Raw genomic sequence first — 115343 nt, 5'->3', positions numbered from 1 at the left:
TATTCGTGGCATTGATGGTTCCCTAATTCGTCCTGACGTGTTTCTGGCCAATAATGGTCTTGATCCCTACTTTCGCTTATGTGTAGAGTTTTTATCCAGAGCAATGCACATTCGAAATTTTGCACGCTATTTCGCAGGGACACCGATCAAACTGTTTCTTAACGTCATGCCTCAAACGCTACTCACGCTAACCAAAGACATGGGCTTTAAAGATAACGGCCTGCTTTACAAACGCCTTTCCGAACTTGGTATGAGCCCATCAGACGTAGTTTTTGAAGTAGTCGAAGAGTCATGCGGAAATACGGATTTATTAATCAAAGCCGTACAGTTAATGAAAGCGAATGGTTTTATCTTTGCTATCGATGATTTTGGCGCCCAACATTCTGATATCGCACGTGTTCAGCAGCTCTGCCCTGACATCATCAAAATCGATCGTTCCTATTTGCTAGACTACTGCGCCGGAGAAACCTTTTCCATACATAGCGCCGTTGATCTAGCGGATCATATGGGAGCAAAAGTCATTATAGAAGGGGTTGAAGAAGACGTGCAGCTACAAGCTATGTATCAACTTAATTTGGATTATTACCAAGGCTTTTACTTAGGAAAGCCTTGCGCCATTCATCACTGGACAGATAGCCTAAACATCGAGACGACAGTGCATTAACACTGCCCACTTACAGCACAGTGAAACCAAAAAAGCGCCGATATAATATGCTCGGCGCTTTTTAGTTTTACTCAGATGTCACTTATTTAGTTAAGCGTTCATTTCCCTAGAAAAAATCAATAGAATTACGACCGCTCTTCGGATCACGAGTGGCTTGCGGTTTGTCTTCTTTTTTGCCTTTCTTAGCAGACTGAGACAACGCTTCTTTCTGCGCTTTACGCTCTTTATGTGCCGCTTTACGGCCTGTTGATTTAGGCCCAGAGGCTTTGGGTGACTTACTTTGACGAGACTTATCTTTACGAGAAGACTGTGCTTCTTTTTTCGCTTTCTTTTCTGCTTTTTGCTCTGCCGTCTCAGGTTCGGTTACTGGCGCATCGCAAACCACAACATAATATTCCTGGTTAAACTCAAAAAAGTCACCATCATACATCTTGCGGCGCTTACGTGTTTCTAGTTCACCATTCACCGCGACGTAGCCTTCCTCGATGATATGTTTTGCTTCGCCGCCACCGCTGACCAAGTTTGCGATTTTAAAAAGCTTGTACAGTTCGATTGGATGCGCATCAACATCGATGCCAATCGCTTCGATCTCAATCTCTTCGCCTTCTAAATACTCTTCGTGGTCGTAATCTTGGGTCATGTTACTTACTCTTACTATTTGATGCCCTGAAGTTTAAACGCAATGCTTAAAAATAGAAACCTCTGCCGATATTCAATCACCGATTCGCCTTGGCGTTTGAGCACCTCTTAACCCATTTAACTTGTCGCTTGTTAGCTTGTATACCGATGCGTAGCTCAAACGAAGATGCAATTACGCAACCTGAAGGTATATACTCTCTAAGTTATTGTTGAAAAGAGTGAATACTTTGTCTCAACCAAGTAGAATTACCTTTGTCACTGCGAACTTGTTTAATTTTGTCGCACCGCCTAACGCCTACTATGATTTCGAGAACATATACTCGTTAGAGCAATGGCGAGACAAACTTTCGTGGACGCAACGTCAAGTTGAAAAACTGGAAGGCGACGTGATTGGCTTACAAGAAGTATTCAGTATCGAGAAGACCCAGGCATTCTTTTCAACCATCGGCTACCCCTACTTTGCGACCGTTGACACCCCACATGTTGAGGATGAGTACATTTACTCAAGCCCTGTTGTGGCAATCGCATCTCGGTTTCCAATAGAAAAAGTACAAGCGGTAGAGTTTGACTTAGCAACGCTTGAGCCTTTTGGAGTAAGTGTTGTTCCAGAGTTCAGTCGCAAACCTATCTATGCCCAAGTAATACATCCTGTACTTGGTCATATCGCTGTTTACGTAACGCACCTGAAATCTCAACGCCCGGCCGACTCAGAACAACCAGAAACGTCTAGCACGATTATTGGGCGCTGGTTATCCACCCAGCAAAGAGGCTGGGAAGCAGCGATGTTAAGAGACGCGATGCAAAAGAGGTATCGAAAAGAACCAATGCCGACAGTGTTAATGGGCGATATGAATCAACCTATCACTCCTATCAGCGTTAACAGCCCATTGGTATCCAATACTGGTGACAGCGTCACTGAACTACAACTCAAAGATGGTTGGTTATTGCAAAGTGACACCCTGAAGGATGAACGCCCAGCCACGCACTATCATTTTTCCACTGGGAATGTATTCGACTATATCTTGCTCTCACAAGAGTTTGACACCTTATCAGATATATCGGTTGCCGAGGTTGTTGACTATCAGGTGTCTAACCAACATCTGATCAACCCGATTTATGACAGAGATAAAAACGCCAGCGACCACGCATTTGTGGCGCTGACGGCTGAAGTAAAGCTTTGAGCAACCTATTTAGTTACTTAGTGACGTTTCACAATTTTACGCGGGATAAGTTCTACGCCAGGCTTGTAACGCTTAGCGGAAGCATTGAGTGCTAACTCCATTGCGCTGTCCGCGATCAACTCAAACTGTTGAGGCAAAGAGTTGATTTTCACAGGCAAAAAGTCCAGCAGTCGATTATCACCAAATGTCGCTAAACGCACCTTTCCCATCAGTTCTGGTTTTTCTAGCATTACATCCAACACACCTTCTAACAGTGTGTATGACGTTGTAACAATGGCATCTGGCAATGCGTTCTCTGTTAACCATCTCTCTAAGACTTTCTTGCCTTCTTCCCGGGAGAAGTGTTGTCCATAACCCACTGTTGCCGTTTTACCACCTTGTTGAGAAGCAGATAGAAAACCAAGCTCACGCTCTTTTGAGACTTGAAGATCTTGCAATGCACCGATTAAGCCAATGGACTTTATATCCTCTGACAGTACTGACTGAGTGAGTTCAAGTGCGGCATCAAAATCTTCGCTGATGACACAACAAAAGTGCTCATCATCCATTGGACGGTCTAGCGCGATAACTGGCGTACCAGAATTTTGCAACTTAAGATAATACTCGTTTGCAGTGGGCATACCACTTGCCACAAACAACGCATCAATACGACGACTGACTAATGCTTCCGCCACCTTTTGCTCTGTATCAGGATCATCATCAGAGCAGCCAATCAAAATTTGGTACCCCGCTTTCCGAGAGTTCTGCTCTATCAACTTTGCAAGACGCGCATAACTGGTGTTCTCTAAGTCTGGGATGATAAGCCCAAATGAGCGTGAATTACCTGCCCGCAAGGAAGACGCCGCATGATCTGGCTTATAATTGTACTCATCTACAACGGCCATCACCTTTTTCTGAGTCTTCTCGCTGATGCGGTATTTCTGCGCTTTTCCGTTAATCACATAGCTAGCAGTTGTCTTAGAAACACCCGCTAATTTGGCTATTTCATCCAGTGTCATATTCTAAACCTTATTCTGTGCGCGCGATCATATTAATACATCAACGATCTTTCGATAAGTTGAATTATAAGCTGAACCGATTCAGTATAAAAGCTGAAAGGATTCAGCAAAACTTAAAAATTGACGTAAATCACCCGAACACGCAACAAACCAATTTGTGAGCTAGGCTATAGGAAAGCGGCAAAGGCTCGTTTGTTAACGTCAGTTTTTAAAACAGTTTTTCTGAGTCTTTTAAAAAATTTACCAACAAGCTGAATCGATTTAGCTTGAAAGATAAAAGGTTTGAGGAGTGATAAGCGCTCAGAAGAAGCGGCGTTCAACTTCTCACACAGAATACATTTTTAAATTGATACCTTAAGGCTGGAGAAGCACCATGCTTAAGCTAAATAAGAACGACATTACCCTTTCGCAATCAGCGACAGATAAGTTTGAAGCAATAAAGAGTATTGCTCATAGCCTGACTGATAAAGGCCTAGTTGAACGCGGTTACGTTGAAGGCATGCTAAACCGTGAAAACCAAAACTCTACGTTTTTGGGGAACGGTATCGCCATCCCGCACGGTACAACCGACACTCGTGCAATGGTGAAAACAACGGGTGTTGCTGTGCATCACTTCCCACAAGGTGTCGACTGGGGTGATGGCAATACTGTGTTCGTCGCTATCGGTATCGCAGCTAAATCTGATGAACACCTTGGCATTCTTAAACAGCTCACCAAAGTGCTAGGCGCAGATGGCGTAGAAGAGCGTCTGCGTAATGCAAAAAATGAAGACGAAATCATCGCCCTACTGCACGGTGATGTTCAGCTTGAAGCAGACTTTGACGCTTCTTTAATTCAACTGATGTTCCCTGCGAGCGACATGCTACAGATGAGTGCTGTTGCAGGTGGTCTGTTGAAAAATACGGGATGTGCTGATAACGAATTCGTTGCCGATCTCGTTACCAAACAACCAACTCACTTAGGTAATGGCCTGTGGTTAATTGGCAGTGACAAACATGTCACTCGCACAGGTGTGTCATTTGTCTCGACGGCAAACGACTGCGAATATGAAGGTCAAAAAGTGCGTGCACTTTTCGCGTTCGCAGCATGTAACAATGCTCACCAACCTATCCTAAAAACGCTTTCTAATATTGTGTTTAACAATGAACACGGCAAGCTTTTAGATGCATCAGTAGAACAGATTCTTGCTTTGTTCAAAGGTGAAGAAGTCACAGCCGCATCTTCAGAAGAAGGCAATACCGCTGTATTTAAAATCAAAAACTCTCACGGCCTACATGCTCGTCCGGGGGCAATGTTAGTCGCAGAAGCGAAAAAGTTTGAATCCACTATACGTGTTGCCAACCTAGACGGAGATGGAAAAGCAGTAAACGCGAAGAGCCTAATGAAAGTTATCGCGCTGGGCGTTAAGCACGGTCACCAACTTCAATTTACAGCAGAAGGCCCTGATGCCCCGCAAGCCTTGGAGTCTATCGGAAATGCAATCGCTTCTGGCCTTGGTGAAGGTTAAGGATCCGATATGACAAACAAAACAAATAAGGTTGTCACTATTACGCTCAACCCGGCATTGGATTTAACAGGTTCAGTAAATGAACTAAACGTTGGTTCCGTGAGCTTAGTACAGCAAAGCAATCTCCACGCTGCAGGTAAAGGTGTCAACGTAGCAAAAGTGTTGAGCGATTTAGGCGCAGACGTCACGGTTACCGGCTTTCTTGGTAAAGATAACCCTGAGCTATTCCATCAGCTTTTCAATGACATCGGCGTTAAGAATGAGTTTGTAGAAGTACAAGGTGCAACTCGTATCAACGTCAAGCTCGTTGAGGCTAATGGAAACGTTAGTGACATTAACTTCCCTGGTGTTCAAGTTACGGCAGAAGAAATCGCGCGCTTTGAAGAAACCCTATTCCGCCTTGCTGAAACACACGATTACTTTGTATTGGCAGGCAGCCTACCGGGCGGTGTTACTGCAGAGCAATGCGCTGCATGGATAGAAGCACTGCATCAACAAGGCAAAAAGGTGTTGTTCGACAGTAGCAAAGCCGCATTGAAGTCAGGTATTGATGCTCACCCATGGTTAATTAAACCTAACGATGAAGAACTTGGTGATTTTGTTGGCGAACATCTAGCAACACCTGAACAGTGCCAAGCTGCAGCGCAAACACTGAGCGACAAAGGCATAGAAAACATCGTGGTTTCTATGGGACCTGACGGTGTTATGTGGCTCAACCAAGGCGAATGGCTTAGTGCAAAACCGCCTCGAATGCATGTCGTGAGCACCGTTGGCGCAGGCGATACGCTGGTCGCTGGCTTGTGTTGGGGCCACATGCAACTGATGCCTAAAAACGATTTATTGCGCTTCGCTACGGCACTTTCTGCTTTGGCAGTTAGTCAAGTTGGCGTAGGGCTAACCAGTCAGGAAGAACTGGAAAATATCAAGCGACAAACTGAAGTTAGCGCGCTTTACCCTATTACAAACTTAGAACAAAACTAAGGAACAGAAGGTTATCGTATGAATATTGCCATTATTACTGCCTGTCCGAGCGGTGTAGCAAATAGCATCCTTGCGGCAGGATTACTAGAACAAGCCGCCGCAAAATTAAACTGGAATGCCAAAATAGAATGTCAATCAAGTGTGGTTGAACCAACACTATTGACGGAAGCTGACGTTGAACAAGCAGAAGTCATTGTCATTGCGGCAAATACTAGCGTCGACACTTCTCGTTTTGTAGGAAAAAAGGTTTACCAAGCGGAAATTAGCGAAGTAGCAAAAGACGCAACTGCGTTTCTCCAGCAAGCGGTTGAAAACGCCACTTTACTTGAAAAAGCAACCACACTTGCAGCCCCTATCACTACAGATACAACATCAGCATCAAAGAAGATTGTTGCAATCACGGCATGCCCTACTGGCGTTGCGCATACCTTTATGGCGGCAGAAGCTTTAGAAGAAGAAGGCAAGCGTCGTGGCCATCAAATCAAGGTGGAAACTCGTGGTTCAGTTGGCGCTAAAAACCAACTGACTGAGCAAGAAATTGCAGATGCCGATCTGGTGATCATTGCTGCGGATATTGAAGTGCCACTTGATCGCTTTAACGGAAAAAAGATGTACCGCACGAAAACAGGCCCAGCTCTGAAAAAAACAGCCGAAGAGATGGACAAAGCATTCGAGCAAGCCACGATTTACCAACATTCAGGTTCTGCAAATTCTGCTTCGGCAGCAGACGAGAAGAAAGGCGCTTACAAACACTTGATGACAGGGGTATCGCACATGCTGCCTGTGGTTGTCGCTGGTGGTTTGATCATCGCCCTATCGTTCGTGTTTGGTATTGAAGCATTTAAAGAAGAAGGCACACTAGCAGCAGCCTTGATGAACATTGGTGGTGGCTCTGCATTCGCATTGATGATTCCTGTACTTGCTGGCTATATTGCGTTTTCAATCGCTGACCGTCCTGGTCTGGCTCCTGGTCTTGTTGGTGGTATGCTAGCAAGTTCAACGGGTGCTGGTTTCCTAGGTGGTATCGCAGCTGGCTTCATTGCCGGTTACGCAGCGAAACTCCTCGCAGATAAGGTGAAACTGCCACAATCGATGGAGGCGCTTAAACCGATTCTGATCATTCCATTTGTAGCAACATTGTTCACTGGCCTTGTGATGATCTACATCGTAGGCGGCCCAGTTTCAGGCATCATGAACGGCCTGACTGACTTCCTAAACAACATGGGATCTGACAGTGCAGTACTACTGGGTATTATCCTTGGCGCAATGATGTGTTTCGACCTAGGAGGCCCTGTCAACAAAGCCGCTTACGCATTTGGTGTTGGCCTTTTGGCTTCACAAACTTACGCGCCAATGGCGGCAATCATGGCCGCAGGTATGGTTCCTGCGCTAGGTATGGGTTTAGCGACCTTCATTGCGAAGAACAAATTTGAACAAAATGAACGTGAGGCAGGTAAAGCATCATTTGTCTTGGGCCTTTGTTTCATCTCTGAAGGCGCAATTCCATTTGCTGCGAAAGATCCAATGCGCGTGATTCCATCTTGTATGGCAGGTGGCGCGCTTACTGGTGCCCTATCGATGCTATTCGGTGCGAAATTAATGGCACCACACGGCGGTCTATTCGTGCTGCTAATTCCTAACGCAATTTCACCAGTATTAATGTATTTAGTGGCTATTGCAGCAGGTACAGCGGTAACTGGCTTTACTTACGCATTCTTAAAAAGCAAAGCAGAAGCGAAACAAGAAGTCGCAGCTTAATTAGAGCGACTCCGGTTAACAATGCCACCCTCGAATTTGGCATTTAGCACCTCCCTTTAATTCCGGTTAAGGGAGGTGTTTTTTATTCCGCAGCCGGAACGGCTACAATGTCTACTTCCCCACTGCTCATATCCACCGTTGCTTGATAAGCGCTATGCGGGTCACCGTAGTGCTTGAAGGTAAAGTGGTAAACGTTAGCTGGCGTCCACAAGGTTTTTGATTCTGCGGGCAGAATGTCATAGCCGTCTTGCTGATAAAGCTCTGTCGCCATTACATTTGCGATTGCCGCCTGCTGGTTAGCGTCTCGATCCACCTTTGGCTCTAGTGACGGGTTACTTGGATAAGACTCACCGTTGTAACTCATGAGTCGATATGAGCCATTACTCCAAACGATAAAGTCCTGCCAACCATTACTGTAACTGTCGGCTAGTACAATAGGCGTGCGAGTTACCGACATTCGATTAATAACGTTTCCCTCATTATCAAACATATATGCAGAGCAGCCACCACTACCACAGAAATAGCGATCTTGAAGCAACACTATGTGTTCTGCCTTTCCGTCGCTGTTTAGGTCGGCGCTACCCGATAGATAACGTAGGTTGTCTTGCTCGAGCGACAGCCCTTCAGGGGCTAAAACCTTACTATCAATCCAACTGGAAATGACTTCAGCACTAACACTGTTAATTTTAGGGGCAGGTTGTTTGGTTTCTGTCGGCATGCTATCCGTCGCGGTGCAGCCAACCAAGGTGAAAGAACCAACGAAGAAGAGTCCGTTTAATATGCGCTTATTCATGTAATCTCAATCTTTGATGTGTCGTTACATCAGTATACGCATGATTTGCATTGTAATCGTAAGAAAATCATTAAAATCAAGCAAATGAATGGTTTGGTATGTATTAGTAAGATCAAAAAAGCCCCGAAGAAAACCTTCAGGGCTAGGCAGGAAGCTGGCAAATAGCCAGGAGTCCCTATGCAGTGGTCGGTTTTACCCTAAACAGAATTGCAAACATCACTGGCACCACTATCAGTGTCAGTACAGTAGCAAAACCAAGACCTGCCATAATCGTTATTGCCATCGAGCCAAAGAAGGCGTCGAAGACCAGTGGAATCATCCCCAAGATAGTTGTTAGTGCCGCCATACTTACCGGACGAACGCGGCTTATCGCACTATCAACAATCGCGAGGTAAGGATCTTTACCAGACTCCAACTCAAGGTTAATTTGGTCAAGCAACACAATACCGTTTTTCAAAATCATGCCACTTAGGCTTAACAAACCAAGGAATGCTGTAAAACTGAACGGCATGTTCGTGGTAAGCAAACCAAAAGCAACGCCAATGATCGCTAACGGAACGGTGAACCAAATGACCAACGGCTTTTTGATTGAGTTAAACAGTAAAATAGTAATGATGAACATCAACAAGTAACCCATCGGCAATGAACCGAATAGGCCTTCTTGTGCATCTTTGGATGATTCGTACTCACCACCCCATGTGATTTCGTACCCTTCTGGAACATGCAATGCCATCACTTCAGGCTGTACACGAGCAAATAAGCTTGCTGCCGTGTCGTCACTCAACACATCATGGTCCGCGAGAACGGTTAACGTACGCTTACGGTCACGACGCTGAATTAGCGGCTCACTCCAATCCAGTTGAACGCCATCAATCACTTGATCAACCGGAATATAAGTTTGCAACGAAGGACTCCAAATGGTCACGTTTTGTAGTGATTCAAAATCTACGCGTTCTTCTTCAGGAAGGCGTGTCATAATTGGCAACGTATGTGTACCATCACGCAAGTAACCTAAGGTGCTACCACCAAACGCCATTTGCAGTGTGCTTGAAAGATCTTCTTTCGAAATACCTAAGCGACGAGCTTTAGACTCATTGAAAACGGGTACAAGTTCCTTGGTGCGCTCTCGCCAATCGTGACGAATGTTTCGGGCACCAGGGTCGGTATGAAGGATGTCTTCAACTTGCACCGCCAAGTCACGTAAAACTTGTGGATCAGGGCCAGTAATACGCGCTTCGATCTTAGACGCTGGTGATGGACCAAATTCCATCAATTTAAACTGGAACGTAGGCGCATCAAATGTTTTCGCCAGATTCTCATCTAACTTATACAGTAAACCAAACATTTTCTCACGATCAGTCGCGCGAACTTGGAACTGCGCGTACGCTTCGTAACTTTTTTCTGGTTGATAGGTTAAAGCAAAACGCTGTAGGCCCTGCCCAATCGAAGCAGAAACAAAGTCAATATCATCTTGCTGACGAATGTAGCTTTCGACCTCTTCAGCTTTTTTAATCGTTTCACGGATGTCAGTACCCTCTGGCATCCACATATCCACGTAGAACATCGGCGTATTCGATGGTGGGAAGAACTGCTGTTTTACATTACCAAATGCCACGACAGCACCCACTAATAGCGCCACCATGCCAGCAACGGTAAGCCAGCGGAATCGCAATGCAAATTTCAGCGATGCCCCAAATACGACAAACAACCAGCCTTTATAAGGATCATCTTCGCTAGTACCCTGCTCTTTGTTTTCCTCTTTCAACAAAAGATCGGCAAGGAAAGGCGTCAGTGTAATAGCGGTAATCCAGCTTAAAAATAATGAGAAACACAGCACCCAGAATAGAGAGCCCATGAACTCGCCTGTCGCATCTTGCGACAAGCCGATAGGTGCAAAAGCCGTAATTGCAATAACAGTTGCGCCCAGCAAAGGCCATTGTGTTTGCTTTACAATATCGACAGCCGCTTGAACTTTGGTACGCCCTTTCTTTAGGCCAACCAATATGCCTTCCACGACAACAATCGCGTTATCAACCAGCATACCCAAGGCAATAATTAACGCGCCAAGAGAAATACGATGCAGTTCGATGTTGTTGTAATTCATCAAAATGAAGGTACCAAATACCGTCAATAACAACACAACTCCAATGATGACACCACTGCGTAAACCCATAGTAAACAGCAACACAATGATTACGATCGCCACTGCCTCCGCTAGACTAATTACAAACGCTTTAACAGATTCATCCACCTCATTGGCTTGGTTGTAAAAGTAGTTCATATCGATGCCAGCAGGCTTGATAGACTCAAGGCTCGCGAGCTCCGCATCCAAACGTTCACCAACCTCAACCACGTTCACACCCGATGCAAACGAGATACCGATATTAATCGCTTTTTGACCGTTAAAGAGTACGACGTTGCTTGGCTTCTCTTGAATACCGCGAGAAATCGTTGCTACGTCTTTTAGACGAATTAGATTTCCTGTGTCACGGCCATGAATGATCAGATTTTCTAGTGCTTCTACAGTGTTTAAGGTGCCGCTTGGGCGAATAACAAGGCTTTCGCCATTAACCATCACTTCACCTGCTGAAACCACATTGTTTTGCTGGTTCAACAAGCTCGAAACCACATTCATGTCTAAGTTCAGTGCAGCAAGGCGATCAAGTGAGATCTCAACGAATAGCATTTCTTGCTGATCGCCCGTGATGTCTACCTTACCAACACCATCAACAAGCTCGATTTCACGGGTCAGGTAATCCGCATAACGTTTCAGCTCTACATAGTCGTAATCGTCACCAGTGAGCATTAACATCACGCCATAAACGTCACCGAAATCATCAATGATCTGTAAAGACTGAACACCTTGAGGCAATGATGGTCGTAAATCATTAATTTTACGGCGCATTTCATCCCAAATTTGCGGCAGTTCATCAGGACCATAGTCCATTTCCATGCTCACCGTTATTTGAGACATACCATTAGAAGACGTAGAGGTAATTTTGTCGATATAAGGGAGTTTTCGAATCTCTTTTTCTAGAGGATACGTCAGCTCTTCTTCAACTTCTTTTGACGTCGCGCCAGGGTATGTTGAGATGATCATGGCATCTTTGATCGTAAATGCCGGGTCTTCTAATCGTCCAAGCTCCAAAAATGACGTTAAACCACCAACAGCAAGGATAATAATGAACAACCAGCTGATGACTTTGTTTTTTATTGAATACTCAGCAATGTTCATTATTGGTTATTCTCCACAACATCCACATGTTTACCTTCGCGTAATTTACGCAGATTTGAATTAATCAGAATATCGCCCTGGTTAACACCTGACGACACAATGGCTCCATTGCCATTCACTTGAGAAATCATGACAGGCACCCGTGTGACAATGTCACCTTCTTTTTTCCACACAAAGAACTCATTCCCTTCACTGCCTGCTTGAAGCGCCGTGACAGGAACACTGTAACCATCAATAGAGGTAATGCCCGCCTTCACCATATCGACCAAAACGCTTACGCTGGTTCCCGGTAATATCTCTGTTTTTGGCTGTGGCATCGTCAAGTACATTTCGTAGGTTTGAGTTTCAGCGTTGGGTTCACTTGTGTGCTCTAAATAGTCCAAAGCAAATCTGCCATCGATGCCGGAGAAGGTTGCTCTAGGCTTGTAGCTCATGCTGTCTGAGTTTGGGTCTACCATCGCTAAAACATTGTCGGAAAGCTCAATGCGCACGTAAACCAAATCGTTTTGGTATAGGTTTAACACGGGTTCACCAATTGCCACACGCTCAAAACGTTCTTTGAAAACATCAGATACTTTACCGGCGAACGGGGCGAATAAACGGGTGTAATTCAATTGATTGGTCGCGTTATAGAAAGTAGCCTCAGCTAGCTCTTTATTAGCGGTTAGCTCATCAAGTTCCGCTTTTGAAATCATTTGACGTGCATGCAAGTCTTCACCGCGTTTAAGCTGACGAATTGCAAGTGTGTATTGTGCTTCTGCGTCATTCACGGCTTGCTTCTCTTTGCTATCATCTAGCTTTGCGATCATTTGCCCCTGCTTCACAACGTCACCCGCTTTAACCAATACCTGCTGAACTTCCCCAGCGCGGCGAAATGCCATTGGCGTTTGCTCTGCAGGCACTACTATGCCTTTGAACGCGCGATGTTGACTTTGTACTGGTGCATCCACCGAGATAGTCGACACAAAAAGTGGCTGCTCGACGATAGCTTGGTTTTCATTTTTGCACCCCGTTAAAACTGCAAGTGCAATCGCAGAGATCGTAAATAGAGAACGTTTCATTAAATGCCTCCCTCACGAACCCAAGCTTTCACCACTTGTCCTTCAACCAGTCTCTCAACACCAGCAATAACAACGTAATCATTGTTATCAAGCCCGGCTTTCACACCACCTGCTGCGTCAAGTGACACAGTGACTTTATTGACCTGCTGCGTGCTTCTGTCCATTACCCAAACTTCACCTTGCGTCCCATTTTTGTTGACCCAAGCAGACTGAGGTAACGTCATCGCGTCCGATACATGTTGTTTAGCAATGTGTACCTGCCCTGTCATACCTGTCAGCAAATTGCGATCTTCTGGTCGAGTGATGGTCACGATCGCCTCATAACTATTGGTATCGATGTTTGGCTGTGTCGAAATTTCTTTAAATTGCCCAGGAATACGTTTTCCTGGCTCGCTATCCATCGTCACCCACATATCGGAGTTTTGCAGTGACTCAAGTGATACAGATTCCGCATAACTTACTGGCAAGGTGAACGACACATCCAACGTCGTGTTATCAATGAGATTCAAGATCTCCTGCTTCTCTGCTACTACCTGAAATGGGTTGACATAGGTATATGACACTATGCCATCAAACGGTGCGTGAATTTTGGTATAGCTCAAATCGGTTTTAGCTTGTTCGTAGTTCGCCAATGCCGCTTTATATTGAGTTTCTTTCTGATCGTACTCATCAGTACTAATGAGTTTTTTTCCGTAAAGGTTTTTCGAGCGGTCCCATTGTGTTTTCGCTAACGCGTACTGCGCTTGAGCGGCATCTAACGCAAGCTGAAGATCTTTAGGGTCTAACGTTGCGAGCACTTCACCTTTTTGGACTTTTTGACCCATGCGTATACGTAATTCATCAACCTCTCCACCAACCTGAAAAGAAAGCTGCGCGCGATGTGTTGCATCAATACGCGCTAAAAAGGCGTGCGAGTCTTCAAGTTCTAGGTCTTTCACCGCCAGTAATTTTACAGGTTTGATTAAAGGTTCAGACGGCTCAGAAATGGCTTTATTACACCCAGTTAGCATCCCAGAAAGACTTAATGTCACCACTGCGCCAACTAAAGTGCGCTTTAAATATTGTTTTCGCACCCGCTTTCTCCGTAGGTTTTATATATTACACAGCCGTGCAGTATAAGCAGAATTTGAAATTGATCAACATATTTTCCAGGTGGATAGCAAATTAATTAGTCAAAGCGTTCGGTTTCTGGTAAAAGTAAGCGCGTGATTAATATTCGGGAAAATTCGAACTATGAATGAAAGAAAGCAGGGGCGTAGAAGTGCTGAAGCAGCAGAACAAACTAAGTGTCTGATCCTTAAAGTGGCAGCAGATATGTTTTGTGAACTTGGTTACGAGCGTGTCTCGCTGCGCAATATCAGTGAAAAGGCTGGTGTTTCACATAGTTTGATCCGTCACCACTTCGGCAGCAAAGAGAAAATCTGGCAAGCGGTTAGCGATGCAATGGACGAGTTCATGCAGTGCTATATGGCTGAACTCATCAATGAAATGCCGGAGAACACACCTTCGAATAGAAAAATTTATCTGTTTATGGTTCGCATGCTAGCATTTGCTCTCGTCAATCCTCATCCAGTACAGATGATCGCCGATGCCATTCGACAAGGCGATGACGGTGCTCTGCTGCAGTATTTCTTAAAGTCAAAAGATGAGTTCGCTGCGATATTTACCGGAATTTTCGAGCAGTACAACAGCGAAAACCCTAATGCACAATTTGATCAGTGGGAATCAAAGTGGCAAATGTTGATCTTCGCACATGGTGCTGTCAGTCTCGCGCCAATGATGCAAGAAACATGGCCGGATATTGCAGATAATCGCGAAAAACTGCTGATCAAGCATTGGGAATTGTTTAATACCATTATGGCCTCTCAATTTGGGATCCCAAAAGAAGAGATGATTCATCCGGAAAAGCTTGAAGATATCGTTATTGATATGTGCTGTACTATTGATGAAGCAGTAAACTAAAAGTAAACAAGCGAAAAGAAGACATAAAAAATGCCGAGCTACAAAGCTCGGCATTTTTGTTTCAATTCGTTTTAACCACGGTAGTAACGTTGTGGTACGAACGGCATTTTTTCAACTGTCATTGGTAGCATTTTACCACGCACTTCAGCGAACACTTCAGTACCAATCGCCGCCAAATCCGCACGAACATAACCCATTGAGACTGGCTTACCTGCATTCGGACCCGCCGTACCGCTGGTTACAACGCCAATTTTAACGCCGTCAGCATCAAACAGTTCAACACCTTCACGCACTGGCGCTTTGGTTTGACCTACTAGACCCACACGCTTACGCGCCACATCTTTAGTCTCAATCTGCTTAAGAATAATGTCTGCGCCAGGGAAACCACCTTCACGTTCACCACCAATACGACGAACTTTTTGGATACCCCATAGCAAGCTCGCTTCAACAGGTGTTGTTGTTGTGTCTAGGTCATGACCGTATAGACAAAGGCCACACTCAAGACGAAGTGAATCACGAGCACCAAGGCCAATCCATTCAACTTCATCTTCCGCAGTCAGTTTACGTGCTAGCTCTTCCGCTTTGTCAGCAGGAACCGAGATTTCGTAACCGTCTTCGCCTGTATAACCACTACGAGAAACAATGCACTCGGCGCCTAAAACATCGACTTTACAAATATCCATGAACAGCATTTCAGAAACTTCTGGTGCAAAACGCGCCAATACAGCCGCCGCTTTAGGGCCTTGGATTGCAAGTAGAGCTCGGTCTTCGATAGTTTCTAGCTCAACACCAGATGGTAAATGCGCTTGTAGGTGTGCGATATCTTGCGCTTTACATGCTGCGTTCACAACCACAAACAGATGATCGCCTAGGTTAGCCACCATCAAGTCGTCCATGATGCCGCCCTCTTCATTAGTGAAAAAAGCGTAACGCTGTTTACCAGACTCAAGATCCACAATATCCACTGGGACTAATGTTTCTAGGAACGCAGCTGCACCGTCACCAATTAGGCGAAGCTGTCCCATGTGAGAAACATCAAACAGACCTGCCGCATCACGAGTATGTAAGTGTTCCTTCTTTACGCCTAGAGGATACTGAACAGGCATATCGTAACCCGCGAACGGGACCATTTTGGCACCAACTTCAACGTGAAGTGCGTGTAGTGGTGTTTTCAGTAGTTCTTGAGTCATTTTCGTCTCCATTTAGATAGACCCGAGAATGCTATCGGCATTCGATGTGTTTCCAATAATAAACATGGCTCATTCTATTTTGCACGAACAAGACGTAGATCGACTTGCAAAAGTGTGACTCTTAACATTTTAATCACAACAAATCGTACAAAAAAAGCGCTTTAATGAGCAAGTTCTCATCAAAAAAGCGCTTTTTCATCATAACGACCACCAGCAGCAATCGTTTGCTTTCACTATAGGAAATTTACAAGTATTTATCACTATTTGGCTGTCACCCACAAAATGAGCGCATCTTCCTCGCTAACACTGGTCAACATATGTCCCATATTTGCATCGTAATAAACGCTGTCTCCCTCGCTTAAAACAACAGGTTCGTAAAACTCAGAATAGAACATGACCTCACCAGATAAGATAAGTAAAAATTCTTCGCCGTCATGACGAACCCAGTCTTTATATTCATCAAAACTACGAGCTCGAATTTGGCTCTTAAACGGCATCATTTTCTTATTGGAAAGTTGAGTAGCGAGCAGTTCATGTTCATAAGTTTGTGTTGGGTGTGGTTTACCTTCATTCTTCTTGGTAACATCCCTGCGCCCTGTCGCTACCTTTTTTCTAGGTGGTTCAAAGAGTTGTGGCATGTCAATTTGTAAGCCTAGTGCCAATTTTTGCATCGCTTGAAACGTCGGGGAGATCTGCTCATTTTCTATTTTGCTCAGTGTAGATCGAGCAAGCCCGGTTCGCTGACTCGCTTCTTCTAATGTGATACCAAGTTTCGAGCGGATATCCTTAATACGCTGGCCCAGTTTTAACGGCTCGATATTTTGGTCATGTTGCTCTTTTGCCAACGTCATCGATGGGTATTCATCGTAAATACTTTCTGCCATAAATCCCTCTATAGATATCCATATTTTTTGTCTTACTCGCATTGTGCATGAAGCACATAGTGGATAGAAGTCCACCAAGTGAATTAAAGCGTGCTCTTGTTAACAAATTTTGAAATCTTGTTTCCTATAGGAAATTTTTGGTTGATTGTTCCCGCTACAGGCGCTATGTTACCAACTTGTTAGATGTAGAGATGCATATTTCCGTAAGAGATTGGTAAAGGAAACACGCAATCCAACGGAGTTTTTTGCCCAAATTTAGGGCCGGATGTTCACTCTGTTCTGCTACGCAGTTCAGCTGTTTTTGAGGACAAATGAACCACAACCGCAAATCATAACTCATCTATTGCGGGTTCATTTTCAGATTTGGAAGGTCAACTACCATGAATAAGAGTTACCCTAACCACAGCTTGGAAAACTTTTTCTCTACCAACCTCTCTGCGACAGATGATGCTGTCTTTGCTGGAATTCAAGCGGAATCCGCTCGCCAAAACGAACAAATCGAACTTATCGCTTCTGAGAACATTGTTTCTAAAGCGGTAATGCAAGCTCAAGGCACATGCCTAACAAACAAATACGCTGAAGGTTACCCAGGTCGCCGTTACTATGGTGGTTGTGAGCACGTAGATACAGTGGAAGCCATTGCTATCGAACGCGCAAAAAAACTTTTCAATTGTGAATACGCAAACGTTCAACCACACTCAGGCGCACAAGCAAACGGCGCAGTAAAGCTGGCACTGCTTCAACCTGGTGACACCATTCTTGGTATGTCTTTAGACGCAGGTGGTCACCTGACGCACGGCGCACGCCCTGCACTTTCTGGTAAATGGTTTAATGCAGTTCAATACGGTGTTGATCGCGAAACACTAGAAATTAACTACGAAGATGTTCGTGAGCTTGCACTTGAGCACCAACCTAAAATGATCATCGCAGGTGGTAGCGCTATTCCACGTACTATCGACTTTGCAAAATTCCGTGAAATCGCAGACGAAGTAAATGCAATTCTTATGGTCGACATGGCGCACATCGCTGGTCTTATCGCAACAAGCGCACACCCTAGCCCACTGCCACACGCACACGTTGTTACGACTACAACACACAAAACATTGCGTGGCCCTCGCGGCGGTATGATTCTTACTAACCACGAAGACATCATTAAGAAAATCAACTCAGCCGTATTCCCTGGCCTACAAGGTGGCCCACTGATGCACGTTATCGCAGCCAAAGCGGTCGCATTTGGTGAAGCGCTTGGCCCTGAATTTAAAACTTATATTGATTCGGTGATCAATAACGCAAAAGTCCTAGCGGAAGTATTGCAAACTCGCGGTTGCGACATCGTAACTGGTGGCACAGACACGCACCTAATGCTGGTTGACCTTCGTCCGAAAGGGTTGAAAGGCAATAAAGCAGAAGAAGCTCTAGAGCGTGCTGGGATCACATGTAACAAAAATGGCATCCCATTCGATACAGAGAAGCCTATGATTACATCGGGCATCCGTTTAGGAACGCCTGGGGGTACAAGCCGCGGCTTTGGCGCTGAAGAATTCAAACTCATCGGTAATTGGATTGGTGACGTACTGGACGGTTTAGTGAACAACCCTGAAGGTGACGCAGAAGTTGAAAAACGCGTTCGCAAAGAAGTAAAAGAACTTTGCAGTCGCTTTCCTCTATACCAGTAAACGATTTTTTTGAAATCATAATAATTCCTGACAAGTTATTCGGAGATTAAGCAATGGACAAAACACTGAAGTTTGCAGATAGCCACGAGTGGGTACGTGACAACGGTGACGGCACAGTAACAATTGGTATTTCTGAGCATGCACAAGAAATGCTAGGTGACGTGGTATTCGTTGACCTACCAGACGTAGAAGACGAAGTTGAAGCAGGTGAAAGCTTCTCTCTCGTTGAATCTGTAAAAGCAGCGTCAGACATCTACGCACCAATCACTGGTGAAATCGTAGAAATCAATGAAGAACTAGAAGACAGCCCAGAGCTAATTAACGAAGAGCCGTACGAAGGTGGCTGGATCGTAAAAGTGAAGATGTCTGATGTATCTGAACTAGATAACCTGAAAGACGCAGACGAATACCTAAACTCTATCGAAGAAGAGTAATTAGGATGTGACGAAAGCTGTTCCCTAGCCTGTTTAGAGAACAGCTTTTTTTCTAGGTTCGGACGTATAATTTAATTTATCAGTAACGCAAATCCGTTACCCGAACCAAGGAGTAGGTAAAGGACAATGACTGAATTACTTCAAAGCCTCAGCACACAAAACGAGTTCGTTGCTCGCCACAATGGACCAAACAAATCTGACCAACAGAAAATGTTGGAAGCGATCAACGCAGTTAGCCTAGATTCGCTTATCGACGAAACCGTACCAGCACAAATTCGCTTAGAGCAACCAATGAGCTTGGCAGAAGCGAAAAGCGAAGCAGACATGCTGGCAGCAATGCGTAAGTTCGCCGATCAGAACCAAGTTAAACGTACATTCATTGGTCAGGGTTACTACAACACCTTCACGCCGAACGTGATTCTACGCAACGTGATGGAAAACCCGGGCTGGTACACTGCTTACACCCCTTACCAACCAGAGATCTCACAAGGTCGTTTAGAAGCACTTCTAAACTACCAACAAATGGTGATGGATCTTACTGGTATGGAAATCGCGAACGCGTCATTGCTCGATGAAGCAACGGCAGCAGCAGAAGCGATGACACTTTGTAAGCGTGCGGGTAAAAGCAAGAGCAACGTATTCTTCGTTGCTGACGACGTTCACCCACAAACCATCGAAGTGGTAAAAACTCGTGCGAAATTCATCGGCTTTGAAGTCTTGGTTGGTTCTTTAGAAGCACTACCAGAGCAAGACGTGTTCGGTGCACTAGTTCAATACCCAAGTACAACAGGTGAAGTTCGTGACCTAACAGACATCATCGCTAAAGCGCAAGCAAACAAAACACTAGTGACTGTAGCAACGGATCTTCTTGCTTCTACCCTACTTAAACCTGCAGGTGAAATGGGCGCAGACGTAGCAATCGGTTCAGCTCAACGTTTTGGCGTGCCGATGGGTTACGGCGGTCCACACGCTGCTTTCATGGCAACGCGTGATAAGCACAAGCGTACAATGCCTGGTCGTGTTATCGGTGTTTCTATCGATACCAACGGTAACCAAGCACTGCGTATGGCAATGCAAACGCGTGAACAGCACATCCGTCGTGAAAAAGCGACATCAAACATCTGTACTGCTCAAGCACTGCTAGCGAACATGGCGTCTTTCTACGCGGTTTACCACGGCGCAGAAGGTCTACGCACGATTGCTCGTCGTACGCACCATATGACAGCCATCCTAGCCGCTGGCCTAACTAAAGGCGGCTTCGAGCTTGCTCACAACAGCTTCTTCGACACCATCACTATCAACACAGGTGCACAAACTGAAGACCTATACGCGAAAGCACTAGCCGCAGACATCAACCTACGTAAGTTGGGTACTCAGCTAGGTGTGAGCTTCGACGAAACCACAACCGTGGCAGATGTAGAAGCCCTATTCGCAGTATTCGGTGTGAAAGAAGAAGTGGCAGCACTATCAACTGAAATCGCGGGCAACGAGTTTGCAGCCATTCCAGAAGCATTGCGCCGCACAACAAAATATCTAACACACCCTGTGTTTAACACGCACCACAGCGAAACACAGATGATGCGTTACCTAAAACAGCTAGAGAACAAAGACTTCTCACTCACGCACGGCATGATCCCACTGGGCAGCTGTACGATGAAGCTGAACGCAGCAGCAGAGATGATTCCAGTAACTTGGCCTGAGTTTGGTTCGATCCACCCGTTCGCACCAGCAGAACAAGCAGCTGGTTACGCAGCACTCGCAAAAGATCTAAAAGAAAAGCTATGTGAAATCACTGGCTATGACGCATTCTCACTACAACCAAACTCTGGTGCATCGGGTGAGTACGCAGGTCTTATCGCGATTCAACGCTACCACGAAAGCCGTGGCGAAGGTCACCGCAACGTATGTTTGATCCCAAGCTCTGCGCACGGTACTAACCCTGCGACAGCATCTATGGTGTCAATGAAAGTGGTTGTGGTTAAGTGTGATGAAGAAGGCAACATCGACATCGACGACCTAGCAGCGAAAATCGAGAAACACAAAGACAACCTATCAAGCATTATGATCACTTACCCTTCTACGCACGGCGTTTACGAAGAGAAAGTGAAAGAAGTGTGTGAAATGGTTCATGCCGCTGGTGGTCAGGTTTACCTAGACGGCGCTAACATGAACGCGCAGGTTGGTCTAACATCACCAGGCTTCATCGGTTCAGACGTTTCTCACCTAAACCTACACAAAACCTTCTGCATCCCGCACGGTGGTGGCGGTCCGGGTATGGGTCCTATCGGTGTGAAATCTCACCTAGCTCCTTTCTTACCAGGGCATATTGAAGACGGTGTAGAAGGCGCAGATTTCGCAGTATCAGCAGCAGATATGGGTAGCGCTTCTATCCTACCTATCTCTTGGGCTTACATCGCAATGATGGGCGAAGCTGGCCTAACAGATGCTACAAAAGTAGCAATTCTGAACGCAAACTACGTGATGGAAACACTTCGCCAACACTACCCTGTTCTTTACCGTGGCAAAAATGGCCGCGTAGCGCACGAATGTATTATCGACATTCGTCCGCTGAAAGAAGAAACAGGTATCAGCGAAGAAGACATCGCGAAGCGTCTAATGGACTACGGTTTCCACGCACCAACTATGTCGTTCCCTGTAGCGGGCACGCTAATGGTTGAGCCAACGGAATCGGAAGATCTAGAAGAGCTGGACCGCTTCTGTGATGCGATGATCGCTATCCGCGAAGAAATGGAGAAAGTGAAAAACGGTGAATGGCCACTGGATAACAACCCACTTGTTAACGCGCCACACACTCAAGTTGATCTTTCAGCTGAAGATTGGGACCGCCCTTACTCTCGCGAGATTGGCTGCTTCCCGTCTAAAGCGACCAAATCTTGGAAGTACTGGCCAACGGTAAACCGCGTAGATAACGTATACGGCGACCGTAACCTAATCTGTTCATGCCCAAGCATCGATAACTACGAAGATTAATTTTTGTAGTCTCTAAATCGACAAAGGCGAACCGTTTGGTTCGCCTTTGTTTTTGGTGTGCCGCCCTAACATTTGTTGATACATCGAGAAGGAATGATGGCTAGTTATTGTTTGCACAAAAGTGATTTAGAAATACAGTGACTTCTGAGAACCTTTGAATTAGCACTAATATCTCAGAGCCTTAAAAGCTTGTTGGAAACTCCTCATGAACACTATGTTATGCAGGTGCTATGTAGTTTCTAGTTCAGTTGCAGTAAGTCCCATTTATTACCATAGAGATCTTGGAACACCACCACTGTCCCGTATTCTTCCACACGAGGCTCTTCATTAAATACAACACCATTTTTCTTCATCAACTCGTAGTCACGCCAAAAATCATTAGTTTGCAGAAACAGGAAAACACGGCCACCTGTTTGATTTCCTACTGCATGCGTTTGCTCCGGTGTACTCGCTTGAGCTAAAAGTAGGTTTGTACCATTGGAGTTTGGAGGAGAAACTTGAACCCAGCGTTTACCACCACCTAGGTTGGTATCTTCAACCAGAGTGAATTGAAGTTTTCGAGTATAGAATTCGATAGCATCGTCGTAATTTTCAACGACTAGAGCAATGTTTCCGATTTGCTGCTGAACAGTTTTGGCCATGATGATTTCCGCTGTGTCAAAACGCTAATTGTACGCTATTTTGAGACTTTTCTAGAAAGCACGTAACGCCTTGCAAATGTTTAAGGCACACAATACGAATGTTTACGCACAGCGCCTTTGCCACTAGAACCTACAAACAATATAGCTACCACAAGTGTCGAATCTTGATTGAGCAACTCATCAAAGCCTTAGCTATAACTCAAGAGCAAATCTCTAACCTAATAACGAAGGCTGCTCGTATACCACGGTATTATAGTTCTTCTAGTTTTCCCTTAGCTAAATCTTCTTGTTGCTTAAGGAACATGAAGAAGTTTGCCTCACTGATAAACGGGTTACCGCTTGTGCCGAGCTTCTTCCTATTTTCAAAAAGGAAATTTTTATGTGGATGGTTCGAAAGGTTAACGTTCACAATAGGTGCCTGTAGTGAAATTTTTCTAATTTTCTCCATGCTAGTCAGGAACTGGCCAATAACTTCTGGATCATTGCTACTTACGCTATGCCCACCAACGATAAAAGCACGATATTGTTCGCCATTATCTTCAACAGTGAAGTCTAAGGAATAATCACCTTCCGTGTGGCCAGGTGTGAGATAGAACTTAAACTCATGTCCACCAATAGCCATAGAGCTATCGCTTTTTATCTCTATGTCTAAATTTGGAGGAAGGAACTTGTTCTCACCTTCGCTTTTGTTTGATTGCTGTATAGATAGTTCATGAGCGCTTTTGGTCATCACGACTTTGGAACCATACTTCTCTTGAAGTAACTGGGCGCCCCCAACGTGGTCAGAATGCCCATGAGTTACCAATATGTGCGTTATTGGCTTATCTTTTAGCCCTAGCTTCTCTAGGTTGATAGGTATCCACTCAGAGTAAGGGAAGTCAAGCGTATCAATGATAACAAGTCCGTCTTCTGTAGCAATGGCATATGATGAGACCCACTTGTCTCCTACATAATAGACATTATCAAACATCTGAAATGGTTCTACATAACCGTTCTTATCATTCATTGCTGGAACATATTGACTTAAGGAAGCAAAAGACGAAGCACTGAAAAGTAAACCTACAATAATTTTTTTCACGAAATCACACACAAATATATCCTTAATAATTTCTTATAGAACCTCGCGGATGAGAAAGCTCTAAACGATTTTCAGAGGCAAATACAACTGCAAATACTTTCTACTTAGCTTGAGTTTTAGCTGACCGAATCACTTGTAAACTCGAATCCCATTAACTGCCTATGTATTCATGATTCTTTTAGAGGTTAAATAAATGAACTCAATTGAAGCAGAGTCATGAAGCTTCACTTGAGGTTACCGGCACAGCACAATGTGATAAACCTCTTTCAAGCAAACATTTGAATGCGATTTTTCCAATTTAAGACATGTTCAATAAATGCATCAACTCTTGCAGGCCTTTTATCGCGGTCTCGATACATAATGAATACTTCTTTACCCGAGCATTGCCATTCTGGCAACAAAGGCAGCAGGTTATGTTGATCATGATTTAGCTCATGAAAGTAATAGGTTGGAATCCACGCAATTCCTAAACCATGGATGACGGCGTCTCTAACTAGCAGTACATCATTTGAAGTGAATTGAAACTTTAGCGGATGATCAAATGTTTCATTGGTGATTTGATTAACTAATTTCCATTGGCTGTCGTTGTTTACCGTAATTAGGCGATGATGAACAAGTTGTTCTGGATGGGTAATCGGTTGGTGTTGTTCTAAATAGCTTCGTGATGCACAAAGCGCAAATGGAATCGACCATAATTTCTGAGCAATCCAGTCTTGTTCAATAAGATCACCAAGACGAAAACTAACATCGACACGGTTAGATACAAGATTGATTTTTTCATTCTGTACATCTAAATCGATACATATCTTCGGATGTTGCTCTGCAAATTCATAAACGCACCGCTTTAACCACATCTGTGTCATGTTAATTGGCGCTGATATTTTGATCGTTCCGCTTAAAGACTGACGCTCAGTCGCAATTCTCGATGTCACATTATTTAAGCTAAGAAGTAACGGCTCACAGAGTTGATAATATTTTTCGCCATCAGTTGTTAACGCAAAGTGGTGTGCACTGCGGTTAAATAGTCTGCAATTTAAGTTTATTTCCAGCCTTTTTAACTTCCGGCTTAGCGTGGCTAACGGGACATTAAGACGCTCAGATGCTTGTGTTAGGCTTTGATAGCGAGCAACAGAAACGAATAACAAAAGGTCATCCAAAGAGTGACGTTCCATATTTGGGATTAACCCTCTTAAATTTGGCTATTAAAAATCAAATATGAAATATATAGCATTATCGCGTCAAGTTAATTTTTATCAGGAAGATCTATGTCTAAGCATTTATCAATTTGGTGCGGTGTTGTTGTCGCTATCTTTTTTTGGTCTAGTAACTTTAACGTAATAAAGGCTATTAATAGCGATGTCTCTCCTTTGGATTCAGCGACGTTACGATTTTCCGTTGCAGCTTTAATACTCTTACTGATAAGAGGAACTAAACGCTCTCCATATGGAGCCAAACTCACACGAAAAAGTATGTTGTCGTTGTTTGTTATAGCAACCGTGGGTGTAACTATCCAAAACTTCTCTATTTTCTCTGCAATGAGCTTTACTACCCCAGTTAACGCAGCGGTTGTTCAGGCAAATCTACCACTTGTCACTATCTTGTTGTCGGGCTTTATTCTCAAAACTTCCATTTCGGTTAAAACTATTTTAGGTGCACTAATCAGTTTTTGTGGAGTGGTAATCGTCATTACAGGGGGAAATATTCATTCTATTAGCAGCAATAGTAATATTGGTGATCTATACATGTTATTTGCTTTAATTAGTGGGTGTTTATACACAATTCTAGCGAAGCGTTTAACATCTCATATCCCAGTAACTCAGCAGTTACGTTGGGTGTTAAGTATTGGTGCCATTCAAATGGTCGCTATAGCGATGTACCACGGCGACTTTAGCCGTAGCTTAAATGCCATAACATTTAAAGACCTATCACTAATAGCGTACATGAGCCTGTTTGGCACTTTGATCGCTTATTACTTTTGGATGAAAGGTGCTATCGTTCTTGGTCCAGATAAAATGTCTCCATTATTTAATATTATGCCGGTATTCACTCTACTGATTTCGTTCATTTCTGGTGAGCAGGCTCAATGGGAAAATGTTTTAGGCGTCTTTATCGTTGCGGCTGGCGTGTATATAGGTAACTCAGCACCTTTTGCTCGTTTACGGAAGGTGGTGGAGTAAAAATAGACGCCAACCTTAAGTCGCATTATTTAGAGCAATACTTTGTTAATTGGCATAAGTTTTCTTGGTTTCCAATAGGTACACTTTTCGCTTTCGTCGTTCACTCTTTTATCTAACTTTATTGAGTGCATGTCGAAAATCTTCAATCTTTTGCTAAGAGCGTTTTTTACTATGTAAAAAACAGAGGAGAATGACCATGAAAAAACGACTCAACTATATTGAAGTAGCGCCAAAAGCAATAGAAATCCTATACGCTCAGGAAGCTTACTTCCATGAACAATTTAGCCAATCAGAAACTATGAACATGATCATATGGGAACTGGTTAAGTTACGCATATCGCAAATCAATCAATGTGCATTTTGTATCGACATGCATAGTAAAGATGCGCTTAAGTTAGGTGAAAAGCCGGAACGCATATGGGGGCTTAGTGCATGGAAAGATATGCCATTCTACAGCGATGCAGAACACGTTGCACTAGGTTGGGCTGAATTACTAACTGCTGGCCTACCAGTAGATGATGATAGCTATCAGCTGACCTTGAATACCTTTGGAGAAGAAGCTATGGTCAACCTAACAATTGCGATCAACGCGATCAATAGTTGGAACCGAATAGTTAAGGCATTTAAGCCAAAGGTTGGAGTCTATAAACCTCGATAATTCTATTTGACGGTTCTTACTTGTAAGCCACTGCTTATACCTCAACTTAATAGGATGAAAAGTACATGTGTATCACTTTCTCATTTAAGTTGAGGTTAAATAGGATGATTCATTTGAACTTAGAATTTGATATTTTAAAACCTCAAAAGGCTTTAGCTGGCTATGTTCAAGCCATTTGGTCAGCATCCGTCAAACCTGATACGACGCAAACCGTACGTAAACAATTACTCAGTGATGCTGGTACAGGTGTGGTATTCATTTTACAGAATGAAGTACAAATAGATGGTGAGTGGCAGACGCCGGGGGTTGTCCTACTGCCTATAAGCATTCTGGCACATCAGGTCTGCCTACCGCCAGGCGCGGTGATGACTGGCGTACGCTTTCATCCTGCTGTTGGTTATCAACTATTTGGTAAACGTCTAGAACAGCTATTGCGGATTCAAGACGACCACCCTTTGGCTTCTTCTGCACTAGCAACATTTGAGTCTCTGCAAACAGCACGTTCGCCATATGCAAGGATTTCTACGTTATATCGCTGGGTTCAAACACTGATTGAGGAATATGAACCGCAGTATGTCGGCCACATTATTGAACAACCTACAGGGACCATCAGTCAGCGCCAGAGAGAGCGCAATTTTCAGAAATGGTTGGGGATTACTCCTAAACATTACCAACGCATTAAACGAGTGAAGCACACTTTAGAGCAACTCCGAGCGCAACCCGATCTTACTTTATCGGAATTGGCGCTGGAGCAAGGCTTTTCCGATCAAGCACACATGACTAGAGAGTGTAAGCAGATTGCGCGCATGACACCGAAGCAGTATGTCCGAAAGAGAAACCTCTAAGCCTTATTAGCTTTCTACATCAAACCCAATTGATTCAGAATCGACGATATACTTGCTACAATGTTCGATCATATATCACCTACTTTTTAGAACGCTCATTCCAGCTTGATATGAGCTGGTTAGCTCGCTTTTGATGCCGCGTGCTGCTCTACCATAAACGCGATCACTTCTTCGTTTAAGCAAGATTTGCTGATGTATTGGCGTTGTTTACCAAGGTGAAGGATAAAGCCCAAATCAGTTTGTTCGAGTTGGTCGATTTCATTCCAAGCGAGGCTGCGGTCAACTTTACCGCTTTTGTAGCGCACGCCATCTGCATTCACTTCAAACACCACTTTACTGCCGCGGCTTGAGCTGATGGTTTGACGCCACAGCCACCAAGTTCTTTTGAAGTAAACGCTGCACGCTTCAATCACACTCAATACGATAAAGAACCAACCGACGTAACCGTTAGGTAGCAGTTCAAACTCCAATAAAACCACACCAAAAATTAGAAAGAGGATCCCTTTCAAATACGCTTGCGGGAACTTAACTGGCTGGCTAGTTTGATCATAACACTCAGCAAAAAATGGCTTGTCGAGTGTGTATTCTGTAGTGAATTCGAAATCTTTAGACATGTATGGTTACTTCAAGGCTTCTGTAAATGAGTATTCTTGGTTGCACTCTTGCAACGCGAGCATTGTAGCGCTTCTCTGGCTTTATCTTTAGCCCTTTTGATGCTGTTTTGTAAATCAATGATAACGAAACATTAGAAGACCTCGGTGCACTCGCCAAGATCAAACAAGGCGAACCATTTGGCTCGCCTTGTTAATTAATGACCTATATGACTTATGAGGTTTTCTACTTTAGAGGGTCGTTGTCTGGCAATGCACTGTGTATCCAGACTGCCAGTCGGTGTTTGATGCTTGCGCCGTCTAGCTTGCTTTCCGGTAATGGGGTGATCTGTTTGGCATCAACCAAGAATAGGTAAATCGCTTTTACTCTTAGAGGTTGTGGTGACTGAGGAAGGTCAAAGCCTTGTAGCTTCGCCATCTTCCCACCAATCTCTAGTGCCTTCTTAACCAGTTTGTCTTCATTGTGAAGTTTGGAGCTTTTTGACATTGATAAATCCTCTTCTTCGCTTCAATTAAGAATACATGAAGTGTCGCGTATGGCGTGTTAGTAAGCTCGCATATTGATAAGTTTATGCCTTCTTACCGAGTAACTGATTGAAAAACGACCTTAATTCGTCATCACCAAGATTGAGCAGGTAGTCACCAATATACCATTCAACAATCGATTGATTTGGATGTGCCGTGACTTGCGGGTTACCAAACCAAATGCCCTTTTCCGTGGCAAACGTGTGTTGGAGTTCTTTCAACTCTTCGCAGCTAAATGGCAGGATAAGGTGCAACATGTTTGCTCGAGGTGCTGCCGAACGGCATTGCTGCAGACACTACATAAGGTGTTCTATTAATGATTTATTTAGAACAAAGATCCTGTTCACCGTAAACGAGCCATTTCGGCAAATATGCGGTTTCTGGAATTGTCCAGCCATACTTATCGTATGCCAATGCAGCAAGACCAATCAGTTTCAAAGAAACATTCCCTTTTGGCGAATAACGAACATCTTCATTCATGTAGAACTGGTAATGCGCCTCTAACGCATCTCTCAGTGCTTCTTGATAATGCGCCTCATCGCCATCGATAATGGCAACAAACACATTCACAAATGGAATAAACAAAGAATGTACATAGCGCACTCTGGTTGATTCTAAGTATTGCGGAGAAGATTTCTCCATCACAGTTTGCAATAACTCAGGTAACGCTGATGAATTGCTAAATACACCGTTAACGAACTCGACTAGCGCAACATCGAATGGATCTTTTAAACGCACTAACGACTCATCCATGATGGTCATCAGCTCTACGCCGCGCCAATCTCTCGCGGCCATCGTTAAACAGATTTCATCCAACCAAGCATCCATCGTTCCCCCTGCAACAGAACGGTTACCTACTTCCGAAAAATGTCGGTGCCCAACGGAGAATTCAACAACTTGCTCTGAATGATTGGCCAGTAAGTACACGTTATTCAGTAACTCAAGCGCTCTTTTTATATAAGCTGGCGAGGCATGATGTTGTCCATATTTTGAAGCAGTGAAGAATGAGTGGAGCGAATGCCAAGCATCGCCTTTCATTCTTTTGAGAGGTTGCTGATAAAAAGATTGTTTTTCATCAAGCATTTTTTCCCAAAAACTATAGAAACGTTCGTCTTCTTCACGAAAAATACGCAATTTTCTTTCTTCAGGTATCTCTAAATAGTGATTTTTCATTGGTTCCATCGTTCCCTAGCCTCGCATTATAAGTTGTTCTAATTTTTGCCGTGATGATAATCATCCTCAAAATCAAGCATTGAATGATGCCGAAGTTGTTTTATGAAATCAATTTATAATCAGTATCTTATATCGAAAAGCAATACTTAATTGAAATGAATCGAAAAGCCGCCTGTGTCCAGTTAGTTGTTTTGTAACAAGGTTTCGGCATAAGGCTACGATGATTAACTGATGTAGCCGATCAGATCGTAACTTCCTGATTTAGTTCCATCGAATTACGCAACAAAGCCCAATGATCTTGTAGATTTGTTTTGTTCGCTCAAACAGAGCCCGCAGCTGAGCCAACCTTTCATCGAACGGCATTGCTTCAGACACTGCATAAGGTGTTCTATTAATGATTTATTTAGAACAAAGATCATGCTCACCGTAAACAAGCCATTTAGGTAAATATGCGGCTTCTGGAATCGTCCAGCCATACTTATCGTATGCTAATGCAGCAAGACCAGTCAGTTTCAGAGAAACATTTCCTTTTGGCGAATAGCGAACATCTTCATTTATGTAGAACTGGTAATGCGCCTCTAACGCATCCCTCAGTGCCTCTTGATAATGTGCCTCATCGCCATCGATAATGGCAACAAACACATTCACAAATGGAATAAACAAAGAGTGTACATATGGCACTCTGGTTGATTCTAAGTATTGCGGAGAAGATTTCTCCATCACCGTTTGCAATAACTCAGGTAATGCTGATGAATTGCTAAATACACCGTTAACAAACTCGACCAGCGCAACATCGAAAGGATCTTTTAAACGCACTAACGACTCATCCATGATGGTCATCAGCTCTACGCAGCGCCAATCTCTCGCGGCCATCGCTAAACAGATTTCATCCAACCAAGCATCCATCGTTCCCCCTGCAATAGAACGGTTACCTACTTCCGAAAAATGTCGGTGCCCAACGGAGAATTCAACAACTTGCTCTGAATGATTGGCCAGTAAGTACACGTTATTCAATAACTCAAGCGCTCTTTTTATATAAGCTGGCGAGGCCTGATGTTGTCCATATTTTGAAGCAGTAAAAAATGCCTGAAGCGAATCCCAAGCATCGCCTTTCATTCTTTTAAGAGGTTGCTTATAAAAAGATTGTTTTTCATCAAGCATTCTTTCCCAGAAGCTGTAGAAATCTTCATCTTCTTCACGAAAAATACGCAATTTTCTTTCTTCAGGTATCTCTAAATAATGATTCTTCATTGGTTCCATCGTTCCCTAGCCTCGCATTATAAGTTGTTCTAATTTTTTGCTGTGATGATATTCATCCTCAAAATCAAGCCGTGAATGATGCCGAAGTTGATTTATAAAATCAATTTATAATCAGTATGTTGTATCGAAAGTTAATGCTTAATTGAAATGAATCGAAAAGCCGAAAAACATTTGAAATATAAGGCTACCGCACAAGCCGCGATGGGTAAGCCAGAACGTACCTGTCCATAAACAGTGGACGACGAACACTGACTTTGTGGAGTAAAGATAGACAGATATTCACCATTGTGTTCGCCTTTCTTTTTCTGTCGCTTTCGATAATACTCTTGCGCAATATTACTCAGCTGGAAAATTTTATGCCTCAAGCAAACTCTGTGGTCGTACTCGACTTTGAAACCACAGGTCTCTCTCCTACTTTAGGTGATCGCGCAATAGAAATTGGTGCAGTAAAGTTAGTCAATGGCGAGGTTGTCGATAGTTTTCAGCAACTCATGAATCCCAGTTTCAGAGTGAGTTCTTTCATTGAGAACTACACCGGCATTACCAACAATATGTTGCGATCGGCACCAAGCTGCGAAGAGGTAATGGCGTCATTTAGTGAGTTCATTGCTGGCGAGAACCTTATCGCTCACAACGCGTCCTTCGATAAACGATTTTTAGATGCAGAGCTTGAACGAATCAACTGTGGTTATTCGGGTGAGTTTGCTTGCTCCTTACTTGTGGCAAGACGGCTCATTCAAGATGCCCCATCACATAAGCTAAGTGAACTTGTTCGCTATAAAAATATCGACAACGACGGCGTTTTCCACCGTGCACTAGCCGATGCGCAAATGACAGCCAAGCTTTGGCTCTTAATGGTCGAAGGGATAGAAAACTCAGGCGTCGAAAAACCAAGTTTTCAGTTGATGCAAACGGTCAGTAAAACAGCCAAAGGAAAAGTCGACCTGCTACTCGCCAAAAGCCGTGCGTAACACCCTCCGAACTAAAAGCTGATTCTAGTCTCTTCGACGTTTAAGTGATTTTCGATATACATGCGATATTGGCTATATCTGTCAATATCGCAGTGCTTCTTATTCAAAACAAAGATCGCCTGGGTCACTCTATCCTCCAAAACTTCTAAAAAAATCGTGAATTATGTCTCACCGATTTAGATACTCGCTATAGTCACTCGAGACAATACGCAACAATTCGAGGTGTATTCACTGACTACTGATTTGTAAGCGATGATCAACAATGTTTTTCTGTTCTTAGAACAGTTTGCAGCTTTACTCATACTCGTACTGATTTCTGTTTTTGCTGTTGGCTTTTTATTTTTTGGTAAGGAAGCTCAAGTGTTTACACCAAGCATAAAAGGACGTATTACGAAGAACGATACTCCCATAAAGAATGCAAATGTAGTACTTAACATTCGGTCAGCAAATAGTTCTTTCGAACGTAGCTTCACCACGAATACAAATGGGGAATTCAAGTTTGATCCTGTTTTCAGAAAAAGGAACAAAGTTCTAAGTATTTTCGATGGCCTATTTCAAACAATATGCAGTGTAGAAGTGACCACAACCGTTGCCAATCAAAAGGTTGTTATTTGGAAAGGAATTTTCAGGCATCATGTCATCGGTATGAAGGAAAGAGTAAATATGTCTAATTTAAACTGCGAAGCCACCACCCCCATCAGAAAGTTTGAATTTCAATCCCATGGGGATTCCGTAAGTAGTCAATGTGACTTAAGTGATTACTTAAAAGTAAACAGATAGAGTAATGTTTACTCTATCAAACTCCTCAACTTCCTGATCCGAACGCGGTAGTTCGCTGGTCTCACCAACCAAACTGGCTTACTATGCCAGGTACCTAAAACGCTTTGTGAGTCACTCATGAGCAGAAAAAATAACAAAAATCTCAGCATTCTTCTTAAACTCACCACCTTTATTGCACCTTATAAATGGCGGGTTGCGGCGGCCTTAGTTGCCCTTGTCGCGACAGCAAGTTTGACGTTATCCGTTGGCTATGGAGTACGCATACTTATCGACCAAGGCTTTGCTCAGCAATCATTGCAAGAGCTTACCAATGCGATTCAGTTTATTGTCGGTGTCACATTGTGTATTGCCATTGGGACTTTCTTTCGCTTTTACCTTGTCTCTGCCGTAGGTGAGCGCGTTAGTGCGGATATTCGCCTTGCGGTGTTTAATCATGTGATTACGCTGCATCCGAGCTATTTTGAGACTAACAGTAGTGGCGACATAATGTCGCGCCTGACTACCGATACCACATTGCTGCAAAGCATTATTGGTTCATCGTTCTCGATGGCGATGCGTAGCGCTTTGATGTGTTTTGGTGCCATCATTATGTTATTCGCTACCAACGTTAAGCTCACGCTGATTGTGCTTGCTTCTGTGCCTTTGGTTTTGGTGCCAATTTTGTTTTATGGACGACGCGTGCGTGCTCTCTCTCGCCAAAGTCAGGACTCAATGGCCGATGTCGGAAGCTACGCTGGAGAAGCGATAGAACATATTAAAACCGTGCAAAGTTTTAGCTCAGAGTCGCATGAACGAGCGGCTTTCGCTGTCGAGGTGGAAAAAGCTTATGAAGTAGGCAGACAGAGAGTAAAGCAGCGAGCGATCCTGATATCAGGCGTTATTGTGATTGTGTTCAGCGCGATTTCAGGCATGCTTTGGATAGGCGGCAGCGATGTGATTCACGGAAAAATGTCTGCGGGTGACCTAGCCGCATTTGTGTTTTATGCCATTATGGTTGCCTCATCGACTGCAACCATTTCCGAAGTCATGGGTGAATTGCAAAGAGCCGCAGGTGCTACCGAACGGCTGATTGAGATCCTTCAAGTAGCCAGTGATATTAAAGCGCCAAGCAACCATTTGCCTGTCCGTGCCGACATGCCTGCTGAGGTTAACTTTAATTCGGTGAGTTTCAACTACCCTTCTCGCCCAAATCAACCAGCTATCAAAGAGTTAAATCTAACTGCTGAACAAGGAAAAGTGTTGGCGTTGGTCGGCCCTTCTGGTGCCGGTAAAACAACACTATTCGAACTGCTGCAACGCTTTTATGATCCGCAAAAAGGGCAAGTGTTGTTTGGTGGTGAAGATATTCGACAGTTCGATCCAAACGAGCTTCGACGTCAAATGGCGCTCGTACCACAACAACCAGCGCTGTTTAGCCATGATGTTTTCCATAATATTCGCTACGGTAATCCTGAAGCGACGGATGAACAAGTTATCGAAGCCGCGAAAAAAGCCCATGCCCATGAGTTTATTGAGAAGCTTCCCGAAGGCTATCACAGCTTTTTAGGGGAGCGCGGCGTTAGGCTATCGGGCGGACAAAAGCAGCGCATTGCGATTGCTCGCGCGATTCTAAAAGATCCAAAAATCTTACTGCTAGACGAAGCTACCAGCGCCCTTGATAGTGAAAGTGAACATCACGTTCAGCAAGCACTTGAAGCTCTAATGAAAGGACGCACAACGCTGATTATTGCTCATCGTCTTTCGACTATCCAACATGCGGATAAAATTGCGGTGCTCGACAATGGCGAATTAGTCGATGCTGGTAACCACCAATCATTAATGCAAAGCTGTGAGTTGTATCAGCGACTTGTGGCATTGCAATTTAAGCACTTGGAGTAACGCCTAGTTAAGCGCTCAAAAATAAGCAAAGGCGGACCAAATAATTTAATAACAGGAGTTTAACGATGTTTTTGTGTCAGTCCAGCGAGCCCTTGCGAGACTAGGAATCTAATAGCTGCGCTCTGAGTGGTTAATGAGATATTTTAGACCATGAAGAGCTAGGATAGAAGATCCCACATCATGTCCCATCGTCGCTGTACAAGGTGACGAAATACAAAAGATGCCACTCGCAGTTAAACGAGCGGCATTAAACCAAGCAGCTCGCCTTTTAACAAAGGAATTCCAGTAACCAGCGTATTCTCCCTTCAACTAGAAACACTCGTTCACAACCACCATATAAAACCCAATCAACTTCATTTGTAACAATTCAGGTTTCAAAAATAGGAAATCATTACTGAAAAAGTTTACCGCGTTTTGTGTTGCTATCTATGGTTACAATATTCGAGACATCAATGCCTTTAAACCAAGCAACACAAAAGCGGCACCGATATGAACAGCGAAGCGAAACAACTATTTTCTTATCTATGTCAGCGATACGATGCGCTTTCTCAAGAGCTTGAGTCTCGCCCTTTTCCTGAATTTTCTGAGACTATTACTCATCCTCTTGGGCACTGTTTAGTCCGTTGCCCAGCAGGTAGCCAACGCTTTTCTATTGTAGCAGTCAACTTTGCACCCTCCGTTCGCGGGCAAGGCGTGCTTACTGCATTTATCGACTACATCAAAAGCAATCCTTACCACTACCAAGGTGTTGAGGTTGCAATCATTGAAAACAAGAACTTAGCTAAACGGCTTTTGTCTCTTGGCTGGAAGTACAAGTCCCTGTTTGGCAAGATTTTCTTCGCTAGCAAGCCGACCCTAGTAAAGGACTTTCAGTCTGCGTAATAGTTATTACGAAACCGCATCGACATCCAAAGTAAAACCATCACTCAAAATCCGTAAGCATGTTGAAAAAAACTTGGCGATCTTCTGCAGTACTTCCTCGATGAGCAGTGTATTCAACGTGCGCGTCTGCACTGGCTTTTGGGGATAGATTGATGCCCCATAACGCATTAATTTGGTTTGGTACGATGGAATAACGCATATCAACAATTCGCATTTCATTATTCGGATCCGTCGCTACAAAACCGTTTGAAAACCAACGGAAACGTTCGATGTCTTTTGCTTGTTGCGATTGCGGGTTTAGCCACGGAAATTGCTCTTTTATATTTAACTTTGGAGTTGATTCGCCAGGGTAAATTTTTATTGAACGCCCCACCCTTACGGCATCTACATAGTAGCTCTCTTCCGTTTCATAAATTAGTTTCCAAACCAAAAGATTGCTGAAACTTGGTTTGGCTTTTAATTGTATAGCGTTGTGTTGTCGCTCTTTGACGATTTCCCAACCAGCTACTTCTGCTCTATCTCGTTGTATCGTTCCAAGACTTAGGTAAGCCAGGCACCATAAAAATGCAATGCGGGCATAGTTTGGGCTTCGCTTCAGTGCAACAAACAAAAGCAATATTAAAATAGGGAGTGTGAACGCGGGGTCGATTACCGAAATAGTGTTCCAAGCATAACGCGTGTTGCTTATCGGCCATAGAAGCTGTGTTCCATAACTGGTGCATGCGTCTAATAACGCATGGGTACTATAACCAAGCGCGCAGTAAAACCAACTCTGCCGGAAGCTTAGTCCTCGCTTTTTTGCGAACAATGGATACAACAACAAAGCACAAATGAAACTACCAAACGGGATAAACAAGAGCGAGTGAGTAAATTGGCGATGGTATTCCAAATACAGCAAAGGATCAGTTGAAGAACGGATTAGCACATCTAAATCCGGAGCCATCCCAGAGACCACGCCCAACACGCCAACAACTGCAAGGTTTCGCTTGTTGCTCACCGCCAGTGGCAAAGCTGCACCCAATAAACCTTGCGTTAACGGATCCATCGTTCACTTCCTTTAGATAGATGAAGCTCAGCTGGAAAGCGTACACGCTCAATAGTCGGTTCCAATTTAAAAACCAGAAGGTTCTTCGACATAAATTATCCGCATTTAAGTGGAAAATAATACACGACTTAGTCATGCATTTGCTTGTTTAGCAACAAACACCTTGATTTAGTGTAAGAAGGAATCACGCCGTTCGCTAGTGAACGAACAAATCTGAGTCTAGGCTTGTTTGGTATTTCAAACCCGAAGGTTTATCTGACGCGAAAAAACAAGGCGATCCAAATGGCTCGCCTTGTTTCTAATTTACTGAACGATAAACGACAGGTGTTTAGTCTTGAGGATTCTCTTTCGCGTTGATTTCAGCGTAAGTGTGCAGCAGCTCCGTCAATGTTTTTACCCACGCAAAAACATCCGAAGGTGCATTTTCGATTAGTTTTTCCACTAGCGCACAGTGTGTTTCTAGCGTGATGGCCTCTTCCAAACGGAATGAGATCGCGTAGAAATGCCAAAGCACCAATCGCGTCATTCGCTCGCTATTTTGCTTTGCGTTGTCTGAGTCATCAAACGCTTGTTGAATTTCACTCAGTGCGATTGCTGTCATGCGTAGCATTGCATCAAGACGTGCAGACAACATGCGGTCTTCACTATCCACTTCTTCTTGATCAAAAGTGAACAGCTCATTCATCACGTCTTCTGGCACCATTTTACTGATCATACGAGCACTAAACTCTTCCAGCTCATGGCGAGGCATAGTTACAAGACAATCGAAGGTGTAATCACGAAGCATAAAATCACTCTAGGTTAGAAATCAATTTCAGCCTCGCATTCTAAATATTGAAATTTCAATTGCCAGTGTTAATTTCTATCCATCTACGAAAAACTACAAAACACCGTTGATTGCAATACCAACACCAATCCGCTGCTGATTATGATCATAGTCGATCAAGCTCTTACCATAACCCGCTGAGTATTGTGCGTACCCCTGAACTTTGCCCCAAATCGGAAATGACACACCCAGTTCTGCAAAACCCTTATGTGTTTGAAAGTTCTGGCGACCTAAAAAGGTAAACTCGTAACCATTCCACTTGTAAGCACTCGATAGCTCAAAGTGTCCCATATAGTCTTCGATATCCGGGTTATCATCACCTTTGGGATCATTAGGCGATGTCTTTTCATCTTCAGGTATACGCCACCAAGGCTGGATAGAAACCGCAAAATTGTCTTTTGCAAAGGTTAAGTTGGCATAGACACGGTTCCAACTGCGCGATAGCTCCTGTCTCTGACCGTTAGACTCATGTTCAATACCAAAACCTAACCAAGTCGAACCATCAAGTGGTTTCCAGTCTGTTGGGGTGTAGTAAAAAAGCTCTGGACGATAATTGGTTTCACGGAATGGACGAGATGCTGCACCCGTGTATACCTGCCAAAATGATTTAAGAGTCATTCCAAAAAACAGACCATCTCCATCAAACAACAAGTCATCATAGTTCATTGGTACTTTAAAACTGATTTGGAACTCCGCCTCTTCCTTACGCAGTTCATCGCCGTATTTGGTGTCGGCATACGCGCGTTTATTTACACGATCACTGTATGTAAACGGAAGAATATAGTTAACGCGATGCGCGACTAGGCTAAACGGTTCGAACGCGTTTTCTCGTTCTGATTCCAAACGCTTGTCGACCAAACTTTCCTGAAGTTCTTCAGGCTCTTCAATTTCTGGATCTGCGGGCACTGTGCTGGTTACTGTGTCAAGCTCACACTGCGCGCGAATGCTCTTTATGGTTTCTTCACCTTTGCTTTGCTTTATTTTGTCTAGCAAACATAAATCATAAGCACTGGCTGTTTCTCCCATCGCAACTGGCGCTGCCAATAAACTCAGTATTGATATCCCTGCCACTTTTGAAGCCATCTGAAACCCTTAATATTCTTTATGTCAAACCAGATAATTTTAGTTTTTCTTGGTAAACCGCTTGCCATTCTGACGTTAAGGCAATGTTAAATGTCCGCCGACTTTACGTCTTGGATAAATGCAACAGACTTTAGACATATCGGTCAACTATGATCAAAGCGCAAAAAACAACCAAGAGTTGAGCATCATAGATAAAAACCACTCGTTTGCATGATGCTCATTTTATCTATGCAAAATACTGGCTCGTAACTTTGATTGCAAACCCGGCTATGAATAAACCCAAACCATAACCCAAATGCGCCAATGTGCTAAGAAAACGGGCTTTCCAAGGTGTTGGGGTTTTACTCGCAGCAAAACCAAATCCTAGACAAGGTTGAATGACCAAAAATGGGAAGATCAACGTTACCACGCCTGTAATTAAGCTGGGCATTAGACTGGGCTCTACCAACCAATGATGACCAAAAACAGTAACGTGAGCCAAAGCGAAAGTAACGCCGATGGCATAATGCAAAAACCAGCCAAGTGACTTTTCTCCCGGCATCGCCTCTGACGCCATAATTGGCGCATGCATAAGCTTTCCTTGGGGCATGTACAAAACCCAGCGCGCAACCAACGCATAGTTTAATGAAGGAATACCAAACACTCTCCTTTGTAACCATGCCCATAAATCCATTATCAAAGTGGCACCAATCCCTATTAGCACCGCTTGCAATCCCATTAAAAGCAGCATTTTTCTCTCCTCAAGTTTTTGATTTGTTAAGGTCTTAGTTGCATGCTACAACTTAAAGCCAACTTGAAGTCAATGGGGAATAATATGGATATTGCAGAAGTGGTTAGAAAATCAGGATTGCCGACTTCAACGCTCAGGTACTACGAACAGCTGGGGTTAATTCGCTCGATAGGAAGGAATGGATTGAGACGCCAATATTCACCAGAGGTACTCAATACACTCAATTTAATTAGTTTGGGGCGTATCGCTGGAATATCGCTTAACGAAATGGCAGAAATGTTGAATCAATCAGAAGTTTCAAAGCCATATATCGATCGTGACTTACTAACGAAAAAGGCACTTGAGATTGATGAGCAAATAAAACGTTTGAAAGCGGTGCGAGACAGCCTAAACCATGTTGCCACCTGCCCTCATGAGTCACATATGGACTGTTCTTCATTTCAAAGGCTTATGAAGGTCGTAAAGCGTTATGTCCCCCAAAAGCAGAGATAAACCGCTCTCCCTACCGTCCTATTCTTGATTTACAAGGAAGTAACTCGCGGTTGTGAGTTACTTCCTTTCATATTACTTAGCTTGCGATTTTACGTACTTCTTCACTTTTTTCATCGCCATTTTTTGCTTTAACGGTGAAAGGTAATCAATGAACAAGTTACCAGATAGGTGATCAATTTCGTGCTGCATCACAATCGCCAAGAACTCATCGCTCTCGATTGTAATCGGGTTGCCATCACGGTCTAGTGCAGAAACAACAACTGACGTGTAACGCTCTACATCTGCGTAGTACTCAGGAACAGATAGGCACCCTTCTTGACCAAGTGCTTTGTTTTCTCCGCTCACCACTTCTGGGTTAACCAAGATTAAAGGATCATTGCGTTCGTCAGAGATATCGATGACAACAACCGCCTCTTTTCTGCCTACTTGGGTTGAAGCTAAACCGATACCATTGCCCGTTGCGTAAAGTGTTTCTAGCATATCGTCTATCAGCGTTTGTACTGTCGATACATCAGTGACTTTTTCTGCTTTTACTTTAAGCCTTGGGTCTGGAATGGAGAGAATTTCGAGGACTGCCATACTTACCTTTCATATCTATAAATCGTAATTCGTGGCGAATTATACACACGTTTCTCGATACATAAACCTGCTAAGCTATCTTGCGCACAAGGCATAAACCATTAACTCAAACTACAACACAATAAATGGGTTTGCCTTTTAGATAAAAATCCTACATACAGGAAACTAAAACGCCAGCACATTATGGCTGACGTCTTGTCATGATCCTAATTGAATCGTTTGTTGTATTTTATCTACTGACTTTCCTTGGCTTTGAGTAATACTCTAATCGCCATTTTCTCACCACTTTTTAAAATTAAGTAGGCGATGCCAATCGTTATTAGCATTATGATAGCAATAAAAATACTTACCCCACCGAGCTCAGATAATAAATAAAACGGAGAAATATCTAACGACATTAAGATAAGAGAGAACACTACCAAACTTGCTAAAGTCCACAGTAAAACAGCATACCATCTTGTTTTTGATGGCATTACATCTCCAGTCTTGTAGCCGAAGTAATAACCAACACTCATGGCTGGGATTAACGTGCTAAGAAAGCCTGTACCACTCATTTCTATCCCAACAATATATTCAATGGCCAACAGCAATGCAGCCCAACAAACGGACGCCAGACACAACAGAGACGTAACAAGAAGTACCGATGGTGGCTGGTTTATTTCTGATTCTGAATAGTTATTTTTTAATTCCACTTTCATTTCCTTCCATTTATTTGAATAAAATAAGCGTTTTAGATCATGCTTCCGCTTGGACAACCTAGAGAAACAACACCACAAGAAATACAACTTGTAGCTTTTTAAATAGTTTTATTTTCATTTAACCTAGATTCCAACTAACTGTTATTTTTTAAAACTAAACCCTCTCTCTCAAATTGTATATTCAATAAGTTTACTCATATGGGCCCAGTGCAACCATGTTAATACGTTCTATGTATCAGAAACAATTCATTTATTTCCAATGACACTAGTGAGACTATGCGACGTGATTGGAATCTCACTTAAGTTTTCATGGACCTATCGCGCTGAAAATTGAATCCTCTACCTGTCATAAAATAAAAAGCCGTCAAAACCAGTGGTTCTGACGGCTTTTTATAAGCGCCCAGGGGTCATTACCTACACAATTACTGCTTGAAGCTTATCTAGTGACAGACCTAGATAGCTAATAGTCATCCTTGCTATCGGAGGACTTTATTGGCTTTTACGCGGACTTTAACTAACACATCACCATCGACCAACCTAAGGTCGAATATTGGTGAATGTCGCGGTGGCGACTCCATCACTTTGTGACGACAACGATTTTACGTCTGCGCTAAAGTAATACGGATTAAGTGGCATTTTATTCTCTGCTGGTCGCGCGTAGTAAAGCTTGGCGGGCTGTTTTGCCATTTGTTGCGCGTACAAATACCCGACCAACGCATGTTCAAACTGGTGGTAACCATTTCCCCAATGGAACGCTTTGGTTGATTTAGGACTCAGACCGACTCCTCCATATTGATGATCCACCCATACGTCCATAAAAGTGGGTAACGTGTATTGAAGCGTTTCTTTCATCGAACCATCGACAAGAGAAACTGTCATCGCCGCTTGATCGAGTTCTGCCCATTCCCAAGACGAGCTATAGTGCTTGTATGGTCTTGATTGCCAAGCAGGAATGCTCTCTTGTGCCCATTTACTCTGCCATTCTGGTGAGAAAAGTGCTTTGACTTGCTCAAAGTTTTGCTGATATTGCGCTTGCTTAAGCGTGTGTTTCATTCCTTTGAAACCAAACTCTGTCCAATTGGAATTTTCCAACAACTGACCAGTGAGATACGTCATCCAATACGCTTTGATGGTGTGTCCAAAATCATTGTGTTTCGCATCTGGCATCATTACCGCTTTGTGGTGTATCGCGCCATAAAAGCGCTGCTCTTTGACGGAATGGTAGTTATCTAGCATCACTTTCGTCAGCCATTGCAGATCTTGCTTCCACTTGGCTTGCGCTGGCGCTGGTAAAAGTGGCGCCGTTAACAACAGATAGCCATTGATCTGGTCAAGTTGAGCGACTAGCTCTTGCTGCTTCGCACTTTCCCCATCACCGTCTTTCAAAACCCAAGCCAGACCGCGATCATCGCTTCGTCGGTATTGTTTAAATATAAACGCTTGCTGGTCGATGAGCGCTTGTTCGACCTTTGGATCTTGAGTCAAGTAGTAGTACATCGCCAAACCCACCAAGGCGTAAGCTTGGTCTTGAGAAGTTCGTTGTTGCCACTCCATCCCCGGTTTCCCACTACGCGTAAAGCTCACAAAGCCGCCGTTTTTCTCATCTTGTAGATGATCAATCAGGTAATAAGCCCCTTTCTTTGCCAGCTCTAATGCTTGCTTGTCACCCGTAAGATGAAAAAGCACGCCATAAGCGTAAGTTTGGCGCGATTTCATGCGGGTGTATTCGCGATCGAAGTGCGGGCTAATCCACCCTTTGTTTAATTCTCCACACGGCTTTTGTGGGTCGAGAATGACACCGTTATCACAACGAAAAGTCGGAAAATTCCCCGCAGGTTGTCCATGCGCGCTTTCCATCATCCAATATGGGGCTAGGCCATTCGTCACATGGTTTAACCAATCATCCCCCGAAGGCAGGCCTACATCAGCAAAGCTGCTCATGCTCGTCGTTGCGAGCAATAAGGTAAGATATTTAAAAGACATAACACTCAATTAAGTTATTGAATTTTATCCAGTATAAATAACTCCCTTTACGCATATTGTTGTCGTGCTCACAATCGCCTTACGCATTTGTTTGCATCAATCATCTTTCAGCCTTGTTCGATGACTGAGCCGAGAATAAACGCTACTCTGTCTTCGACTGACATTTTGGGCACTTCGATCAATTGATAACCAAATTTGTGATAAGCGTTGACCATCTGTTGATACGTAGCCACCGCTTCAGAAAAATCTTGCTTTCGCTCTTCGTCGTTGCTGAATATCGACGTCCACGGTGGAAAAATGAATACTTGAGAATGATAACGAAGCGTCTGGCAATGCGTGATGAGCTCATGCGAGATTGGCAGTTGTTCCAACTTACTGTAGCCATATACGTCCACAATACTGCGATCAAAAAACACATTCCCTTGGTGGACATTGAAAGCTCGGTAATTGCTCACTTCTGCCTTCATCATTTCGTCTCGAAAAGCTTGTTTGTCATTCCAAGGTAATGCTGAACCGTGATTGGCAACCTGCGTTTGTATTATTTGACGGCCGGTTTCTGGCGCGCAGATAAAACCTTGTGTTTTTAGCTGTTCGATTACCGAAGTTTTCCCTGCACCGGGACCACCAGAGAATACGATAAGTTTATTCAAAATCTTTTCCTTATTTTTTGTTTGAGTGAAGTAATGCGTGTACAGCCAAGAAAATGGGCATCATCTGGCGTTTGAAATTGGCATTTGGCACGCCAGCGTTAAGCGAGATCGGTAGTGGGAAATTTGGGGAATAGAACTGGGCAGTGAAGAGATATACAAAGTAAGAACCGAAACGACGTGTTCATCGGTTATGGAAAACGGAGGAATGCTGAGTGAAGCAAGCTCGCCCAAAATACTGGGTTGGGAAATGGTGCGATTGGTTCTGCTAGTTAACGCGTCAATTGGATATTTATATCAAGAAAATGGCACCTAAGCCTAAGAACGCAAAGAAACCAACGACATCGGTAACGGTCGTCAATACTACCGAGCCAGCCACGGCGGGGTCAATGTTAAACTTTTTCAACGTGAATGGTATCAACGTACCCGATGCCGCGGCCGCCAAACTATTGAGGAAAATGGCACAGCAAATAATAAGCGCCAATGGCAAAGAGTCAAACACCATGTAAACGACACCCGCGATCACCAATCCCATAATTAAACCATTAATGGTGGCGATTTTTAATTCCTTATTCACCAATAGCTTCAAGTTACTTTGGTGCAAGTGGTTTAGTGCGATACCTCGAATGGCCACCGCTAAGGTTTGGCTACCCGCGATGCCGCCCATACTCGCCACAACGGGCATTAAGATCGCAAGCGCAACGACTTGCTCGACCACATTATCAAAAAGCCCAATGATGGCGGAGGCTACGAAAGCGGTCAGCAAGTTAATCACCAACCAAAGTGCTCTTAGCCTTGTCGCCACGCTTAATGGTGTGAACAAATCTTCTTCGCTTCGTACGTTTTCTGCCACTACAGCTTGTAGGCTGAGTTCGCGCAACGTAATCGCAATGGTCGCCATCGACAAGACGCCCATAATTTTGCCACCAGCCATGATAGGAAACCAATGTGCTCCACCATCAATCGAGACTTGTTTGCTGACGCTTTGAATCGTTTGAATATCTTCTAGAATTGGCGTAACTACGGTCAAGTCGGTAAGTTTGATATGATTTTCGTGCAGCAACAGGGTATGCGGCTCTATCGTACCAATCACACCACTTGCATCACGCACAATAATCAACCGCACAGGACTTTGCCCGCGTTTTAGCAGCTCGGTTTTGATGCCTCCTACGCTGTTTTTAGGGTTTGCGACCAGAAAGTGAGGCTCGGCATAACGTCCAACTTTGTTGTCTTCATACGACAATGCTTGTTGGATATGCGCGACCGACTCTTCACTTTGGTCGATAAGGTACTCATCCACAAACTCGGTCGGTAGAAAGTCTGCAAAGATGATCAGTTCCGAATCCGTGATGTACGCTAAGCGTTCATGTTGCAGCTCTTTGTTGAGTGATTGATGAATGTGCTTGGCGGTGTCGTATCGCAGCAAATTTAATACCGTCCAGTACTTCTCTGGCGGCACTACTTCTATGACACGCTTACGGTAAGCAATGTTGACCGATTCCAAAATGTTCGCAATCTGTGCTTCTTGATAGTCTTTCAAAAAGCTCAAGTCTTCGGTCGATTCTATCGCTTTAATGATCTCAGCAAGCAAATGTGGCACTTTGCGGTTAATTTGCAATTGGTTGGAATCTATCATTACTTTTACCTATAGCTTTCACTACCACATTCGCCGCATTGACGATATGTGCTATCCGAAGGCATGAATTCTTGATGTTAAAATTCTAGGCGATAGTTGACTTAATTGCGGAATTTATATTTCGCTCGCAGAAACAAAACGCCTCTGCATCAGTTCATGGTATAGACTTGAATGTGTGTCAGGCTCATTCGCCTTGTTTGATAATGGAGTAATCAATGGCACCTGTATTTTTTCTGACTCAGCAGGCCGCCTTACCAAGTCGTAAGGTGCTTCGTAAAGTGATTCAATTTTCGACAGCGTTGGCTCAGCCTATTGTGGTTTTAGTGGAAGACCATCGCCGAAGTGAAGATCACGCATTCGCTCATTTTCTCAGTTTCAACTCTGACCATATAGAAAAAAGACAAGCTGAGTTTGAAGCTTGGACCTTAAAGTTCAACGCATTAATTGTCGAACTTTGTGAAGAAGAAGAGCTTGAAACGCCAACGCTCTCTTACGAGCATTTCAAAGGGAGTCATTGGGTTGAGCAAGTTGCGAAACGACTTGTTGACCACACTGACTTACTGCTCGTGGGACACTTTAACAAACACGAGATTCAAACGATGCTCACAGAACTAGCACAACAAGATTGCGACTTGTTGCTACTGAGTGAGCGTTCATGGCCTTCTCACGCCAACATGCTTTGTGCAATCGACCCACTTCATCGAGGGGATGAAAAGTCGATAGTAGATAAAGCCATCGTCTCGCGAGGCTCAAAATTAGAACAAACCTTAAGCGGGAAAATGACGCTCGTTTACTGCCGATACGTCGCGCCATACCTCTCTCGCTATCGTGCAGAGATATTAAGCAACCAAAAAGCAGGCATTACAGATTTTATTAGTGCGCAAAGGTTAACTCGAGTACCACTACTGCTGCCAGAAGGAAACCCTGAAACGGCGTTACCAAAAGCAGTTAAGCAATCACAAGCAGCGATTTTGATTATGGGGGCATGTAAACGAAGCATGTCATCTCAATTTTGGTCTGGCAGCACTGTAGACACGTTACTTGATCAACCACCTTGTGACCTACTGTTGGTCAACAGCTCCAAGGGCTGACTAGGTATTCCCTATTAACCTATCCTTTCAATACCAAGCGCAGTTATTGGCTCTTTACATCTTCTAACTGCGCGGCTTCATGTTCCGCGTTCAAGGCTTGTTTCTGCTGCTGTTTTATCTCATCCCAACTGCGTCCCGATTCAATCGCAGATACACGCTGCTCGTATTTAGTGCAGGCTCTTTCGAGTACTTTCTCAGGATCTATACCCTTTTCTCTTTCCAGCGCTTTTAATACGTTAAGGTAGTTCCACAACACATCGCCTAACTCGTCTTCCAAATGACAAAGGCGATCCTCGCGAATCTCTTCGCGGACTTCATCAACTTCTTTGCCAATGGCCTCCAGATAAGTCTCTACGCCTTTAAACCAAGTATTGGTTTGGTCATATTGAGATTTTCTCGTCGCAATTGCATACAGCTCATCAAATTTCTTCATTGCCTCTCCGTAGAACACGTTTTTATTTATGCCTTTTTAGGACGAATAAACTTCCCTTTAGCCGTCACTCTAACTTCGCTTTCGACCCGCAATTGAGCCACCAGTTGATATATACCGCGTCGTTCACCTTCACAGTGTGCAGTAATCGTGACTCGATCATCTAACTGAATAGGTGCATGGTAGCGCACATCCAACTGCGCCGTAAGGGCTTGAATGTCTCTAGATAACAAACAATGCGTCATTGCACCATCGAGAAGCGAACTGGCAATACCACCATGCAACAGGTCTGTGTAACCTTGATGACGCGGTAAAACGTGAAACTCTCCGACAACAGAGCCATCGGCTAGGTATTGGTAGTTCACGGCCAAAGAGTTCGGATTCACATTAATTGAAGAACAAACCGCACATTGATGATGAGACTCGTGAGTGTAATGACAGTAGCTGTTTGTGGACATGATAGTTACTCGGTTTCTCAAAAGAGTAATTAGCATATGCCAATAATTAAAAAGAAACGGCGAGTAATCTTTGTTTGCATGTTGCAGGGCCAGCAACCTCGCTTTTCATAACACTAAATAATCATTTTAATAATTAACGATAATTTCCAGTTTATTTAGAGTGACGATATGGTTTGCATAGTGATTACGCAACGTTATGAAAAGGCGACTTATGAAGTTTCTCCACACGATGATCCGTGTAGCTGACCTAGACAAATCTATCGAATTTTATACAAAAGTTCTGGGAATGAGTGTTTTGGATCGTTTTGAAAACCAAGAATACCGTTACTCACTGGTGTTTGTTGGTAACCCTGATCAACCAGATGGCGCGACCATCGAGCTAACTTATAACTGGGATACCGACAGTTACGACTTGGGTAACGCATTCGGACACATGGCACTGGGGTCTGAAGATATTTACGCCGCTTGCGAAAAAATTAAAGCGCTTGGTGGCAACGTTACTCGCGAGCCAGGTCCAATGAAAGGCGGAGAAACTCACATCGCGTTCATTAAAGATCCCGATGGTTACCAAATCGAACTCATCCAAACTCAAAAATAACGAGGTTTCCTATGACAGACGCATTATTTCAACCCATTCAACTTGGCTCTCTCTCATTAAAAAACCGTATCGTTATGCCTCCGATGACGCGCTCTCGTGCTTCTCAACCAGGTAATATCGCTAACGACATGATGGCGACCTACTATGCTCAACGTGCTGAAGCGGGCCTAATCGTTGCTGAAGGCACACAAATTTCGCCAATGGGTCAAGGCTATGCATGGACACCAGGCATTTACAGCCCAGAGCAAATTGCTGGCTGGAAAAAAGTAACTGCTGCAGTGCACGAGAAAGGCGGCGTTATCTTCGCGCAATTATGGCACGTTGGTCGTGTGACTCACCCTGATAACATTGGCGGTGAGCAACCTATTTCTTCTTCTGCGCTAAAAGCAGAAAACGTGAAAGTATTTGTCGATAACGGCACAGACGAACCGGGTTTTGTCGACGTGGTTGTGCCACGTGAAATGACCAAACAAGACATCAAGAACGTTATTGAAGAGTACCGCCAAGCCGCACTAAACGCGATGGAAGCCGGATTCGATGGTATCGAGCTTCATGCAGCGAATGGCTACTTGGTTAACCAGTTTATCGATTCTGAAGCGAATAACCGCACCGATGAATACGGTGGCTCTATTGAAAACCGTCTGCGTTTTCTTGGTGAAGTGATAGAAGCGATGACGCAAGCTATTGGCGCTGAGCGCGTTGGTGTTCGTCTTGCACCATTCACTTCGTTAAATGGCACCGTTGATAGTACGCCAGTCGAAACCTACACCGCCGCTGCAGCGCTGCTTGATAAACTCAATGTGGTTTACATTCACATTGCAGAAGTGGATTGGGACGACGCGCCAGACACTCCGCACAACTTTAAAACCGCAGTTCGTGAGGCGTACAAAGGTACACTGATTTATGCCGGTCGTTACAACGATGAAAAGGCGCAACACGCGATCGAAAGTGGTTTAGCTGACATGATTGGCTTTGGCCGTCCGTTTGTTGCAAACCCCGACTTACCAAGCCGCATCAAGCATGGCTATCCACTGGCAGAACATGACCCTGCCACATTGTTCGGCGGCGGTGAAAAAGGCTTAGTGGACTACCCTGCGTACCACGCGGGTTAATTCATCTACGTAAAGCTGATTCGCAACTCGCGACAAACCAATAGCGAAACCAAAAGAACCTTGCTCTTCCCCCTGTAACGCCAAGATGCAGGGTTCTTTTTAGGCAAGCCATCAGAATTAACGTCTTTGACAAGATGTACAACCTCGACACGCAGAGCGCGTCTTTTTACTGAGCAAACTGCGTTGTACTTTACAGTAAGCATTCTTTAAAGCACGACGACCTGAAAACCAATCATCCGGTTTAGTGAGGATTAAGTAGCCGTGAAACCTCTTAACCAACTCGGTTCGATTGTTTTCGATAAATCGGCTATCAAACTCGATGTCGAAGTAATTCAAAGCCTCTTCGATACAAGTAAAGCTGGCAATTTTTTCCTGAATCGTATTCTCTGTCATCGTTTCTTTAGCGTAATCATTTTCAATGGAGTCTAAGTGCCTCGCGCTTTACGTTCTTTGATTTAGCGCTTCTTAAGATCATTCTTTATGGGTTTTCCATATTGAAATTCAATTTGGGAATTCGTTAACCCACCTAGCATTTTCATTTTGACAATCACTTTAAGGCACTGATTTAAATAAACATTATTTCTGGTTCATATTTTGCTCTACTTCATTAAACGGAATGTTGGAGCAACACGATATGACTTACAGAGCAGAAGTAGACGGATTAAGGGCGATTGCTGTCACGTTGGTGATTTTGTTTCATGCAGGAGTTGAGCAATTCGCTGGTGGCTTTATTGGCGTCGACGTGTTCTTTGTGATCAGCGGCTATTTGATCACTATCATCGTGATTAACGACTTAGAAAACCAGAAGTTCAGCCTTGGTGATTTTTATGAGCGACGCATTCGTCGCATACTCCCCCTCTTACTAGTGGTGATCGCCGTCAGCTATTTGATGTCTTGGTGGCTATTTTTGCCGCAAGCACACAAAGACGTTGGTCAATTTGCAGTGTCTTCCATTCTTTCCGCATCCAACATTCTTCTGTATTTAAAAGGCCACAATTACTTCGGTTTAGAAGATCAAGCCAACCCGCTGTTTCACACTTGGAGCTTGGGCGTTGAAGAACAATACTACATTGTCATTCCTTTGCTACTCATGCTACTCGCTCGTGGCAAAAACGCGTTTTACCTGACTTTTTTTATCACGGTATTTGCGCTGAGTTTGATGACTATTGTCTACGCGAGCAACGATCCTGATTTCGCTTTTTACATGATCTTCTCTCGTGCTTGGGAACTGGCAACCGGTTCATTACTCGCATTAGTGATGAGAAAAGTCCAAGTTCAATCTAACGATACTCTAGCAACCATTGGCATCGTTTTGATATTGGCTTCCGCGCTTTTGTTTGAAAAATCGCAAGATGGCGCGGGCATTACGCTGCTGGTGCCGGTCATCGGTAGCGCGTTGGTGATTTTGTTTGCCTCTAAAGACAATGTCTGCGGTAGATTACTGAGCCTAAAGTGGGTCGTGTTCGTCGGCTTAATCAGCTACAGCTTATACTTGTGGCACATTCCATTATTTGTCTTTTACCGCTACGTGTTGGACGCAACACAAGACGTCAATATCCCGCTTTACGTTATCGCTCTTTTTGTACTGTCTTACTTCACTTGGCGCTTTATTGAAAAGCCGTTCCGTAGCCGAAAAGCCATGAGCATGCGCACTGTGTCCGCGGTTATTGTGTTGTTGACGTTGCCCTTGCTAACGTTCGGCGTTATCGGTCATCAAAACGGTGGTTTTCCAGAAAGAAGCGTATTTTTCGAGGCCATGCGCGTTAACAACGGTTATGGTTTAGATTGCAACGGCAACACCAACGTTAACGATGTGTGCTCGTCTGCGCCGCAGCCCGCCATCGCTGTGTTAGGCAATAGTCACAGCATGGTTTACGTGAAGCGTCTATCCGAAGTAACACCAACTGGCGTGGTACAACTTACTCAAGATTCCTGTGCGGTCGGTTATGTCGACACCATCAAAGGCGCTGGCTCAGTTCCTTGCCGACAGTTCTTTAATGAGGCTGTCGATACCATTCTAAGTACCCCTTCCATTCGTCGCGTTGTTATCTCTTCTAATTTCAATAAAGAGCTTTCACAAGCCGATTATGAAGCATCATTAACCAAATTATTGAATGAACTGAAAGGAAAGGAAGTGGTCGTTTTTGGTCCAACCCCTTCTGCACCGTTTGCGGTAGGAGAATGCCTTTGGAAAGCGCGTTTGTTTGGCGAGACAGAAGAGTCTGCCTGCGACTTTTCTCCCAAACAACATCACCCTCGAAACGTGGCGAAGTTAGTGAACTACTTTGAGCAATTTGAGCACGTTGAGTTTGTCGACTTGACCGATGCCATTTGCAGAAGTGGCGTATGTCGAATGAAAGTTGGTACAAACAATGCGATGTATACGGATGACAGCCATTTATCTTACAAAGGTGCTGAGTTGGTGCTTGGGCATTACCTCAACACTACAAATGAAGCGCAACAGTTCACTTACGACCGACAATAACCAAGGAAATAAACTTTTATGCTTCAGCGCTTATCTCAGGTAAGCGCTGAATGCTTTAAAGCAAGACAAAACCAGCACGTCTATTTGAAAATGCGCGGATCAAACGCGAAATCGAGCTTTTCGGCTTTCTTGATGATCTCTTTTATTTTGGGATGATTTGGATTAACCACGTAGTTTTTATCACGAGGTGAAATCGTTGAAGGCACTTGCAGCGCGGCAAACTCTGGATGAGGATCATTGAGAAACTGATCACCAATGTACTGCGTAGACTCGCTCGCCGGTATTGCTCGCCACGTCACAGGGAGATCTTCTTCATCTAAGGTGGCGATGAGGTATTCTGGCATTTCAATACGATATAAATCGTAAAGTTTGGTGATAGCAGGATCGTTGTTTACGTGCACAAACACTTCCAACGAGCAAAGGGATTCCGATTCAGAGAAGTAGAGGGCTTCGGTTCCTTTTGAGTTCCATCGCCCTCCAAATAACTTTGCGCCAACGGGGCTGAATGGCGTGTCAGCAAATTTCTTTTGTGTGAGACGATAGAGCTTCATATTACGAGAATACCCCGTGCTCTAAACGGCCGATCAAATCTTTTACGATTTCAAAATCCACCGTGGTCGAGACCATATCAAGTGGACGTTTTCCACCTAAGCCATACACATTCTCTCTCATCCATTTTAACGCGCGCTCTTCGTCGTCAAACAGTTCTGTCGCGAGTTTCAATAACATCGCTAATCGATAGATTGCATCACTTTCTTGCGTATTGAAGCGCTCATCGTTTTTTAGACGACGCTTGATCGTGCTAACAGGTATCAATGTGACGTTTTGAAACTCACTCTGAGAAAGCTTCACACGCTCAACAATATTGCGATACACCTTTGGCTCAAAGCCTTTGTGAACCGCATCAGTGCGACCTGTTTCAGCGTCTTCAATACCCAACATAAACCAGAAATTGGCTTTATGAGGTTGTTTCGGTTTGAAGCTTTTTAATGCTGCAGTTGCCATATCAAGCTCCTATGGTTCATATGGTCCAGTTATTATGGTTCAAATGAGCTTAACTTTCAATCAAAGTAACAATCAAAGTAAAAAGATAGGTAAAGAAAAAGGCGAGCTTTTCGCCCGCCTCTCTTACTTATTCATCAACCCATCTACCGACGGGCATCGTTTCACTTATTGCAAGTCAAAACGATCCGCGTTCATGACTTTCGTCCATGCGGCGATGAAGTCATGGATGAATTTTTCCTGATTATCATCTTGCGCATACACTTCCGCATACGAACGCAGGATCGAGTTTGAACCAAAGACAAGATCCACTCGAGTAGCCGTCCACTTCACAGCGTCGGTTTTACGATCACGGATTTCATATTGATTAGCACTCACTGGTTTCCACGTATATGCCATGTCAGTAAGGTTCACGAAGAAATCATTCGACAAAGTGCCTACTCGGTCAGTAAATACGCCCTCTTTTCCACCGCCGTAGTTACTGCCTAGAACACGCATACCACCGATAAGTACCGTCATTTCTGGCGCCGTTAGCCCCATAAGCTGAGCACGATCTAATAAAAGCTCTTCTGGCTTAACCGCGTAGTCTTTCTTCAACCAATTTCGGAAACCGTCAGCAACAGGCTCAAGTACTTCGAACGATTCCACATCCGTCATCTCTTGGGTGGCATCACCTCGGCCTGGCGCGAATGGTACGGAAACATTATGACCTGCGGCACGCGCAGCCAGTTCAATACCTACGTTCCCAGCAAGCACGATAGCGTCTGCAACACTACAGCCCTCTTCTGCTGCTATTTTTTCTAGCACAGCAAGAACACGGCTTAGACGTTCAGGTTCGTTCCCTTGCCAATCTTTTTGCGGAGCCAAGCGAATTCTCGCGCCATTTGCACCGCCTCGGCGGTCAGAGCCACGGTAAGTACGCGCACTATCCCACGCCGTACTTACTAACTCACTAATGGATAGGCCACTTGCTTCGATTTTTGTTTTTACTAAATCAACATCGTAGTCTGTCTTACCTGCGGGCGTTGGGTCTTGCCAAATAAGATCTTCGCTTGGCACATCAGGGCCGAAATAACATGATTTTGGTCCTAGATCGCGGTGTGTCAACTTAAACCAGGCACGAGCAAAAACGTCATCAAAGTACGCAGGGTCATTTTGGAACTTTTCTGCAATCTTACGATATTCAGGGTCCATTTTGAGCGCCATATCGGCGTCGGTCATGATTGGATTGTAGCGCTTAGAACCGTCTTCAACATCGACAGGCTTGTCTTGTTCTTCAATGTCGATTGGCTCCCATTGCCATGCGCCAGCTGGGCTCTTTTTCAGTTCCCAGTCATACTTAAATAGTAGGTGGAAGTATCCGTAATCCCATTGTGTAGGGTGTGTTGTCCAAGCACCTTCAATACCACTCGTTACCGTGTCACGGCCAATGCCACGTGTTTTGTGATTAATCCAGCCAAGACCTTGCTCATGAACGTCTGCTGCTTCGGGCTCTGGGCCAAGGTTTGCGGCATCACCATTACCATGACACTTACCCACCGTGTGACCACCAGCTGTGAGCGCGACGGTTTCTTCATCGTTCATTGCCATTCGCGCAAAGGTCACTCGCATGTCATGTGCTGTTTTGAGAGGATCTGGGTTACCGTCTACCCCTTCAGGGTTCACATAGATAAGACCCATCATTACCGCAGCAAGCGGGTTTTCTAAATCTCGCTCACCAGAGTAGCGGCTGTTATCAGCGTCACTTGTGGCTAACCATTCTTGCTCAGAGCCCCAGTAAGTGTCTTTTTCTGGGTGCCAAATGTCCTCTCGTCCAAACGCAAAGCCAAAGGTCTTAAAACCCATGGATTCGTACGCCATGTTACCGGCAAGGACAATCAGGTCTGCCCAACTTAGTTTGTTGCCATATTTTTTCTTGATTGGCCATAAAAGGCGTCGAGCCTTATCGAGGTTGGCGTTATCTGGCCAAGAGTTGAGAGGAGCAAAGCGTTGGTTGCCTGTAGCAGCACCGCCACGGCCATCCGCAATACGATAACTGCCCGCTGCATGCCATGCCATTCGGATCATTAAACCACCGTAGTGTCCCCAGTCGGCAGGCCACCAGTCTTGGCTATCAGTCATTAAATCTTTTAAATCTTTTTTAAGTGCTTCGACATCTAGCTTTTTCAGTTCTTCTTTGTAATTAAAGTCCTGACCAAATGGGTTGGTTTTGGAGTCGTGTTGATGCAGGATGTCTAAGTTCAAGGCATTCGGCCACCAATCCATCACCGACTTATCTGTAGATGTTTGCCCACCATGCATAACTGGACATTTACCTACCGAACCGCCGTTTGCTTTGCTCATATAATGCTCCTTCGTGTCGTGGTTGTGGTAACCACTCTTTGTTATTCAATAAATCGAATATCCACCTCAAACAGCGTAGTTCATACACTGTTTTTTTAGTTAACGCCAAGTCAAAATTTCAAACATTTCAGCGAATAAATAATTGTTATCAAACATGTACCTATATGCAGAAAATATGGATAGAGATCAGTTTAAGTCCATACCTGAATACTTAATCCCAGACAGCCTCGCCATGTTGTGATCCCAGGTCGCTAAATCATGATGACTAAATTCATTCAGAGCGTGATGACCACACGCCCTCGCCATGACTTTCATGAGCTCGACCGAGGATTCGAAGAAATTTTTCAGTTGCTGGGATGACTTTTCAACGTCGAGACGCTGCCTCAAATCGGCATTTTGTGTCGCAATGCCTGCCGGGCAATTATTGGTGTTGCAGATGCGAGCCGCGACACAACCGATCGATTGCATCGCACTGTTTGCTATCGCTACTCCGTCTGCTCCAAGTGCCAACGCTTTGACAAAATCCGTAGGAACTCGCAACCCACCGGTGATGATTAATGTGACACGGTCACTTACGCCTTTTTCATCTAAGTACTTACGTGCACGAGCTAATGCAGGGATGGTGGGTACACTAATATGATCACGGAACATAGTTGGCGCCGCACCCGTGCCACCACCGCGACCATCTAAGATGATATAATCAGCCCCAGCATCAAGCGCAAACTGGATGTCTTGCTCAATATGGTTGGCACTGAGTTTAAATCCAATTGGAATACCGCCTGTGATGCCACGAACTCTGTCAGCAAACTTTCTGAAATCGTGAGTAGTGTGAAGATCTTTGAACGTTGGTGGTGATATCGCTGGTTGTCCCTCGGGGATGCCTCTCACCTGAGAGATCTTACCTACATTTTTATTTGCAGGCAGATGACCACCCGTGCCCGTTTTTGCTCCTTGCCCGCCTTTGAAGTGAAACGCCTGAACATTAAGAAGCTTAGATTCGTCGTAGCCAAATTGAGCACTAGCAAGCTCATAGAAATACCGTGAATTGGCGGCTTGCTCTTCCGGTAACATGCCACCCTCACCAGAGCAAATCCCAGTCCCTGCCCACTCTGCACCTTTTGCTAGTGCAATTTTCGCCTCTTCAGAAAGTGCGCCAAAACTCATGTCCGACACCAACAAAGGAATGGCGAGTCTGAGCGGCTTACGCGCGTTTGGTCCCACAATCAACTCGGTAGACACAGGAACGTCTTCCAACAACGGTTGTGTCGCCATTTGCGCCACCATGATTTGTATAGCATCCCAATGTGGTAGCAAATGCCTAGGAACCCCCATTGCAGCCATCGGACCATGATGACCGAGTTTAGAGAGTCCTTCTCTCGCTAATTGGTGGATAAACTCGAGGGTTGGTTCTTCTTGAGTAGCAGACGCCGTTGGTTTGTCTCTTTTCTCTCGCTTTTGTTCCGGTCCCTCTTTACCGACTTGCTCTGCGGTAAATCGCTTGTGTGTACCATCACAAAAAGGAGCATTGGCGGTATGCTTACATTGGCAGAGATAGGCATCTTCGTCTTTTTCCGCACTAAAGCTCATTGGCTTTAAGCCGGTTCCCGAATGAGACCCATCGCAGTAAGGTTGATTTTTAGAACGCCCACATCGGCAGAAGTAATATTCTTGCCCAGCTTTCAACTCTACTTTGATCGGCTTGTTATCAGCGATGATTGGCTTGCTCATGTTGCCCCCTATTTATTATTGTTAACCATGCTTTCTCGCTGGCTTGCAATAAGCGTAGAACAGGAGCGTAAAGAGCGTCAGTGTCGCCGAGTAAAATGCGCGATTGTCGCCCGACTAACCTATACTTTTTATGGGTCTCATACACGTGGAGGCTATATGACGATTGCAACCCGATTAGATGAATATTTGACTGAGCATAACATTCACTTTCAAACCGTGAATCACAGCCACAGTCATAGCTCGCTACAAAGTGGTGTTGCAGCAGGTGTGCCTTTAATGAATATCGCAAAAGGTGTGATTCTAGAGGATCATGAAGGGCGTCATATGATGGCGGTCTTACCTGCCAACAACAAAATCAGTTTGTCGAGATTAAACGACGAATTTAATGCCACCTTCCACTTGGTGAAAGAGCGTATGGTTTACCGACTCTTCACCGATTGTGAACACGGCGCTATTCCACCGATTGGTAGCCCTTACCACATGTCGACAGTTTGCGATGAAAGACTAGCAAACTTGGAACATGTCTACCTTGAAGCTGGCGATCATGAAACTCTGATTAAGCTGGACCGAAAGGCGTTTAAAGAACTGATGAACGACTGTAGATATCTAAGATTCAGCAGTGAAGTTCTGCATTAAACTTGCCAAGATCTCTCGACACTTCCTGAACAAGGCTCTATCAACAAGAGCCTTTCTTTGTTTTGTTGGTAGCACGCGATGGAAGTTTCTCGGACTTTGGTGCCCAGCGTTTCAGAGCATATAGAAACAAAAAACCGCCTATTAGGGCGGTTTTTTATCAATCAAATCATAATTATTATCGAACAAAGATCTTTTGGATCGCTTTTATCGCCATAGCCCTACGGCGCATTAATACGCTCGTTCTTGGCAACCATTTCGGTGTGTGAAGAATGGTTTTCGCATGACTAAAAGTTCTGAATCCTTCCTCTCCGTGATAATGCCCAATACCCGATTCACCAACGCCACCAAAAGGCGCATCTTCAGCGCCAACATGTAAAACCGTATCATTAACGCCGACGCCACCACTGTGGGTGTTGCGTACAATATGTTTGATAGTCGATTTGTCGTCCGACATAACATACAGCGCAAGTGGTCTTTGGTGCTGATTAATGTAGTCAATCGCTTCATCAACGGCATTGTAGGGCTTAACAGGTAGAAATGGCCCGAAGATCTCCTCTTGCATGATTCGCATATTCGGCGACACATCCGTGACCAAATGAGGATACAGAAGTCGTTCCTCTTGGGGCGACGCCTCAACAGTGTGAAGGTTAGCACCTTGCGCTTTTGCATCCTCAAGTAGCGCAGTCAAACGATCATATTGTCGTTGGTTGACAATATGGGTCAGCTTTTGATTCTTGTTGGATTTTAAATAGAGCTTTTCAAAACGTTTTAAGAATAGCGAAATGAACTCTTCGACACGTTCTTGCGGTACAAATGCGTAGTCAGGCGCGACACAAATCTGGCCTGCATTAATGCATTTACCAAACAAGATAGCATCAACGGCTTTCTTCATGTCTGCATCTTTTGCAATGATCACCGGGGACTTTCCACCCAACTCTAACGTCACCGGGGTAAGGTTTTCCGCTGCCGCTTTTGCCACTGCGCGACCAACACTCGTAGAACCCGTGAACAAAAGGTGAGCGAATGGCAGTTGGCTGAATGCTTGTGCGACGTCTGCTTCACCCTCAAAAACTTCGACATACTCAGACAACCCACGGCAAATATCGACGATGACTTTATTGGTTTTTGGCGTAAATTCGCTGAGCTTCATCATCACGCGGTTGCCAGCAGCCAATGCTGTCACTAAAGGCGCAAGGCTCAAAATCACAGGAAAGTTCCACGGTGAAATGATCCCGACGACACCTAACGGTTGATACTGAACGGTGACTTTAGAAGGTGCGAGCAATAAGCCGGATTCGCGCTTGCTGGGTTTGCACCATTTTTTTAGTCGTTTGAGGGTATAATTAATATGCGAGACCGTTGGCAAAACGTCGGTCATAGCGGTATCAAATTCTGAGCGATAGCCAAAATCGTCACTTAACGCTTCAACCAGAGCTTGTTTGTTCTCAAGCAGCGATTTTTTTAACAAAACGAGGCGCTGTTTACGTTCATCTAAACTAGGATAAGGCTCGGCTGCATATGCCGCTTTTAAGCGTTCGAGGCTTTGCTGTAACAAGTTATCTACTTCAACCTCTGTGATTGCGTTCATGATGCTTCTCCTAGCCTAGTTTCTGCCAATGACGCCCCAAGTTAACACGAGCGCAACAATGTTACTATTGTAGCGCTCGTGAAGTTAGAGTTCGAACTCTGATTAAAATATTTCTGGGGTGGATACTACATCAAACGTAGTTCATAAATGCCTAGTCGTTGAGAGCGGTCAAGCATATCGAACTCATGATCAACGTATTCTTTTAATGTGGCGCCTGCACGCTCAGCAATATTGATGCTAGCGATGTTATCTTCCATACAATGGAACTGAATGAATTGTGCGTGCCCTTTCTTCTTCAAGAAAGGGATCAATACTGCGAGTACTTGATCAATCACACGATGGCCTCGCCCATTGTTGGCAAGCCAGTAGCCAATTTCAGTAACACGTGTATGTGAATCCACACCTTTAATGCCAATAACACCCGTAAGTTGCTCATCAAAATAAATTGCACACCAGTGGGAATCCAGCGCGTTACTGTTCACTCGCTGGGAAATGTAGTTAACGGCCTCTCTATGATTCGTGACAGAATCCGTCCAAGGTAGATAGCCCTCAAGGCTCTCTCGGTGAGTGTTCACAACCTCTAGTAAAGCGGACGCGTGTTTCGTGTTGAGGGGCTCAATTGAGACCCTTTGCGAGACGGAAAAACGCTTCTGTAAGTGATTTCCTTGATACGTCTCTTGGCATGTGACTTCATCCATAGATGTTATTCCTTTTTATTGTGAACGCTCAGCGCAAATCCTAACGCTTCATTTTATGAGAACAAACCTCTCTATAAAAACTAATCAAAGCCGTTGCCGTTCATTTAGCCCTTTTGATCGATCAGCGTAAATGGCGTTAGTGATGCCACATCTACATAATGTTTCCATACATGTTCATATAGGTGATGCTGATTGGCAAACGGAGCCAGCTGCTTAGCTTCTTCAAGCGTACACCAGCGATACTCTGTATGCTCTTCGTTAAGAACAACTGATTGGTTAGGCGGACAAAGTAGCACAAAACATGGGATAACCATGATACGGTTATTTTTTGCTTCGTAGAACTGCTCTAGAAAGTCTGCTGTATGTAACTCAACTTGGTCAATTAGTGTCTCTTCTTTTAACTCTCTTAAAATGGTTTGCCACCCGGCTTCACCCGCTTCGATACCACCTGCAACATGGCACCAATAGCCACCTTTTACGCGTTTGAGTAACAGCATTTTTTCTATGCCATCAATTTTTGAAATGACAACGCCTGAAACATGCGTTGCTTTTATCGGGATCATGTAAGCTCCTTAAATATCGAGTTTTTATTGTTACGCTGAGAGAGGCAGATTAATTGCTACGTATTCTACTGTTTATTCATCTTGCCGACAGAAGTGTTTGAGTTTAGAGGATTTAATCGCTAACTAAGTATGCTAAAGTGAGATCTGTCGCAACAAATGAGCAGTAAAATGTCCAATTCATTCAACACTATGATTCCCATCGGTGTGCGCTTTATGGTGCTTTCCGCGTTCGGCTTTGCTCTGATGTCGGCTACAGTAAAGCACGTCGGCAACTACGGTATCCCCGTTTTTGAAATCGTTGCAGCAAGAGCGCTCGTTTCACTTATCATTAGTTATTTCGATGTAAAGCGAAAACGAATTTCTGTATGGGGCAATAATAAGCCATTACTATTTGCACGCGGTGCTGTGGGTACGATGGCTCTGATGTGTGTATATTATTCAGTGACCACCTTACCTTTGGCAGAAGCGACGATATTCCAATATATTCATCCGGTATTTACTGCACTACTCGCCGTATTTTTCTTGAAAGAGCGCATCCAGCCGTCAACTTTCCTTTGTATTGCGTTGTGCTTACTCGGCATCTATATCATGGTAAGCCCAGAAACTGGGCAAGGCTCAGATAGCGCTTTACCAATGTTTAGCGTCATGATTGCGATCTTAGGCGCATTTGGTAGCTCAATTGCCTACGTCATTGTCAGAAAACTGAGTCAGACAGAAGACAGCTCAGTGATCATTTTCTATTTCCCGTTGGTTGCTCTCCCCGCTTCACTCTTACTGATTGGCGACGATTTTGTAATGCCCGATTTATATCTGACTTTCATGTTGGTTCTAGTTGGTGTCTTTACCCAAATTGGACAATTGGGGTTAACCAAAGCGATGCAAACTCAACAAGCGGGTAAAGCCTCCGCTTATTCGTATATCCAGATCGTATTTTCTGTGTTGTTGGGCATCATTTTCTTTGGCGAGGTTCCGATCATTTGGACGTACGTCGGTGGCGGTCTGATTGTTACAGGCGCATTAATTAATGCGTTTGGTCATCACTTACGGTTACCTTTTATTAAGCGCAACGCTTGATATACCTACCCAGAACCGTAAACACGACATTTAGAAAAACAGCCAGAGTGACTCTGGCTGTTTTGTGTTTAGCCTAACGTTAAGCTGATATTTTTAACCCTGCGATACCAGCGACAATCATTAGCAAGCTTAAGGCTTTGATAAGTGTTGCTGGCTCATTGAACAGATAAATACTCACGACTGCCGTGCCTATTGCGCCAATCCCTACCCATACGCCATAAGCAATGCCTAAAGGCAAGGTTCTTAACGCAATGCCAAGCAACCAAAAGCTCAATAACATAAAGACAATAGTGAATGCCGAAGCACCGAATTTGGTAAACCCTTGTGAATATTTAAGACCGACAGCCCATGCGATTTCACACAAGCCCGCAATGAAGAGAATTCCCCAAGCCATGTCACATTTCCCAACGAGATGGGGTCGTCCCCGAGAAAAGATAGAGCGGTGAGGTCGTCCTCACTTCTGATTGACTGCTTATTATATACAGAAATTTAAACATAAAAAATAAAACACGGCGATAAACATACAACTCAAACATCTCATGTACGCTTAAATTCTACGCTTTTCTTTTTAACGGTGGCGGACTCTCTATTTCGCATCAATAACGACACCGTTTTTTAACAATTTACATATAACCTTCTGGTGTTGAAAGTGTTGCATTTATTGCACAAATCACACAAAAACTAATTGAACATGTAAATATGAAAACGTTTGTGTGACTAATATCGCTTAAAACAATGACTGATGACTTTAATATTCAGCCGAATTAATTATAAGGTATGACGTACCCATGAAAGCAATCAAAACCTCTATCGCTGTCCTTGTTGGCGCCGCTCTACTATCTGGATGTAATGACGATACTGAATACGTCAATGTTCAGCCTAAAGAAGTAAAAATAGCGACTTACAACCTCTCTTTTGACCGCGCTACCTTCGAAACTTTGGTAGATGAAATGCAAATTGAACCAACGCAGCAAGCTGCGTTGGTCACCTCTTATTTAGACGGTTCAATCGCAGCCGAAGACAAAACCACTGCGGAAAAAGTCATTCAAATTCGTAACGTTGCAGCAATCATTCAAAAGAATCGTCCTGATGTTCTCATGATGGCGGAATACAACAACGATGGAACAGGTGAAAACAAAGCAGCCATTGAAGGATTCCAGAAGAACTACTTGTCTGTCGCGCAAAGTATCGATGGCGCGGGCGGTGAAGCAAACCTTGAGCCTATTGAATACCCTTATGCTGAATCTTATTCAACCAATACAGGGTTGTTGAGTGAGTTTGATCTCGACAACAACGGAACCGCAGGTCAAATGCCAGGTGATGCATGGGGCTTTGGCATGTACCATGGTCAATATGCATTTGCCCTTATGTCTAAGTATAAAATTGACACGGCAAACACACGTACATTCCAAGCATTTAAATGGAAAGATATGGAAGGTGCGAAAATTCCAACCATTACTATCTGTGACGGTTCGCAAAAGATTCCAGACGGCATGAAGTGTGGTGATGAATGGTACTCAGCGGAAGAATGGGATCAAGTGCGTCTATCTTCGAAAAATCACGTCGACGCGCCAATCATCATTCCAACTCGCAATGGCGAGGAAGTTGTACACTTGTTGATGTCTCATCCTACTCCACCAGTATTCGACACCGGTAAAAACAAAGCGCAAAACGCAACAGAAGTGGAGTTTTGGCATCATTACATTCAAGGCAAAGACTATTTTTACGACGATGCGGGTAAAACAGGTGGCTTAACGAACGGCGCTAAATTCGTAATGATGGGTGATCAAAACCTTGATCCAGTGTCTGGTGACGGTATTAGCTCTGTAATGCAGGAGCTGCACAACGATCCATTGGTTAACCAAACCGTGATGAATGGTGAGCTTTACCCAACAAGCTTTGGTGCAGCTGAACACGCTGTTGACCGCAGTTCAACTCACCCATATCCGAATCGCATCACTTCAACGTTTGGCTTAGGGGTAGACTATGCCTTGCCTTCAGCAAATTTGAATGTAATAGACTCTGGTGTGTACTGGTCAGCGTCTTATGAAGAAGGCCATAAACTATTTAACGATGCACGTATCGGTAAGTATGGTGATGGTAAGGATGTATCTTCCGACCATCGCATGATCTGGATTAAAGCACAGTTCTAGACCGCATAAAAAAAAAGCCAACCACAAGGAGTCGTGATTGGCTGTATATATTTGTGAACAAGATGGTTCACTAACAACGTCAGTTGGCTAGGTGACCCTCGGCTTAGAAAGGGTCACTCATACTAAAGCATGAGGCGTGCCAACTTTTCAGTGCACAAAAACAGGTTGTTATTTAATCACTTTCATTAAAACTTAACCAATAGCTACTGTTTGCTCACAGAATAAATTGCAATTTGCAAACTACCATTGGCATTTCGCAATAAACCTGATCTTTAGCTCTTGCTTTTATTGCTTCCTAGCTAAGTCGCGTGCAAGGATTAACGCAAGTCCGAATACTTGCAAGAAGAGTCCGATATTCTTGTACCAAGCGATCTTTTCATCCTGCTTTGCCATTACCTCATTGAGCTCTACATTCTCAATGTAGTAATTATCGATGCGGTCTCTATACGAAGCTTGTGCCTGATTTATCTTTGACATCAGTTGAGGAAGTTGATCAATTTTTATTTCATCCGACTCGTTGAGAACCCAAGAAGATAAATGCCCTGCTAATACCTCTTCTAGCTCTAAAGGTATCGCTACGCTCTGACTTATGTGCACATGCAGCAGTAAAGCTTCTCTTTTCCTTTCTAGGGTTTCCACACTGTTCCATGCGAGTTGGATGGAATACAAGTTTTCTGCTGTTTGCTCTGCGAGCTGCGAGTGCTGTTTACCCAACTTATCAAGGACTAAGCTAGTAACGATGATCGCGCCAATATTCAGTACTAATCCAATCAGAACGAGTATCCAAGGTGGTGGAATGTAACGTCGCAGACTTACCATAACTTATCGTATGGCAGGTAAATCATATTTAACACAACCAATGAAAGTATCACCAGAAATGTCACCTGCATCCCTCTAATACGCTTTTTCAAGTCTTTTTTCAATATGCCTTTAGCATGAATAACTCGACCAATTACAAAAATAATACCGGTGAGATGTATCCATGTTGGGTAAGCACTATTAAATTCTAAAAGTGCCATTAAAATCAGGGTGATGGGGATATATTCTGTCGCATTACTCTGGGCACTACGAGCAATTTGTAGAGCCTCTACCCCACCATCGGCATAAGCAATTTGATTTAAGCGACGTTGCTTAATTACTTGAACAGCCAACCAAATAATGAGTATTGCGAGAATGTTGGCATACAGAGCTGTGATCATATGTCGTCCTTCTTGATCTGGTTTTCACTTATATAAGCGTGTCACTTGGCTATAACTATAGCGGTATCATTATGATAATGCGTCAAATAATCTCAAGTTATGATTTCTATTCGGGCAAAAAACGAAAGCCAATGCTTTATGGTATTAAAAATGCCCTCGAATGAGGGCATAAGAATAAAGAAGCTAATATGTGAGAATATTGAAACCACTATAAGGGGTGTTTGACCAGCTTTTTGCGCCGATGCCCTTTGATAATACTTTCAAAAATTGTGAACAACAGCCCTACCCAAATAAATGCAAAGGTCACCGCTTTCACTTCGTCAAACAACTCGCCAAAAAACATAACTGCCAACACAAACTGCAAGCTTGGTTCGATGTATTGCATTAGACCGACGGTTGATAAATTAGTTATACGTATTGCGATAGAATAAAATACGAGTGGTAAAAGTGTGATAGGTGCACTGCCAAAATACAAAAGCAATGTTGTGGTATCTGTGCCCGAAGCCAGTTCACCAGTTGCCCATTGTTTATAGAGCAAATAGGCGAGTGCAACTGGAGTCAGTAACAACGCCTCAACAAACAAGGTTGTACTCCAGTCATAATTTATCTTCTTCTTGTACAGCCCATACAAAGCAAAGAACAACCCCATCGTTAGTGCGATAACGGGTAGCTGACCATAGTGAATCACTTGATACATAACACCAATTGTTGCCAACACTATTGCAATAAGTTTGCCTTTTGAGAGCCTATCCCCAAGAATAAATACGCCCAGCGCAACAGATACTAATGGTCCAATAAAGAAGCCTAAGCTGGCATCGATGACCCGATGATGGGTCAAAGCCCAAGTGAACGCACTCCAAGAAATACACATCAAACTGCTCGCCACAAACGTGTACCACAAGGATTTTTTATCAAGCCAGATTTCTTTCCAATTCAGCCCTCGACGGGTTATCCCAAGTACAATTAGAAACCCGACAGGTACAGACCCAATGATTCGCCATGCTAGCAACTCATCCATAGAAGCATTTGGTAAATAACGATAATAAATTGGTAGCAATCCCCAGATCACAAAGGAGAATGCTGCCATAAAAGTGCCATAACGAGTGTTATTCATAAAACTATCGCCCATCTAAACGACCAATTTGGCGTAAGTAAACAAGTCCGCCATACATAAAAAGGAATGCAATCCCGCAGTGACTTTATGATGCAGATGGCATTATTGGCTCAACGCTTGTACGACGGCGGTAAAGCCACTCACAAAACACAACATAAGTGCCCCAAACCGAATCTTTTCTTTTGGTAACGACTGGGTAGTTTTCATTGCTAGCCAGTAACCAAGCGCCGCAGCAGGTAATAGAGGAATAGTAATGACCAAATGATGCAATGTGAAGAAGCCCACTGGGATTTGTACTATTAGTGAAATAATCGAACTGAAAACAAAAAAAGCCGATAAGTTGCCGCGTAACTGATTTGCTTCTTGATGCTGCAACAATAACGCCATCGGAGGGCCTCCAATCGCAGAACTGGTACCAAACAACCCAGAAAAGAAACCAGCACATGTCATACGCGAAGGCGTAGGCTCAACCCGAAACGGTAAAACACTCACCACGACTGCAAACAGCACCAACAAACCAATCCAAAGCGTGAGAGTTTGTGTAGATACAAAAAAGAGTAGCAAGCCACCAGCAATTGATCCCGGCACTCGCCCAATCAACGCCATCTTTAAGCCGCCGATTTCAACACTACTGCGGTGCTTCATCGCATTCATCAACGAAATAAATAACGCGACTAAACAGATTGGCGCAGGAACATATTCTGGCGCCCAAAGAATCAGTAAAGGTGCGGCAACAATAGCCAAGCCAAAACCGATTGCGGTCTGGACATAAGAGCCAAGAAATATCAAACCTATTGCAAGGAAGTTTATCGAATCGAATTCCATTTAGATTATTCTTATATTTGAAAAATAAACACAAAACCAAAGCACATTCGCATGATGAATACCTCAGGCATACTGCGATATGAATTCCGCGTAGCATTCATCAAAGTGAATAAAAAGACAATCCATTTGTGCGGTTCGCCCTCATTTGCATTTTGTATTTCATTCCGCTGATGTACATGTTTGCTTACATCGAAGAGGATTCATGCTCGCCTGTTCACGCAGCATTTCTTCAGCGGAATTAATGACCTCTTAAAATCTAGCAGAATTAGACCCGTGAATTCTCCATTGCATTTAATGGATTCAGTCAATTAGTGCGGCGTCGGTATAGCACTTTACAACTCACCTCTTTATACTACTGATCGATTTATCATTACCGTACTTATTTACACAATAAACAAGTGTACGGTCAGTGTTTTTCTACCTTTAACTTGCTGTGAAAATAATATGAAAAAACAAACGGGATTTACTCTAATAGAGTTAGTCGTAGTTATTGTCGTGCTCGGTATTCTTGCTGTCACTGCCGCGCCACGCTTTTTAAACCTTCAAAGCGATGCACGTGAAGCACGTTTGGAAGGAATGAAAGGCGCTATTGCGTCAGCATTAGGCGTGGGTTATGGGAAAATGGCGATTGCGGGATTGGAAAGCAAGCCTTACGTTTCAAACTTCGTAGACAGTGCTTTAATGGCAGATTTACCATTTGACGGCTGTAATATTGGTGGTTCAAAGCGCTGTGTTTTTTTATATGGATATCCTGATTCTGATAGCGAATCGATGAAGTTACTCGTGCAAGGACTGAACGAAGAAGACTCGGATTGGAAAACATTTCATCACCCGGCTGGTTCAACAACTCGCGAAATGGTCATTGCTGCAGCCGACGAAAAAAGAGCTAGCCTTACACAATGCGGAATTTTATATGGGCCACCGCAGACTCCAAACGAGAGTTACACCTTAGATATTCTTCCCTGCCCTCAATAAAAATAAGGCTGCCAATCGGCAGCCTTATTTGTTTCATCTGATCGGTTTTTTACGCAAAGTTAAACACGTATTTATCCATCATATTCACCATGCGGCCAATCTCTGGCTTGGTAATCGTATCATTTGCGCCAAGAGATAGTGCTTTCGCTCGGTTATCCTCACTCATCAATGACGAGAACATAATGATCGGCATTGCATGAAACGCTTCGGTATCGCGTAGTCTCTTCACTAAGTGCATACCATCCATTCGAGGCATTTCTACGTCCGTAACCACCGCATCTAATAGCTCTTTAACTGGCAAGTTTTCTTCTTTCGCAACCTCGATCAAACTCATCAACTTCTCATGCGCCTCACCACCGTCTTTACATGTGATCACATTGTAGCCTGAAGAAGCTAATGTATCTTGGATCAAAGAGCGAATAAATGCTGAGTCATCCACCACCATGATCGTTTTAGCATTACGCTTACCGACCATTCTCTGGTTGAGATCCACCGACTTGTCCCCTTTCACATCGTATTTTTCCATACTCAATTCTGGGTTGATGTCTGCGATGATTTTTTCAAAGTCGAGAATCATGATCAGGTTGCCTTCTTTACGGACAACGGCTACTACACAATCTTGTTCGCCCGCTTCCAAAAACTGACTTGGTGATTCCACATCATTCCAAGAGATGCGATGAATACGCGAAATGCTGTCAATTAAGAAGCCATTGGTCATTTTGTTGAAATCCGTAACGATTACAAACTTGCGCTCCAGATCTTGTCGTGTTGGCACACCTAACCAACCAGCTAAATCCACTAAAGGCGTCAGTACATCTCTGGATGAGAACACACCAATCATATGAGGTTGTGCGTTTGGATAATCGGTTGTTTCTGGCACGCGAATCACTTCTCGTACTTTCGCAACGTTAATGCCGTAATAACAAGTTTTTGTGCTGCCATCTGGCAATGTTTTTTCTAAATGAAACTCGATGATTTCAAGCTCATTGGTACCACTTTCTGTCAAAATGGTGCTGGTTACGTTACTCATAAAGCCAATTATCCAACCAAAAATACGCATCAGAAAAGTTTGATGCAAACGCCATGAGAAGCCGTTCTCTGGCTAAAAATCCAAAAGTCCTTTTTAGTCGTTACAACAAAATTTGTAAACCATCAAAAGGACGGCTAACGCACATTTCCATACCAAACCATGTAAAATTGTCTCATTTTTGAACACGACATTATGAGTGGCCAAAGTGCGAATTAACACCTCCACTTTTAGCGGCAGAGTCAATGAAAAGTTTAGAAATAATTTGAAGTGATGTTCAGCGTCAATAGCCAAACCTATCTAACAGATATCAGTACAAAGTTGGCTACTGTGCTCATGCCTGGTGTATAACAAGCTCTCTTCAAGTGGCATGGTATAAAACTGCGCTTGTGAACACACGGGTTTAAATCGAAGCGCTAGAGGCATCGCAAGAAAATCTGAAGGCATAGAACACTGAAAGAACACTTTCAGTTTGTTAGTTTTCTGTCAGCGTAAGTTTTAAGCAATCATCCTATCACTAGGTATTTCAATACCTGACATCGCTATTCCCATAATCAAGACACTGATTTTCACTTTTGGAAAGAGTCATTTTCCTTCCTCTTAGCAAGGTTTTTCCTACAATCCTATTCATCCAATTGCGCTGTCGCCTGACAGCACACTAGTTGATGTATTAGGTGAGGTTCACTTTGAATAATGTTCTTATTATCGACGCTCAACCATTGTATAGCGAAGCACTTGCTTCTCTAGTTGAATCTGTAATCAACGCAGCTGAAGTGATTCAAACCACTGACAGTGCGGAAGTGATGGATCTTGTCCGAGGCCAAAAGATTGATTTGATTATTTTAGACGTAGTGCTTGGCGACCGCGATGGTATGCGTTTAGCCAAAAACATTTTAGCGACAGGATATCGTGGCCGACTGTTATTTGTTTCTTCACGTGACTACTCGAGTCTTTCTAAAGCAGCGTACGAAATGGGTGGAAATGGCTTCTTAAGCAAACATGAAACAAGAGAGACCATTATTGACGCAATTGTGAGTGTTTCACGCGGTTACTCAATGTTTAAGTCGACTCACACACCATCGTCGGGTAACGTAACACTTTCAAATCGCGAAGCCATGGTGTTCCATTATCTTGTACAAGGCTACTCAAATAAGAAGATTTCTGAACAACTTTCACTCAGCGCTAAAACAATCAGCACCTACAAAACGCGTATTCTGAAAAAGTACCATGCGGACACGTTGATTGAACTTCTGCATACTATTCCTCAGTCAGAAAACATTGAGTTTTGCCGCTAAGCGCTCATGTATTTTGCAATAGCACCGATTAACAACTGGTGCATTGCATCATGTCTTAAGCTTTGCTTCACCTGTACAACCACTTTTGGCCAGCCATCTGGGTAAAAATGCTCTGGCACTCTTATAAATTTATATCCATCAATTGGCGCCTGATATTCAAGTAGCACGGTTGCGGCGCTTTTTTGCTTAATTAGCTTCAATACGCTGCTTACGTTGTCTAGAGCCGCAATACGGTTGATGACCATACCGTGGCTTTCCATTGCACGCTTAACGAGCTGCTCTTTCTCTTTCCAACCGATAATCTCTAACATGATAAAGGGAAGTTTGGCCGCTTCTTCCAGGGTGGTAATTCCCAGCTCTTCAGGGACAACTACCACAGCAGGCGCATAGCCGATGAACTTCTGATAAACAGATTTCGGAACATCCTCGTTGAAGTAATGTAACTGCGCATCCACTTTGCCTAGGATTATCTCTTCTATCGTATACTCTGTAATCGTTGCTATCGAAATGTGCGCCTTGGGAAACAGCGCCATTAAATCCATTGCAAGTAAATGCCCAAATGAGTATTGAGCGGTTTGCGGCAAACAAATGGTGATGTCTTTTTCGTAATTTTCCGGTTCAAACTCATCTCTAATTAGACAAGTTTCAAGCTTCTCGAGTGCATCGGAAATTTTAGGTAATTGACGTTTTAAATAGTCCGTCGGTTCCATGTGGTGAGGATGCCGAATAAACAATTCATCGTTTAGCTGGAGTCGCAATCGGGCAAGGTATTTGCTAATTGACGCTTCGCTCTTCCCCATCGCTTTCGCAACGGGCTTGAGCTGACGGTGCTTATCCAGTAAGACAAGTATTTTAAGTAAGTTTAAGTCGAGATCTTTGTTCACGTGCGACACCAGATGTAAGGTCGAGAATAAATAGAGCAATCACTATTTGTTGACTGCTCTAATATAAAAGACCACTCATTCTGTTTGGTCAAATTAATCAAACAGTTATGTCATGGTTATGTTCCGTAACTTTGCATTTAGTCAATACCAGACCTGCTTAATGGGACTTTTGTCTGTGTTTTTTCATCTCATAGAGATCTTCATCTGCACGTACAATAACGTCCTGAAGCGTTTCGTGTAACTCATTCGCCGCGATACCAGTACTCACACTAACTTCGATATCCAAGGTCTTTAGTCGGTTATCTTTAACGACACTACGAAGCTTCTTCGCCAATATTGAAGATTGGCTGATACTGCAACCTGGCAGAATCGCAACAAACTCATCACCACCAGTTCGAACTAGATAATCACTATTTCGAAACACTTTAGACATAGCATCAGCAATAATCCCAATAACTTCGTCCCCTACATGGTGACCGTAATGGTCATTGATTCGCTTGATCCTATCGCCATCTATTGCAATGACGGAATATGGCGCGGTTTCCAAACGACGTTTGAATTCGCTATCTTGAAAGACTCTGCGGTTAAACAATCCCGTTAAATCATCTTTCGTCACGTTCGTCAGTGCTTTCGCGAGGCGAAGTTTGCTCTCTTTAGATTCATAAGCTTTGTTGTAATACGCTAAAGTTACGAAAAAGAAGATGATAAACAAGAACACGTAATCCAGTACAATTTTACTGAATGGGTACATGTAAACAATGAGATTGTTGTTGTCTGCGACATATGATTGGGTGTACGCGAATGATGGAAAGGGGTAGCCAGCGAAGTAAATCACCATTTGCTTGTTCCCATTCGCAATTTGAACATCCACCGCTTTCCCATCATTATAAAGCGGCGAGAGGTACAATTGTTCCGAAAACTCTCCCACTAACTCACCTTGAAAGTAAACCGGACTCATGATGCTTATCGCCATGTCATCGGAGTATGTCGTTTTAAATGGTAGGGAAAACAATACCCGGTCCGTTAGTTGCTCTTTCCACGCGGCTAACACACAAGAATAGTTACTTTTACACCAATCAACATCAAATGTGGCTTTCACTCCCTCTAGCGCTTCAATCGGTCTCTCTAAGATGAGTTTGTTTCCAGTATAAGAACGAAAATACATAACGGCATTTTGTCGATTGAACGCATTTGATAAATACGCTTCAGCCTGATGAAGCGATTTCCGTGCAACAGCTTCAACGTAATTAAGTTTTTCATAACGTGACAGGGAGTAAATCGCATCTTGAAAGCTCAGCTCTGTTTGCGCTTCTACTTCACTCACGCTCATGCCTTTGTATTGCTCGAGCTGCGCTTCCGTCAATAGCCCCATGAGAATTACTTTTTGTTTTATTTTGGCTAAATTATTCGCGTAAGTGTTGAACTGCTTTACTTCATAAGAAATTAACACCGCACCAATCATTGTGACAGAAGTGACGAATAGTAATGTTGCGATGAAAAGAGACAACGCGATACTTTTAAGTGTCATGATGCGGTCTTACGCCCCCGCCACTCTTGTTAGCTCAACAATGTTCTTTACGTTAAATTTATCCAATAGACGGCGTTTGTATGTGCTGACTGTTTTGTCACTTATTGATAGCACTGAAGCGATTTCTCTATTGGACTTTCCTTGTAGTAAATACTTCATTACTGCACTTTCTCTGCTTGAAAGTTGTGGCATTTCTCGAACGCTGTTAACAACTTGCTTAAATTTGAAGAAGGTATACCCCTTCTCTACCGCTTCTATCGCGTCTTTAAGAATGTCGTGATTTTCCGATTTACACACATAGCCATCAGCGCCAGAACGAAAAGCCATTTGGCTGTACATTTGGCTAGTTTCAGCGGAGAAGAAAATGACTTTGCCTTCATAACCATGGGATTTGATACGTTTGTAGAAATCAAACCCATCGCAATCTGCCAAGTTCACATCTAAGATCAACAGTTGAATTTCTTCCTTTTTCAATATTTGTAATGCCATCTTCGCTGATGTTGCAGTAAATACCCCATTTGTTTTCCCTAACTCTTCCAACAACGACTTGATTGCAACACAAACGAGAGGATGATCGTCAAAGATCAAGTAATTCAATTTATTCATATCTTTCATTTAGTATGGTTATGGCTTCTAGTGGCATGGGTTTATCAATGTAGAAGCCTTGGCAAAGATCAATCCCATACTCACGTATCGCTTGCAGTGTGACTTCGTCTTCAATACCTTCCGCGACCAGTCGTATATTCAAACTTTTCGCTAACGCGCAAATAGCAACAACGATGTTGCGTTTTTTGATGTCGCATTCGACACCTTGTACAAACGAACGATCGATTTTTAACTCGTTGAATGGCAGTTGAGCCAGTTTTTCAAACGTTGATGAACCCGTGCCAAAATCATCTATTGAGACAGTGACACCGTTCATCCTCAACTTGAGTAAATTCTTGTACAGGGACGCGCTAGTCTGAAATGTATCTCGCTCTGTAATTTCAATGGTGATTTGTGATGGGTCAATCTCGCTCTCTAAACATTGCTGTAAAAAGTAATGAGAGAACGCCGTATCTTCTAAATTTTCATGGTCTACATTGATGGATACGTTTTGCGTCAATCCGCGGTGTTTCATGTCATAGATAACATTACTCAATACAGCTTGAAACAACTCTCCAGAAAGGCGGCAACGCTCTACAATTGGCAAAAAATAATGAGGGGGTAACACACCATAAATAGGATGATTCCAACGCGCGAGCGCTTCATACCCAAGCACTTCCCCACTTTGCACATCGACTAAAGGCTGGTAATAATTTTTCACGCGCCCTTCAGCCAGAGCAAACAGGAATTCTTGATCTTCCACTTCAATAGGTTGCGCAAAGCTGACTTGTTTCGCTTTTCCATCTTTTATTTTACCCAACAAATCAACGACTTCATTTTCATCGTATGGCTTAGGCAGCTTCCCTAATACTTCAAAACTAAATCCCTCGCACATGGCTCTTACCGCAGAAATAATGGTCAATTCCATTGCACTGACCAGTACAACTTGCCCCTGGTACTGGACTTCATCGAGCATTTCCATCATATCGATGCCGTCTTTTCCGGGCATTTGGATATCACAAAAAATTACGTCAAAATGTTGTTCCTGCACACTCTGAATAGCAGCATCCACACAGTTAAAGGGGATGACTTGCGCGCAATAGCGATCCAATATTTGCGTAAGTATTGTGGTTTGTAGCGGATGGTCATCAATCAACATCACATTAAATTGTGTATTCATTTGTCTCTACCCAATAGTTTATGTTTTCGATCTCCTGCTCGATTCGTAAAATTAGCTCCGCTGTTCGCCTGTCAAACTCCGCAGCAGTAACTCGTTCTGCCTCAATGCAAAGCTCAGTCAGCATGCTTACCCCTATCGCCCCAACCGCTCCTTTGATGCCATGAATGACCCGTTTTTTGTCTCGCTCAGTCGATGCGGCGTTTAAGTTTTTTATATCTGTAGACATTGATTGACTAAACACGCGCGCAATCTCTTTTGCGTCCTGTGCTTTGAACCGTTTAATCCAGCCGGGCAGCCTACCCCTCTCTTTTTCGCCAATAAATGGAATCAAAACGGTTTTTAATTGATTAAGGTCATAGGGCTTGTAGAGCACATCATCAATGCCGATATCCTGTGTGCGCTCAATGGCAAGACGAGCATCTTCTGCTGTCACACCGATGATTGGAATTGCTTTAAACTCGGAGTTTTTCACGTGCCTAACAAGCTCATAGCCATCCATTTCTGGCATATGAAAATCGGTCAGCAGCAACACAACGTTTTCATCTTGGTTGATGTATTCCCATGCTTCGCGGCCGTTATTCACAATGACAGGTTCGATTCCAAGTTCATGAAGCTGCATTGCTATCACACTTTGGTTAATGGGATTATCTTCTGCGACCAGTACCGTGCCGAGAACCCAAGAAACCACTTCTTGATTTGCGTCACTAAGCTTGGTTTCTTGCTGCGTTTGGCTGAGCAAATTGAACAATGTATCTGGATATTGAATCTCTCTTAGCGTAAGACTGCCAAGTACCCTTTGTTCGTCACGCAGCATTAGGCCATTAAAACTGGCATCGCTGTCGTGTATAGGGTGAAGGTTCGCCACCATTGTTTTTAACGTCGCTGGACGCATTTTCCACGCGTCACACCACTGGCGAATATTAAGTGGTAAGCTCTCGCTATACGTCCAGTTCAAACAAACGTCTGGCTCAGAGTCGCAATGCTCAATTGGCAGTCTGACAGTAATCGTCGTGCCCAAGCCAAATTGTGAATCGATGCAGAGCACGCCGCCCATGCAGTCGATCAATCGGTCAACAATGCTTAGCCCCAATCCAGTACCGCCATATTTACGCGTAATAGTGTCATCCGCTTGAACAAAAGGATTGAGAATGCCTTCGAGTTGGTCATCCGTCATGCCGATACCTGAATCCGCCACTTTCAAAATAAGCTGCTTTTCATGAAGAATGACACTGATTCCAACCTCGCCTTCGGCAGTGAATTTCATCGCATTGGAGAGTAGATTGGTGGTAATTTGCACCAATCGCAGCGCGTCGATTTCAATGAAAGCATTCGAAAATGGTTTGATTGTCACTTTGTAATCCAAACCTTTCGCAAGCGCTCGTGGTTCAAAGCTTCGAAACACATCGCACAAGGTTTTAAGCAAGTCGGTCTTAACTGGGGCGACGGTTAAGTGCCCTGCCTCTAACTTTGAATAATCCAGTACTTCGTCTACTAGCGTATTCAAATGATTGAGCGAGCGTATGGCTTGGGCAATTAACTCGCGATTTGAATCTGCCGTCACTTGGCGATTTAGCAAATCGAGGATGCCGTGTGCTGCCGACAATGGCGTTCTTAATTCGTGACTCATGGTTGCCAAAAAGTTTTCGCGCGCACGTACCGCGGTTTGCGCTTCTTTTTGCGCATCGATTAACGCCTGCTCACGTTCTTTTTGCTGGGTAATATCTTGAATAACAGTCAGTACAAACTTGTTCTTACCGCTAGGAGAAGCGATGACTTTGCGTTCTCGATATACATGTTTAATATCAAGTTCACAGCCCGACGAGGCAACCTCTTCTGAAATACGCTTTCCAGCGATAACAGTGGTCAGTTCATCAAAATTATTCACCAGAGGAGCGTGCGCAGAATCACTTTTCAACTTACATTGTTGGCACTGTTTACTGTTGTAGTTGGCACAATTGCTCATCTCCATATGGTTATTTTCACTATGGATAAAAACCAAGCTATTGATCTCTTTGATGATGTCCATCAGCCATTGCTTTTCCGCTTCCTCATTGTCAGCATTAAATTCGGCTAACCTCACTTTAAGTCGCATGTGAGATAAGATGAAATACGCCGCAATTAACATGAGACAGAATATGAATGAACCAGCAACAACAAATGTAGCGATCTGCTCCGCGTCATAGCCATAAGTCAGTTTGAAGCTTCGGTGAGAACGCAGCAGTTTTTCGATCTCGTTAGAATCAATGGTTTCGATGATGCTGTTCAACATGTGTTGAAGTTGTGTATTGTGGTTTGCAACCGCAAATGCATTAGAGAACGTCAAAACGTCCTCCGCATTGATCACCAAGCCATCGACTTGATCTTGTGCAATCATGTTGTGAACGATGTCGTCAGGAATGTAAGCCACATCCAAAACGCCCGATTTCAAATCGGTAAGCTGCTTTTTCAAATCATCATAATGATCAACTTGGCCTTGCTGCCAAGTGCCCAAATGAACTAACCCTTGCTTTTTCAAAGTGAGCAGAATACCCGCTTCTTTCAGTGCAGATTTATCGCGCTTGCTCTGCTCCGCTTGGATAGCCACGTAATTACTGTGCATGAATGGTTTAGTGAACAACCAATCTGACTTAGGTAGCTCACCCACATAAGAGATGGGGACTATATCGGCATCAAATGCCGTTAATCCATTTGAAAGGCTCGACGTCGGCTTCACATACTTAAAGCTCAAGCCAGTACGAGACTGCAATAAGTCGACAAAATCTGGAAAGAAGCCATCTAACTCGCCCGTTTGCGAATCTCGGTAGAGAAACGGATAAGCTTCGTCACTGCTGCTGTAAGTTATCACTAGTTTGTTTTGATGATTACGTCGGTAATCTACCAATAACTTATCACTGATATGGTAAGGATTTTTCGAGGCGACGGAGCGAATGTTTTTTCCATTTTGCTCCCACTGAAGGATTTTGTTGATGTCATCGATCAGACTCTGTTTGTCCAACGAAGCGATAAAACTCACCTCTTCGTTTTTCAACCAACTGGGAATATCGACAACCCCTTTTACAATGTCATTCAAATCCAAATATTGGGTAATACCAACATAAGTGTAAATCAGCGCGTTCGCTTTACCTCGCTTAACTTCATTAAACGCCTCTAAACGTGTTTTAACATAATGTATCTTATCGATACCACGTTCAGTGAGGTTGTCACAATACACACTGCCCTCAACACACACCCATTTAAGATCACGCGCATCACTATCTCGGTAAGTGGCATTCCGATACCAAACAGCGATAGTGCTCGAAAAGAAAGGCATCGAAAACAAGAAACGCTTTTCTCTTGCTGCTGTTTTACTAAATCCAACCGCACCATCAATCTTCTTGCTTTCGACATCCGCAAGTAAAGACGGAATATGCTTGTAAGTCCGAAGTTCTAACTCATAATCCAAAGCTTTAGTAATGTTAGACAAATACTCAAGACTAATTCCGTACGAAGGACCAACGCTACCGTCAAACGAGTCTTTAGCTTCGTCTTGCGCAATAACACCAACGATGACCTTCGGTTTAGGACTCTGTTTGGCAGTTGAGCAAAAAGAACTCGCTAAAAAAATTAAGGCGACGGACGATACCGTAATACTTCTAAGAATACTGAGCATGACTGCTTCCTCTGAATGGAAGCTCAGACTAGTTTTTGTCAGATAAAAGTCAAACTTCGCTCAATAGCGAAATAAAAATAAAATTTTGATATAAAAGCAGAAAACCAAAATTCGTCAGAACAATCTGACAACACAATCCACCTTTGACTACACAGCGTTTGCGTTCGGTCTCTCACCCAGACGGATATTCACTGCGAGTCGGTATACATAAGGGATGTGTGCTTTTAGGTTTGCACGCCATAGCTTTTTACTTTCATCTTGAATGATTCATCATCATTCCATGATAAACTGACGTATTAACATGAAAGAAAGCTCAACTCCGCGGTTTCGAGCAGCTTGAAGTAAACACAGTTTTAGAAAATGCGTTCTAGTATTGTGTCACTCAAGATTCACATTGCTACTTTTACAACCGCTGGAGCATTAGAAAAATTAAGGTATTAAATTCAAATGGTTAATAACTCAATCCAGTGGTTTCCTGGCCACATGCACAAAGCACGTAAAGAGATCGAAGAAGCAATCCCTCAAGTGGATGTGATCATCGAAGTACTGGATGCTCGTATTCCTTTCAGTAGTGAAAACCCTTTGATTTCTCAAATCCGTGGTGACAAACCTGTCGTTAAAGTTTTGAACAAACGTGATTTGGCCGATCCAGAGTTAACTCAACTGTGGATTGAGCACTTGGAGCAAGAGCAACATGTAAAAGCAATGGCGATCACGACTTCTGAACCACAAGAAGTACATCGAATCATGGAGCTTTGCCGCAAACTTGCCCCACACCGAGAAGAAATTGGTAAAAACATTCGCACCATGATCATGGGTATCCCAAACGTTGGAAAGTCGACGATCATTAACACCCTCGCAGGCCGAACAATCGCTGTAACAGGTAACCAACCCGCGGTTACACGTCGTCAACAACGTATCAACCTGCAAAATGGCATCGTATTATCTGATACTCCAGGGATTTTATGGCCAAAAGTGGAAAATCCACACAGTGGCTTCCGCCTTGCGGCTACTGGCGCGGTAAAAGATACAGCGATGGAATATGACGAAGTCGCATTCTATACCATTGAATACCTAGCAGCTCATTATGCAGACAAGCTTAAAGAGCGTTATCAAATTGAAGAGCTTCCAGAATCAGATATCGAGATCATGGAAGAAATTGGTCGTCGCCGCGGTGCACTACGTGCAGGTGGACGTGTTGACTTGCACAAAGTATCAGAGATCTTATTGCACGAACTTCGTCAAGGCACTTTGGGCCAAATTACATTAGAACGCCCAGAAATGATCACTCAAGAGCTGATTGAAGTCGAGATTGAAACCGCCCGTAAAGAAGAAGAGAAAGCGAAGCGTAAAGAAGAGCGTCGTAAGCGCTATTTACGTAATAAGCGATAAGCTTGTCTCTTATCTACTCATGTTTCAAGGCGCGATTTTCGCGCCTTTTTTGTTATCTAATGCGCCCATTTTTTCACTTTTCAAACTTTATATTCCTCATCCAAAATCCCAGATATGAAGCACGAAAAAACACCGCAAAATCGCCGTATAAACTTTAAGCACAAACTAGTTTAGACCCCGGGCCCCTATAGAGTTACAGCCACCATCCAACCCTCAAATGTCGAGTTTGCAAGGGTCTGCAAACTTATGCAACCTGGTTAGTGACACTCTCCCCAAAATCCGCAATATGAATAAGTGTCAGCGCTGGCGTTTTTCCATATGAAGAAGAGATTTATTATGAGTGAAACTATACAAAGCAAACCACTTCCCTCCTTTATCGAGGAACGCCTAGATTTTTATATTCAAGATCTAATCGAACCGAATGAGAACAAAAAACACCTTGTTCTTGGTAAACGCCCACCGTGTAATGCCGTTGTCCTGCAAAGCAATGATTACCTTGCACTGTCTCATAATAAGGAGATTCAAAACGCGCATCGTGATGCGATTTCCCAGCACGATGACAACGTCGTGATGTCCGCGATTTTCTTACAAGACGATGAATCGAAACCTGTATTTGAAACGCAACTAGCCAGTTTCGTTGGTATGCCTAGTTGTCTACTTTCTCAATCTGGTTGGGCTGCGAATGTCGGTTTATTGCAGACTATTTGTGCACCGAACATACCTGTGTACATTGATTTCTTTGCACATATGTCTTTGTGGGAAGGCGCACGTATTGCCGGAGCACAAATTCATCCGTTCATGCATAACAACACCAGTCACCTAAGAAAGCAGATTTCACGTCACGGTTCAGGGATCATTGTTGTGGATTCGGTTTACAGCACTATCGGGACCATCGCTCCTCTACGTGATATCTACGAAATAGCACAGGAGTTTGACTGCGGCCTGGTTGTAGATGAATCACACTCTTTAGGTACACACGGTCCACAAGGTGCGGGGATACTGCAGGGTCTTGGCTTAACTCATAAGGTAGATTTTATTACCGTTAGTCTTGCCAAGACATTTGCTTATCGTGCTGGCGCGATTTTAGGCCCAGAAAAACTGGCGAAGACGCTTCCATTTGTGGCGTACCCTGCAATATTTAGTTCTACCGTATTACCGCAAGAGATCATTCGGCTAGAGAAAACACTGGACGTCATAAGAAAATCAGATGATAAGCGAGATATTCTGTTTGAAAGAGCCAAGTCTTTAGCCGTTGGTTTAAAACGCATTGGATTTACTATTCGCAGTGAATCACAAATTATCGCATTAGAATGTGGTAACGAGAGAAACACTGAGCGAGTCCGCGACTTTCTCGAAGAGCGAAATGTTTACGGCGCAGTGTTTTGCCGCCCTGCAACTGGAAGGAACAAAAACATCATCCGTTTTTCAGTCAATGCAGACATGACAGCTGCTGAAGTTGATCATGTACTCACTGTCTGCCAACAAGCATTTGCACACCCTGACTTAGAGTTTGTGTAAGTTAGTGTGTAGATAAAACTAAAGAGCTCAACAGTTTTGCTGAGCTCTTTATTCGTGTTATTCGTTGTGAGCAACTCGCCTCAAGAAAACAAGTCGCGAATGATTAGATCCAGTTTGCGATTTTATCGAACAAACGATTTTTATCCGCCGGTTTTACGATGAAGTCAGACATACCCGAAGACCCAATTTTGTCCAACGTGACAGGTGAACTATCCCCTGTATGCGCAATAATAGGTACCGACGCATAGTTTTTATCCGAGCTTCGAATTCGCCTAGACGCTTCTACACCATCCATAATTGGCATTTCGATATCCATCAGAATGAGATCAACATCTTCTTGCTCTAGTGTATCCAGAGCCTGCTGCCCGTCTTCTTTCTGAATCACTTCAAAGCCTTGCTTTTCAAGTAACATTGCCGTGAATTTACGCAAAGATTCATTATCATCCACGACCATAATTGTGCGCTTATTTGAATTATCTAACGTCACCGAGGCCGTTGGTGTCGATACATAGCTTGAATCATATAAGAGACGCTCAATAGTTGGTTTAGTATTCAATAACCAGGCTTGCGTTTCGATCCAAATAGGTTCATATGCAGCCTTACGTGCTCTCTGAGTCGGATGATGCTCAAAAAGATAAACTATGCGTGCTTCAGTGAAAGACAAGAGAGATTCTAATCTATCCAATTGGTTTGCTCTTGGATTTAAGCTCTCAAGATCGATAAAAATCAGATCGAATTCGAACTCGTACTCTTTCTTTTTGAGTACTTGGTTGGCATCTAAAATCGTCGAGTCAAAGCCCATAAAACGGCTAATATCTGTTACTTTAGACACCAAGATATCTTGGCTAGTCACCGTTAGAATGGTTTTGAGTTTAGTCAGATCGTTTTTGATTTCAGTAACGGTATCAGATGTCGTTAGTGGGAAAGTTAACGTAAATTGAGACCACTCCCCTAACTGAGATTGACACTCAATGTTCCCCCCAAATGAACGCATGACTTTTTTACAAAACGGTAGGCCCAAACCATAACTTCCTGATTTGCCGGTGGTGTAAAAGTCTTGAAAGATATTGCGTAGAACATCAGGAGCAATACCAGCACCATTATCGGTTACAACAATTTGATTAAAGCGTTCTGAACTTATCATGGATACATGTATGTGAAAATCTTCAGATTTACGGTGATGGAAGGCATTCTTGAAGAGGTTATACATAACGTATTTAAGTAATGTATCACTACCTAGAAACCCAAACTCACTTCTCGCATCCAGCGATATGGCAAATCGATCAGTGGCACGTTTATAACTGAAGCTTTCAATTGCCCGTTCAACGACCGAGTGAACTGAATATTTTTTGAAGCTAGAACGAGAAACTCGATTTTCATCAATCGAAGTTAGCAACAAATCGATGGTTTCATTACCCGATTGGATAATGTTCATTGCATCCTGACTCACTTCACGTAATAAGGTGACATCCTCTACACTCATGACGTACTGCTCTTTTCCTGCCTCTTTCATGTTGGGCAAGATCGACTGGATAACATCTATTGAAGTGCAAAGCCCACTCAACGGGTTACGCATTTCATGTGCGATCCCTGCCCCGAATGATTTTGCCAGCGAGACTTTCGCTTCATGTTCAACTTGGTTACGAAAATAGAACAAATTACCGAAGACATAAATAAACAGAAAGATTGGCACATGAGTCCAATCCATGGTCAAGTCAAGATGGAACCCTTTTGCAACCCAAGCGAAGAATGTTGCTAAACCTATCCCAGCAAAGGTTTGAGCAAACATGACCCTAGTAACATGAACCAGTAAAATGTGTAAGAAAATTGCAGACATAAACGACATAACCCATACATTGGACCAGTCATTCATCAGTAACATATAAAAAAAGAAAAACGGTAAGCACAGCGTTATCGTCACTTGGTAGTAAATAGGAACATAATCTCTCCAAGTCGATGATAAGCGGTTTCTAAAAATGATGCCGAAAAACAATAACGAGCAAAACAATCTAAGAGGTAAATTTTCATAAGCCTGTGGAAAGGCAAACTCCCAGACAAAGTAGTACAGCGGAAAGCCAAGAAACCCCATCCAGCCAACGAGAGTTAGGTTTGGTTCTGCATATTGATAAACCTTACGTATCGAGTCCATATAATCTGTTTTGCTTACTCCGCCTGACGCACAACAATGTGATTTTGATTCACTTTTATCGTTTTATTATTAACTAATTATATATTAATCATCATTTATAAGCAGCGCGAAATGACGTAAACAGCTCGCAATACTTATCTTTAGTTTCAATCTTTTAAGACAGCTACACTTGATTTACAACCAAATAAACAAAGTTGCATATAGTTTAGTGCAATTTTGCGATAATCGCTCTGTATCCAATTGGATGTTAATCTCATTTTGTGTAAGAAACTTAAGTCGCGCCTTTGGCACGACTTTCCAACGATTCAAAAACAGCACTCACCGCATATAGCGTGGTGAAGAACAATTGGCTTGGGGTGTGTTATGAATTCTGTCCAGATAAAAAATGTCATTTTTGATGTAGGTAATGTGTTGGTACGCTGGTCTCCAGTCGAAATCGTTCGCTTAACATTTGGTGGTTCCGTAGAATCAGAGAAAATGGCTCAGATGCTATTTTCATCACAAATCTGGAAAGATTTAAATAAAGGGACGATCTCCGAAAGGGAAGCAAAACAGCGTTATCAACGTGAACACCAAGTAACGACGGAAGAAATGGACCGCTTCTTTTATTATGTAAAACACACTCAAATATTACTTTACGGCAGTATAGAGCTGTTAAAACGAGTAAAAAGAGCCGGATATGGCGTATATGCGCTCACAGACAACATCAACGAAATTGTGGAACATCTTCGTACTACCTATGAGTTTTGGCCACTGTTTGATGGAGCAATCATCTCTTCTGAAGTTCAATTACTAAAACCACAAGCGGAGATCTACCAAACTCTACTTTCAAAGTATCAGCTTAACCCCGAAGAGACAGTATTTCTTGATGACATGCCTTACAATGTTGAAGGTGCCCGAGCAGTTGGCATGGCTGCTATTCAGTTTGAAAATGCTCAGCAATGTGAGCTCGAACTAAAAGCCATGGGGGTTAACTTCTAGAAAGCTTTCAATAAAACATAACGTTAGGGTGCATAAACAAAAAAGAGCAGTGTTGAGACTGCTCTTATCTAATGTTTTAGAACGCTAGGTTAGGAGTAAATCACGTTTTCCTCAATCCCACTAACTAATGACTGGGCGTTCTTCCAACGGAATACTTTTTCTAACACCTCTTTGCCATCAGGTGCGCGCCAAGTTCGCTCTTGATCCTCTTGACCACCAATGTGGCGATAGAATTCAATCGCAGAAATGTTTTGCGACACAACTTCTAAATAAAGACCTGTGTCTTTAAAGTACTGCTGTTGCCATTCTGCGACAGCAAGTAATAGCTGCTTACCAATCCCACGACCACGGTAACTGTCATCAACATGCAATGCGTCAATAAAGGTTCCACGCTCGAAATCATGGTTGCCGAACACACAAACAAAGCCAAGTAGCAAACCTCCCTCCTCCGCCAAGACAATGTGCTGATTGAATGGTGGGTTGGTCAAACGGGTTTGCCAAATCAGTAGTTTGTCGTCAATCGCTTCTTTCTCAAGATAGTTATCACTAAGAATGCCACGGTAATGACGCTTCCAGCTATCCGCATGAAGATGCGCAATGCGCTCGTAGTCCTTATATTCCGCTAATCGTAAATCCATTACGTATTCCTATTTTCTTACATTTTTGCTTCTTTATAGAGTCTCGGTATATTCCACCTTTATAACACTTGTTTCTTGGCAGATTTTATACACCTTAAGCCAGAGCTCATTTTTTAATACTACTCATTATTCAATTAAAAGCAAAATATCCCATCAAGTTCCTTAATCTACACCCAAAGGAATAGTCACATTTGTCTAACTTTAATTTGACTTACATGTGTACGCTGATATTCTGGCGAACAGTTGTTAGCTCAAAGTTAGGGATACACCTGTGACTCAAAACAAACCACCTGTTATCTGGTTGAATACATTAATATTTTCTGCCAGTTTTGTTCTGACTTTTATTGTAATGCCTTGGTATGCATATCATTTTGGACTGGGTTGGGAACATCTAATTTGGGGAGTGATTGCATTTAGTTTTACTAACCTTTCTATTACAGCAGGCTATCATCGTCTCTGGAGCCACAAAACATACGAAGCTCATCCTATTTTGCGCGCCATTTTTGCGATTGGAGGAGCATTTTCTTTGCAAAATAGTGCATTACATTGGTCTTCTGATCATCGTGTGCATCACAAACATGTCGACAATAACGATAAAGATCCGTATTCAGCCAAGCGGGGTTTTTGGTATTCTCACATTGGGTGGATGTTACGTGATTACAATAAATCAAAGGAAAACGAATATACAAACTGCCGTGATCTAAAGCGCGACAAAATCGTCATGTGGCAGCATAAGTATTATGTTCCACTTGCCCTACTGACTAATATTGGTTTCCCAGTCATGCTCGGACTGATCTACGGTGATATCTGGGGGATGTTATTGGTCGTTGGTGCGGCTCGACTCTTTATGAGTCACCATACGACTTTTTTCATTAACTCCCTCGCACATATTTGGGGTAAGCAAACTTTCACAGACAAAAACACTGCTCGCGATAATGGTGTACTCGCCTTTTTCACATTTGGAGAGGGTTACCATAATTTCCATCATATTTTCGAGAATGACTATCGCAATGGCGTGTATTGGTGGCATTACGACCCAACGAAGTGGTTGATAAAGTCATGTTCTTGGCTAGGACTCACATCTAAGTTGCGCACAACGCCTACATTTAGAATTGAAAAAGCCCGTGCGAGTCAACTTTTGAAGAAAGCAAGAGAAAAGCTAGAATCGAAACCGAACACGCAAACAATCCTCGATCAGCTACAGCACGAGTTTGATACTCTAGTTCATCACATGCAGGAATACTACGAGATGCGCAAAGAAGTACTCGGTGCCAAAACTGCCAGTGTGGTAAAGAAATACGAATGTTCTGTAACAAAAATGAAGTATCAGCAAATTAAAGCAGAGTTCGAACGGCAGCAGCGTAGTTGGAACCTTATGGTTCGTCGATACGCATAGTTTATCCTCATTCTTACGATTACTTAGCTTCGCTTCGGCGAAGCTTTTTTGTTGTGAAGAGTGTTTTCCAATAATTGCTTACTGAGTAAAGTCTTTTTCCTATTGTGAATCAATTCACTCTTTATTCATTCACTTTCCTAGTCATATTTTCCTTCCTATAAATAGCTTCAAACCAGTACATAACACTTAGAAAACCAAATTCCAACAATACAATCTAACGAAATTATTTATTAAATTATTATTTGTCTCAGATCATGCAAGCCCCATATTTGTCTCGTGCCACAGCTAAGAATTCTGTAAATTCCTTGTCATAAACTGAAACAGTTTCTTTCTTTTTTACATAACATTCGGAGATCCCTATGTTAGAGCTCTTAATTGGCTTAGTGGTTACCATTGCGGTGGGTTACTTTATTGTCAAAGGCTATAAAGCTGCGGGCGTGTTACTGACAGCTGGTATTGCTTTACTTCTTATGACTGGCGTTTTGGGGCACGACGTGCTGCCGTCAAAAATCACCTCAACTGGTAACATGGTGACAGATGCGCTGGAATACGTGAAATACATGCTTCAATACCGCGGTGGCGGTCTTGGTATGCAAATCATGCTGCTTTGTGGTTTTGCGTCATACATGACTCATATCGGCGCGAACAACGTGGTAGTGAAACAGTTCTCTAAACCGCTTTCTGTCATCAAGTCTCCTTACGTCCTTTTGGTAGCGGCTTACATTGTGGCGTGTTTAATGTCTCTTGCGGTAAGTTCTGCAACAGGCCTTGGCGTACTATTAATGGCGACACTATTCCCAATGATGGTCGCGATGGGCATTTCTCGTCCAGCAGCCGTTGCAGTGTGTGCCTCTCCAGCGGCAATCATCCTTTCTCCTACTTCTGGTGATGTTGTTATCGCAGCAGAAAAGTCTGGTTTAGAGCTTGATGTGTTTGCGGTACAAACTGTGTTGCCTGTTTCTATTTGCGCAATCATCGTCATGGCAGCGGCAGCGTTCTTCTGGAACAAATACTTAGATAAGAAAGAAAATACGCCAATGGAAAAAATTGATGTATCAGAGATCAAAGCTGACGCACCAGCGTTTTATGCAGCTCTTCCATTTCTACCTATCATCGGCGTTTTCCTATTCAACGGTCGTACCATTCCAGGACTTAGTCTAGACATCTACACTATTGTGGTTGGTTCGATTTTCCTTGGATCTCTGATCCATTATGTTGTAAATAAGTTCGATGGTAAGAAATCACTAGAAGATTTAGATTCTTGTTACGCGGGCATGGCTGACGCGTTTAAAGGCGTTGTGATGCTTTTGGTTGCCGCAGGGGTTTTTGCACAAGGTCTGATGTCTATCGGCGCTATCGATAACTTACTTCATCTCGCAGACAATGCTGGTGCAGGCGGCGTTGCTTTAATGCTTATTCTAACTGCATTGACAGTTGCAGCAGCAATTGCAACGGGTTCGGGCAACGCGCCTTTCTATGCGTTCGTGGAGTTAGCACCATCTTTAGCTGCTAAAATGGGATTAAACCCTGCGTTCCTAATTATCCCGATGCTTCAAGCATCAAACCTAGGCCGTACTATCTCACCAGTATCTGGCGTAATCGTTGCGACATCAGGTATGGCAAACATCAGCCCGTTTGAGGTTGTAAAACGCACATCCGTTCCAGTTCTAGCAGGCCTTATCACGGTGATTATTGGTACTATGGTGCTTGTTCCAATGAGTGCCTAACGGTATTGCCACGATCAAACTAAAAGCAATATCCGAACAAAATTACGTTTAATTAAAAACGCCAGCAAATGTGCTGGCGTTTTTTTATTCTAATGTGATGATTTACGCTGACTTAAATCGGTCAGGAATCTTAGTGATGCTCTCTCTGTAGCTAAACCATAAGTAGGTAACGGCAAGCGAAAAGAATAAATATGAAAGTGCGAATACGATTGGAGACGTGATTAATTCCGCGGACATTCCCCACATCACACCGACTACGGTTATCGTCAACTTAGAAAGCATACCGCAAATGAGTAGGAATAAAGCAAGCTGTGGAAAGCGCGAGCTGCGAAATGCGAAGAAATAACAGCTCCCTACCGCTAAAGAAGCAATGGATAAGCCCAACATAAATGAATGGATGTGGTCTGCTGATGCGATACCAGCGGATACCGAAGCCATGAGTAATAGGAACAGTTTCATAAGTCACCTCACAACAAATCTAAAAAGCATCCCTTCATAAATGGAAACTCATTTTTCACTATATTTTGCGCCTAAAATCAGCAATTACAAGTTACTTTTTTGCTCACTTAATGAACACAAAAGCTAATCAGCTTCAATTATTACAAAAGGTTAACAATTAAAAATTAAGAAACCCTTTGCATCTGATACTTACGACCGTCAGATGATAAATTCGCCATTTTTGTTACAGATGGTTAACATGGAAACATTTTGAAATTTTTTATTTGAAATGTGAACTGTGCACTCAACAGCGTAAAACCTCTCTGTCTTGACTCATCATTCGTTATTAGCGAACAAAAAATATCACTTTTTTACAACGTTCTTACTACATACAAAACCATGAATTCACATCCACTTTTAATGTTGCAAATTATTTTATCAGTAACCGTAAAAAGAGATTCCAATCACATATTTATTGGTTATAATCCGCGCTCATTGCGTTAAACGTTGAAAAACGCAAACTAATTTTGAGAAAAAACATCTTTAAACCAACCTTCTTTGCGGCATTGCCAATAAGAGGAAAAACTGAGAATAAAAATGAGCAAGATTGATAAAGCTATGCGCATCCTGTTAGCAGGGTTCTGTATCAACCTTTGTCTTGGCATCCTGTATGCTTGGAGTGTATTCAACAAGGCACTGGTAACTGAATCAGGCTGGAGTGCTGCAGAAGCTTCTGCACCTTACGCAACTGCAACCATCACTTTCTCTATCTGTCTTCTTATTGCAGGTATTCTTCAAGACCGCATGGGCCCTCGAATGATCCTTATCCTAGGTACTGTTCTTACAGGTCTGGGCATGATCGCTTCTGGCTTTGTGAACTCTCCACTCATGCTGAACATTACATTCGGCGTGATCACAGGTGCAGGTATCGGTTTTGGTTACGCATGCCTATCACCTTCTGCGATGAAGTGGTTCCACGCTTCGAAGAAAGGTATGGTTAACGGCATTATTGCGGCAGGTTTTGGTCTAGCGGCTATTTACCTTGCGCCAGTAACTTCTGCGCTAATAGACAGCATGGGCATTCAAACTAGCTTTATGGTTCTTGGTGTTGGTATCCTAGCGATTGCAGTTCCTCTTGCAGCAACCATCAACAACCCACCAGCAGACTACACACCTGCGGAGCCTAAAGTAAAAGAAGGCCAAGCACCTAAAGCGGTGAAAAAGTCAGATGACTTAACTTGGAAAGCAATGTTGAAAACGCCACAGTTCTACTCTCTATGGATCATGTACGCGTTTGCAGCTTCTGTTGGTCTAATGATCATTGGTAACATCACGACAATCGCAAGCGTTCAAGCAAACTTGCCAAACGCGGTTTACCTAGCGTCTATTCTTGCTGTATTTAACTCTGGCGGTCGTGTTGCCGCGGGTATGCTTGCAGATAAAATCGGCGGTGTTCGTACGCTTCTACTCGCGTTCGTTCTACAAGGCGTAAACATGGTGCTGTTCGCGACGTTCGACTCTGAGTTTACACTGATCATCGGTACAGCAATCGCAGCGGTAGGTTACGGCACACTTCTAGCGGTATTCCCTACTCTAACGGCTGAGTTCTACGGTCTGAAAAACTACGGCACTAACTACGGCGTGCTTTACACAGCATGGGGTATCGGTGGTGCAATCGGCGCAGCGGTTGTTGGTTTCTCGATGACAAATGGCGACGGCTACACCTTGGCTTACACAATTTCTTCAGCAATGATGGCAGTATGTATCGTACTAGCGTTCATCACTAAGCCATTGTCTGAAGCGAAAGTAGCACAGCTAAAAAACGCATAATTGCGAATTGATTTGATAGCGAAAAGGCTTAACCTATGGGTTAAGCCTTTTTTGTTATCGGTCGTTTATGGAAAGCCCTATCGAACTTGCACCAGACTACTATCTAGAGAACTTCTTCAAGCTGACTCATCACGCAATAACTTGGTACAGCGATTTACTGACCAAGGAAGAACACGCATGGCTTTGCTCGTTTGATTCTTTGAGCAAACACGCCCAGTGCCTTTTGGTGCGTTTATACAGCCGAAAGGGATGTTGGTTTCGAAGTGATAAGCTGAGTTATCAAGAAATACCTTCTATCAATGAAGCACTGGCAGAATTGAGTCAGCATGAGTTTGTAGCCCTTTCCCCACCCCTTTCTCATCAAGAGTTAGCGGCTAATTTACTGACCAAACCAGAAATCTCCGCGCTTTATCCCGAACTGCCGAAATCACTCAAGAAAGACGCCCTTGTCGAACATTTGAGTAATACGGAATTTGATCGTATAGAGCGGCTTGAGTTTACGATCGTCAAACTCAATTCTGCTCATATGATCGACGTGTTACTCACTCTGTTTTTTGCCAACACCCATCAAGACTTAAGTCAGTTTGTGCTTGATGACTTAGGTTTGCATCAGTTCGAGCAATATCAATTGAGTAAAGTGCGCCGTTTCTTTGATTCACGTGAGCAAATAGACCGCTTAATTGAACTGAGCCAGTTGGCCAACCTGTACTGGCAATTTGACCGAAAAGACAAAGCCAATCTCGACTTATTAATTGAGGCAATGCCTCAGCCCGTTAAACACCGTTACGTAGATCGTAAACGCGAGCACATGTTGAATGACATAGCACGTGATTACGAACGGCTTAATGATCTAGAGACCGCCCTATCTCTATTTGGCCAAACTCAACTCACACCGAGCCGAGAACGACGCGCACGTATCTATGACAAATTAAACCATGATGATTTATTTTGTGACATTGTCACAGATATGCTTAACTCACCGATCGATGTGTCTGAGCTCGAAGTTGCACAAAAACTTGAGCAACGGTTAAAACGAAAACAAGGCGAGAAAGTGCCAAGAGTGACGAAGCCAACCTGTACGGAATACTGCCTTGAACTGGATTTATCTCAACAGAGAGTCGAACTCGCCAGCAAAGCGTATTTTGAGTCCTTAGGCTGGACTGTATTTTACGCCGAAAATGCACTGCTTAATGCATTACTTGGTCTCACTTTTTGGGATGCGATTTTTGCTCCTATTGAAGGGGCATTCATTAACGCTTATCAACACCGTCCTTTAGATTTATATCACTCGGATTTTGTTACCAAGCGCCAAGCTTTGATAGACACCGCTTTTGCCGAACTAGAAGCGGGCAACACCCAGATGTTATTGACAAAATACGATGAGAAGTTTGGCATCAGTAATCCATTTGTACATTGGAATTTAATAAGTAAAGAGCTACTCGAAACAGCACTCAACACTATCCCAACCAATATGCTGATGGCGCTGTTCAAAATACAATTGAGCGACCTTAAGCTTTACCGTAATGGGATGCCGGATCTCATTGCTTTTAAAGAAAACGAGTTCGAGTGGATTGAAGTGAAAGGCCCTGGCGATAAACTCCAGGATAACCAATGGCGTTGGATCAAAGAGTTTACTCGCCTTAATGTCCCGTTTGCGGTGTGTTACGTCGCAGCAACTTAACTTACTCTATATAAAGAGCTTGGTGTTTGTTCACTCAAACCGCCCCTCGGTTATCGCCCCTTGCTCTTTTTTCTAAACATTTTTTCGTTTCTTCACGATCGCTTCACGCTTCTTCACACAAAATGCGCTTCTACTCACTAAGTTGATTTGAAGAGGCAAAATAAAATGAACAAAACACTTCTTGCGTTACTTGTTACCTGCTCAGTTTCGGTATCTGCGGCTCCTTATGTAGGTCTGGAATATGGACTAGGCACCACTGACCATGATTTGGAACCTCACTTTTCAACTGACAACGTAACACTCAACCCTGAGCTTGAAGACGGTATTTTCTCAGGCTTTGTCGGTTACGCATTTAATGACAACTGGGCATTGGAACTAGGTTACAGCCAGTTTGACCTTGATGATAGTCGTTCAAAAAACCTAGGTATCAAGTCAATCGATGGCAAAGATTACCATCATGAAATGGATTGGGATGCGTCAATCAAAGCCAAGCAAGTGTCGTTGGCTCCTGTGTTTAACTATGCATTAAATGATAAATGGACAACAAAATTCAAAGCGGGTCTAACGTACACGGAATACAACGCCAAGGTTGCTCAACATCAAGAATATGAGCTTGTCGCGAATGACGATGTGGAAATAAGCAACACGCTTTTCCATAGCTCGGAGAAAAGCAACGAGTTAGGCGCAATGCTCTCTGTGGGCGCGGAATACCAAGTGTTGCCAAAGCTCACCATTGGCGCAAACGCTAAATACCAACTAGACAGCTACGCAAACACTGCATCCTTTAACGTAGGCACAACTTATTACTTCTAATATAAGGAGATGATAATGAAAAGAGTATTGTTAACATCCATGCTTGCCCTACTTTCAAGCTCGGCTTTCGCCGCGTTTAATGGTCCAGAAGTCAGTGCAATCAATACGGTGAAAGAGGCGCGCAACGCAACCGACGACAGCGCTGTAGTGCTAACCGGGCATATTGTTCAATCATTTGGTAACGAGACTTACTTGTTCAAAGACAACACTGGTGAAATCGAAGTAGAGATCGACAACGAAGATTGGATGGGTCAAGAAGTGACACCAAAAGATACCGTAATTATTCGAGGAGAGGTTGACTCAGATTGGACAACTACGCAGATAGACGTTGAGACCATTCAAAAACGTTAAGAGGTTGACTGATACCTCAACACAAGCAACACAGCCACATTTTAGTGGCTGTGTTAAGCAATAATCATGGAAAACGCTCGTTTAGCTAGTCAAGCAAGGGCAATCTTGCGGTACGACTAATCGTATACTCTTAGGCTGAACATCAAATCTAATGGTTCTCGAATGATAAGGTTCTCCATCTAAATTAAGAGGCAATGGATTCGGAAAATCTATCTCCAACCAGCTTGCTTTAGTGTACTTCACAAACTCTCCTTTCTCACTCGGGTTATTGATCTCGTCGATTACTTTCGGCAGCTCATGAGGTAAAAATGGGCGCACCAATGTTAAATCCATCATCCCATCATTAATCATCGCTTTTGGAGCTAACTCTTGCCCACCTCCAGCAAGGCGCCCATTACAAAACGCACCGAGCAACATTTCTCCCTGATACGCGCCACCTTCAATCGTTATTGTTCCGTCATATGGTTTAAAGCCAAGTGCTTTTACAACACCAGTTAGCGTGTAAGCTCCACCGCCAAGAAAGTTTTTGAGTTCAACAGGCGTTTCTGCTGTAACTTCTGCGCCAAACCCTGCTGTTGCCACGTTAATAAAGCAGCGATCGTTCGCTTTGACGCAATCGACCAAAGCGGACTGCCCCTCAACAGCAAGAGATAAAGACGCCTTAATGGAATTAGGTACTTGAATAGCGGTAGCAAAGTCATTGGCGGTACCAAGGGGAATAATGGCTAACTCAGGGCGTTTTTCTTTGTCAATTTGAATAATCGCAGAAGCCGCCTCATTGACGGTCCCATCGCCACCAGCGACAACAATACGTTCAATGCCTTCATCAACCGCTTCTTTAACTAGCCGCGGCATGTCTTGAGACTCCCACGTCACACGCACCTGTACGTCGATGCCTTTTTCTCTCATTTTCATGATTGCATCTCTTAACTCTGGATTCCCAGCTTTTTTTCCGTTAAGGATGGCACGTATTGTCTTTTTCATTGCACTTCCTATTGGTTGATGACTTTTCCTGCTTGCTTAATCTGTGAACGTAACCACTGATGGGCGCTGTCGTTTGTGCGACTGGGATGCCAGATTGTACAAAGCTCATACATTTGTTCATCAAATGGCATTGATAAAGATTTAACATGATAGGTGTTATTGAACAAGTTGATCATCGACTCTGGCATTAAACCAATGTATTCACTACCACAAATAATTGGGAGCATTTCTAGTACGCCTGAGGCTCGATACTTAATCTTTCTCTTATCCAAGTCGACAATGTCATCGGCGTTTAACAAGCTCTTACGACTCTGCCACTGCGAAACCACTACGTGTTCTTCTTCAAAAAATTGTTCAGCCGTAATCTCGTCATTCAGGCGTGGATGCGCTTCGCTACATACCACCACCAAACGCTCCGTAAGTACAGTTTCCAGTTTTAACACCGTTCTTGCTCTTGGTGTGATATCAATGATCAAATCGTATCGTTGTAACCGCAGATCACTTTCAAAATCTTCCGTAAAAAGCGGATGTACTTCTAATGCAACATTTGGCGCCGACACACGGATTTGTTTCATGACTTGAGGTAGCAACTCAAAACTTGCAACGGACACACAGGCAATAGAAAACACTCTATTCGACACTTTAGGGTCAAACTCACTAGAGGCCGATAATGTCGAAGTGAAATTTTGTACTGAAGCTAGAAGAGCAGGATAAATATCCATCGCAAACGAGGTAGGCTCGACACCTTTAACGCAACGATGAAACAATGGATCATCGTAGATATCACGTAGCCTTGCTAGCGCTTTACTCACCGCAGGCTGGGTGATGTTTAAACGCGCCGCCGCCCGAGACAAGTTACGCTCTTCATAGATGGCAGTGAAAATGGGAATAAGATTAAGGTCGGTCGGTTTCATGCTATTAAATTTTTCAAAAGTCACTTTCTCTATTTTAATCTAACAGCATGATCCTTCACGTAGCCAAGTGCAATAAATGGGCGGTATCGCTTGTTTTAATGAGTTTTAACTCAATTTTGACGCACTTCATTCACTACATAAACTGGCACCGTAGTGCAACGTAAAGCTTGACTTAGGCTTTGCCTAGGTAAGGGGTAAGAAACTCGCTGACTTCCTCGCCGCACAAACCCGTTTCTACCTCTACACCTGCTTGTTTTAGAATCTCGATACCTCGACCACTGTTGCGCGGGTCGGGGTCCAATATGGCTACGACGACTTTGCTTATGCCGGATTTGACTAATGTCACCGCGCAAGCTGGCGTGCGACCAACAAACGAACACGGTTCCAGCGTAACGTATGCCGTCACCGATTCTAACGAGCCTTGATACGCATTCAGCGCTTCCACTTCCGCGTGATTGCCACCAATCGCTTGAGTATGACCTTCAGAAACGATTTGATTGTCTTTCACTAACACGCAGCCAACCGGCGGGTTGGGTTGACATTCAGGAAGCGCATTTTTGGACACTTCCAATGCGCGGCGCATAAACTCTTGGCTCATTTGAACTCTATTCTCTAATAAAAACGAGGCGCTATATTAGCGCCCCGTTTTATTCATTGCCATCTCTTCCAATGACTTTGTCCAGTTCTGGTAACGCTCGCGGAATACGGAATTTAAAGCGTTTTTGTTTGGTCTGGACTTTGCGCCACATCGACTTCAGTAAATGAGCGCTATTTTCACCATTTTGCATTCGCGACGCACTTTTTTGCCACGATTCACTCGTATCGGCTTTGGTCATTTCTAGCTCGGCCGTATTTAAACGCAATTGTTTGTACAATATGGTCCTTGCTTCAGACCAACGTTTAGCCTTTAACAAACGGTGGAACGTCAGCCATGCTGGTGTCGGTCTGTTGCGGTAGTAACGTTTAATGGCTACCAATGAAATAATCACAAAACCCAGAAATACAAGCGTGGATACAATCCATGCAAAGTACGTTTTGATGAAGGATTTCAACGTGTGCTTCGCAGCAAATGTTTTGCCCTCTAACACCACCGTTTCCACTTGTTGAGTATTACTGTTCCACCAACGGAACTCATAATCTGGCAGGGTTAATTCACCACCTTGTTGAATCACGTACACACTCTCTTCTGTGCGTGTTGACTGGTAGTCACCACGTGTTTGCGTATCTGTAAGACGGTGCGGTTGAGGATACGCTTGGTAACGGGTTGTTGATTCTCCTTTCAACAAGTCTGGTAGCAACACAGATAGCGAATCATGAGCCAAAATGGTGATTTTACGCGTGATTGCATCCCCAACTTTGAGTGACTCAGTGGAGGTTTCCCACTCTTGTTTTACGTCTACGTGCGTTGCAGAAAACCAAGGCGTATCACCGCTCAACAATCCCGATGGCAAGACAGTTTTGAACTTAATCGGCTGCGTATAAAGTGTGCCTGACACCTTCTCGCCATCCGGCGCCGACACCTGAACGCCCACAGCGACAGGTGGAATCACAAAATCACCAGATGCTTGTGGATACAAAGTCACTTCCCAGCGTTGACGCGACCAAGTTTGTCCCTCTTTTTGCTCAGTAAAGTTGGTTGCTAGTTGATTACGCTGTTTGGCGATAACATTGGGTATTTCAATATTGCCAATTCTCGTACCACCCGTAAACCAACGCGGCGTTGCCACTTCGATGGTTAAAATAACTTGCTCATTGACGCTAAAACTTGGTGTTTTACGCTTCTCTCCAGCCGTTGGTTGTTTACCAACCCACGCTTGTAACTCAACACCATGCTCTCGTTGAACGTCACGAATATCTTGAGCCAACACACTACTGCTCAGGAGGAAACCGAAACAGATAACTAACCACAAGGGTAAAGCAAAGGGCGTAAAACGGTGGCTTTTCATCATTGCACCGCCTCCTCTGTATTTTCGTTCGCAGTAGAAGTTGATTCTCCGGTTTCTATTGAACGCAATTGAATCTGAAACTTCGCATTTAAGAAGTATTTAGGATCCGCTTCGACTCGCTTTAACCATTTGTCGGCTAATTCTTGGCTACCTAAGATGTCGTCTGCACTTAACGTCTCTTTAATCATCAACTCCGCTGACGTTTTTTCATCCGCCCCTTCTGCGGTTTGAGGGTTATCGCCTAGCTCGGTTGATGCTTCTTGCTCTGTTCCTGCCTGACTCTCACTCATCCGGTTGATGTCCTCTACAATACCACCAATCACTTTCAAGTTATGCTCAACATCCGGTCTTAGCCTCTCGCTCAACGTTGGCTTGTTGGCTAGGGATTTTAACAAGTCACGTGCAGCCAAATATTCACGCTGACGCGCCAATGCACTCGCCGCATTATAAAGACCGTAATCTCGAACCTCTTCGGACGGGTCGTTTTGCATTTCCAAAAAAGCGCTGTGCGCGAGCTCAAACTCGCTAGCGTAGTAGTACGCCGTGCCTTTGCGTAATGGATCGACAAAGTGTTTTGCAGCTTCTAAATACGCTTTTTGGTTGAACAAACGCTGTCCTTGTTGGTCTGGCGTCAGCCACAAATCCCACCACCATTGCGCCACCTTGTCGAAGGTCGTCACTTTTTGCACAACTTGTGGCTGCTCGGCTTTAACAGAAATGCTCTCCGCCATTGCACTGGTTGGCATCAATAACGTGCCGCTCACCATTACAATCACGCACCACTGCACTAACCACCCTTTTCTAAACCACAGCATCATGATCAGCGCGATTGGGAACAGAAGTTGATATCCCATGTCTTTCCAAGGCATTGAAGATTCGCCATTAAGCTGCATATTGCGCTCAACGTATCGGTTCAGTTGCTCGATATCACTGTTATCGACGGTCACTTCCACCAATCGACCGTTGGTCTGGCTGGCCAGTTTTTGTAGAGAATCCAAATCCATTGGGTTGTTACTCACAATGTCAGCGTTCCCTGCCGCAAGAATTAACAGTTGATAAGGTTTGCCCGAGAAATACGCTTGGTATTGCTCAATCGTGGCCGGGTTCACGCCGTCGCTCACCAACAGAACGGTGGAGCCGGGTTGACCTTGCAATTGTTGGTCAATTAACGGCAAGGCTTTTTCGGCAAGCTTACCTTGCACGGGCATAATCTCTGGCGTAATGGCCGCCAAAAATGGGTCAAATACTTTGCTGTCTTGAGTTATAGGCATCGCCACATGAGCACTGCCCGCGAACACGACTAAACCCGTTTTTCCGCCTTTTCGCGCGGCTAGCAAATCGCGTATTTTCTGTTTGGAACGCTCAAGGCGGCTTGGTGGGAGATCTTTTTGCAGCATCGAGTCACTGTTATCAAGCACCACAAGCATAGAGGCTTTATCTTCGCCAAAGGGAGAAGATTCTCGTTGCCACGTTGGGCCTGCACAAATCACAATGGCGATGAACACAATCAGCATCAAGAGCTTAAGCGGCAGTTGCTTACGCCAGCCTCGCTCACCTATCGTCAAAGCATTGCGTAAATGTTCGGGCAGAATATCCTTCCAGCTTGGCTTGCTTTGTTCTCGCCAGCGTAACCACACCAAGAAAAACATGGGTACCAAAGCCAGTAACCACAGTGGTCGAATAAAATGAAACTGCGTAAAGAATTGCGTCCAACTAAGAGAATCAAACATCGCTCTCTCCTAATGATGATCGTGTAACAGCCCTTCTTTTGAGTGTTGCGACGCTGAACGCTAGCAAATGCATGATGACCACTAACGCCATCAAGTAATGGTGAAGGCTTTGTTTTGGGCGGTATGTGGTGCTTTCGTAAAGTTGAGGTTCCAGTTTGCCAATTTCGTCGTAGGCAGCCGATAGTTCATCACGGTTGAGTGCTTCAAACGCTTCACCGCCGGATTCTTTCGCAATGCGATGAATCGTTTCCATATCCAACGCGGTTTCACCTATCGTTTCCGGATCGCCCATCGCAATGACGTGTACTCTCACGCCTTTGGCTTTCGCAACTTTCGCCGCATCAATCGGTTCAACAAAACTGCCCGTGTCGTTACCATCGGTTAATACAATCGCGACTTTTTCACGGTTTTGGTCTTGTTCTAAAGCACCACGCGACTTATCGCTTTGCTCAAAAACTTTAATCGCTAAGCCAATCGCATCACCAAGATGGGTACTCTGCCCTGCCATCGCCACATCGGTTTGGTTAAGCAGTTCGAGCCACACTTTTTGGTCTGCGGTAAATGGCGTTTGCACGAAAGCAGCATCACCAAAAAGCACCAAGCCTAATCGGTCACCTTTACGAGACTGAACAAACTCCGACAGCACTTCTTTTGCCGCATCAAGACGAGAAATTTTTTCGCCTGTACGTGAGGTGAAATCTGGCTCGGCCATGGAGCCCGAAAGATCCACCACCACCATCACATCGCGCCCTAAACTCTCGCGAACTTGAGGCTCGCCTAACACGGTGGGTTTTGCCATCGCACACACCACCAAAAGCCATGAGAGAATTAACGTTGCTCGTTGCCACCAACTCGGGGTCAACTGGCTTGCACCTTCTGATGGCGTCTCGCCAATCGCTTCCACCAGCTGACTAAAAAACGGCACTTTGATCGCCATTTGCTTAGTGCGATATGCAGGCACCAAGTAGTACACCACCAACGGCAAGGGCAAAACCAGAAACCACATTGGGTGAGCAAATTCAAAACCAGACAAACCAGTTATCGATGCAAGAAGATCATTCATGTTGACCTCCCTGATGTGCTTTGCGTTTCAATCGTGGTGATTTCTTTGCCGCGCTTTTTTGAGCATCACCACGGTGTTCACTCACCCAGTTTTTCGCACGAGCAATTAGCGTTACACGATCTTCGTTGGTTAGCGTAACCCTTGGGTCAACAATACTTTGTAGCCAGCGCTTTGAAAGCTCATCGTTAAAGACCACAAGCGAGTTTGCTTGAGAATCTTCGGTTTGCGGATACAGCGCATCGAGCTTGCGCAGAAAGGCGGTATCAAACAATTTCGCGTTGCGGCTATCAATATGAATCAGCACTACTTTAAGCACCGAGAACAATGCTTTAGGCATATCTTTGTTGCTCGATTTGATTTGCGAAATCGCCATTAGAGCCTCTTTTCGGTAACGATTATGCCACCATTGCCGAGCCAATCGATATACGACATACACCAATGCAATGAGCACAACCGCCGCTAAAATTTTCCAGCCAATAGTTTGCGGGTACCAACTCACGCTGGGTGGTACAGCCACATCATGCAGCTCTCTGAGTATGTAGGTACTCGGAGGCGTAGGAAGATCACTCATTTAACGCCCTCCTACCAGTTTTTGGAATTGTTTAATGTGCTCACCTGTCGTATCGAGTTCGATGTGCGGAAGGTGTTTCATCGCCATAAGTTGAGAGAGTGATTGACGCTGTAAGCTAGTTCGAGCCTCAAGCTTTGCGCTCGCAGCTTCTACCTTTGCTTTGCTGTCTAAATTGAGTTGATACTGCCCATCACCAACCACCCATTTCGATTTTGCCAAATCGTCTGGTAGCGCTTGTTCTAATGGGTCACTGACCATCACTGCAAGAACATCGTTGTGCTGTTGTAGCTGTTTAAGGTGATCAAGGTGGTGCTCCTCGCAGTCGCTCCAGTCGCTGATAAAAATCAAAGTGGATTGCTTGAGCTTCATGCGTTTAATAAGCTCAATCCATTGACTGAACGTTACTTTTTCGGAATTGCGGGAGTCCACATTGAGCGATTGATTGGCTTTAGCGAGACGTTTAAGTTGCGCCAGAAGATCGTTTTGCGAACGCTGTGCCTTGCTGTGAAACAACGCCTGCTGGGATGCGATGACAAAACCGACTCGGTCGCCATCTTTTAATACTCGCCACCCACACATCGCTGCGATCTCTGCCGCGACAACCGATTTCATTACTTGCGTCGAAGCAAAAAACATTGTGCTTCTCTGGTCGACACACACGATTACGTTGCGATCTTTTTCTTCTGTATAACTGCGTACGTGCGGCTTACCTGTACGCATCGTAACTTTCCAATCAAGGTTACGAATATCGTCACCCAATTGGTAATGGCGCAGCTCTTCGAAGTTCAATCCACGACCGCGAAACAACGAATTGTGTCGGCCAGAGAGTACACTACCCGCCTTTAGGTGAGGAAGTAAACTGAATGATTCTGCTTGTGCTTGAAGACGTACTAAACGAGCATAATCGCAGTACAAACGGGGATCCATCCCCTGTGATTTTGGCGCAAGAGTTGGCTTAGCCATAATGCCTCCCACTTACCCAATTTCTACACAATCTAGCAGCTCTTGTACGACTCGTTGCTGATCGACTCCGTCTGCTAGTGCATCGTAGGTCAAAGAAAAACGGTGGCCCAATACAGACGGAACCATGGCACGCACATCGTCAGGAGTAACGTGGTCACGTCCTTGCATCCACGCATACGCACGAGCGCATTTGTCGAGTGCGATAGAAGCACGAGGACTAGAGCCAATCTCAATCCATTTTGCTAAGTTTGAATCAGCATAACGCTCTGGCTTACGAGTCGCCATCACTAACGCAACGATGTAGTTTTCCACTAGGTCTGATACCACGATGTTTGGTAACTGACGGCGCGCTTCTAGCACCACGTCTGGCTCGATGTGTTTTGGCGTAATAATTTCGCTGCTGGTTTCCGCACCCAATTCTTCACTGCGCACCAAACGAATGATGTCACGTTCTGCGTCATCTTCTGGATAATCGACGGTAACCTTCATGATAAAGCGGTCCATTTGCGCTTCTGGCAGTGGGTACGTGCCCTCTTGCTCTACTGGGTTTTGCGTTGCAAGCACCATAAATAAGTCTGGCAATACGTGAGTTTTATCGCCTACTGTGATTGTGCCTTCGGCCATGGCTTCAAGCAGTGCCGCTTGTACTTTGGCAGGTGCACGGTTGACCTCATCAGCAAGTACAATGCTGTTAAAAATGGGCCCAGGTTGAAAGTGGAGTTGCGGCTTACCATCCAGCTCTTGATAAACCTCAGTACCCGTCACGTCAGATGGTAAAAGATCCGGCGTAAACTGGATTCGACCAAAACTGGTGTTTAACAAGTTCGCCAACGATTTTACGGAACGTGTTTTTGCCGTTCCCGGTAAACCTTCTAGCAGAATATGCCCATTTGTTAATAACCCGATGACTAAAGCTCGAACCACGTGGCTTTGTCCAATGACGCTTTTTTCTGTTTGTTCGATGAGTTCTTTTATCGCTTGTTGTGCGTGGTTCATAGGATACCTTTTCAATGGTTTAAGCCGTCTTTTCGATAGTTAAGTATAAGAACAAATGAAATAACTTAAGGTTATATTCACTATGTTATCTTTGCGGTTCTTGAGATTGGAGAAGTTGTGCAAGACCAACCAACATCGGTAACGCATAATCAAAGAACATTTTGATTCCCGAACACAAATAGTTTAGACCACTCTCACCATTCGGCGTTTTGATCAAACGGTTTTTTGGGCACTCACCCCAACAATAAGGCAAGTAAGGGCATTGCTTACAATACGTCGGCAATGAATCGCGTTTTGCCATGCCAAAAGTATATTGTCTTGTAGAGAAGGCCATTTCATTCAGTGAGTGTTCATGAATGTTGGCGAGTTTGTATTCTGGATACACATAGTGGTCGCAACTGAACACGTCGCCATTGTGCTCAATCGCCAACCCTTTGCCACAAAACTCCGCCGTCACGCAAAGCTGAGACGGTTTCCCCATTACTTGCGCCACCGCGGTTTCAAACAGATTAACCAGCACACGGCCAAGATCGTTATTCACCCACTCTTCAAAGGTCGCCATTAAAAAGCGTCCCCAGTCTTCAGGATCGACTGACCAATCCGTTACAATCGACATTGGATGCCCCGGTTTAGCCAGATCACTGCCTTTGGTTGGGATCATCTGTTCGTTCCAAAACTGCGGCGCGGTTGTTTGGAAGTTGTTGGCTTCTACCACCGGCGCAAACTGAATATAAGTCACACCCAATTCTTGGGTTAAAAATCGATATACTTCGAGCGGGTATTTCGCATTGTGACGATTCACCGTGACCAACGCGTTGAATTTCACGCCATGCGCTTTGAGCTTATCTACCGCTTTCATCACGAGATCAAACGTTGGCTTACCGCTGCGGGCTTTGCGATATTTGTCGTGCAGCTCTCGTGGTCCATCAATCGACAAGCCAACTAGGAAGTTGTGCTCTTTTAAAAACGCACACCACTCATCGTTTAGCAAAATGCCGTTGGTCTGAAGGTCGTTTTCAATGCGAACGCCTTTCGGCTGATATTTCTTTTGCAAAGCTACGACATTGCGGAAATAGTCCAACCCAAGCAGCGTCGGTTCCCCGCCCTGCCATGAGAATACAATTTCTTCGCCATCCTGACTTTCGATATAGCTTTTCACGAACGCTTCCAGTGTTGCGTCGTCCATTTTTGGCTGCTTTTCTTGGTGCAGTAGATTTTCTTTATGCAGATAAAAGCAGTACTGACAATCGATGTTGCACTTTGCTCCGCCTGGCTTTGCCATCACATGGAATCGACGGTCATACGCGCCCAGAACAGGCGCTTTAGACGCCGTTTTAAGAGGAACAATAGGCATAGTAGTAGAATGGCGAGGGGAAATCTTACTCATACGTTTCTCACTATTACATATACCCAAATAACCTCGTGAGCGCTGTGCAGCAAAAGTGAAGCTATTTGGGTATATAGCGCTCCAAAAAGCGCTATATAATCTTAATTTACTTAGAAGACTTAGGTACGAACGAACCTGCTTCCATACGAGGAGGGAATTCTTTGAATGTACCCATCACCTCTTTCACTGTATCCATTGCTGGCATCATTAAGAATGAACGCTCGTACATCCAACGAGAATAACCCATGCCTTGATCGCCTCGTTCAAATGGATCAATGCTCAAGTCAAAGATCAGTGGCACACGAAGTTTAGTGAACGGCTTACGCCATACATCCATACCCGTTTCATTCTCTTGAATCATAAAGTGGAACTTGTACTTTCCTTGGCGCAATGCCACAAGATCGCCGTCGTCGCTCCAGTAAACGAACTCATTTCGTGCGGATTTGTCTGACTTACCCGTTAAATATGGCAATTGGTTGTAACCGTCTAGGTGAACTTTGTAGTCCATATCACCAACTTTTTTGCCTTTTAGTAGTTCGTCTTTAACTTTGGTATCACCTGCCGCAGCAACTAGTGTCGGGAAAAAGTCCTCTAATGACATCATGCCGTTGAATGTTTTACCTGCCTCAATTTTTCCAGGCCATTTAATCAACATTGGCACACGGAAACTCCCTTCCCAGCCAGTGTTTTTCTCTGAGCGGAACGGTGTCATCCCTGCATCCGGCCACAAATCAACCATAGGACCGTTGTCAGTGGTGTAAACAATGATTGTATTGTCATCCACACCTAACTCTTTGATCTTGTTAAGTAGCTGACCGATTTGGTCATCGTGCTGCTTAACACCATCCGCGTAGAAACCGGCACCTGTTTTACCTTGGTATTCTTCAGGAACATGTGTGAAGTTGTGCATGCGAGTGGTGTTAAACCAAGTAAAGAACGGCTTGTCCGCTTTTACTTGTTTTTCTATGAAGCTTTCTGCGGCATCAAGAAACTCACCATCAACATTTTCCATACGCTTACGCGTAAGTGGACCGGTATCTTCGATTTTGCCGTCAGCGTAAGAATGGATAACGCCACGAGGGCCAAATTTCTTCTTGAACTCCGGATCTTTAGGGTAATCCACGTTCTCTGGCTCTTCTTCTGCGTTCAAGTGGTATAGGTTGCCGAAGAATTCATCAAAACCGTGGTTGGTAGGAAGATGCTCGTCTCGGTCACCTAAATGGTTCTTACCAAATTGTCCGGTTGCGTAACCCATTTGCTTAAGCACGGTTGCAATCGTCGGATCTTTTTCCGAGATACCTTCCGGAGCGCCTGGTAAGCCCACTTTTGATAGACCTGTACGTTTTGGCATTTGACCAGTGATGAATGCAGAACGGCCTGCTGTCGAGCTTTGCTGTGCGTAGAAGTTAGTGAACTTCGCACCCTCTTTAGCAATGCTATCGATGTTTGGCGTGTTGTACGCCATCATGCCTTGGTTGTAGGTACTAAGGTTCCAGTAACCAACATCATCACCAAAGATGACAAGAATGTTGGGTTTGTCCGCTGCATGTGCAACTGCAGATGCAGCGCCCAAAGCTAACGTACATGCGTTAAGTACGAGTTTTTTACTGCTCGTTTTGGTCGCATTTTTCATATTATCTCCAAGAGTTCGCTAGTGCGTAGAAATGGTATTCGCTTTTCAATACCATTGTTGATATAAGATAAAGCACTAATTTCAGGCGATAAATGCAGTCAAAATTAGTTAACCTATAAATTAAATTTATGAGTGACGTTATGGACTTGAATTTGATCCAAACTTTTCTTGTTGTTGCGGAGTTTCAATCTTATACAAAAGCCGCGGAACAATTAGGGCTTACACAACCTGCTGTGAGCGCTGCAATAAAGCGTTTAGAGCAAGTCGTAGATAAGCAATTATTCGTTAAAAAAGGACGAGGGATCGCACTAACCTCCACCGCTTATCAATTACTGCCGCAATTCCAGCAAGCGGTTAATATTATTGACAATGCGATATCTGATAAAAATCATTTTGAAGTGTGTTGTTCGGAAATTTTGTTGCACATTATGGACCCGATAAAGAACACTATTTTTTATGAATCACCACCCGAAAAATTCCTATTATTTGAGCTGTTAAGACAACAAAAAGTCGATCTAGTAATCGATACGGTGATCACAAAAGATGCAGCGTTTATTATTGAAGATGCCTATGAGGAAGAAGCCGTGGTTATCTGTCGTGAGAACCATCCCCGTGTACACGGCACGCTCACAAAAGAGCAATTTTATGAGGAAACTCACTGTTTATTTTCAGGAAAATGGAACAACATGTCGGGGTTCGAGCAACTAGCAAAGGAAACTATTCAAGAAAGAAAAGTCGACTTGATCACATCTTCGCTAGCGGGCATGGCGCTGTATGTCGCCCAAAGAGACAGTTTAGGGATCGTGTCTCAATCTTTTGCAAACAAGTGGAGCAAAGCGCTCAAACTTCAAATTTTGCCCTGCCCCATTTCGATACGCTCTATCCCTTACAAGTTCGTCTACCATAAGCGAGAGGTAAACAACCCAGCCCACATCGCTCTACGTGAAAAAATCAAAGCCAACTTAACGGCAGCCCACTACGAACCAATTTGTTTATAACTCTTGTCAATTGAAGCGTTAGGCGTTTTCGTCATCAAGCTTTCTACAAACCTGAATAGATAGAATTTTACAGATAAAAAAAGAGGCTCACGTTAATGAGCCTCTTTCTAGATGTGATACTTCACTTAGCTTTTCCTACTTATTTGGGTTCTCTTTTAGTTTCTCCATCACTTGATCGAGCGAGAAGCTTGCTGCTTTTTGCCTTGGTGGGAACTCTTTAAACGTTTCAAGGAATCTGCCTACGTAAGCTTGCGCAGGAACAAGCATGTAAGCACGGTCTAGCATCCAATCGTAGTAAGTGTTAGAAGTGATATCAGCCACTTCGTAAGGATCCATACGCAAGTTGAAGATCTTAGGAACACGAAGTGTGGTGAATGGTTCAGCCCAAATACGCAACGTGCCTTTTGCTCGTTGCTCCATAAAGACCAGCTTCCATTTGTTATAGCGAAGTGCAGTTAAGTCTCCATCATCTGAGAAGTAAAAAATTTCTTCTCGTGGGGCCTTATCCTCTTTACCAGTCAAATATGGTAGGAAGTTATAGCCGTCTAGGTGAACTTTGAATTTCTTACCATTCGCACTATAACCTTTGAGCAATTTCTCTTTGATATTGTCATCACCCGCGGCAGCAACGAACGTTGGCATCCAGTCCATGTGATGCATGATATCATTCGAAACAGAGCCAGCTTTAATTTTACCCGGCCAACGTACCATCGCAGGAACTCGGTACGCACCTTCCCAGTTGGTATTTTTCTCTCCACGGAATGGCGTTGTACCTGCATCTGGCCACGAGTTCATGTGTGGGCCATTATCGGTGGAGTAAAAGACGATTGTGTTGTCTTTAATACCCAAATCATCCACTTTTTTCAGTAGCTGACCTACATGGTTATCATGCTCGACCATACCATCTGCATACTCGCTGATACCTGTTTTTCCAGAGTTCTCTTCTTTCACATGAGTACGGAAGTGCATACGAGTTGCGTTCCACCAGACAAAGAAAGGTTTTTCAGCCTTGACGGCACGATCCATAAAGTCGAGTGCCGCATCTAACGTCTCTTCATCCACGGTTTCCATGCGCTTGCGAGTTAGAGGTCCTGTATCCTCAATTTTGCCATCAGCGTACGAACGGATAACGCCGCGCGGACCGAACTTTTTACGAAACTCAGGATCTTTAGGATAATCGACGTTTTCTGGCTCCTCCTCGGCGTTCAAGTGATAAAGGTTGCCAAAAAATTCATCGAAGCCGTGATTAGTAGGAAGGTGCTCATCTTTATCACCTAAGTGGTTTTTACCAAATTGCCCTGTCATATAGCCCATCGGCTTCAGCATTTCGGCAATGGTTGCGTCCTCTTCCTTCAAGCCAAGATCAGCACCTGGAAGCCCCACTTTACTCAAACCTGTTCTAAGAACGGTTTGGCCCGTAATGAAAGTAGAACGGCCCGCTGTACAAGATTGCTCACCGTAATAGTCAGTGAACATCATGCCTTCTTTGGCGATACTATCTATATTTGGTGTTTTGTACCCCATCAAGCCAAACGTGTAAGCACTGAGATTGGACTGGCCAATATCATCACCCCAAATGACGAGAATATTTGGTTTCTCTGCTGCGATACTGCTACTTGTCGCACCGATTAAAGCGGCGGCAAGAATCGCTAATCGGCGTTTAACGCCATATTTCGCTGTCATATAAACCTCTGTGTGTATTAGAAAAGTGCTTCCTGCAACAGAATGTATAGTTCACAAATAGCGGATAAGCGAATTTACTAAATGAGAATTCTTTCTATCTTTGCCTAACATTACACCGTTATTTGTAGCTAATACGCACTCCAATAGCACTTTAGTTCAGAGCGCCATCGCACCATTCATCACTACTGGTAATCTCAAGTATTAAGATTGTCTACGCATATCACAGTGCTCATAAAGTACCTGATTGCTTTTACATAAATATTAATGATAATACGTTTTACTACTATTAATAATTAAGGTACCCGTGTGCTTGACTCCAAGGTTTCAAATGGAAAAACTTCCCAATGCCAACACAACGGCGTTCACCATAATGATGAGGAGCTATTACTAGATAAGCGCACTCACTCTGTGGTACTCAATTACTTGCCAAACAAGAAATCTGTTCAGTTAACAAGCATTCAATTTAAGCTGCTGCAAACTCTCACTCACCATCAAGATCAAGTACTTAGTAAGCATTTTCTTTACGAAACAGTACTAAAACGTGAATTTACTGAACATGATCGAGCACTCGATATGCACATGAGCAGAATGAGAAAGCGTCTAGTTCACGAAGGCGTTCCGACAGACAGAATTCAGACAGTCCACCGCCAGGGTTACATTTTCAAGCGCTCAGACAATCAACAGAAAAATTAACGCTAATTGACCCAACTTTTGGTAATTGACCGCTTATTTTGCTTTAATTAATGCAAATTCTAATCACGTAAAATAACTCAATGAATTTGCGCTTAATTTTTACACTTTGCATTGCTACTTTGTTTGCCGGCTGTGCAACCTATGCTGGTCTTAACTATGATCAACTGTTTGGTCCACAGCTCGTGCGTGAACGCACTGTTGACGTGGAAACCCCTCAAGCAAACTTCTTCCAAAGCGAAGTTAAACCCATTATGGATAACCGCTGTGTCGTCTGCCACGCGTGCTACGATGCACCATGTCAGCTTAAGCTCACTTCTGTTGAGGGCATTGACCGTGGTGCGAGTAAAGCACTGGTATATGAAGGAACAAGACTCACAGCCGCAGCACCAACACGCTTATTCGAAGATGCAGAAACAACCCAAGAGTGGCGCGATGCGGGTTTTCATCCGGTTCTCAACGAACGTGATCAAAGCATGGCAGCCAACATTGACGCAGGCCTTATCGCACGTTTGCTACAGCAAAAAGAGCGCCACCCATTGCCTGACCAAGTCCAGTTAGAAGGCTTTGACTTTTCGATAGACCGAGAGCAAACCTGTCCAACGATTGAAGAATACGAGCAATACGAAAAGGATAACCCAACCTGGGGCATGCCTTTTGGTATGCCAAATCTATCAAACAGTGAATACCACACACTCATGACTTGGTTGGAAAACGGCGCAATAATGAACGTTCACCAACCTGTTAGTGAGAATGAGCAAGCGCAAATAGATAAGTACGAAGCATTACTTAACTACTCTGATTTGAAAAATCAGCTGATGGCTAGGTATATATATGAGCATTTGTTTTTATCTCATCTCTACTTTTCGGAACTCGATGAAGATCCCCGATTCTTCACGCTCGTCCGCTCTGCTACACCACCAGGACAGCCCGTCAAACGTATTTCAACGCGTCGCCCGTACGATGATCCAGGGGTTGAACGTGTGTTTTATCGAATTATTCCAGAGCAAGGGACCATAGTAGATAAAACTCACATGCCATTCGCGTTAAACAAGCAACGCATAGAGAACTGGAAAACTTGGTTTATTGATGCTGATTACATGGTTAGTCAGCTACCGAGTTATGAACCAGAAGTTGCTGCAAACCCGATGACATCATTCATCGACCTTCCAGTGAAGTCGCGCTTTAAGTTCATGCTAGATAATGCACAAAATACAATAATGGCATACATCAAAGGCCCAGTTTGTCGTGGCCAACTGGCATTGAATGTTATCAATGATCGCTTTTGGGTGTTTTTCCTTGATCCAGATAAAGCAGACATCCCAGAAGTAAATGAGTTTTACCGATCTCAGGCTGATAACCTAAAACTACCGGCAGAACAAGAAAGTAACACGCTACCTGTTACCAACTGGGTCAAGTACGCGCGTCAACAAGCTCGCTACCTAGAGGCTAAATCTGAGTTCACTAATAACTGGTTTAAAGAAGGTGAAAACCTATCCACCGATGTAATTTGGGACGGTAATGGCACCAACCATAATGCGGCATTAACGATATTCCGCCATTTTGATAGTGCTTCTGTTGTTCAAGGGTTAGTTGGTGAGCAGCCTAAAACAGTGTGGATTCTTGACTACGCGTTACTAGAGCGTATCCACTATTTGCTTGTTGCTGGGTTTGACGTTTACGGTAACTTCGGCCATCAGCTCATGACACGAATGTTTATGGACTTCTTGCGTCTAGAAGGCGAAAGTAACTTTATCTCGTTGTTACCCGCCGATATGCGCCATGAACTGCAATCTAGCTGGTATAAAGATCAAAGCCCGCAGTTGAGTGACTTTTTACAACGAAATGTGAAGCCGTTTAACCAACCAACCAGCGTTCAGTATAAGAGTGACGATCCAAAAACGGAGTTGGTGGAGTTGTTGAGCGAACATGTTTCAGATGTGCTTCTGCCTCGCTACGAAATTCAAGACACGGCTCTTTCTGCGAGTAGTGAAAAGCAACTAAAACGTATTGACCACGTTCGTGGTGAAGGCCTAAAAACCGTTCCGCAAATCACTATGCTTATGGTGAGAAGTCAATCAGGGGAAGATGAACTGTTCACCTTACTTCACAACAATGCACACACAAACATCTCTAGCTTGTTTGATGAAGAAAGTAACCGTGACTTTGCTAACGATGATATGACCATTGTACGCGGCGTTGTGGGAAGCTACCCTGCGGCATTTTTCTCGATCAACGAAAACCAAGTAAAAGATTTTGTCGATCAATTTAGTGCCATCCAAAACGAGTCCGATTACGTTAAGTTATTGGATAATTTTGCGATTCGTAGAAGCTCAGAAAAATTCTGGTCATTTAGCGATCGTTTACACAATTGGTACCGTACAAAACAACCGATCGAATTTGGATTACTTGACTATAATCGTTTTGAGAATCGATGATGATTTAAGGGGGTTCTCATGGGTATCCGAGATAACATTGCCGCTCTTGAACAACAGATTTACGTTGCTTGTTCTGAGGGAGACTACGAAACGGTCAATATGCTTGAGCATCAACTCGAATACTTACGTGGCAAAGTGGAACATCCTTTTGATGATGATCCTTATGCCCTAGACACTCGATTCGAGTGGGAAGATGACATGACCGAATAGAAAAAACCTCCGGAAAGCCGGAGGTTTTTTTATTTTCAATGCTCGATGGATTACTTCGCCATTAACTCATCCAGAGCTTGAATTGATGCAGACACTTGAGAAACTAAATCATCTTTAGTCGCATTATAGGTATCTAGAGGTTGAGGCGCGGCTTCAATTGCTTGGCAAGCGTTCATTAACGCAGTTAGTCCTAAACTTCCTGCACTGCCCTTTAATTTATGGGCAAGGTTCTTTACTTCTTTACTATCATTGTCCTCAGCAGACGCTTGCAGCTTGCTTAATACATCGGTGCTGGTGGCTCTAAACAGATTAATAATGTGCAACATCTTATCTCTGCCCAAGATTTTCATATCGGACTCAATCACGCTCGGATTAATGATAACCACATCGGGTTCCTTTATTTTAGGTGCTTGAACGATCTTTGATTGTAGCTCTTGTTCTTGAGGCGAAATTTGATCAAACGGGGTACAGTCGGCATTTTGTGGCAACAACAACGGCTTTCCGTCTAGCGCATCCTGAATCAATGCCGCGAGTGCCTCTTTTGCCAATGGCTTAGGCAAGTATCCGTCAAAACCAGCGGCTAGATAGCGCTCAACTTCTTCCGCAAAAACGTGCGCAGACACTGCAATCATTGGCGTGACGGCAAGCGCTTTATTGGCCGGCTTATCACACTCAATCCGCTTTAAGCGTTGGATCAACTCAGTTCCATCACAATCAGGGAGGTTGATGTCGACTAAAGCGATATCAAAATCCTGTGTGCTGATCAGTTGCTCTGCTTGTGAGCCGTTTTCCGCCATTACGACTTGATGCCCCATGCTTTCTAGAAAGCCTTCCGCGACCACTCGGTTGACTTCATTATCTTCTACCAGTAAGACCTTTGCTTTCACTTTGCAACGTGCGGTTGCCACGGTTCCTGTTTCAACAGGTTCGCTTTCCTCTAACGGAATAGAGAACCAGAATCGGCTACCATTTCCCTCTTCGGAATCGACTTCTAAAACACCGCCCATCGCTTCAATGATTCGCTTACTGATGGCAAGTCCAAGCCCCGTACCTCCAGTTTGGCTCATCCCACCTTCAGCTTGCGTGAAGGCATCAAACAACGTTCTCTGGTATTTTTTGGCAATTCCTATTCCAGTGTCTGATACTTCAAACAGGACTTGCGACTCGTCCTCAGGGTTCAGGCTAACGTAGATATCAATTTCTCCTTCGTCAGTGAACTTAATCGCGTTACCAACAAGATTGTTCAGCACCTGACTGATTCTGGTGACATCCCCTTTCCAGTAGCGACTAACATCACTTTCAATATGGTAGGAGAACAGCAGCTTCTTCTCTTGTGCTCGACTGTTCATTAACTGGAAAGTGTCCTCCACCATTTGGTGTAAATCGAAGCCCATGTGACGAATTTCTAAATGCCCCGCTTCAATCTTGGAGTAATCCAGTACATCATTAAGGATCGCGAGCAACGTTTTACCACTACGATTAATGATTTCCGCATAACGCTTTTGAATTGGGTTGAGGCCTGAGTCAATCAGCAAGCGTGCTGTCCCCAACACTCCGTTCATTGGCGTTCTTATCTCATGGCTCATCGTCGCCAAGAATGCCGATTTTGCTCGGCTCGCTTGCTCTGCTTGCTTGCGAGCTTTAGCGTGATTCAAAACCTCTTCATTCAAACGGCGGTTGGCTTGTTTTAACTGCGAAGTGCGTTGCTCAACAAGCTCTTCTAAATGCTCTTTATGCTCCTCAAGCTCTCGCTTGGCTTGAGCTTCACCCTCTGCTACCACTTTTAGTGCTTGCGCGGTATTACGAGCCGTGATGATGGCCTGCCCCATATGCGCCAACTCATCTTTGCCTTTCACTTCCAACTCAACCGCTAAGTTACCCTGTGCCACAGACAGCAACGCAGCGGAATATTCCGCTAACCGCTTCACAACAGAAAGGTACACCACACGCCATAAAATCAGCACCAATACAATCAAACCAACAATTGAAATAACGGTTAGAGACCACTGAGCGAATTTCAATGTGCTGGTCAATTGGTCTACAGCGACGGTAGTGGTTTTGTTTGAATCATCAACCAATTTGTTGACCGTGCCATTAAGCTCTGAGAACAACTCTAATGTCTTTTGCATCAGCTGTTGTGACTGTTCGTTATTCTCGTATTGCTGCATCAGTATAGAAAATACGACCTGACGCTTACCAAGCTCTATGAGCAGTTGGCTCATTTGCTTAGAGCGCGTAGGATCTTCCACAGCGAGTACACGGCGTTGCATGATTTTGAGGTTGCTATCGAAATCACTTTGAACCTGTTGAATTCGCTCAATATTCGTTAATGTCCGAGCCTCTTCAATCTGATTCAACATTTTAAAGGCCAACAAGTGCAGTTCATGCAATCGCTCAGTCAAATCAGAGATCGACCTCCACCAGTGCATCTAGCGCCTGATAAACTTGCGATTTTTTATTCGATTCTAATAAGTCATAAATATGCGTGACGTTAGCAACAGCAATGGTGCTTGTATTCTGAACTTGCGTACGAGTTAGTTGTTCTAGCTCTTCACTGAGCAGACGCATTTCTTCAACACGAGTATCTATCTCTTTTGCAAGCCACAGCTTTTTTTCAACCGAAACACCGAGTTCTGCCAAATTGTCGATAACGTTCTGGACGTTATTCTCTAAAGCTTCTAACAATTGAGAATCGAACGACTCACTCCCGAGCTCCTTGATGTGAGTGAGTAAAGACTCGAGCTGTTCGAACAGCACTCGCCCTGACTCCTTTCTTTCCTGCTCGTTTCTTGCGTTCGACAACATTTGTACAGACGAAATAATACGAGTACTCAACTCAGAGACTTGTCTCGCCTCAATCATGGCGGGAATCGCAGAATCCACGACATTTCTTTCGGTTTTGGCAACCAAAGAAAATCCAGACACACCAATAAGTGCCGATAACATGACCAGTATTGCCATCGCAATGAAAGACAACAAAAGTTTACGACCGATGCTTGCAGTTGCTAGCAGCATATTTTCATGACCTTAATGTTCGTGTTCAGCGACATATTACGTTATATTTTGCAGTGTTTACTTAATCTATGCCAACGAACTTCATTTCATGGTTAAAAATCAACACTCATTTCGCACATTTTTCAAACATTCTGCAGCCACTTTAACCCTAGTTGCTTCTTTGCCAGCGGTTGCCGCAGAGAAAATATGTGCAATATACCCTCACCTAAAGGATTCATACTGGTTGTCAGTAAACTATGGAATGGTGTCCGAAGCGAAAAGAGAAGGTGTCGAGCTACGAGTCCTTGAAGCGGGCGGCTACCCAAACAAAACCCGTCAAGAACAACAACTCGCACTGTGTAACCAATGGGGAGCAGATGCGGTTATCCTTGGGACCGTGGACCCACAGGCTTACGAGCATTCACTTAAAAATTGGGTGGGGAATACTCCCGTTTTTGCTACTGTGAACCAACTCGACTTGGATGAAGAACAAAGTGAGTTGCTAAAAGGGACTGTCGGTGTTGACTGGCATTGGATGGGATACGAAGCGGGTCAATATTTGGCCGCTCGCCATCCAAAGGGGTCAGGAAAAACCAACATTGCCTTACTTTTGGGGCCGCGAACTCGTGGTGGTACGAAACCCGTTACTGCCGGATTTTATGAAGCGATACAAGGAAGTGATATCAACATTGTTGACTCATTTTGGGCAGACAACGACAAGGAGTTACAACGTAACCTAGTTCAACGTGTGATCGATATGGGAAATATAGATTACATTGTTGGCAGTGCAGTGGCGATTGAAGCGGCCATCAGTGAGCTGCGCAGTGCCGGCAAAGCTGAGGAGATCGGTCTAGTTTCTGTGTACTTAAGTCATGGTGTATATCGAGGCCTGTTACGTAACAAAGTGCTCTTCGCACCAACAGATAAAATGGTGCAGCAAGGTCGGCTTTCCATGATGCAAGCAACGCATTACTTAAGAGGTAAAACGTATGACAAACATGCCTCACCAACCATCAAACCACTGACTCCGAAGACGCTTCATGACGACACGATCGAAGAATCGTTATCTCCGTCAGAATATAGGCCGACATTCCGTGTTAAGGCTGTTGATTGAAAGACCAAAAACGTGTTCTATTGAGTCACAACAATTTTAAAATCATACAAACGGAAACATCTTGATGCAAAAAACCATTCGTACCATGCCAACCCATAAACATGTGGCTTTGGTTGCTCACGACAACTGCAAACCTGAGCTACTTCGCTGGGTAAAAGAAAACAAAGAAAAGCTACAGAGTCACTTCCTTTACGCAACTGGCACGACAGGACACATGCTAAGTAAAGAAACTGGACTTGCGATCAAGAGCATGATCAGTGGTCCGATGGGCGGTGATCAACAACTAGGCGCTCTTATTTCAGAAGGCAAAATCGACGTTCTCGTTTTCTTTTGGGATCCACTGAATGCCGTACCTCACGACCCAGACGTTAAAGCGCTTCTTCGTATTGCTAGTGTTTGGAATATTCCTGTAGCAACGAACCGAGCCACCGCTAAGTTCCTGTTTAACTCCCCTCTTCTTGAGCAAGAAGTAGACATCGAAGTGCCGGATTACGAAGCCTATCTTGCTGAGCGCATGTAAGCTTTGATGCTAACCAAATAAAGCAAAGGCGATACCAAGTATCGCCTTTACTGTTTTTAACATTCTAAACGTTGCATTTAACGAGAAGTCACGATGGGATAGTCACCATTAACGAGCTCTTGAACGAATGCAAATCCCGCACCAGTATGCGTAATCCAAACCTTCTCTTTCGCACGTGTAATCGCCACGTAAAATAGCCTGCGCTCTTCTGCGTAAGGGAATT

102 protein-coding genes and 3 pseudogenes (2 of these 105 only partly in view) are annotated in these 115343 nt (G+C 43.9%); 41 read left to right on the top strand and 64 right to left on the bottom strand.

Annotated features, from left to right (window positions below; translation table 11 throughout):
• Positions 1 to 664: the 3' portion of an EAL domain-containing protein gene (locus UQW94_RS01180; RefSeq protein ID WP_005386068.1), read on the top strand. 155 nt of this gene lie to the left of the window's left edge; 664 of the gene's 819 nt are visible here — the last part of the coding sequence; the start codon falls outside the window, past its left edge; the stop codon is at positions 662 to 664.
• A gap of 106 nt (positions 665 to 770) precedes the next feature.
• On the opposite strand, the gene UQW94_RS01175 is transcribed toward UQW94_RS01180, so the two are convergent.
• Positions 771 to 1304 carry an RNA-binding S4 domain-containing protein gene (locus UQW94_RS01175; protein ID WP_005376400.1) on the bottom strand — a complete coding sequence of 178 codons (534 nt, stop codon included), beginning with the start codon at positions 1302 to 1304 and terminating at the stop codon, positions 771 to 773.
• 226 nt (positions 1305 to 1530) lie between these two features.
• On the opposite strand from UQW94_RS01175, the gene UQW94_RS01170 reads away from it, so the two are divergent.
• Positions 1531 to 2484, top strand: a complete 954-nt coding sequence (locus UQW94_RS01170) for an endonuclease/exonuclease/phosphatase family protein (protein WP_322141924.1) — start codon at positions 1531 to 1533, stop codon at positions 2482 to 2484.
• A gap of 17 nt (positions 2485 to 2501) precedes the next feature.
• Here the strand turns inward: UQW94_RS01170 and cra are convergent, their stop codons facing one another.
• Positions 2502 to 3482 carry a catabolite repressor/activator gene (gene cra, locus UQW94_RS01165; RefSeq protein ID WP_005386066.1) on the bottom strand — a complete coding sequence of 327 codons (981 nt, stop codon included), beginning with the start codon at positions 3480 to 3482 and terminating at the stop codon, positions 2502 to 2504.
• A gap of 373 nt (positions 3483 to 3855) precedes the next feature.
• Here cra and fruB point away from each other — a divergent pair, with 373 nt between their 5' ends.
• From fruB to fruA, 3 genes are read left to right on the top strand one after another with little or no spacing between them, the layout of a single operon-like run.
• Positions 3856 to 4989, top strand: coding sequence for a fused PTS fructose transporter subunit IIA/HPr protein (fruB, locus tag UQW94_RS01160; RefSeq protein ID WP_047103539.1), 1134 nt, complete (start codon positions 3856 to 3858; stop codon positions 4987 to 4989).
• 9 nt (positions 4990 to 4998) lie between these two features.
• Positions 4999 to 5970: a 1-phosphofructokinase gene (gene pfkB / locus UQW94_RS01155; RefSeq protein WP_042520798.1), complete on the top strand. Its 972-nt coding sequence runs from the start codon at positions 4999 to 5001 to the stop codon at positions 5968 to 5970.
• A gap of 18 nt (positions 5971 to 5988) precedes the next feature.
• On the top strand, positions 5989 to 7728 hold the full coding sequence (gene fruA / locus UQW94_RS01150; RefSeq protein WP_033906530.1) for a PTS fructose transporter subunit IIBC: 1740 nt from the start codon (positions 5989 to 5991) through the stop codon (positions 7726 to 7728).
• Between the two features lie 82 nt (positions 7729 to 7810).
• Here fruA and UQW94_RS01145 read toward each other — a convergent pair whose 3' ends face one another.
• The 4 genes from UQW94_RS01145 to UQW94_RS01130 form a co-directional block, all read right to left on the bottom strand.
• On the bottom strand, positions 7811 to 8521 hold the full coding sequence (locus UQW94_RS01145; RefSeq protein WP_064377087.1) for a hypothetical protein: 711 nt from the start codon (positions 8519 to 8521) through the stop codon (positions 7811 to 7813).
• Positions 8522 to 8696: 175 nt separating this feature from the next.
• Positions 8697 to 11756 (bottom strand): efflux RND transporter permease subunit, encoded by a 3060-nt coding sequence (locus tag UQW94_RS01140; RefSeq protein ID WP_322141923.1) that lies wholly within the window; start codon positions 11754 to 11756, stop codon positions 8697 to 8699.
• The gene (locus UQW94_RS01135) at positions 11756 to 12817 is read right to left on the bottom strand and encodes an efflux RND transporter periplasmic adaptor subunit (RefSeq protein WP_322141922.1); all 1062 of its coding nucleotides are present in this window, start codon (positions 12815 to 12817) and stop codon (positions 11756 to 11758) included. The genes UQW94_RS01140 and UQW94_RS01135 overlap by 1 nt, the downstream gene beginning before the upstream one ends.
• Positions 12817 to 13890, bottom strand: coding sequence for an efflux RND transporter periplasmic adaptor subunit (locus UQW94_RS01130; protein WP_322141921.1), 1074 nt, complete (start codon positions 13888 to 13890; stop codon positions 12817 to 12819). The genes UQW94_RS01135 and UQW94_RS01130 overlap by 1 nt, the downstream gene beginning before the upstream one ends.
• Before the next feature lie 160 nt (positions 13891 to 14050).
• On the opposite strand from UQW94_RS01130, the gene vdeR reads away from it, so the two are divergent.
• Positions 14051 to 14779: an efflux transporter transcriptional repressor VdeR gene (vdeR, locus tag UQW94_RS01125; protein WP_005376423.1), complete on the top strand. Its 729-nt coding sequence runs from the start codon at positions 14051 to 14053 to the stop codon at positions 14777 to 14779.
• Between the two features lie 71 nt (positions 14780 to 14850).
• Here the strand turns inward: vdeR and gcvT are convergent, their stop codons facing one another.
• Both gcvT and UQW94_RS01115 read right to left on the bottom strand, forming a co-directional pair.
• Positions 14851 to 15969: a glycine cleavage system aminomethyltransferase GcvT gene (gene gcvT / locus UQW94_RS01120; RefSeq protein ID WP_047103535.1), complete on the bottom strand. Its 1119-nt coding sequence runs from the start codon at positions 15967 to 15969 to the stop codon at positions 14851 to 14853.
• Positions 15970 to 16229: 260 nt separating this feature from the next.
• The gene (locus tag UQW94_RS01115; protein WP_005376429.1) at positions 16230 to 16853 is read right to left on the bottom strand and encodes a helix-turn-helix domain-containing protein; all 624 of its coding nucleotides are present in this window, start codon (positions 16851 to 16853) and stop codon (positions 16230 to 16232) included.
• Positions 16854 to 17233: 380 nt separating this feature from the next.
• On the opposite strand from UQW94_RS01115, the gene UQW94_RS01110 reads away from it, so the two are divergent.
• From UQW94_RS01110 to gcvP, 3 genes are all read left to right on the top strand, one after another.
• A complete protein-coding gene (locus UQW94_RS01110; protein WP_322141920.1) occupies positions 17234 to 18529 on the top strand; it encodes a serine hydroxymethyltransferase in 1296 nt (431 codons plus the stop codon).
• Between the two features lie 53 nt (positions 18530 to 18582).
• Positions 18583 to 18963, top strand: a complete 381-nt coding sequence (gene gcvH / locus UQW94_RS01105; protein WP_005376432.1) for a glycine cleavage system protein GcvH — start codon at positions 18583 to 18585, stop codon at positions 18961 to 18963.
• A gap of 126 nt (positions 18964 to 19089) precedes the next feature.
• Entirely contained in the window at positions 19090 to 21954 is a 2865-nt protein-coding gene (gcvP, locus tag UQW94_RS01100; RefSeq protein ID WP_322141919.1) for an aminomethyl-transferring glycine dehydrogenase, read from the top strand.
• 239 nt (positions 21955 to 22193) lie between these two features.
• Here gcvP and UQW94_RS01095 read toward each other — a convergent pair whose 3' ends face one another.
• The 3 genes from UQW94_RS01095 to UQW94_RS01085 form a co-directional block, all read right to left on the bottom strand.
• Complete coding sequence (locus UQW94_RS01095) at positions 22194 to 22595, bottom strand: VOC family protein (RefSeq protein ID WP_137282666.1); 402 nt, start codon at positions 22593 to 22595, stop codon at positions 22194 to 22196.
• Positions 22596 to 22845: 250 nt separating this feature from the next.
• Positions 22846 to 23673 carry an MBL fold metallo-hydrolase gene (locus tag UQW94_RS01090; protein ID WP_322141918.1) on the bottom strand — a complete coding sequence of 276 codons (828 nt, stop codon included), beginning with the start codon at positions 23671 to 23673 and terminating at the stop codon, positions 22846 to 22848.
• Between the two features lie 266 nt (positions 23674 to 23939).
• Complete coding sequence (locus UQW94_RS01085) at positions 23940 to 24845, bottom strand: LysR family transcriptional regulator (RefSeq protein ID WP_033906526.1); 906 nt, start codon at positions 24843 to 24845, stop codon at positions 23940 to 23942.
• Positions 24846 to 24938: 93 nt separating this feature from the next.
• Between UQW94_RS01085 and UQW94_RS01080 the strand changes: the two genes are divergently transcribed.
• From UQW94_RS01080 to UQW94_RS01070, 3 genes are all read left to right on the top strand, one after another.
• Positions 24939 to 25850 carry a DMT family transporter gene (locus UQW94_RS01080; RefSeq protein ID WP_047104114.1) on the top strand — a complete coding sequence of 304 codons (912 nt, stop codon included), beginning with the start codon at positions 24939 to 24941 and terminating at the stop codon, positions 25848 to 25850.
• Between the two features lie 196 nt (positions 25851 to 26046).
• Complete coding sequence (locus UQW94_RS01075; protein ID WP_047104117.1) at positions 26047 to 26508, top strand: carboxymuconolactone decarboxylase family protein; 462 nt, start codon at positions 26047 to 26049, stop codon at positions 26506 to 26508.
• Positions 26509 to 26612: 104 nt separating this feature from the next.
• On the top strand, positions 26613 to 27353 hold the full coding sequence (locus UQW94_RS01070) for a helix-turn-helix domain-containing protein (RefSeq protein WP_196363361.1): 741 nt from the start codon (positions 26613 to 26615) through the stop codon (positions 27351 to 27353).
• A 119-nt stretch (positions 27354 to 27472) separates the two neighbouring features.
• Here UQW94_RS01070 and UQW94_RS01065 read toward each other — a convergent pair whose 3' ends face one another.
• The 6 genes and pseudogenes from UQW94_RS01065 to UQW94_RS01040 all read right to left on the bottom strand — a co-directional run bounded on the left by UQW94_RS01065 (position 27473) and on the right by UQW94_RS01040 (position 30922).
• Positions 27473 to 27967 (bottom strand): YcxB family protein, encoded by a 495-nt coding sequence (locus UQW94_RS01065; protein WP_005388773.1) that lies wholly within the window; start codon positions 27965 to 27967, stop codon positions 27473 to 27475.
• Positions 27968 to 28190: 223 nt separating this feature from the next.
• Positions 28191 to 28451 carry a DUF5062 family protein gene (locus UQW94_RS01060; protein ID WP_005376453.1) on the bottom strand — a complete coding sequence of 87 codons (261 nt, stop codon included), beginning with the start codon at positions 28449 to 28451 and terminating at the stop codon, positions 28191 to 28193.
• Between the two features lie 82 nt (positions 28452 to 28533).
• A pseudogene (locus tag UQW94_RS01055) lies at positions 28534 to 28758 on the bottom strand (Low-specificity L-threonine aldolase); the annotation flags it as partial.
• A gap of 52 nt (positions 28759 to 28810) precedes the next feature.
• Complete coding sequence (locus UQW94_RS01050) at positions 28811 to 29671, bottom strand: immunity 49 family protein (RefSeq protein ID WP_322141917.1); 861 nt, start codon at positions 29669 to 29671, stop codon at positions 28811 to 28813.
• A gap of 282 nt (positions 29672 to 29953) precedes the next feature.
• Positions 29954 to 30061: pseudogene (locus tag UQW94_RS01045) on the bottom strand (threonine aldolase); the annotation flags it as partial.
• Positions 30062 to 30922 carry an immunity 49 family protein gene (locus UQW94_RS01040; protein WP_054577849.1) on the bottom strand — a complete coding sequence of 287 codons (861 nt, stop codon included), beginning with the start codon at positions 30920 to 30922 and terminating at the stop codon, positions 30062 to 30064.
• 356 nt (positions 30923 to 31278) lie between these two features.
• Here UQW94_RS01040 and UQW94_RS01035 point away from each other — a divergent pair, with 356 nt between their 5' ends.
• The 4 genes from UQW94_RS01035 (at position 31279) to UQW94_RS01020 (ending at position 35433) form a co-directional block, all read left to right on the top strand.
• Positions 31279 to 31893: a PolC-type DNA polymerase III gene (locus UQW94_RS01035; protein ID WP_171053569.1), complete on the top strand. Its 615-nt coding sequence runs from the start codon at positions 31279 to 31281 to the stop codon at positions 31891 to 31893.
• Positions 31894 to 32145: 252 nt separating this feature from the next.
• Positions 32146 to 32673 carry a DUF6795 domain-containing protein gene (locus UQW94_RS01030; protein ID WP_213866366.1) on the top strand — a complete coding sequence of 176 codons (528 nt, stop codon included), beginning with the start codon at positions 32146 to 32148 and terminating at the stop codon, positions 32671 to 32673.
• Between the two features lie 117 nt (positions 32674 to 32790).
• On the top strand, positions 32791 to 34551 hold the full coding sequence (locus UQW94_RS01025; protein WP_322141916.1) for an ABC transporter ATP-binding protein/permease: 1761 nt from the start codon (positions 32791 to 32793) through the stop codon (positions 34549 to 34551).
• 489 nt (positions 34552 to 35040) lie between these two features.
• Positions 35041 to 35433 (top strand): hypothetical protein, encoded by a 393-nt coding sequence (locus UQW94_RS01020; protein WP_005376463.1) that lies wholly within the window; start codon positions 35041 to 35043, stop codon positions 35431 to 35433.
• A gap of 40 nt (positions 35434 to 35473) precedes the next feature.
• On the opposite strand, the gene UQW94_RS01015 is transcribed toward UQW94_RS01020, so the two are convergent.
• From UQW94_RS01015 to UQW94_RS01000, 4 genes are all read right to left on the bottom strand, one after another.
• Complete coding sequence (locus UQW94_RS01015) at positions 35474 to 36478, bottom strand: metal-dependent hydrolase (protein ID WP_258515529.1); 1005 nt, start codon at positions 36476 to 36478, stop codon at positions 35474 to 35476.
• 328 nt (positions 36479 to 36806) lie between these two features.
• Entirely contained in the window at positions 36807 to 37265 is a 459-nt protein-coding gene (locus UQW94_RS01010; protein WP_005388759.1) for a hypothetical protein, read from the bottom strand.
• A 93-nt stretch (positions 37266 to 37358) separates the two neighbouring features.
• Positions 37359 to 38387, bottom strand: coding sequence for a phospholipase A (locus UQW94_RS01005; RefSeq protein WP_017820977.1), 1029 nt, complete (start codon positions 38385 to 38387; stop codon positions 37359 to 37361).
• 226 nt (positions 38388 to 38613) lie between these two features.
• Positions 38614 to 39117 (bottom strand): DUF2938 domain-containing protein, encoded by a 504-nt coding sequence (locus UQW94_RS01000; RefSeq protein ID WP_005376471.1) that lies wholly within the window; start codon positions 39115 to 39117, stop codon positions 38614 to 38616.
• Positions 39118 to 39201: 84 nt separating this feature from the next.
• Here UQW94_RS01000 and UQW94_RS00995 point away from each other — a divergent pair, with 84 nt between their 5' ends.
• Positions 39202 to 39609 (top strand): helix-turn-helix domain-containing protein, encoded by a 408-nt coding sequence (locus tag UQW94_RS00995; RefSeq protein WP_021707542.1) that lies wholly within the window; start codon positions 39202 to 39204, stop codon positions 39607 to 39609.
• Between the two features lie 72 nt (positions 39610 to 39681).
• On the opposite strand, the gene def is transcribed toward UQW94_RS00995, so the two are convergent.
• The 5 genes from def to UQW94_RS00970 form a co-directional block, all read right to left on the bottom strand.
• Entirely contained in the window at positions 39682 to 40188 is a 507-nt protein-coding gene (gene def / locus UQW94_RS00990; RefSeq protein WP_005388756.1) for a peptide deformylase, read from the bottom strand.
• A 233-nt stretch (positions 40189 to 40421) separates the two neighbouring features.
• Complete coding sequence (locus UQW94_RS00985; RefSeq protein WP_017635325.1) at positions 40422 to 40886, bottom strand: ABZJ_00895 family protein; 465 nt, start codon at positions 40884 to 40886, stop codon at positions 40422 to 40424.
• 537 nt (positions 40887 to 41423) lie between these two features.
• Positions 41424 to 42869 carry an AGE family epimerase/isomerase gene (locus tag UQW94_RS00980; protein ID WP_085569062.1) on the bottom strand — a complete coding sequence of 482 codons (1446 nt, stop codon included), beginning with the start codon at positions 42867 to 42869 and terminating at the stop codon, positions 41424 to 41426.
• 107 nt (positions 42870 to 42976) lie between these two features.
• Positions 42977 to 43519 (bottom strand): AAA family ATPase, encoded by a 543-nt coding sequence (locus UQW94_RS00975; protein ID WP_170960430.1) that lies wholly within the window; start codon positions 43517 to 43519, stop codon positions 42977 to 42979.
• Positions 43520 to 43808: 289 nt separating this feature from the next.
• On the bottom strand, positions 43809 to 45152 hold the full coding sequence (locus tag UQW94_RS00970) for a magnesium transporter (protein ID WP_054577843.1): 1344 nt from the start codon (positions 45150 to 45152) through the stop codon (positions 43809 to 43811).
• A gap of 215 nt (positions 45153 to 45367) precedes the next feature.
• On the opposite strand from UQW94_RS00970, the gene UQW94_RS00965 reads away from it, so the two are divergent.
• A complete protein-coding gene (locus tag UQW94_RS00965) occupies positions 45368 to 46243 on the top strand; it encodes a universal stress protein (RefSeq protein ID WP_047101465.1) in 876 nt (291 codons plus the stop codon).
• Between the two features lie 43 nt (positions 46244 to 46286).
• On the opposite strand, the gene UQW94_RS00960 is transcribed toward UQW94_RS00965, so the two are convergent.
• The gene (locus tag UQW94_RS00960; protein ID WP_047101463.1) at positions 46287 to 46676 is read right to left on the bottom strand and encodes a MazG nucleotide pyrophosphohydrolase domain-containing protein; all 390 of its coding nucleotides are present in this window, start codon (positions 46674 to 46676) and stop codon (positions 46287 to 46289) included.
• A 26-nt stretch (positions 46677 to 46702) separates the two neighbouring features.
• A complete protein-coding gene (locus tag UQW94_RS00955) occupies positions 46703 to 47131 on the bottom strand; it encodes a PaaI family thioesterase (RefSeq protein WP_031781242.1) in 429 nt (142 codons plus the stop codon).
• A gap of 211 nt (positions 47132 to 47342) precedes the next feature.
• Here UQW94_RS00955 and gloA point away from each other — a divergent pair, with 211 nt between their 5' ends.
• Positions 47343 to 47729: a lactoylglutathione lyase gene (gene gloA / locus UQW94_RS00950; RefSeq protein ID WP_005376490.1), complete on the top strand. Its 387-nt coding sequence runs from the start codon at positions 47343 to 47345 to the stop codon at positions 47727 to 47729.
• A gap of 11 nt (positions 47730 to 47740) precedes the next feature.
• Positions 47741 to 48841, top strand: coding sequence for an alkene reductase (locus tag UQW94_RS00945; RefSeq protein ID WP_136977151.1), 1101 nt, complete (start codon positions 47741 to 47743; stop codon positions 48839 to 48841).
• 117 nt (positions 48842 to 48958) lie between these two features.
• On the opposite strand, the gene UQW94_RS00940 is transcribed toward UQW94_RS00945, so the two are convergent.
• The gene (locus UQW94_RS00940) at positions 48959 to 49234 is read right to left on the bottom strand and encodes a nitrogenase-stabilizing/protective protein NifW (RefSeq protein WP_033906505.1); all 276 of its coding nucleotides are present in this window, start codon (positions 49232 to 49234) and stop codon (positions 48959 to 48961) included.
• A gap of 241 nt (positions 49235 to 49475) precedes the next feature.
• Here UQW94_RS00940 and UQW94_RS00935 point away from each other — a divergent pair, with 241 nt between their 5' ends.
• Positions 49476 to 51326: an acyltransferase family protein gene (locus UQW94_RS00935; protein WP_176311534.1), complete on the top strand. Its 1851-nt coding sequence runs from the start codon at positions 49476 to 49478 to the stop codon at positions 51324 to 51326.
• A gap of 80 nt (positions 51327 to 51406) precedes the next feature.
• Here the strand turns inward: UQW94_RS00935 and UQW94_RS00930 are convergent, their stop codons facing one another.
• The 4 genes from UQW94_RS00930 to UQW94_RS00915 form a co-directional block, all read right to left on the bottom strand.
• Positions 51407 to 51877 (bottom strand): RES family NAD+ phosphorylase, encoded by a 471-nt coding sequence (locus tag UQW94_RS00930; protein ID WP_064369281.1) that lies wholly within the window; start codon positions 51875 to 51877, stop codon positions 51407 to 51409.
• Between the two features lies 1 nt (position 51878).
• Entirely contained in the window at positions 51879 to 52331 is a 453-nt protein-coding gene (locus UQW94_RS00925; RefSeq protein ID WP_017820987.1) for an antitoxin Xre/MbcA/ParS toxin-binding domain-containing protein, read from the bottom strand.
• Between the two features lie 165 nt (positions 52332 to 52496).
• Positions 52497 to 54671 (bottom strand): catalase/peroxidase HPI, encoded by a 2175-nt coding sequence (gene katG / locus UQW94_RS00920; RefSeq protein ID WP_065275255.1) that lies wholly within the window; start codon positions 54669 to 54671, stop codon positions 52497 to 52499.
• A 186-nt stretch (positions 54672 to 54857) separates the two neighbouring features.
• Positions 54858 to 56399 (bottom strand): glutamate synthase-related protein, encoded by a 1542-nt coding sequence (locus UQW94_RS00915; protein WP_017635336.1) that lies wholly within the window; start codon positions 56397 to 56399, stop codon positions 54858 to 54860.
• Between the two features lie 156 nt (positions 56400 to 56555).
• Here UQW94_RS00915 and UQW94_RS00910 point away from each other — a divergent pair, with 156 nt between their 5' ends.
• Complete coding sequence (locus UQW94_RS00910) at positions 56556 to 57035, top strand: aminoacyl-tRNA deacylase (RefSeq protein WP_005376501.1); 480 nt, start codon at positions 56556 to 56558, stop codon at positions 57033 to 57035.
• 175 nt (positions 57036 to 57210) lie between these two features.
• Here UQW94_RS00910 and UQW94_RS00905 read toward each other — a convergent pair whose 3' ends face one another.
• The 3 genes from UQW94_RS00905 to UQW94_RS00895 form a co-directional block, all read right to left on the bottom strand.
• On the bottom strand, positions 57211 to 58623 hold the full coding sequence (locus tag UQW94_RS00905; protein WP_017635337.1) for a coniferyl aldehyde dehydrogenase: 1413 nt from the start codon (positions 58621 to 58623) through the stop codon (positions 57211 to 57213).
• A gap of 125 nt (positions 58624 to 58748) precedes the next feature.
• A complete protein-coding gene (locus UQW94_RS00900) occupies positions 58749 to 59321 on the bottom strand; it encodes a GNAT family N-acetyltransferase (RefSeq protein ID WP_031781379.1) in 573 nt (190 codons plus the stop codon).
• A gap of 104 nt (positions 59322 to 59425) precedes the next feature.
• The gene (locus UQW94_RS00895; protein WP_047101439.1) at positions 59426 to 59884 is read right to left on the bottom strand and encodes an NUDIX hydrolase; all 459 of its coding nucleotides are present in this window, start codon (positions 59882 to 59884) and stop codon (positions 59426 to 59428) included.
• A 168-nt stretch (positions 59885 to 60052) separates the two neighbouring features.
• Between UQW94_RS00895 and UQW94_RS00890 the strand changes: the two genes are divergently transcribed.
• Positions 60053 to 60958 (top strand): DMT family transporter, encoded by a 906-nt coding sequence (locus tag UQW94_RS00890; protein ID WP_005376505.1) that lies wholly within the window; start codon positions 60053 to 60055, stop codon positions 60956 to 60958.
• Between the two features lie 79 nt (positions 60959 to 61037).
• Here UQW94_RS00890 and UQW94_RS00885 read toward each other — a convergent pair whose 3' ends face one another.
• Positions 61038 to 61352 carry a DMT family transporter gene (locus UQW94_RS00885; protein WP_005376506.1) on the bottom strand — a complete coding sequence of 105 codons (315 nt, stop codon included), beginning with the start codon at positions 61350 to 61352 and terminating at the stop codon, positions 61038 to 61040.
• Between the two features lie 394 nt (positions 61353 to 61746).
• On the opposite strand from UQW94_RS00885, the gene UQW94_RS00880 reads away from it, so the two are divergent.
• A complete protein-coding gene (locus UQW94_RS00880) occupies positions 61747 to 63111 on the top strand; it encodes an endonuclease/exonuclease/phosphatase family protein (protein WP_258513835.1) in 1365 nt (454 codons plus the stop codon).
• Positions 63112 to 63396: 285 nt separating this feature from the next.
• Here the strand turns inward: UQW94_RS00880 and UQW94_RS00875 are convergent, their stop codons facing one another.
• The 4 genes from UQW94_RS00875 to UQW94_RS00860 all read right to left on the bottom strand — a co-directional run bounded on the left by UQW94_RS00875 (position 63397) and on the right by UQW94_RS00860 (position 66249).
• Positions 63397 to 63930 (bottom strand): DNA mismatch repair protein, encoded by a 534-nt coding sequence (locus UQW94_RS00875; protein ID WP_193837980.1) that lies wholly within the window; start codon positions 63928 to 63930, stop codon positions 63397 to 63399.
• Positions 63924 to 64310 (bottom strand): MAPEG family protein, encoded by a 387-nt coding sequence (locus UQW94_RS00870; protein ID WP_005376510.1) that lies wholly within the window; start codon positions 64308 to 64310, stop codon positions 63924 to 63926. The genes UQW94_RS00875 and UQW94_RS00870 overlap by 7 nt, the downstream gene beginning before the upstream one ends.
• 208 nt (positions 64311 to 64518) lie before the next feature.
• Positions 64519 to 65424: an EamA family transporter RarD gene (gene rarD, locus UQW94_RS00865; RefSeq protein WP_031778926.1), complete on the bottom strand. Its 906-nt coding sequence runs from the start codon at positions 65422 to 65424 to the stop codon at positions 64519 to 64521.
• 102 nt (positions 65425 to 65526) lie between these two features.
• The gene (locus UQW94_RS00860) at positions 65527 to 66249 is read right to left on the bottom strand and encodes a sulfite exporter TauE/SafE family protein (RefSeq protein ID WP_042520743.1); all 723 of its coding nucleotides are present in this window, start codon (positions 66247 to 66249) and stop codon (positions 65527 to 65529) included.
• A 444-nt stretch (positions 66250 to 66693) separates the two neighbouring features.
• Between UQW94_RS00860 and UQW94_RS00855 the strand changes: the two genes are divergently transcribed.
• Entirely contained in the window at positions 66694 to 67224 is a 531-nt protein-coding gene (locus UQW94_RS00855; protein ID WP_005376513.1) for a prepilin-type N-terminal cleavage/methylation domain-containing protein, read from the top strand.
• Between the two features lie 49 nt (positions 67225 to 67273).
• Here the strand turns inward: UQW94_RS00855 and UQW94_RS00850 are convergent, their stop codons facing one another.
• Entirely contained in the window at positions 67274 to 68254 is a 981-nt protein-coding gene (locus tag UQW94_RS00850; RefSeq protein ID WP_213961544.1) for a chemotaxis protein, read from the bottom strand.
• 683 nt (positions 68255 to 68937) lie between these two features.
• On the opposite strand from UQW94_RS00850, the gene UQW94_RS00845 reads away from it, so the two are divergent.
• Positions 68938 to 69546 carry a response regulator transcription factor gene (locus UQW94_RS00845; protein ID WP_085569072.1) on the top strand — a complete coding sequence of 203 codons (609 nt, stop codon included), beginning with the start codon at positions 68938 to 68940 and terminating at the stop codon, positions 69544 to 69546.
• Here UQW94_RS00845 and UQW94_RS00840 read toward each other — a convergent pair.
• The 5 genes from UQW94_RS00840 to UQW94_RS00820 all read right to left on the bottom strand — a co-directional run bounded on the left by UQW94_RS00840 (position 69543) and on the right by UQW94_RS00820 (position 77372).
• Positions 69543 to 70430, bottom strand: coding sequence for a LysR family transcriptional regulator (locus UQW94_RS00840; RefSeq protein WP_017635345.1), 888 nt, complete (start codon positions 70428 to 70430; stop codon positions 69543 to 69545). The two genes, UQW94_RS00845 and UQW94_RS00840, sit on opposite strands and share 4 nt — an antisense overlap.
• A 157-nt stretch (positions 70431 to 70587) precedes the next feature.
• Positions 70588 to 71958, bottom strand: coding sequence for a GGDEF domain-containing protein (locus UQW94_RS00835; protein ID WP_017635346.1), 1371 nt, complete (start codon positions 71956 to 71958; stop codon positions 70588 to 70590).
• Positions 71959 to 71967: 9 nt separating this feature from the next.
• Complete coding sequence (locus UQW94_RS00830; RefSeq protein WP_017635347.1) at positions 71968 to 72564, bottom strand: response regulator transcription factor; 597 nt, start codon at positions 72562 to 72564, stop codon at positions 71968 to 71970.
• Positions 72557 to 73723 (bottom strand): EAL domain-containing response regulator, encoded by a 1167-nt coding sequence (locus UQW94_RS00825; RefSeq protein WP_322141915.1) that lies wholly within the window; start codon positions 73721 to 73723, stop codon positions 72557 to 72559. The genes UQW94_RS00830 and UQW94_RS00825 overlap by 8 nt, the downstream gene beginning before the upstream one ends.
• On the bottom strand, positions 73707 to 77372 hold the full coding sequence (locus UQW94_RS00820) for an ATP-binding protein (RefSeq protein WP_322141914.1): 3666 nt from the start codon (positions 77370 to 77372) through the stop codon (positions 73707 to 73709). Before UQW94_RS00820 ends, UQW94_RS00825 begins: the two co-directional genes overlap by 17 nt.
• Before the next feature lie 447 nt (positions 77373 to 77819).
• Between UQW94_RS00820 and ylqF the strand changes: the two genes are divergently transcribed.
• A complete protein-coding gene (gene ylqF, locus UQW94_RS00815) occupies positions 77820 to 78764 on the top strand; it encodes a ribosome biogenesis GTPase YlqF (protein ID WP_005376521.1) in 945 nt (314 codons plus the stop codon).
• 336 nt (positions 78765 to 79100) lie between these two features.
• Positions 79101 to 80282: an alpha-hydroxyketone-type quorum-sensing autoinducer synthase gene (gene cqsA / locus UQW94_RS00810; RefSeq protein WP_017635350.1), complete on the top strand. Its 1182-nt coding sequence runs from the start codon at positions 79101 to 79103 to the stop codon at positions 80280 to 80282.
• A 103-nt stretch (positions 80283 to 80385) separates the two neighbouring features.
• Here the strand turns inward: cqsA and UQW94_RS00805 are convergent, their stop codons facing one another.
• Positions 80386 to 82431 (bottom strand): response regulator, encoded by a 2046-nt coding sequence (locus tag UQW94_RS00805; protein ID WP_322141913.1) that lies wholly within the window; start codon positions 82429 to 82431, stop codon positions 80386 to 80388.
• 363 nt (positions 82432 to 82794) lie between these two features.
• On the opposite strand from UQW94_RS00805, the gene UQW94_RS00800 reads away from it, so the two are divergent.
• The gene (locus UQW94_RS00800) at positions 82795 to 83412 is read left to right on the top strand and encodes an HAD family hydrolase (RefSeq protein WP_017635351.1); all 618 of its coding nucleotides are present in this window, start codon (positions 82795 to 82797) and stop codon (positions 83410 to 83412) included.
• Between the two features lie 89 nt (positions 83413 to 83501).
• Here the strand turns inward: UQW94_RS00800 and UQW94_RS00795 are convergent, their stop codons facing one another.
• A complete protein-coding gene (locus UQW94_RS00795; RefSeq protein ID WP_005376525.1) occupies positions 83502 to 84050 on the bottom strand; it encodes a GNAT family N-acetyltransferase in 549 nt (182 codons plus the stop codon).
• Positions 84051 to 84321: 271 nt separating this feature from the next.
• Between UQW94_RS00795 and UQW94_RS00790 the strand changes: the two genes are divergently transcribed.
• Together UQW94_RS00790 and dcuC are read left to right on the top strand one after the other, a co-directional pair.
• Positions 84322 to 85446: an acyl-CoA desaturase gene (locus UQW94_RS00790; protein WP_017821552.1), complete on the top strand. Its 1125-nt coding sequence runs from the start codon at positions 84322 to 84324 to the stop codon at positions 85444 to 85446.
• Between the two features lie 359 nt (positions 85447 to 85805).
• Complete coding sequence (gene dcuC, locus UQW94_RS00785) at positions 85806 to 87173, top strand: anaerobic C4-dicarboxylate transporter DcuC (protein ID WP_203345392.1); 1368 nt, start codon at positions 85806 to 85808, stop codon at positions 87171 to 87173.
• 102 nt (positions 87174 to 87275) lie between these two features.
• Here dcuC and UQW94_RS00780 read toward each other — a convergent pair whose 3' ends face one another.
• A complete protein-coding gene (locus UQW94_RS00780; RefSeq protein ID WP_005376535.1) occupies positions 87276 to 87632 on the bottom strand; it encodes a hypothetical protein in 357 nt (118 codons plus the stop codon).
• A 576-nt stretch (positions 87633 to 88208) separates the two neighbouring features.
• On the opposite strand from UQW94_RS00780, the gene UQW94_RS00775 reads away from it, so the two are divergent.
• The 4 genes from UQW94_RS00775 (at position 88209) to UQW94_RS00760 (ending at position 92286) form a co-directional block, all read left to right on the top strand.
• Positions 88209 to 89441: an OFA family MFS transporter gene (locus UQW94_RS00775; RefSeq protein WP_005388232.1), complete on the top strand. Its 1233-nt coding sequence runs from the start codon at positions 88209 to 88211 to the stop codon at positions 89439 to 89441.
• Between the two features lie 67 nt (positions 89442 to 89508).
• Positions 89509 to 91122 (top strand): VRR-NUC domain-containing protein, encoded by a 1614-nt coding sequence (locus UQW94_RS00770; RefSeq protein ID WP_262653583.1) that lies wholly within the window; start codon positions 89509 to 89511, stop codon positions 91120 to 91122.
• Positions 91123 to 91287: 165 nt separating this feature from the next.
• A complete protein-coding gene (locus UQW94_RS00765; protein WP_322141912.1) occupies positions 91288 to 91935 on the top strand; it encodes an AcfA family outer membrane beta-barrel protein in 648 nt (215 codons plus the stop codon).
• 15 nt (positions 91936 to 91950) lie between these two features.
• Entirely contained in the window at positions 91951 to 92286 is a 336-nt protein-coding gene (locus UQW94_RS00760) for a YgiW/YdeI family stress tolerance OB fold protein (protein ID WP_167416069.1), read from the top strand.
• A gap of 81 nt (positions 92287 to 92367) precedes the next feature.
• Here UQW94_RS00760 and yegS read toward each other — a convergent pair whose 3' ends face one another.
• The 11 genes from yegS to UQW94_RS00705 all read right to left on the bottom strand — a co-directional run bounded on the left by yegS (position 92368) and on the right by UQW94_RS00705 (position 104473).
• The gene (gene yegS, locus UQW94_RS00755; protein ID WP_322141911.1) at positions 92368 to 93270 is read right to left on the bottom strand and encodes a lipid kinase YegS; all 903 of its coding nucleotides are present in this window, start codon (positions 93268 to 93270) and stop codon (positions 92368 to 92370) included.
• 8 nt (positions 93271 to 93278) lie between these two features.
• Positions 93279 to 94184, bottom strand: coding sequence for a LysR family transcriptional regulator (locus UQW94_RS00750; protein ID WP_005376541.1), 906 nt, complete (start codon positions 94182 to 94184; stop codon positions 93279 to 93281).
• A 172-nt stretch (positions 94185 to 94356) separates the two neighbouring features.
• A complete protein-coding gene (locus UQW94_RS00745) occupies positions 94357 to 94782 on the bottom strand; it encodes a bifunctional diaminohydroxyphosphoribosylaminopyrimidine deaminase/5-amino-6-(5-phosphoribosylamino)uracil reductase RibD (RefSeq protein WP_053349169.1) in 426 nt (141 codons plus the stop codon).
• Positions 94783 to 94831: 49 nt separating this feature from the next.
• Positions 94832 to 96133 (bottom strand): BatD family protein, encoded by a 1302-nt coding sequence (locus UQW94_RS00740; RefSeq protein ID WP_213871072.1) that lies wholly within the window; start codon positions 96131 to 96133, stop codon positions 94832 to 94834.
• Positions 96130 to 97860, bottom strand: coding sequence for a vWA domain-containing protein (locus tag UQW94_RS00735; protein ID WP_322141910.1), 1731 nt, complete (start codon positions 97858 to 97860; stop codon positions 96130 to 96132). The genes UQW94_RS00740 and UQW94_RS00735 overlap by 4 nt, the downstream gene beginning before the upstream one ends.
• The gene (locus UQW94_RS00730) at positions 97853 to 98923 is read right to left on the bottom strand and encodes a vWA domain-containing protein (RefSeq protein WP_213915793.1); all 1071 of its coding nucleotides are present in this window, start codon (positions 98921 to 98923) and stop codon (positions 97853 to 97855) included. Before UQW94_RS00730 ends, UQW94_RS00735 begins: the two co-directional genes overlap by 8 nt.
• The gene (locus UQW94_RS00725; RefSeq protein WP_213915794.1) at positions 98916 to 99494 is read right to left on the bottom strand and encodes a DUF4381 domain-containing protein; all 579 of its coding nucleotides are present in this window, start codon (positions 99492 to 99494) and stop codon (positions 98916 to 98918) included. Before UQW94_RS00725 ends, UQW94_RS00730 begins: the two co-directional genes overlap by 8 nt.
• On the bottom strand, positions 99495 to 100457 hold the full coding sequence (locus UQW94_RS00720) for a DUF58 domain-containing protein (RefSeq protein WP_046875998.1): 963 nt from the start codon (positions 100455 to 100457) through the stop codon (positions 99495 to 99497).
• 12 nt (positions 100458 to 100469) lie between these two features.
• Entirely contained in the window at positions 100470 to 101453 is a 984-nt protein-coding gene (locus UQW94_RS00715; protein ID WP_322141909.1) for a MoxR family ATPase, read from the bottom strand.
• An 85-nt stretch (positions 101454 to 101538) separates the two neighbouring features.
• A complete protein-coding gene (locus UQW94_RS00710) occupies positions 101539 to 102840 on the bottom strand; it encodes an anaerobic sulfatase maturase (protein ID WP_285384821.1) in 1302 nt (433 codons plus the stop codon).
• A 106-nt stretch (positions 102841 to 102946) separates the two neighbouring features.
• On the bottom strand, positions 102947 to 104473 hold the full coding sequence (locus UQW94_RS00705; RefSeq protein ID WP_017635363.1) for an arylsulfatase: 1527 nt from the start codon (positions 104471 to 104473) through the stop codon (positions 102947 to 102949).
• Positions 104474 to 104613: 140 nt separating this feature from the next.
• Here UQW94_RS00705 and UQW94_RS00700 point away from each other — a divergent pair, with 140 nt between their 5' ends.
• On the top strand, positions 104614 to 105471 hold the full coding sequence (locus UQW94_RS00700; RefSeq protein WP_025767859.1) for a LysR family transcriptional regulator: 858 nt from the start codon (positions 104614 to 104616) through the stop codon (positions 105469 to 105471).
• A 135-nt stretch (positions 105472 to 105606) separates the two neighbouring features.
• Here the strand turns inward: UQW94_RS00700 and UQW94_RS00695 are convergent, their stop codons facing one another.
• Complete coding sequence (locus UQW94_RS00695) at positions 105607 to 107154, bottom strand: arylsulfatase (RefSeq protein WP_005376560.1); 1548 nt, start codon at positions 107152 to 107154, stop codon at positions 105607 to 105609.
• 306 nt (positions 107155 to 107460) lie between these two features.
• On the opposite strand from UQW94_RS00695, the gene UQW94_RS00690 reads away from it, so the two are divergent.
• The 3 genes from UQW94_RS00690 (at position 107461) to UQW94_RS00680 (ending at position 110492) form a co-directional block, all read left to right on the top strand.
• Complete coding sequence (locus tag UQW94_RS00690; RefSeq protein WP_005376561.1) at positions 107461 to 107847, top strand: winged helix-turn-helix domain-containing protein; 387 nt, start codon at positions 107461 to 107463, stop codon at positions 107845 to 107847.
• Positions 107848 to 107927: 80 nt separating this feature from the next.
• Entirely contained in the window at positions 107928 to 110282 is a 2355-nt protein-coding gene (locus UQW94_RS00685; protein ID WP_213903293.1) for a fatty acid cis/trans isomerase, read from the top strand.
• 18 nt (positions 110283 to 110300) lie between these two features.
• Positions 110301 to 110492 carry a hypothetical protein gene (locus UQW94_RS00680; protein ID WP_005376565.1) on the top strand — a complete coding sequence of 64 codons (192 nt, stop codon included), beginning with the start codon at positions 110301 to 110303 and terminating at the stop codon, positions 110490 to 110492.
• A gap of 50 nt (positions 110493 to 110542) precedes the next feature.
• On the opposite strand, the pseudogene torS reads toward UQW94_RS00680, so the two are convergent.
• A pseudogene (gene torS, locus UQW94_RS00675) lies at positions 110543 to 113507 on the bottom strand (TMAO reductase system sensor histidine kinase/response regulator TorS).
• 43 nt (positions 113508 to 113550) lie between these two features.
• On the opposite strand from torS, the gene torT reads away from it, so the two are divergent.
• Together torT and UQW94_RS00665 are read left to right on the top strand one after the other, a co-directional pair.
• Positions 113551 to 114600 (top strand): TMAO reductase system periplasmic protein TorT, encoded by a 1050-nt coding sequence (gene torT, locus UQW94_RS00670; protein ID WP_080276945.1) that lies wholly within the window; start codon positions 113551 to 113553, stop codon positions 114598 to 114600.
• A gap of 64 nt (positions 114601 to 114664) precedes the next feature.
• Complete coding sequence (locus tag UQW94_RS00665) at positions 114665 to 115120, top strand: methylglyoxal synthase (protein WP_005376571.1); 456 nt, start codon at positions 114665 to 114667, stop codon at positions 115118 to 115120.
• A 77-nt stretch (positions 115121 to 115197) separates the two neighbouring features.
• Here UQW94_RS00665 and helD read toward each other — a convergent pair whose 3' ends face one another.
• A protein-coding gene (gene helD / locus UQW94_RS00660) for a DNA helicase IV (protein ID WP_322141908.1) crosses the window boundary here: on the bottom strand, positions 115198 to 115343 show its final stretch. Its footprint extends 1924 nt past the window's final position; 146 of the gene's 2070 nt are visible here — the last part of the coding sequence; its start codon lies beyond the right edge, outside the window; its stop codon occupies positions 115198 to 115200.

The sequence above is a fragment of the Vibrio sp. PBL-C16 genome, from assembly GCF_034321865.1.
GTDB lineage: Bacteria > Pseudomonadota > Gammaproteobacteria > Enterobacterales > Vibrionaceae > Vibrio > Vibrio alginolyticus.
The sequence above is the reverse complement of the archived record's forward strand: the minus strand, read 5'-3'. Positions and strand labels throughout refer to the sequence as shown.

Coding starts and splice junctions, on each gene's coding strand:
- UQW94_RS00970 (WP_054577843.1), bottom strand. CDS start 45,152: ATGATAGATTCCAACCAATTGCAAATTAACCGCAAAGTGCCACATTTG.
- UQW94_RS00870 (WP_005376510.1), bottom strand. CDS start 64,310: ATGATCACAGCTCTGTATGCCAACATTCTCGCAATACTCATTATTTGG.
- UQW94_RS00760 (WP_167416069.1), top strand. CDS start 91,951: ATGAAAAGAGTATTGTTAACATCCATGCTTGCCCTACTTTCAAGCTCG.
- UQW94_RS00930 (WP_064369281.1), bottom strand. CDS start 51,877: ATGAAGCTCTATCGTCTCACACAAAAGAAATTTGCTGACACGCCATTC.
- UQW94_RS00995 (WP_021707542.1), top strand. CDS start 39,202: ATGGATATTGCAGAAGTGGTTAGAAAATCAGGATTGCCGACTTCAACG.
- UQW94_RS00725 (WP_213915794.1), bottom strand. CDS start 99,494: ATGAGTGATCTTCCTACGCCTCCGAGTACCTACATACTCAGAGAGCTG.
- UQW94_RS00880 (WP_258513835.1), top strand. CDS start 61,747: ATGAAAGCAATCAAAACCTCTATCGCTGTCCTTGTTGGCGCCGCTCTA.
- dcuC (WP_203345392.1), top strand. CDS start 85,806: ATGTTAGAGCTCTTAATTGGCTTAGTGGTTACCATTGCGGTGGGTTAC.
- UQW94_RS00820 (WP_322141914.1), bottom strand. CDS start 77,372: ATGCTCAGTATTCTTAGAAGTATTACGGTATCGTCCGTCGCCTTAATT.
- UQW94_RS01070 (WP_196363361.1), top strand. CDS start 26,613: ATGATTCATTTGAACTTAGAATTTGATATTTTAAAACCTCAAAAGGCT.
- yegS (WP_322141911.1), bottom strand. CDS start 93,270: ATGAAAAAGACAATACGTGCCATCCTTAACGGAAAAAAAGCTGGGAAT.
- UQW94_RS00905 (WP_017635337.1), bottom strand. CDS start 58,623: ATGAACGCAATCACAGAGGTTGAAGTAGATAACTTGTTACAGCAAAGC.
- UQW94_RS00875 (WP_193837980.1), bottom strand. CDS start 63,930: ATGGTAAGTCTGCGACGTTACATTCCACCACCTTGGATACTCGTTCTG.
- UQW94_RS01015 (WP_258515529.1), bottom strand. CDS start 36,478: ATGGATCCGTTAACGCAAGGTTTATTGGGTGCAGCTTTGCCACTGGCG.
- UQW94_RS01080 (WP_047104114.1), top strand. CDS start 24,939: ATGTCTAAGCATTTATCAATTTGGTGCGGTGTTGTTGTCGCTATCTTT.
- UQW94_RS00945 (WP_136977151.1), top strand. CDS start 47,741: ATGACAGACGCATTATTTCAACCCATTCAACTTGGCTCTCTCTCATTA.
- UQW94_RS00685 (WP_213903293.1), top strand. CDS start 107,928: ATGAATTTGCGCTTAATTTTTACACTTTGCATTGCTACTTTGTTTGCC.
- UQW94_RS01135 (WP_322141922.1), bottom strand. CDS start 12,817: ATGAAACGTTCTCTATTTACGATCTCTGCGATTGCACTTGCAGTTTTA.
- UQW94_RS00830 (WP_017635347.1), bottom strand. CDS start 72,564: ATGAATAAATTGAATTACTTGATCTTTGACGATCATCCTCTCGTTTGT.
- UQW94_RS00770 (WP_262653583.1), top strand. CDS start 89,509: ATGGAAAGCCCTATCGAACTTGCACCAGACTACTATCTAGAGAACTTC.
- UQW94_RS00680 (WP_005376565.1), top strand. CDS start 110,301: ATGGGTATCCGAGATAACATTGCCGCTCTTGAACAACAGATTTACGTT.
- katG (WP_065275255.1), bottom strand. CDS start 54,671: ATGAGCAAAGCAAACGGCGGTTCGGTAGGTAAATGTCCAGTTATGCAT.
- UQW94_RS00825 (WP_322141915.1), bottom strand. CDS start 73,723: ATGAATACACAATTTAATGTGATGTTGATTGATGACCATCCGCTACAA.
- UQW94_RS00895 (WP_047101439.1), bottom strand. CDS start 59,884: ATGATCCCGATAAAAGCAACGCATGTTTCAGGCGTTGTCATTTCAAAA.
- UQW94_RS01175 (WP_005376400.1), bottom strand. CDS start 1,304: ATGACCCAAGATTACGACCACGAAGAGTATTTAGAAGGCGAAGAGATT.
- UQW94_RS00750 (WP_005376541.1), bottom strand. CDS start 94,184: ATGAAACCGACCGACCTTAATCTTATTCCCATTTTCACTGCCATCTAT.
- UQW94_RS00900 (WP_031781379.1), bottom strand. CDS start 59,321: ATGGATGAAGTCACATGCCAAGAGACGTATCAAGGAAATCACTTACAG.
- UQW94_RS00745 (WP_053349169.1), bottom strand. CDS start 94,782: ATGAGCCAAGAGTTTATGCGCCGCGCATTGGAAGTGTCCAAAAATGCG.
- UQW94_RS01085 (WP_033906526.1), bottom strand. CDS start 24,845: ATGGAACGTCACTCTTTGGATGACCTTTTGTTATTCGTTTCTGTTGCT.
- UQW94_RS00885 (WP_005376506.1), bottom strand. CDS start 61,352: ATGGCTTGGGGAATTCTCTTCATTGCGGGCTTGTGTGAAATCGCATGG.
- UQW94_RS01030 (WP_213866366.1), top strand. CDS start 32,146: ATGATCAACAATGTTTTTCTGTTCTTAGAACAGTTTGCAGCTTTACTC.
- UQW94_RS00775 (WP_005388232.1), top strand. CDS start 88,209: ATGAGCAAGATTGATAAAGCTATGCGCATCCTGTTAGCAGGGTTCTGT.
- cqsA (WP_017635350.1), top strand. CDS start 79,101: ATGAGTGAAACTATACAAAGCAAACCACTTCCCTCCTTTATCGAGGAA.
- pfkB (WP_042520798.1), top strand. CDS start 4,999: ATGACAAACAAAACAAATAAGGTTGTCACTATTACGCTCAACCCGGCA.
- UQW94_RS00800 (WP_017635351.1), top strand. CDS start 82,795: ATGAATTCTGTCCAGATAAAAAATGTCATTTTTGATGTAGGTAATGTG.
- UQW94_RS01115 (WP_005376429.1), bottom strand. CDS start 16,853: ATGGCAGAAAGTATTTACGATGAATACCCATCGATGACGTTGGCAAAA.
- UQW94_RS00715 (WP_322141909.1), bottom strand. CDS start 101,453: ATGAACCACGCACAACAAGCGATAAAAGAACTCATCGAACAAACAGAA.
- UQW94_RS00850 (WP_213961544.1), bottom strand. CDS start 68,254: ATGAGTAACGTAACCAGCACCATTTTGACAGAAAGTGGTACCAATGAG.
- UQW94_RS00910 (WP_005376501.1), top strand. CDS start 56,556: ATGACGATTGCAACCCGATTAGATGAATATTTGACTGAGCATAACATT.
- UQW94_RS01095 (WP_137282666.1), bottom strand. CDS start 22,595: ATGGCCAAAACTGTTCAGCAGCAAATCGGAAACATTGCTCTAGTCGTT.
- gcvT (WP_047103535.1), bottom strand. CDS start 15,969: ATGACTCAAGAACTACTGAAAACACCACTACACGCACTTCACGTTGAA.
- UQW94_RS01065 (WP_005388773.1), bottom strand. CDS start 27,967: ATGTCTAAAGATTTCGAATTCACTACAGAATACACACTCGACAAGCCA.
- UQW94_RS01145 (WP_064377087.1), bottom strand. CDS start 8,521: ATGAATAAGCGCATATTAAACGGACTCTTCTTCGTTGGTTCTTTCACC.
- UQW94_RS01075 (WP_047104117.1), top strand. CDS start 26,047: ATGAAAAAACGACTCAACTATATTGAAGTAGCGCCAAAAGCAATAGAA.
- UQW94_RS01035 (WP_171053569.1), top strand. CDS start 31,279: ATGCCTCAAGCAAACTCTGTGGTCGTACTCGACTTTGAAACCACAGGT.
- UQW94_RS00705 (WP_017635363.1), bottom strand. CDS start 104,473: ATGAAAAATGCGACCAAAACGAGCAGTAAAAAACTCGTACTTAACGCA.
- UQW94_RS00915 (WP_017635336.1), bottom strand. CDS start 56,399: ATGAGCAAGCCAATCATCGCTGATAACAAGCCGATCAAAGTAGAGTTG.
- UQW94_RS00695 (WP_005376560.1), bottom strand. CDS start 107,154: ATGACAGCGAAATATGGCGTTAAACGCCGATTAGCGATTCTTGCCGCC.
- UQW94_RS00740 (WP_213871072.1), bottom strand. CDS start 96,133: ATGATGAAAAGCCACCGTTTTACGCCCTTTGCTTTACCCTTGTGGTTA.
- UQW94_RS00965 (WP_047101465.1), top strand. CDS start 45,368: ATGGCACCTGTATTTTTTCTGACTCAGCAGGCCGCCTTACCAAGTCGT.
- UQW94_RS00710 (WP_285384821.1), bottom strand. CDS start 102,840: ATGAGTAAGATTTCCCCTCGCCATTCTACTACTATGCCTATTGTTCCT.
- UQW94_RS01020 (WP_005376463.1), top strand. CDS start 35,041: ATGAACAGCGAAGCGAAACAACTATTTTCTTATCTATGTCAGCGATAC.
- UQW94_RS01000 (WP_005376471.1), bottom strand. CDS start 39,117: ATGCTGCTTTTAATGGGATTGCAAGCGGTGCTAATAGGGATTGGTGCC.
- def (WP_005388756.1), bottom strand. CDS start 40,188: ATGGCAGTCCTCGAAATTCTCTCCATTCCAGACCCAAGGCTTAAAGTA.
- UQW94_RS00960 (WP_047101463.1), bottom strand. CDS start 46,676: ATGAAGAAATTTGATGAGCTGTATGCAATTGCGACGAGAAAATCTCAA.
- gloA (WP_005376490.1), top strand. CDS start 47,343: ATGAAGTTTCTCCACACGATGATCCGTGTAGCTGACCTAGACAAATCT.
- UQW94_RS00855 (WP_005376513.1), top strand. CDS start 66,694: ATGAAAAAACAAACGGGATTTACTCTAATAGAGTTAGTCGTAGTTATT.
- vdeR (WP_005376423.1), top strand. CDS start 14,051: ATGAATGAAAGAAAGCAGGGGCGTAGAAGTGCTGAAGCAGCAGAACAA.
- UQW94_RS00955 (WP_031781242.1), bottom strand. CDS start 47,131: ATGTCCACAAACAGCTACTGTCATTACACTCACGAGTCTCATCATCAA.
- UQW94_RS00700 (WP_025767859.1), top strand. CDS start 104,614: ATGGACTTGAATTTGATCCAAACTTTTCTTGTTGTTGCGGAGTTTCAA.
- UQW94_RS01110 (WP_322141920.1), top strand. CDS start 17,234: ATGAATAAGAGTTACCCTAACCACAGCTTGGAAAACTTTTTCTCTACC.
- UQW94_RS00805 (WP_322141913.1), bottom strand. CDS start 82,431: ATGGACTCGATACGTAAGGTTTATCAATATGCAGAACCAAACCTAACT.
- UQW94_RS00665 (WP_005376571.1), top strand. CDS start 114,665: ATGCAAAAAACCATTCGTACCATGCCAACCCATAAACATGTGGCTTTG.
- cra (WP_005386066.1), bottom strand. CDS start 3,482: ATGACACTGGATGAAATAGCCAAATTAGCGGGTGTTTCTAAGACAACT.
- UQW94_RS01140 (WP_322141923.1), bottom strand. CDS start 11,756: ATGAACATTGCTGAGTATTCAATAAAAAACAAAGTCATCAGCTGGTTG.
- UQW94_RS00925 (WP_017820987.1), bottom strand. CDS start 52,331: ATGGCAACTGCAGCATTAAAAAGCTTCAAACCGAAACAACCTCATAAA.
- UQW94_RS00720 (WP_046875998.1), bottom strand. CDS start 100,457: ATGGCTAAGCCAACTCTTGCGCCAAAATCACAGGGGATGGATCCCCGT.
- UQW94_RS01060 (WP_005376453.1), bottom strand. CDS start 28,451: ATGTCAAAAAGCTCCAAACTTCACAATGAAGACAAACTGGTTAAGAAG.
- fruA (WP_033906530.1), top strand. CDS start 5,989: ATGAATATTGCCATTATTACTGCCTGTCCGAGCGGTGTAGCAAATAGC.
- fruB (WP_047103539.1), top strand. CDS start 3,856: ATGCTTAAGCTAAATAAGAACGACATTACCCTTTCGCAATCAGCGACA.
- gcvP (WP_322141919.1), top strand. CDS start 19,090: ATGACTGAATTACTTCAAAGCCTCAGCACACAAAACGAGTTCGTTGCT.
- UQW94_RS00730 (WP_213915793.1), bottom strand. CDS start 98,923: ATGAATGATCTTCTTGCATCGATAACTGGTTTGTCTGGTTTTGAATTT.
- rarD (WP_031778926.1), bottom strand. CDS start 65,424: ATGAATAACACTCGTTATGGCACTTTTATGGCAGCATTCTCCTTTGTG.
- ylqF (WP_005376521.1), top strand. CDS start 77,820: ATGGTTAATAACTCAATCCAGTGGTTTCCTGGCCACATGCACAAAGCA.
- UQW94_RS01010 (WP_005388759.1), bottom strand. CDS start 37,265: ATGCTTCGTGATTACACCTTCGATTGTCTTGTAACTATGCCTCGCCAT.
- UQW94_RS00795 (WP_005376525.1), bottom strand. CDS start 84,050: ATGGATTTACGATTAGCGGAATATAAGGACTACGAGCGCATTGCGCAT.
- UQW94_RS01005 (WP_017820977.1), bottom strand. CDS start 38,387: ATGGCTTCAAAAGTGGCAGGGATATCAATACTGAGTTTATTGGCAGCG.
- UQW94_RS00940 (WP_033906505.1), bottom strand. CDS start 49,234: ATGACAGAGAATACGATTCAGGAAAAAATTGCCAGCTTTACTTGTATC.
- UQW94_RS00780 (WP_005376535.1), bottom strand. CDS start 87,632: ATGAAACTGTTCCTATTACTCATGGCTTCGGTATCCGCTGGTATCGCA.
- gcvH (WP_005376432.1), top strand. CDS start 18,583: ATGGACAAAACACTGAAGTTTGCAGATAGCCACGAGTGGGTACGTGAC.
- UQW94_RS01025 (WP_322141916.1), top strand. CDS start 32,791: ATGAGCAGAAAAAATAACAAAAATCTCAGCATTCTTCTTAAACTCACC.
- UQW94_RS00735 (WP_322141910.1), bottom strand. CDS start 97,860: ATGTTTGATTCTCTTAGTTGGACGCAATTCTTTACGCAGTTTCATTTT.
- UQW94_RS00935 (WP_176311534.1), top strand. CDS start 49,476: ATGACTTACAGAGCAGAAGTAGACGGATTAAGGGCGATTGCTGTCACG.
- UQW94_RS00860 (WP_042520743.1), bottom strand. CDS start 66,249: ATGGAATTCGATTCGATAAACTTCCTTGCAATAGGTTTGATATTTCTT.
- UQW94_RS01050 (WP_322141917.1), bottom strand. CDS start 29,671: ATGGAACCAATGAAAAATCACTATTTAGAGATACCTGAAGAAAGAAAA.
- UQW94_RS00765 (WP_322141912.1), top strand. CDS start 91,288: ATGAACAAAACACTTCTTGCGTTACTTGTTACCTGCTCAGTTTCGGTA.
- UQW94_RS00985 (WP_017635325.1), bottom strand. CDS start 40,886: ATGAAAGTGGAATTAAAAAATAACTATTCAGAATCAGAAATAAACCAG.
- UQW94_RS00980 (WP_085569062.1), bottom strand. CDS start 42,869: ATGTCTTTTAAATATCTTACCTTATTGCTCGCAACGACGAGCATGAGC.
- UQW94_RS01040 (WP_054577849.1), bottom strand. CDS start 30,922: ATGGAACCAATGAAGAATCATTATTTAGAGATACCTGAAGAAAGAAAA.
- UQW94_RS00835 (WP_017635346.1), bottom strand. CDS start 71,958: ATGACACTTAAAAGTATCGCGTTGTCTCTTTTCATCGCAACATTACTA.
- UQW94_RS00890 (WP_005376505.1), top strand. CDS start 60,053: ATGTCCAATTCATTCAACACTATGATTCCCATCGGTGTGCGCTTTATG.